Origin of the sequence: Embleya australiensis (assembly GCF_051903075.1) — a bacterium.
Taxonomy (GTDB): Bacteria; Actinomycetota; Actinomycetes; order Streptomycetales; family Streptomycetaceae; genus Embleya.
In genome coordinates this window covers 286,649-401,991 of sequence record NZ_CP182422.1, presented here as the reverse complement: position 1 = coordinate 401,991, position 115,343 = coordinate 286,649, and the positions used below count along the sequence as shown (strand labels likewise).

The 115,343-nt window shown below is 72.1% G+C and carries 73 protein-coding genes and 1 pseudogene (2 of these 74 running past the window's edge); 42 read left to right on the top strand and 32 right to left on the bottom strand.

All coding sequences use genetic code 11. The annotated features are described in order from the left end of the window. Positions 1–748 carry the final stretch of an MFS transporter gene (locus tag ACMXN5_RS01555; protein ID WP_439673635.1) on the top strand. It extends 869 nt beyond the left edge of the window, so 748 of the gene's 1,617 nt are visible here — the last part of the coding sequence; its start codon lies off the left edge, out of view; it ends in the stop codon at positions 746–748. A 57-nt stretch (positions 749–805) separates the two neighbouring features. Here the strand turns inward: ACMXN5_RS01555 and ACMXN5_RS01550 are convergent, their stop codons facing one another. The 12 genes from ACMXN5_RS01550 to ACMXN5_RS01495 form a co-directional block, all read right to left on the bottom strand. Then, positions 806–1,189, bottom strand: a complete 384-nt coding sequence (locus tag ACMXN5_RS01550) for an SHOCT domain-containing protein (protein ID WP_395796591.1) — start codon at positions 1,187–1,189, stop codon at positions 806–808. 412 nt (positions 1,190–1,601) lie between these two features. Next, the gene (locus ACMXN5_RS01545; RefSeq protein WP_439673634.1) at positions 1,602–2,846 is read right to left on the bottom strand and encodes a hypothetical protein; all 1,245 of its coding nucleotides are present in this window, start codon (positions 2,844–2,846) and stop codon (positions 1,602–1,604) included. 283 nt (positions 2,847–3,129) lie between these two features. Beyond that, a complete protein-coding gene (locus tag ACMXN5_RS01540) occupies positions 3,130–3,414 on the bottom strand; it encodes an SHOCT domain-containing protein (RefSeq protein WP_439673633.1) in 285 nt (94 codons plus the stop codon). A gap of 44 nt (positions 3,415–3,458) precedes the next feature. Next, positions 3,459–3,902 (bottom strand): DUF6325 family protein, encoded by a 444-nt coding sequence (locus ACMXN5_RS01535; RefSeq protein ID WP_439673632.1) that lies wholly within the window; start codon positions 3,900–3,902, stop codon positions 3,459–3,461. Positions 3,903–4,357: 455 nt separating this feature from the next. Then, on the bottom strand, positions 4,358–4,801 hold the full coding sequence (locus tag ACMXN5_RS01530; RefSeq protein WP_439673631.1) for a hypothetical protein: 444 nt from the start codon (positions 4,799–4,801) through the stop codon (positions 4,358–4,360). 270 nt (positions 4,802–5,071) lie between these two features. Next, a complete protein-coding gene (locus tag ACMXN5_RS01525; protein WP_439673630.1) occupies positions 5,072–6,472 on the bottom strand; it encodes an FAD-dependent oxidoreductase in 1,401 nt (466 codons plus the stop codon). A 24-nt stretch (positions 6,473–6,496) separates the two neighbouring features. Continuing rightward, positions 6,497–7,477 (bottom strand): spirocyclase AveC family protein, encoded by a 981-nt coding sequence (locus ACMXN5_RS01520; protein WP_439673629.1) that lies wholly within the window; start codon positions 7,475–7,477, stop codon positions 6,497–6,499. A 1-nt stretch (position 7,478) separates the two neighbouring features. Continuing rightward, a complete protein-coding gene (locus ACMXN5_RS01515) occupies positions 7,479–12,890 on the bottom strand; it encodes a type I polyketide synthase (RefSeq protein ID WP_439673628.1) in 5,412 nt (1,803 codons plus the stop codon). A 438-nt stretch (positions 12,891–13,328) separates the two neighbouring features. After that, on the bottom strand, positions 13,329–14,006 hold the full coding sequence (locus ACMXN5_RS01510; RefSeq protein WP_439673627.1) for a response regulator: 678 nt from the start codon (positions 14,004–14,006) through the stop codon (positions 13,329–13,331). Beyond that, on the bottom strand, positions 14,003–15,289 hold the full coding sequence (locus ACMXN5_RS01505; protein WP_439673626.1) for a sensor histidine kinase: 1,287 nt from the start codon (positions 15,287–15,289) through the stop codon (positions 14,003–14,005). The genes ACMXN5_RS01510 and ACMXN5_RS01505 overlap by 4 nt, the downstream gene beginning before the upstream one ends. A gap of 393 nt (positions 15,290–15,682) precedes the next feature. Further along, on the bottom strand, positions 15,683–16,219 hold the full coding sequence (locus ACMXN5_RS01500; protein WP_439673625.1) for a hypothetical protein: 537 nt from the start codon (positions 16,217–16,219) through the stop codon (positions 15,683–15,685). A gap of 121 nt (positions 16,220–16,340) precedes the next feature. Continuing rightward, positions 16,341–16,859 carry a hypothetical protein gene (locus tag ACMXN5_RS01495; RefSeq protein ID WP_439673624.1) on the bottom strand — a complete coding sequence of 173 codons (519 nt, stop codon included), beginning with the start codon at positions 16,857–16,859 and terminating at the stop codon, positions 16,341–16,343. Between the two features lie 960 nt (positions 16,860–17,819). Between ACMXN5_RS01495 and ACMXN5_RS01490 the strand changes: the two genes are divergently transcribed. The 3 genes from ACMXN5_RS01490 (at position 17,820) to ACMXN5_RS01480 (ending at position 20,484) form a co-directional block, all read left to right on the top strand. Next, positions 17,820–18,848 (top strand): helix-turn-helix domain-containing protein, encoded by a 1,029-nt coding sequence (locus ACMXN5_RS01490; protein WP_439673623.1) that lies wholly within the window; start codon positions 17,820–17,822, stop codon positions 18,846–18,848. Continuing rightward, positions 18,838–19,470 (top strand): hypothetical protein, encoded by a 633-nt coding sequence (locus ACMXN5_RS01485; protein ID WP_439673622.1) that lies wholly within the window; start codon positions 18,838–18,840, stop codon positions 19,468–19,470. The genes ACMXN5_RS01490 and ACMXN5_RS01485 overlap by 11 nt, the downstream gene beginning before the upstream one ends. 201 nt (positions 19,471–19,671) lie before the next feature. Further along, on the top strand, positions 19,672–20,484 hold the full coding sequence (locus tag ACMXN5_RS01480) for an SAM-dependent methyltransferase (protein ID WP_395796615.1): 813 nt from the start codon (positions 19,672–19,674) through the stop codon (positions 20,482–20,484). Positions 20,485–20,503: 19 nt separating this feature from the next. Here the strand turns inward: ACMXN5_RS01480 and ACMXN5_RS01475 are convergent, their stop codons facing one another. Next, positions 20,504–21,430: a helix-turn-helix domain-containing protein gene (locus tag ACMXN5_RS01475; protein WP_439673621.1), complete on the bottom strand. Its 927-nt coding sequence runs from the start codon at positions 21,428–21,430 to the stop codon at positions 20,504–20,506. 115 nt (positions 21,431–21,545) lie between these two features. Continuing rightward, complete coding sequence (locus tag ACMXN5_RS01470; RefSeq protein WP_439673620.1) at positions 21,546–21,779, bottom strand: DUF397 domain-containing protein; 234 nt, start codon at positions 21,777–21,779, stop codon at positions 21,546–21,548. Positions 21,780–22,305: 526 nt separating this feature from the next. Here ACMXN5_RS01470 and ACMXN5_RS01465 point away from each other — a divergent pair. After that, positions 22,306–25,224: a LuxR C-terminal-related transcriptional regulator gene (locus tag ACMXN5_RS01465; protein ID WP_439673619.1), complete on the top strand. Its 2,919-nt coding sequence runs from the start codon at positions 22,306–22,308 to the stop codon at positions 25,222–25,224. 43 nt (positions 25,225–25,267) lie between these two features. Here the strand turns inward: ACMXN5_RS01465 and ACMXN5_RS01460 are convergent, their stop codons facing one another. From ACMXN5_RS01460 to ACMXN5_RS01430, 7 genes are all read right to left on the bottom strand, one after another. Beyond that, the gene (locus ACMXN5_RS01460) at positions 25,268–26,104 is read right to left on the bottom strand and encodes a methyltransferase domain-containing protein (RefSeq protein WP_439673618.1); all 837 of its coding nucleotides are present in this window, start codon (positions 26,102–26,104) and stop codon (positions 25,268–25,270) included. Then, a complete protein-coding gene (locus tag ACMXN5_RS01455) occupies positions 26,101–27,513 on the bottom strand; it encodes a cytochrome P450 (RefSeq protein ID WP_439673617.1) in 1,413 nt (470 codons plus the stop codon). Before ACMXN5_RS01455 ends, ACMXN5_RS01460 begins: the two co-directional genes overlap by 4 nt. Positions 27,514–27,592: 79 nt before the next feature. Continuing rightward, the gene (locus tag ACMXN5_RS01450; RefSeq protein WP_439673616.1) at positions 27,593–30,580 is read right to left on the bottom strand and encodes an NHLP bacteriocin export ABC transporter permease/ATPase subunit; all 2,988 of its coding nucleotides are present in this window, start codon (positions 30,578–30,580) and stop codon (positions 27,593–27,595) included. A 147-nt stretch (positions 30,581–30,727) separates the two neighbouring features. Further along, positions 30,728–32,989 (bottom strand): NHLP family bacteriocin export ABC transporter peptidase/permease/ATPase subunit, encoded by a 2,262-nt coding sequence (locus tag ACMXN5_RS01445; protein ID WP_439673615.1) that lies wholly within the window; start codon positions 32,987–32,989, stop codon positions 30,728–30,730. Further along, positions 32,986–33,801 (bottom strand): HlyD family efflux transporter periplasmic adaptor subunit, encoded by an 816-nt coding sequence (locus ACMXN5_RS01440; protein ID WP_078978916.1) that lies wholly within the window; start codon positions 33,799–33,801, stop codon positions 32,986–32,988. The genes ACMXN5_RS01445 and ACMXN5_RS01440 overlap by 4 nt, the downstream gene beginning before the upstream one ends. Beyond that, a complete protein-coding gene (locus tag ACMXN5_RS01435; RefSeq protein WP_439673614.1) occupies positions 33,798–35,264 on the bottom strand; it encodes a SagB family peptide dehydrogenase in 1,467 nt (488 codons plus the stop codon). Before ACMXN5_RS01435 ends, ACMXN5_RS01440 begins: the two co-directional genes overlap by 4 nt. Positions 35,265–35,452: 188 nt before the next feature. Beyond that, positions 35,453–37,759, bottom strand: a complete 2,307-nt coding sequence (locus ACMXN5_RS01430; protein WP_439673613.1) for a TOMM precursor leader peptide-binding protein — start codon at positions 37,757–37,759, stop codon at positions 35,453–35,455. 468 nt (positions 37,760–38,227) lie between these two features. Between ACMXN5_RS01430 and ACMXN5_RS01425 the strand changes: the two genes are divergently transcribed. From ACMXN5_RS01425 to ACMXN5_RS01380, 10 genes are all read left to right on the top strand, one after another. Further along, a complete protein-coding gene (locus ACMXN5_RS01425; protein WP_439673612.1) occupies positions 38,228–38,608 on the top strand; it encodes a hypothetical protein in 381 nt (126 codons plus the stop codon). Positions 38,609–38,645: 37 nt separating this feature from the next. Continuing rightward, positions 38,646–39,005, top strand: a complete 360-nt coding sequence (locus ACMXN5_RS01420; protein ID WP_380000404.1) for a hypothetical protein — start codon at positions 38,646–38,648, stop codon at positions 39,003–39,005. Between the two features lie 143 nt (positions 39,006–39,148). Beyond that, positions 39,149–40,264, top strand: a complete 1,116-nt coding sequence (locus tag ACMXN5_RS01415; protein ID WP_439673611.1) for a hypothetical protein — start codon at positions 39,149–39,151, stop codon at positions 40,262–40,264. Positions 40,265–40,371: 107 nt separating this feature from the next. Then, positions 40,372–42,441, top strand: coding sequence for a radical SAM protein (locus ACMXN5_RS01410; RefSeq protein ID WP_439673610.1), 2,070 nt, complete (start codon positions 40,372–40,374; stop codon positions 42,439–42,441). A 9-nt stretch (positions 42,442–42,450) separates the two neighbouring features. Beyond that, positions 42,451–42,600, top strand: coding sequence for a hypothetical protein (locus ACMXN5_RS01405; protein ID WP_395796640.1), 150 nt, complete (start codon positions 42,451–42,453; stop codon positions 42,598–42,600). A gap of 99 nt (positions 42,601–42,699) precedes the next feature. Further along, a complete protein-coding gene (locus ACMXN5_RS01400) occupies positions 42,700–43,431 on the top strand; it encodes a response regulator transcription factor (RefSeq protein WP_439673609.1) in 732 nt (243 codons plus the stop codon). Next, a complete protein-coding gene (locus ACMXN5_RS01395; RefSeq protein WP_439673608.1) occupies positions 43,428–44,324 on the top strand; it encodes a sensor histidine kinase in 897 nt (298 codons plus the stop codon). The genes ACMXN5_RS01400 and ACMXN5_RS01395 overlap by 4 nt, the downstream gene beginning before the upstream one ends. A 141-nt stretch (positions 44,325–44,465) precedes the next feature. After that, a complete protein-coding gene (locus tag ACMXN5_RS01390) occupies positions 44,466–44,999 on the top strand; it encodes a DUF3060 domain-containing protein (RefSeq protein WP_439673607.1) in 534 nt (177 codons plus the stop codon). Between the two features lie 81 nt (positions 45,000–45,080). Beyond that, a complete protein-coding gene (locus ACMXN5_RS01385) occupies positions 45,081–45,590 on the top strand; it encodes a GNAT family N-acetyltransferase (RefSeq protein WP_439673606.1) in 510 nt (169 codons plus the stop codon). Between the two features lie 426 nt (positions 45,591–46,016). Next, positions 46,017–46,745, top strand: coding sequence for a polysaccharide deacetylase family protein (locus tag ACMXN5_RS01380; protein WP_439673605.1), 729 nt, complete (start codon positions 46,017–46,019; stop codon positions 46,743–46,745). Between the two features lie 87 nt (positions 46,746–46,832). Here ACMXN5_RS01380 and ACMXN5_RS01375 read toward each other — a convergent pair whose 3' ends face one another. Continuing rightward, positions 46,833–48,416 (bottom strand): MFS transporter, encoded by a 1,584-nt coding sequence (locus ACMXN5_RS01375; protein WP_439673604.1) that lies wholly within the window; start codon positions 48,414–48,416, stop codon positions 46,833–46,835. 53 nt (positions 48,417–48,469) lie between these two features. Between ACMXN5_RS01375 and ACMXN5_RS01370 the strand changes: the two genes are divergently transcribed. Continuing rightward, a complete protein-coding gene (locus ACMXN5_RS01370) occupies positions 48,470–49,111 on the top strand; it encodes a TetR/AcrR family transcriptional regulator (protein ID WP_439673603.1) in 642 nt (213 codons plus the stop codon). Positions 49,112–49,171: 60 nt separating this feature from the next. On the opposite strand, the gene clpX is transcribed toward ACMXN5_RS01370, so the two are convergent. Next, the gene (gene clpX / locus ACMXN5_RS01365) at positions 49,172–50,443 is read right to left on the bottom strand and encodes an ATP-dependent Clp protease ATP-binding subunit ClpX (protein WP_439673602.1); all 1,272 of its coding nucleotides are present in this window, start codon (positions 50,441–50,443) and stop codon (positions 49,172–49,174) included. Between the two features lie 176 nt (positions 50,444–50,619). Here clpX and ACMXN5_RS01360 point away from each other — a divergent pair, with 176 nt between their 5' ends. Next, complete coding sequence (locus ACMXN5_RS01360) at positions 50,620–51,717, top strand: TetR/AcrR family transcriptional regulator (protein WP_439673601.1); 1,098 nt, start codon at positions 50,620–50,622, stop codon at positions 51,715–51,717. A 35-nt stretch (positions 51,718–51,752) separates the two neighbouring features. On the opposite strand, the gene ACMXN5_RS01355 is transcribed toward ACMXN5_RS01360, so the two are convergent. After that, positions 51,753–52,772, bottom strand: coding sequence for a 1-aminocyclopropane-1-carboxylate deaminase/D-cysteine desulfhydrase (locus ACMXN5_RS01355; RefSeq protein ID WP_439673600.1), 1,020 nt, complete (start codon positions 52,770–52,772; stop codon positions 51,753–51,755). A 116-nt stretch (positions 52,773–52,888) separates the two neighbouring features. Here ACMXN5_RS01355 and ACMXN5_RS01350 point away from each other — a divergent pair, with 116 nt between their 5' ends. From ACMXN5_RS01350 to ACMXN5_RS01335, 4 genes are read left to right on the top strand one after another with little or no spacing between them, the layout of a single operon-like run. Then, positions 52,889–53,971 carry an iron-siderophore ABC transporter substrate-binding protein gene (locus tag ACMXN5_RS01350; RefSeq protein WP_439673599.1) on the top strand — a complete coding sequence of 361 codons (1,083 nt, stop codon included), beginning with the start codon at positions 52,889–52,891 and terminating at the stop codon, positions 53,969–53,971. A 20-nt stretch (positions 53,972–53,991) separates the two neighbouring features. Further along, positions 53,992–55,008 carry a FecCD family ABC transporter permease gene (locus ACMXN5_RS01345; protein ID WP_439673598.1) on the top strand — a complete coding sequence of 339 codons (1,017 nt, stop codon included), beginning with the start codon at positions 53,992–53,994 and terminating at the stop codon, positions 55,006–55,008. Continuing rightward, positions 55,005–56,093 carry a FecCD family ABC transporter permease gene (locus ACMXN5_RS01340; protein ID WP_439673597.1) on the top strand — a complete coding sequence of 363 codons (1,089 nt, stop codon included), beginning with the start codon at positions 55,005–55,007 and terminating at the stop codon, positions 56,091–56,093. Before ACMXN5_RS01345 ends, ACMXN5_RS01340 begins: the two co-directional genes overlap by 4 nt. After that, positions 56,090–56,944 (top strand): ABC transporter ATP-binding protein, encoded by an 855-nt coding sequence (locus ACMXN5_RS01335; protein WP_439673596.1) that lies wholly within the window; start codon positions 56,090–56,092, stop codon positions 56,942–56,944. Before ACMXN5_RS01340 ends, ACMXN5_RS01335 begins: the two co-directional genes overlap by 4 nt. On the opposite strand, the gene ACMXN5_RS01330 is transcribed toward ACMXN5_RS01335, so the two are convergent. Next, positions 56,910–57,446, bottom strand: a complete 537-nt coding sequence (locus tag ACMXN5_RS01330) for an anthrone oxygenase family protein (protein ID WP_439673595.1) — start codon at positions 57,444–57,446, stop codon at positions 56,910–56,912. The two genes, ACMXN5_RS01335 and ACMXN5_RS01330, sit on opposite strands and share 35 nt — an antisense overlap. A gap of 276 nt (positions 57,447–57,722) precedes the next feature. Next, entirely contained in the window at positions 57,723–58,910 is a 1,188-nt protein-coding gene (locus ACMXN5_RS01325) for an MFS transporter (protein WP_439673594.1), read from the bottom strand. Positions 58,911–59,123: 213 nt separating this feature from the next. On the opposite strand from ACMXN5_RS01325, the gene ACMXN5_RS01320 reads away from it, so the two are divergent. Further along, positions 59,124–59,552, top strand: coding sequence for a helix-turn-helix domain-containing protein (locus tag ACMXN5_RS01320; RefSeq protein WP_439673593.1), 429 nt, complete (start codon positions 59,124–59,126; stop codon positions 59,550–59,552). Between the two features lie 60 nt (positions 59,553–59,612). Here the strand turns inward: ACMXN5_RS01320 and ACMXN5_RS01315 are convergent, their stop codons facing one another. From ACMXN5_RS01315 to ACMXN5_RS01300, 4 genes are all read right to left on the bottom strand, one after another. After that, a complete protein-coding gene (locus ACMXN5_RS01315) occupies positions 59,613–60,200 on the bottom strand; it encodes a ClpP family protease (protein WP_380000358.1) in 588 nt (195 codons plus the stop codon). Then, positions 60,197–60,826: a ClpP family protease gene (locus ACMXN5_RS01310; protein ID WP_439673592.1), complete on the bottom strand. Its 630-nt coding sequence runs from the start codon at positions 60,824–60,826 to the stop codon at positions 60,197–60,199. The genes ACMXN5_RS01315 and ACMXN5_RS01310 overlap by 4 nt, the downstream gene beginning before the upstream one ends. 159 nt (positions 60,827–60,985) lie before the next feature. Further along, positions 60,986–62,866, bottom strand: a complete 1,881-nt coding sequence (locus ACMXN5_RS01305; protein WP_439673591.1) for an ATP-binding protein — start codon at positions 62,864–62,866, stop codon at positions 60,986–60,988. After that, positions 62,856–63,575, bottom strand: coding sequence for a response regulator transcription factor (locus ACMXN5_RS01300; protein ID WP_439673590.1), 720 nt, complete (start codon positions 63,573–63,575; stop codon positions 62,856–62,858). Before ACMXN5_RS01300 ends, ACMXN5_RS01305 begins: the two co-directional genes overlap by 11 nt. Before the next feature lie 121 nt (positions 63,576–63,696). On the opposite strand from ACMXN5_RS01300, the gene ACMXN5_RS01295 reads away from it, so the two are divergent. The 4 genes from ACMXN5_RS01295 to ACMXN5_RS01280 all read left to right on the top strand — a co-directional run bounded on the left by ACMXN5_RS01295 (position 63,697) and on the right by ACMXN5_RS01280 (position 67,670). Further along, positions 63,697–64,356: a hypothetical protein gene (locus ACMXN5_RS01295; protein WP_439673589.1), complete on the top strand. Its 660-nt coding sequence runs from the start codon at positions 63,697–63,699 to the stop codon at positions 64,354–64,356. Continuing rightward, entirely contained in the window at positions 64,343–65,638 is a 1,296-nt protein-coding gene (locus ACMXN5_RS01290; protein ID WP_439673588.1) for a hypothetical protein, read from the top strand. Before ACMXN5_RS01295 ends, ACMXN5_RS01290 begins: the two co-directional genes overlap by 14 nt. Further along, on the top strand, positions 65,635–66,390 hold the full coding sequence (locus ACMXN5_RS01285) for an ABC transporter ATP-binding protein (protein ID WP_439673587.1): 756 nt from the start codon (positions 65,635–65,637) through the stop codon (positions 66,388–66,390). Before ACMXN5_RS01290 ends, ACMXN5_RS01285 begins: the two co-directional genes overlap by 4 nt. A 95-nt stretch (positions 66,391–66,485) precedes the next feature. Beyond that, the gene (locus ACMXN5_RS01280) at positions 66,486–67,670 is read left to right on the top strand and encodes an ABC transporter permease (protein WP_439673586.1); all 1,185 of its coding nucleotides are present in this window, start codon (positions 66,486–66,488) and stop codon (positions 67,668–67,670) included. A 45-nt stretch (positions 67,671–67,715) separates the two neighbouring features. Here the strand turns inward: ACMXN5_RS01280 and ACMXN5_RS01275 are convergent, their stop codons facing one another. After that, a complete protein-coding gene (locus ACMXN5_RS01275) occupies positions 67,716–68,921 on the bottom strand; it encodes a trypsin-like serine peptidase (RefSeq protein WP_439673585.1) in 1,206 nt (401 codons plus the stop codon). Between the two features lie 141 nt (positions 68,922–69,062). Between ACMXN5_RS01275 and ACMXN5_RS01270 the strand changes: the two genes are divergently transcribed. The 16 genes and pseudogenes from ACMXN5_RS01270 to ACMXN5_RS01195 form a co-directional block, all read left to right on the top strand. Next, positions 69,063–69,599 carry a TetR/AcrR family transcriptional regulator gene (locus ACMXN5_RS01270; RefSeq protein WP_439673584.1) on the top strand — a complete coding sequence of 179 codons (537 nt, stop codon included), beginning with the start codon at positions 69,063–69,065 and terminating at the stop codon, positions 69,597–69,599. Between the two features lie 189 nt (positions 69,600–69,788). Further along, positions 69,789–70,361, top strand: coding sequence for a flavin reductase family protein (locus ACMXN5_RS01265; RefSeq protein ID WP_439673583.1), 573 nt, complete (start codon positions 69,789–69,791; stop codon positions 70,359–70,361). 15 nt (positions 70,362–70,376) lie between these two features. Beyond that, the gene (locus ACMXN5_RS01260; RefSeq protein ID WP_439673582.1) at positions 70,377–71,363 is read left to right on the top strand and encodes a LuxR C-terminal-related transcriptional regulator; all 987 of its coding nucleotides are present in this window, start codon (positions 70,377–70,379) and stop codon (positions 71,361–71,363) included. 547 nt (positions 71,364–71,910) lie between these two features. Then, on the top strand, positions 71,911–72,771 hold the full coding sequence (locus ACMXN5_RS01255) for a 3-hydroxyacyl-CoA dehydrogenase family protein (RefSeq protein ID WP_439673581.1): 861 nt from the start codon (positions 71,911–71,913) through the stop codon (positions 72,769–72,771). Further along, positions 72,771–73,442, top strand: a complete 672-nt coding sequence (locus tag ACMXN5_RS01250; RefSeq protein WP_439673580.1) for an O-methyltransferase — start codon at positions 72,771–72,773, stop codon at positions 73,440–73,442. Before ACMXN5_RS01255 ends, ACMXN5_RS01250 begins: the two co-directional genes overlap by 1 nt. 15 nt (positions 73,443–73,457) lie before the next feature. Further along, positions 73,458–73,757 carry an acyl carrier protein gene (locus ACMXN5_RS01245; RefSeq protein WP_439673579.1) on the top strand — a complete coding sequence of 100 codons (300 nt, stop codon included), beginning with the start codon at positions 73,458–73,460 and terminating at the stop codon, positions 73,755–73,757. Then, positions 73,750–74,850: an acyl-CoA dehydrogenase family protein gene (locus ACMXN5_RS01240; RefSeq protein ID WP_439673578.1), complete on the top strand. Its 1,101-nt coding sequence runs from the start codon at positions 73,750–73,752 to the stop codon at positions 74,848–74,850. Before ACMXN5_RS01245 ends, ACMXN5_RS01240 begins: the two co-directional genes overlap by 8 nt. Positions 74,851–74,875: 25 nt before the next feature. Next, on the top strand, positions 74,876–75,967 hold the full coding sequence (locus tag ACMXN5_RS01235) for an HAD-IIIC family phosphatase (RefSeq protein ID WP_439673577.1): 1,092 nt from the start codon (positions 74,876–74,878) through the stop codon (positions 75,965–75,967). A 125-nt stretch (positions 75,968–76,092) separates the two neighbouring features. Next, complete coding sequence (locus ACMXN5_RS01230; RefSeq protein ID WP_439673576.1) at positions 76,093–78,081, top strand: BTAD domain-containing putative transcriptional regulator; 1,989 nt, start codon at positions 76,093–76,095, stop codon at positions 78,079–78,081. A gap of 7 nt (positions 78,082–78,088) precedes the next feature. Then, a complete protein-coding gene (locus ACMXN5_RS01225; protein ID WP_439673575.1) occupies positions 78,089–84,445 on the top strand; it encodes an SDR family NAD(P)-dependent oxidoreductase in 6,357 nt (2,118 codons plus the stop codon). A 32-nt stretch (positions 84,446–84,477) separates the two neighbouring features. Beyond that, a complete protein-coding gene (locus tag ACMXN5_RS01220) occupies positions 84,478–93,960 on the top strand; it encodes an SDR family NAD(P)-dependent oxidoreductase (RefSeq protein ID WP_439673574.1) in 9,483 nt (3,160 codons plus the stop codon). Between the two features lie 15 nt (positions 93,961–93,975). After that, entirely contained in the window at positions 93,976–96,876 is a 2,901-nt protein-coding gene (locus ACMXN5_RS01215) for an aminotransferase class III-fold pyridoxal phosphate-dependent enzyme (RefSeq protein WP_439673573.1), read from the top strand. Positions 96,877–96,944: 68 nt separating this feature from the next. After that, on the top strand, positions 96,945–98,456 hold the full coding sequence (locus ACMXN5_RS01210) for a DHA2 family efflux MFS transporter permease subunit (protein WP_439673572.1): 1,512 nt from the start codon (positions 96,945–96,947) through the stop codon (positions 98,454–98,456). Positions 98,457–98,709: 253 nt separating this feature from the next. Further along, positions 98,710–99,912 carry an acyl-CoA dehydrogenase family protein gene (locus ACMXN5_RS01205; protein ID WP_439673571.1) on the top strand — a complete coding sequence of 401 codons (1,203 nt, stop codon included), beginning with the start codon at positions 98,710–98,712 and terminating at the stop codon, positions 99,910–99,912. 258 nt (positions 99,913–100,170) lie between these two features. Further along, complete coding sequence (locus ACMXN5_RS01200) at positions 100,171–108,528, top strand: type I polyketide synthase (protein ID WP_439673570.1); 8,358 nt, start codon at positions 100,171–100,173, stop codon at positions 108,526–108,528. 56 nt (positions 108,529–108,584) lie between these two features. Continuing rightward, positions 108,585–114,002, top strand: a pseudogene (locus ACMXN5_RS01195) (SDR family NAD(P)-dependent oxidoreductase); the annotation flags it as partial. A 112-nt stretch (positions 114,003–114,114) separates the two neighbouring features. Here the strand turns inward: ACMXN5_RS01195 and ACMXN5_RS01190 are convergent. Beyond that, positions 114,115–115,343, bottom strand: partial view of a type I polyketide synthase gene (locus ACMXN5_RS01190; protein WP_439673569.1) — the end only. The gene runs 5,218 nt beyond the window's last position; 1,229 of the gene's 6,447 nt are visible here — the last part of the coding sequence; its start codon lies beyond the right edge, outside the window — the gene reads right to left on this strand; its stop codon occupies positions 114,115–114,117.

Genomic DNA, 115,343 nt, shown 5'->3' with positions numbered 1-115,343 from the left:
GATGTTCTTCTTCCAGTACCTCGTGCAGATGGGCGTGTTCTTCATCGTTCCGCTCTACCTGTCGATCGCGTTGGGCCTGTCGGCGTTGGCGACCGGCGCCCGTATCCTGCCGCTCTCGCTCACGCTGCTGGCGGCCGCGATCCTGATCCCGCGGTTCCTTCCGGACGTCTCGCCGCGGCGCGTGGTGCGACTCGGCGTCCTCGCGCTGCTCGCGGGGGCGGTGGCCATGATGGCCGCGCTGGACGCGGACGCGGGCCCCGAGATCGTCACCGTGCCCCTGCTGTTGATCGGACTCGGTATGGGCGCGTTGGCGTCGCAGCTCGGTTCGGTCACGGTATCCGCGGTCCCCGACGAGCGGAGCGCGGAGGTCGGCGGCGTGCAGAACGCGGTCACCAACCTCGGTGCCTCGATCGGGACGGCGCTCGCGGGATCGCTCCTGATCGCCGCCATGACCTCGTCGTTCCTGAGCGCCATCGAGCATAATCCGGCTATTCCGGCATCCGTCGCGAGCCGCGCGACCGTGGAACTCGAAGGCGGAGTCCCCTTCCTGTCGGACGAGCAGCTCACCTCCGCCCTCGACAAAGCCGGCACGAGCACGGAGGTGAAACACGCGGCCATCGAGGCGAACGACGCGGCCAGACTCGACGGCCTGCGGGCCGCCCTCGCCGTCCTCGCCCTCGGCGCCCTCCTCGCCCTGTTCTTCACCGGACGCATCCCCACGACCCAACCCCGCTCGGCCCGGACGTAGCGACAGCGGACGAACGCACGGATGTGTTCATCCAGTGTCGGACGCCGGACCGCGATCTCAGGCCAGGATCTTGGCCTTGGCTCGTTCGTATTCATCGACGGTGATGTCACCGTCGTTCCTGAGCTGGGCGATGCGGGCCAGTTCGTCGGACGTGCCAGGCGTGGCGGCTGCGTCCCGCACGTAGGAGCGGAACTCCTCCTGCTGCTGTTCGACCCTGCGTCGGTCGCGTTCGCCCATGCCGCGCCCCCGCGCGATGAAGTACACGAAGACGCCGAGGTACGGCAGGACCACGCACAGAACCAGCCAGCCCGCCTTGCCCCATCCACTGAGGGAGTCATCGCGGATGATGTCCCGGAACACGTGGAAGAGGAGCATGATCCAGAGGATCCACAAGAAGAACCAGAGCATGGTCCAAAAGGCGTTGAGAAGTGGGTAGTCCATGATCGATCTCCTTCGATCAATCCCGACGGTATCCGCGGGGCCGTCCAGGAAGGCGGAGCCGCCGCCCACCCCGCCGTTGCGGGTGGGCCCGGAGCGCTGGGAGTGTGCTCTGCTCACACGGGGTGGGGCACGATGCCCTCGCGGGACGTGTACGCGTCGCGATCGGCGACCACCGCCCACCGGCACGGCGGCGGATATCCGTGGGACATGCCACCGGATGTCGCCTTGGAGCCGCGCCTTACTCGGCGTGTCGGCAACGGGCCGGCGGCGCTGTACCCGATGTCCGCACCGTCATGGTGGCCCGATCTCCAGTTTACGGCGGGACCTCACCCGATCGCCTCATGCGGCGCGCACCGACGAATTGCCCGACGGGCCGTCACACTCGTGACCGGACCGGCTCCGGGCGGGGGGATCACGGCACTCCGCCACCGACCGGGCCCGGCCGCCCGTTGTGGGCGGGAGTCCGCGAGAGCGTCGTTCGTCCCGTCGCGGCCAACAGCGCGATGATCGCGAGCAGGGCGAGAAGTACGGCCACGAGCAGCAGGATCGTCCACGCGGTCGGGCGATTCCACAGGGCGAACCACAGGGCGATGACGAGGAGCGCGCCGATGGCGAGCCACCGCCGGTGGGCGGCCACCCAGGTGCCGGTCTTTCCGGTGTGCAGCCCGTGCGTGTCGGCCCACCGCGCGACGGAGTCGGCCGCGCGCTCCATCGATCCGCGCAGGGCCCGCGGCAGTCGGCCCGTCCCGGACAGGTAGGCGCCGAGGGCGACGACCAGGCCCAGGACGATCCCGGTGCGGACGCTGTTCTTCAAAAAGCGCAGCAGCGTGTCGAAGATCGCCGAGGCGGCGGCGGGGGACTGTACCTGGGCGGGCAGGTGATCCAGATAGAAGCGCCGCGCGATCGCCAGGGCGATGGCCACGACCAGGCAGCCGAAGGCGACGCCCAGGGCGGTGGTGACCAGGGCCCGGCGGCGACGCCGCGCCAGGAATACCCCGATCGCGCCGAGCAGAACGGCGATGATGGGCAACCAGTTGCCGAGCACGTCGAGTGCGTGTGCCGCTTTCTTGAACTTCCGCAGTTTGTCGGACTGGATGAGCACCATCTGCTTGTCGACGTCGGGAATCTTGTCCGCGGGGCTGACCCCGGCGTTGACGAGATCTTGCTTGACCGCGTCCACCGCGGCGCCGACATCGAGGGTGACGGTACCTCCGTCGACCCCGACCGCGCCCCGGCCCTTGCCGGTGAGCGCGTGGTCGAGCGCCGAATGGGCGGTTCGGTTGGCGTTCTTCCAGACCGTCTCGAACCTGTCGCTTTGGGTGAAGCGGGTCGCCGCCTTGTGGGCGGCCTGGGTTGCGGCGTCGTCCAACTGCGGTGCCAGTGACTTCACGGCGTTGCCCACTCGAGGCGGCAACCCCTGGGACTCCAACCAGGCCGCGAGGTCCGCGGTGACCTCTTTGCCGTCGACCCGAACGTCGACCGCCTTGGTGATCCTTTCGGCCACGGCGGATTCGATCGCCGGGTTCGACGCGAGGGGGGCGATCGTCTCGACGTACCTGCCGGTGTCCAGCACGATGTCGTGCACCCACACTGTGATCAGGGAGAGTGGCACCAGGACGCAGGTGAGTGTGATCAACACGGTCGAAAGGATGCTCATCACGATTCGCCCCGCGCGCGAGCCCCGATGATGGACCGGCGTGCGGACGACCCGGGCAGACCCGGTGTTGGGCGGCTCCGACGGCGTGCTCATACCACTCTCCGGGCGACGGTGGAAGGATTGCCATACAAGTCGAATATGCGCGAGGCGTGTGGGATCGCGCACGTTGAGTTACGCCTACCGGGATGGTCGGAGGCCGAGCCTTCGGGCAGGGTTCGCCTGTTGAGGTGTCTTCCGCGCGGGACGGGGGATCGGGCGCGCGTGACGACTCGTGTCGAGCGAGTCAGGAGCCGAGGATCGCGGCCTTTTGGGTCTCGAACTCGCTTTCACTGAGCACGCCTTGTTGCTTCAGTTCACCCAACTCCTTGAGCTGGGCGAGCTTGCTGCTCATGTCGTCCGCCGGTGCGGATGGTGCGGGTTCGGCGGCGTAGGCGGGTCCGGTTGCCGGTTGCTGCGGTTCCTGTTGGGCCCAGCGGCCGGCCTGGCGCCGGGAGACTCGGTTGGAGACCGCGGTGGCGGTTCCGGCGACGACGGCGGTGCGGGCGATGCCGCGAAGAAGCCCTGGCATGATCTGTCTCCTCTGCTGGGGTGGGAACGGCCTTCGAAAGCGACTCAGGCCGTGCTCTCGGCGGCGTCGAGCGAGGCCAGGATTTCCTGGACCGGGATACGTCCATTGGCGACGAGCCGGGCTCCGCCACGTCGCAGGGCCGCTGCGAGCGGGCCCGCCCACACGTTCTCGTAGACGAGGACGGCCGCCGCGCTGCCGGGCTCCAGTACCTTGCTCGCGTCGTCGATCTCGTCCTGGCCGAGCAGTCCCGAGGAGGATCCCTCGAAGACGGCGAGGTCGAGGTTGTCGTCGCCGGTCAGGTCGGCGAGTTCGACTCCTCGGACCGATCCGTCCGCGTTCTTGCGGACGAAGAGCAGATCCAGCACCCGGATGATGCCACGGTCGACCAGATCGATCAGGAGGGGCAGTCCCTCGCCGGTCATCCGACTTCCGGGAAACTCGATCACCAGGTAGTCGATCGGGCCGGGCTCGTAGGGTTCGTTACTCATGTCGGCTCCTTGTCCGGTCGGGTCGTCGACGTGTGTCGGGTGGGGTCCACCCCCACACCCCCGCGCCTTCGCGGTGTGCGACGGCGCCGGTACCGACAGTGACCGTCGCCTTCGTCATTTCAGCAGCGGACGGCCGGCCACGCATCTCGGCTCACGTTCGACTCCCCCGGCCGGGACGATCCTCGCCGCGTCGGCGTCGAGGGAGGCGAACCCCAGGCAAGCCGATGTGCCCGGTGACAGGCTGCTCCGGAGCCGAACGAGGGAATCCGAAGGTCGGTGCGGCGTCGGTGCTCCATGCGAGGAAACCACCGCCTCGGTGCTCGAAGCGCCGATGGGGCAAGCCCGCCGGTTTCGCCGTTCCACGTCTTCGGGGCCGAACAGGCCCGGGGATGGCCGCCGTGGCCGCAAGCGCCGGGTCCTTGCCGGTTGGCGGGGCCTTCCTCGCGGGGGCGCGGTCAGTGGCCCAACGCCGCCTTCGCGGCAACGATGATCAGGCCGAGGAGGAGGTTCACGACCCCCTCGGCGACCACCTGCATACGGCGGGCGCCGGCGGCGACGGCGCCGAGGGAAGCCCAGACGACCTGCTGCGTCACGGCGATACCGAGGGCAAGCCACGCGGTGGCGCCGAGGCCGAGGCCGAGCAGGGGGCTCCCGGCCACAACCGCGGCGGGGATCACGGCTGCTTCGACGATGGACCGCTCGTGGCGTGCGACGCGGCGCACTTCGACCAAGTCGGGTCGTGGGCCGTGGAGTCGTTCGCCGGCCAGGCGCGCGTAGACGTGGGCGGCCCAGAAGACGAGACCGGTGATGATGAGCAGGAGGCTGAGTTGCAGTCGTGGATAGGGGCCCAGGGTCCCGGCGGTGGCCACCACGGAGGCCGCGAGCAGGGATCCGTACACGGCGCCGGCGTAGTCGGTCCGGGACGTGCGCGTCGCGCCTGAGCCTCGCGATCTCGCGGACGGTTCGTGGGGGCGGGCCATGACTTCACAGTAGAAGGCGGAAGCGAACGGCGCCTGTCACCGTCGCGGCCGAGCGGTGGTCCGAGTGGTGGGTTGATGCGTGATCATGTCGTGGAGACCGCGACCGGCGGAGGGTGATCCGCAGCTCGGCGAGCCGCGTGCTGCTCCCATCAAGAGACCTCGGCGAGAGCGGACCTCGACCGGGCCGATCTACCGTGACGGTTTCGTGTGGGACGAACGGCGTGACTGATGGAGTGCGTTGATCGCGATGTGGGTGACGTGCCGTGGATGAATGAGGAGCAAGGGATTGCCGGTCATGTTGGTGACGCGGGCAATGTCGTAGAACATGCGCGGATCCGTGGGGACGCGTTTATACCACTGCTCCAAGTACCACACGCCCAGGCGGACGAGCACGGGTGGCCGTTGGTCCTGCCAGGCACGGTCGGACAGGGTCGCAAGGGCCCAGGGCCGGCTGACCACACGGGCCGAACGCCGTTGGAACTCGGCGGCCATGCCGTCGAGTCGGCCTCCTCGTGTAGTGAGCATGTCGCGCAGGACGAGGGCTTCCAGGGCCGCGACCGTCATGCCCTGGGCATAGATGGGGTTGAACGCGCAGACGGCGTCGCCGAGCGCGATCAACCCGTCGGGCCAGGGTGCAAGGCGGTGGAGGTGGCGGCGCCGGTTGGCCGTGTGGGCGTATCGCACCACCGGGGTGACCGGCTCTGATCTCCGCATGGTCTCGTACAGGCCGCCGGCGAGGGATTTCGCGAATGCCTCGAACCCGCCTTCGTCGCCGGGCGGGTGGTCGCCTGCTGCGCCCTGCAGGCTCACCATGAGCCGGCCGCCCTCGGTTCTGAGGGCGAAGGCGCCACGAGAGAAGAGCGGGGCGTGCGGGAGTTCGAACAGGGCGAGCCAGTCGCCGCGGAGTGCCGGGGCCGCGCGGTAGGTGCGGGAGGCGTAGCCCACGCGGGCGTCGACGGTGCTCTCGCGAACCCGGGGAAGGCCGAGGTCGGTGAGCCAGCCGGGCAGGTGCGAGCCTCGGCCGGTGGCATCGGCGACCAGGTCGGCCCGAAGTGTCTCCGTGGCGGACGTGCGGCCTGCCGTGGACTGTCGCAGCCGCACTCCGGTGATGCGCCGGCGATCATCGCTCAGGGTCAGGCCGGTGGCGGTGCATCCGTCGCGGATGTGTACCCGGAGGACACTCAGGACCCGTGCGCGGATGAGCGTTTCCAGCAGCGGGCGGCTGACCATCCGGATGTGGATGTCGGAGCGTAGCGGTGGTGGCGAGCCGTAGGGGAAGTGCAGGCGTCCGTCCAGGCAGAAGTCCGCCGACGGCGCGCCGGTCGCGGCCAGTTCGTCCCCGATGCCGGGCAGCAACCGTTCCAGGGACTGGTGGCCGCGGGCCTGCAACGCGTGTGCGTGGCGTCCCTGCGGCACTCCCTTGCGCGGGCGGGGCTCGGGGGTGAGACGGTCGCGTTCGATGATCGTGACGTGGGTGAACGCGTCGCCGAGCACGTGTGCGCAGAGCAGCCCCGCGATGCCGGCGCCGATGACGACGGCGTGCTCTCGCCCCGGTGGATGGTCGAGATGGCGTCGGCTCACAGGTTTCATGTGCGCGGCTCCCGAGGGGGGAAGTCAGCCGGTGGGCCGGTCCCACCAACTCGGCAGGTCGATGGGGTGGCTGATCAGCGAGGCGAGGGCCATGGTGACCTGGAACCCCAGGGTGCAGACGTTCATGAATCCGATGCCGGCGAGCAGTCGGCTCCACGGACGGGTCCACCGGGGCAGTCGGTCGGTGCCGCGGAAGAGGTGGGCTTCACGGCCGGGTTCGGCGTGCACGGCCATGGCCAGGACCGGCACGATGAAGAAGCCGACCACGGCGAGCGTGGAGGTGATGGGTAGTTGGTACCACTGCCCCTCGAAGAAGGTGAGGTTGCCGGGCAGGGCACGCGGGTAGGCGAACCCGCCGAGCCGCTGGTAGGCGCCGGTCAGGAGGGGCTCGCACACCAACATGACGACGATCGTCAGCGCGAGCGTGCGACGTCGGCTCCAAAGCGGCCGTCGGGCGGCACACAGCCGAACGACGGTCAACGCGATGATGATCCACAGCAGCATCACCGGATAGGCGATCTCCATGAGGAAGGACTCGACGGCGGGGGTGTCTCCTCGCCATCCGGGCAGATACGGCCCCCAGGTGTCCACGTTGAGGTCGTAGCGGTTGTTTCCGGCCGCGTAGCGGAACTGGCTGACGTAGGGGTTGCTCCAGAAGGAGAAGCAGAATCCGATGAACACCGCGGTGTTCAGGGTGATGCGGCCTTGGGCACGGCACTCCCGCCGACACACCGCGGCCAGCACGAGGAAGAGCAGCCCGGCCCCGACCTGCCCGATGTGAGTGACGACCTTCATCGTGTGGGGGATGGTGTAGTCGCCCGAGGAGTGGGCGTGCGCGTCGCCACCGACGATCCAGCGGGTGAAGACCACGCCCTGCAGGATCAGACAGGCCAGGCCGAAGGCGCCCCAATACACCACCGGGCCGCGCCGGCGACCCGCGGCCGGGACCCGGCCGTTGCCCGGGGTCGCGGAGCCGGAGGCGGCCCGTGCCGACTGTTCCGTCATGTCAGTGATCCTGTTCGCCGATGTCGAGGCCCATGGCGTCGAGCAGTCGGTCGGCGAGGGTGGCGGGGGTGGGCTTGACCCAGATCACCCCGGGTTTCAGCTCCGTGCGCAAGGCGCGCTGGAGACGCTGCTGGAGTTGGACCGCGCCGAGGGAGTCGAGTCCGAGGATGACCATGCTGGTGTGCGGGCCGATATGGCGGGTGCTGCCACCGAGCAGGTCGCGCACGGTCTCGATGACGAACTCCTGGAGGATCGCCCGGCGTTGTGGCATCCCGTCGGCGGCCAGGAGTCGGTTGCGCACCGCGGTCTCCTCTTCCCCGGCCTCCCCGGCCCCCTCGGTTTCCTTGGCGGTGAGCAGCGGGGCGAGCAGGGTGGACGTACGCAGGCTCGGGTAGGGCGCGATCCACCGGGCGGTGTCCACGGGAGAGTAGGCCGGTTGCCGGTGACCGGCGGTCAGGATGCGCTCGAGCGCGTCGATGCCGTCGGCGGGGCTGATGGTGAGGAACCCCCGGTCGGCCAGGTGCCGTCCGCGGCCGACCTCGCTCCAGGCACCCCAGTGGATGCCGGTGGCGGGCAGCCCCCGGTCGAGGCGGTATGCCACCAGGCCGTCGAGGAAGCCGTTGGCGGCGGCGTAGGCGGCCTGTCCCGGGGAGCCGATGAGGGAGGCGATGGAGGAGTAGAGGACGAAGTGGTCGAGGTCGTTGTGGGCGGTGGCCTGGTGAAGGGCCCAGGCACCTGCGGCTTTTCCGCGCCAGACCCGTTCCAGGAGGGCGTCGTCGAGGTTGGCGACGGTGGCGTCCTCCACGACCCCGGCCGCGTGGAAGAGCCCGCGCAGCGTGTGGCCCTCCTTGCCGGTCGCCGCGACTGCCCGCGCCGCGACGGCCGGGTCGCCGATGTCGCCGCGCACGACTTCGATACCGGTACCCGCGTCGCGCAGGGCGCGCAGTCGAGCCTCGATTTGCGCGCTGGGCGCGGAGCGTGCGTTGACGACGATCCGGCCCGCGCCGCGCAGAGCGAGCCATTCGACGGTGAGCAGCCCCAGGCCACCGAGGCCGCCGGTGACGAGGTAGGCGGCGCCCGGCCGTACCGGCTCCGCGGGTTCCCGGGTCGGGTCGCCGGGGCCGGTGAGGATCCCGGCGACGTGACGCCCGTCCGGCAGCAGCGCGATCTCGGTGAGCGGTTGCCGGTCGTCCAGCAGTTCGCTCACGATGCCCGGGTACGGGTTGTCGTCGGGCGTGAACTCCAGGGTGGCGGCCCGGAGTTCCGGATGCTCGTACGCCACGGATCGCAGCAGTGCGCGGACGGCCGCAGCGGTCAACCGTGCCTGGTCCGAACGGTTCAGGACCCACAACCGGGGTGGCCGGTCCTGCTCGGCCAGGTGCCGCACGAGGGTGACGACCCGGTGGACGGCCCTGAGGGCGGACTCGCCGGGTGTCTCACCGGGGTGCGCGTCGCCGAGCGTGAGTACGACTCCCGTGCCGGGAGCCGGCGCGGACGCCGCGCCGAGGACGGAGTCCGGCGGCAGGATTCGGCAGCCGGCCGTTTGTCTCCCGAGTTCCCCGGCGAGGGCGCGGGCCCACGCGTCGTCGCCGGTGGTGAGGACGGTCCACCTGCCGTCCGAATTCCGAGGACGTGCTTCGGATACCGGGGCCGCGACCCACTCGTGGTGGCTCAGTCGGGCGGCGAACCGCTCGGTCGGCGGGGTGATGTTGGCGACGCGCAGTCCGCGGATCTCGGCAACGACGGTGCCGTCGGCGGTGGTCAGCCGGGCCGATGCCGTGCAGCCCAGATCGTCGGCCTCGTGGAGTTCGACCAGGGCCGCGCGGACATGGGCGGTAGGCGCGTGGACGCGCACCTCGTCGAATCCCGTGACGACCACCGGACCGGGAGTGAGGGTGTGGTGGGCGAGCCATACCGCCACCGCGGTTTGTACCACCTGGTCGGCGAGGGCGGGGTGCAGGGACATGGTCCAGGCGGAGACCCGGGCGGCGTCGTGAGTGTGCAGGATGCCCAGAGCGCGATCTTCGGTGGGATGGACCCGGATGCGGTCCAGGGCGGTGAAGGCGGGGCCGTGGAAGACGTCGTGCCGGTCGCGGAATGTGCGGTGCAGGGCCGCGATGTCGTGATCCCGCAGGCCCGCCGGGGCCAGGTCGGCGGGGGCGAGCGGTTCGGGACGATCGGGACCCAACGGTCGCACGGTGCCGTGGGCATGCACGGTGATGCCCGCAGCGCCGGCGGTCACGATCTCGATGTGGGCGATGTCGCCGTCGCGCACCAGTCGGGTGGTGACCCGCGGTTCGGGGTCGAGGACGAGGGGGTTGAGCACACTGATCTCCGAGGCGGCGACGCGCTCGACATCGAACACACGCGCGGCGGCGGCCAGCATCATCTCCACCACCGCGGTGCCGGGAAGCACCGGCACGCCGGCCACCGCGTGGTCGGCGAGCCAGGGCAACAGCCGCGGGCCGACGGGCGTTTGCCACAGGTGACGCCCCGGGCTGTCGGGATCGTGGACGTGGCCGCCGAGCAGCGGATGCTGAGTGGCGCCCGGCAGAGCGCGGGCGATCACGCGGTGGGTCGGTTCGCCGCCGCCGTGGCGGGAGCGGTGCCAGGCGGTGACCGGGACGTCGCACAGCTGCCCGTCGCCGTAGCGGGACGCGAAGTCGATGCCGTCGTATCCGGCCGCATGGAGCGTGCCGAGGTGGGTCAGGAACGCCTCGGAGTCGTCCGTGTCCTGCCGCAGACTGCCGACGGCTACGGTGTCGGGGACGGCGTCGTGCCGGGTGATATCCAGAATCGGGCGTACCGCCAGCGGGTGGGCGGTGCACTCGACGAACAGTCGGTGTCCTGCGGCGAGCATGGCGGAGATCGCCGTGTGGAACCGGACCGGGTCGCGTTGGTTGCGTACCCAGTACGCCCCGTCCAGCGGCCCCGGCCGCAGGGGGTCGGGCGAGACGGTGGAGTAGAACGGGATGCCGGGATGCGCCTCGGGCACATCGGCCAGGGCGGTGTGCAGCCGGGCGAGTATGGGGTCGACCTGCGGGGAGTGCGAGGCCACTTCGACGTCGATCGTCTTCGCCACCACCCCCTCCGCCGTCCACCGCCGGACCAGCGCGGCGATCTGTGTGGCGTCGCCCGACACGACGGTGATGCCGGGCGAGGTGAGGACGCCGAGGGTCACGCCGTCCGCTCCGGCGGCCTCGATGGTCGCCTGCACCCGGGCGGCGTCGAGCATCACCGAGGCCATCGCACCACCGGAGATCGTGGCGAGCAGCGCGGAGCGGCGGCAGATCACCTTCACTCCGTCCGCCAAGCCCAGACCACCCGCCACCACCACCGCGGCGACTTCACCCAGCGACTGCCCTACGACCGCGGCGGGCCGGACGCCCCACGAGCGCCAGACGGCGGCGAGCGCCACCTGGACACCGAATAAAGTGGGTTGAATACGGTCGAGCCCGACCATGTGACCGGGGTGTTCGATCATCTCCCGCAGAGAGAACCCGGCTTCGGTACGAATCAGCGGCTCCAACTCCTCGACGGCTGCGGCGAACACCGGCTCCTCCGCGAGCAGGCCCCGGCACATGCCGGGTCGCTGGGACCCCTGGCCGGTGAACACGAACACCGCGCCCGGGTGCTCGGGCGGCAGCAGCGGCGTGCCGGACACCACACCATCGGCCGACTCCTGTACCGCGAAAGCACGTGCCCGGCCGACGAGTTGGCGGCGATTCCGGGCGACGATGGCCAGTCGGTGGTCGGCGTGCGAGCGGCGCTGGGCCAGCGTGTGCGCCACGTCCGACAGCGCCACCGCCGAGCCCGGCCCCTCGGCCCAGTGCGCGAGGCGCGAGGCCGCCAGGGACAGGGATTCGGGGGAACTCGCCGACAGGGTGAACAGCCGAGCCCTGCCCCCGGGTTGCCGGGCCCGGCGGGGCCGGGCACGTGGCGTGGGGGCGGATTCCAGGACCACGTGGGCGTTGGTGCCGGTCACCCCGTAGGAGCAGACGGCCGCCAGTCGCGCCGCGCCGTCCACCGGCCACGTGGTGAGTTCCGTAGGAACGAAGAGCCGGGACGCCTCCGCGCGCGTGATGGCGGGGTTCCACACCGTGAAGCCGGCGTTGGGAGCGATGGAGCCGCGACGCAGGCACTCCACGGCTTTGATCATTCCGGCGATGCCGGACACCGGTTCCGAGTGCCCGATGTTCGTCTTGATCGACCCCAGGGCGCACCGGCCCCGGCCGCGTCCGTAGACCGCGTCGATGGAGGTGTATTCGATCGGGTCGCCCACCGCCGTGCCCGGGCCGTGCGCCTCCACGAGGCCCACCGCGCCCGGGTCGATCCCGGCCTTGGCGACCGCCTCGTGGAACAGCCGCTGTTGCATCCGTGTCGACGGCGCGGTCAGCCGCGACGCCTGGCCGTCGTTGTTCACCGCCGAACCGCGGATCACCGCCAGGACCCGGTCCCCGTCCCGCCGGGCATCGGCCAGCCGCTTCACGACGAGCACGCCCGCGCCCTCGCCCCGCACGTAACCGTCGGCACGCGAGTCGAAGGCATGGCACGCCCCGCTCTCCGACAGCAGCAGCGGAGCCTCGTAGTAGTGCGTCTCGGGTGACAGCATCAGGAGGACCGCCCCGGCCAGGGCCGTGTCGCACTCGCCCAGGGTGAGCGCCCCGCAAGCGGTGTCCAACGCGACCAACCCGGAGGAGCAATGAGTACTGACCACCATCACCGGACCGCGCAGGTCCATCGCGAACGCCACCCGACCGGCCGCGCTCGCCGTGAAGTTGCCGAATAAATAAGGGCTGTTGGGCGCGTCCTCGACCGGCTGGGCCTCCCGGAACAGGTTGTCCGGGGCATACGTACCCATGTAGACGCCGGTCCGCGAGCCGCGAAGTCGTCCCACGGGGATCCCGGCGTGCTCCACCGCCTCCCAGGCCACCTCCGTCAGCACCCGAAACTGCGGATCCACCCACGCCTGCTCCACCGGAGCCACCGACAGCGCCTGCGGATCCCAGGCCCACACATCGCCATCGAGGAAGCAGCCGTACCCGGCCCGCACCGCGAGCTCCGGGTCGTGCACCCCGGCCAGGCGGGCGGCATCCCACCGATCGGCCGGCACCGGGCCCACCGTCGAGCGTCCCTGGGCCGCCAACCGCCATAACCCGCCCGGACTTGTCACACCGCCGGGGAACCGGCAGCCGATCCCGACGATGGCGATGGACGTTTCGTTGCGGGCGGACACGGCAAGCCCCCTATTCGGCGCAGCGGCAGTCTTCGGGCCGTGGACGAATCGGTACCGCACCGGCCGTGGTCTCGACAGGGCGCGGTGTATCGATGGGCTCGAGACTCTGATGACGTCCGCGGTCGGCGGGCACGCCCATGGGGGCACTGGTGCGGTCGTGCGGCACGCGGTACACATGCCGACTCCGACGGGCCGCCGCGTGAGGCGACCAGCCGGAGCGGCCCCGTCGTTGCGGCTGCCACATTGACCACCTACCGGTACCAGGCGCGCATCCCCGCACAGCGGAGACGTGCATGGCCGAAATCTACTGCTTCTCGTCTTTCTTGGACATGGCCAGAGACAAGCCATTCGGAGTATTCGGGTGCAGTGCGCGGCCGACGACCCTGGGACGTGGCAAGGGTTGCAACTCCTTGAGAGCGAGTCCTCCGACGTGGTCCGGAACACCATGGACTTCGGCCGACCCAGGAGGTGTCCAGGGTGAGCCGTACGTGGCGATCCGGCGTGATCACCGCGCCGACATGACGATGTGTGAGCTTGAGCGCGAGTACAACGTGTCGTGGCGGACGGTGAGGAAGGTCGTGGACTCGGTCCGGTCGGAGCCTCGATGGCGTCGGCTCAGGCCGGTGGGGCCACCAGGCCCGCCTCGTAGGCGGCGATGACCAGTTGCACCCGGTCGCGGGCTCCCAGTTTGGTCAGCAAGCGGCCGACGTGGGTTTTGGCGGTGGCGGGGCCGATGTGCAGCTCGGCGGCGATCTCGGTGTTCGTCAGGCCGCGTCCGACCAGGGTGAGCACTTCGCGTTCGCGGGTGGTGATGCCGGACCGCGCCGGGCCCGGGCGGGCCGCCCGCCTCGGGGCGCCGGCGGGGTCGGGGCGGCCGGCGAATTCGGCGATCAGGCGGCGGGTGACGCTCGGTGCGATCAGGCCGTCGCCGTCGGCGACCACTCGGATGGCCGCGAGGATGTCCACCAGGGCCATGTCCTTGACCAGGAACCCGGCGGCGCCCGCGCGCAGCGCGCCGTACACGTTCTCGTCGTCGTCGAACGTGGTCAGCACCAGGACCCGGGTGGCCGGGCACTCGGCGGTGATGATCCGGGTGGCCTCGATGCCGTCCATGTCGGGCATCCGGATGTCCATCACCACCACGTCCGGGCGTAGTTCGGCGGCCAGTTCGACGGCGCGCGTGCCGGTGCCGGCCTCGCCGACCACCTCCAGGTCGGGCAGGCCGGCGATGACCATGCCCAGACCTGCGCGGATCAGTTCCTGGTCGTCGACCAGGACGACGCGGGTGCTCACGCGGGCAACCTCGCCTCGACCCGGAAGCCGCCCTCGGGCCGCGCCCCGGCGCCGAACCGCCCGCCGACCAGGGCCACCCGCTCGCGCATCCCGGCGATGCCGAGGCCGCCACCGCCGACCGAACCGTTGCCGGTCGAGCCGGTGCCTACCGAAGTGGTGCATGCCGAAGTGGTGCCTGTCGCAATGCCGTCGCCGTCGTCGACCACCTCGATCGCCAGTTCCTCGGCCAGGTACTCCACGGAGACCCGACACCGCCGAGTACCGGAGTGGCGCACCGTGTTGGTGACCGATTCCTGGATGATCCGGAACGCGGTCAGGTCGATCTCGGGTGGCAGCGGGCGCCGTTGGCCGTGCCAGGCCACGTCCACTCGTATGCCCGCCGCCGCCGCGGTCGCGACCAACCGCTCGACCCCTTCCAGGCCCACAGCCGGCGCGAGCCGGGCGCCGTCGGGCCGGCTGTCCCCGTCGACCCGGCGCAGCGAGACCAGCATCCGGCGCAGCTCGGCCAGGGTCTGCCGACTGGTGCCCTCGATCGCGTCGAGCGCGGTGCGCGCGCCGGCCGGCTGCGAATCCAGGACCAGGCTCGCCGCGCCCGCCTGGATCGCGATCACGCCGATGCTGTGCGCCACCATGTCGTGCAACTCCCTGGCGATCCGCAGTCGTTCGGCCAGCACGGCGCGGGCTGCCGCCTCGGTGTGCAGCGCCTGGAGGTGGTCGTGGCGTTGCCGGGCCGAGGTGCCCGTCATCCAGCCGATCATCAACACGACGAAACCGACCGCGAGTTGGGTGAGCACGTCGCCCGGGTTGTCGCTGCCGGTGTCGACCGCCCAGCGGCCGACGAACACGCCGCCCCAGGCGGCCGATACCAGCCCGGCCGCCACCGTGCCGTTACGGCGTGACGCATCGGCGGCGTACCGGCCGATCAGAATGGCAAGGGCCGGGATCAGCGGCCAGACCCGGTCGCGCAGGAGCATTACCGCGATCGCCTCGGCGGCCATGATCGCGAGCACCGGCAACGGCCGCTTCCGCAGCGGCCCCACCGGCAAGGCGAGCAGCACGGCCACGATCGACGCAGCCATCGTTGCCAACGGCGTGTAGCCCTGCTCCGCTCGATACAAGAACCCATGCAGCGCGAACCACAGGAAGGCCACGACCAGGCCGACCAGCGCGACGCGCACGGCATGGACAACGGCGGACAGGGTCGGACGGGGTGGACGAAGCGGCGAGCGCGGCGTCGTGGGCACCGGGGTCGAGATCGGCGGAGGCGAACTGTCGGCGGGCACGGGCCGATCGTAGCCGGCGCCCTCCCCACCGAGCGTCCACCGCCGGGCGTACACCCGAGCGACTACCCGGCCCGAACGGCTACCGCCGGGCGTACACCCGAGCGACTACCCGGCCCGAACGGCTACCGCGAGCTACCCGCGGCGCCGGACGCGCCTGAAGTGCCGAGCGCCTACGAGGTTGCCGAGGACGGATCAGGAAACCGCGTTCGGAGCCGGCCGCACTGCACGCGCATGATCCGAGCCGCCCATCGGTCGAGCGCCGTGAAGGGCTGTCCGGTGTCCGGCCCGGGCCCGGTACGGCGCCGCGCCGATCGCGATCGTGACGGTCCGGGCGGGATGTGCCGCGGCGGGGGCCGGCCTCGACGATCACCGGCATGGGCCCGTCGGGGTATGTCAGTCGCGGTCCGATGCGGACAGCGTGTCGGCGACCATGCGGGTGGCGAAGTCGGGATCGTCGGTGAGGTGATTGATGTGTGCCGCGAGCAGAAAGGCGGTTGCCTCCAAGGGAGTCATCTCGTCCTCGGTCCAGCTTCCGTACTGTGCGCGCCACAGACTTGGGCTCAGGCCCGTTCCCGCGGCGACGACCAGGCCGGCCATGGTGGGGATGGCTTCGGGACGGATGCTCATGGGCATCCTGCGCAGTGTGGCCACGAGGTTGGGCACCACACGTTCGATGGCGTCCATTCCGTGCTCTGCGTAGGCGACCCGTAACCACTCCATGAACAGGAGGATGAGGGTGCATGCGCCGTCCAACACGGCCGCCGCTCCCTCGGGGCCCACCGACGCGACGAACCGGTCCGTCAACTCCCGCTGTTCCGGGTCGGTGTCGATTCGGTCGACTTGGATGCTCTTGAGCCGAGAGTCCACCATCATGAGCGCCGCACCCACGTCGCCGATGGGGGCGTGCACAGGATCGCAGGGCGATGACACGGAACACCTCCTCGCACAGCCGCAGGGGTAGCGCGACATGTCCGCAGATCAGACCTCGGGTGCGGTTCGGATGTCGCGAATCTCGACATCGGCACCGTTGGGGAAGCGGATTTCCATGATGCTACGCAGGTTGTGTTCGGGTGGCGGTTCGCGAGTTCAGGTAGTCCAAGAACAGCGATTGCAGATCCGGGGTCAGAGCGATGACGTCCTCGCTCGTCGGGACCAACGTCAACCCGCCTCCCTTGGGGATGCCGCGGTGAAATGCGGCGTCGGTCCTGCGCGCTTCGAACAGACGCCCATCCGGAGACAGCACGAGGCTGTGTTCGCTGGAGCCGGTCTCCGGTGCGAACGTCGCCAGTTCCCAGCCCTTCCCGACCTCCTCGAAGACCCGCACCACGTGTGTCTTGCGGCCGAAGAGGCCGGCCTTCTCTTGGCGAGTGTCGACGTGCAGGAACAGTGGTACGAGCTTCCGTGTCGGCAGCCGCCCGGCTACGTCGGCCACGAAGGCGGCGAGCTCGGGAGTCATCCCAACGCCCCGGCGCGATTCGATGCCCGAGAGCCTGAGGCGCTCCCGCTCTTCCGCGAACTTGATCTGTTCGATCTCGTGCTCCCGGCTTCGAGCATCGTCGACCGGCCCCATCCGCTACCCCCCACGTCCCTGGTGTCCGGCACGTTAGTCCGCGATGAGCCGTCGTGACGCACGAATGGCCAAGAACCGCCGCGCGAAGGCGCGGAACGAGCCGGCTGGTCGGGCCTGGGGCGAGTGATTCGAATTGCTCCGCGGTCCGGCGCCTGCGCTTCCTCGCCGCCCAGGTCATCGCCTACGCCAACGACCTCCTGGGACGTACCAACAGGCAAGCCCGGTAAGGCGCGCCGACCCCGGCTCTCGCACTCGGGGCCGGCCTTGCGCTGAGCCGGGGGATCGACGATATCGGTGCACTCGCCGGACCGGTTGCCGGGGGAGGTTGGGAAGTCCGCATGTTGGGGTGGGTGTTCGTGTGTGGTGGGGGATGGTGTGGTGGCGGTGGGGCGGGTTGATTTGGGTGCGGGGATTTTTGGGTGGGGTGGTGGGTGATTTCTTTGCATATGCAATTGCATGGGTGTCACTCGCAGGGGTGGATTCGTGGTCCGGGTGGGCTTTGGGGCGATGGATCGGAGAAATCGGGATGTTTCTCCGTGGTGACGTCTTCCGATCGGGTTGCTCCGGGTCGTTGTCGGGTTGTGGTGCGTGACCTGCACTTCTTTGGGCGCTGTGGGATCGTTGTCGGCGGATTCGGCGGGGTTCGTGGGCGGCTTCGAGGCGTCGGAGGGTCGGCCGTGCATTTGCATTTCTTGGGTTTCCTTGGCGTTCGGGAAACTCTCGGGGTAGCTTCCGGAGCGTCGGACGATCCGGATCGGCGGTCGTCGCCCCGGGGTCGCGAGGGAACAACGATCAAGGAATCGACATGGTGGACGACTTATCCGCCGGAGGAGTTTCGGACGATCTCCGGCGATTCCCGAGAACGGCATTCCCCGCTTTCCGTTCGGGGAAAGCATTCGGCATGCGGCGGCGGCGGGCCGGCTCCGGGGCCACGCCCGGGACCGGAGGGAGAGACACGGGATGAACGCCCGCAGGGGCATCACCACGTGCGCCGCGTGCGGTCGACGCTTCGCGCGGCGCGACACGGGCGACCGCAAGCGGCGCTACTGCGCCCCCGGGTGCCGGCGGCGGGCGCGCACGGCGCGGGAGCGGCAGGCGCCGCCGGCCGCCGATCCTCGGGGGCTGGAGGCGGGCATCGTGGCGATTTTGCGTCGGGTGGCCTGCGCGCTGGAGGAGGCCGAACGTACGCGCGAGCCGTTGCGGGTCCGGCTGGCCTACGCGGACCGGCTGAGCGGGGAGACCCAGCGGTATCGCGCGGTGGTGGGGGAGGCCCGGCCCGGCATGGCGGTACGGCTGCGCCCGGAGTGGTCCGCGCAGTTGGCCGCGCGTCTGGGGGCCCGGTCGCATCCGGGCGACGACGCGCGCGGGGACGCGGACCTGTCGGCGTCCCAGCATGCCGGCGAGCGGCTGGCGGCGGCGTTGCGCGAACTGCACCGCACCTCCGGGGTCACCGTCGCGGACCTGGCCTGGCAGGCCGGGATCAGCGAGGAGTTCGTGGCCCGAATCCTGGCCGGCGAGGTGTTCGCGTCCTGGCCGGTGGTGGAGACGTTGGCCGGGAAGCTGGGCGGCGAGGCGGCGGAGCTGCGTGCCCTGTGGGAGTGCTCGCGCGGGGTCGACCACGGCATCCGGCGCGAACTGCCAAGCCTGGCGGCGTTGTTGACCGCCATGGTGCGCGGCCTGTGGTTGGCCGCCGGGCAGCCGGCGCCGGATCGTCTCGGCGGTGATCCGTTGCGCCCCGGTACGGTCGAGCGGGTCCTGGCCGGCGAGCTGATCCCGGACCGGGCCGTTGCCGAGCTGCTGGTGGAGCGACTGGGCGCGCACCCGGACGTGATCCGGCGGTTGTGGACGCAGGTGCACTACGGCGTGCTGATCCGCCTCGGCGACGCCGGATTCCCGGCCGGGGGACTGCCGTTCGCCGCCCTGCCGGGGCCCGAGTCGCGGCCGGACCCGGTGACCGGTACGCACACCGGCGACGGCGATGTCGGCTGACCGGGGTGCGGCGGCGCGCACCGCCGTCCGGACGCGCGCCGAGGCGCTGATATCCGCCGCGCGGCGCCCGCCGGCGGGCGCCGCGCCGGAGTCGGATCGCACCGATGGCGAGCCGGCCGGGTCCGGTGGATCGGCCGGGGCACCGATCGACTTCGCCGCGTTCTGTCTGCTGCATCGGGCGCGGTGGGCGCAGTACGCCCGGCACCGGGTGGGCGATCCCGTCCGGGGCGAGCGGGCCGTGCAGTCGGCCGTGGCCGAACTCGCGGGCACCTGGGCCGACATGTTGCGCGGGCCCAATCCGACCGCCGGGGCCTGGCGCATCCTGGGCCGGGCCGTCACCGCCTCGCACGCCCCCGCCCGGGGCACCCTGTACGACGCCCTGCCGTGGCCGCAGGCGGACGCGGTGGTGCTGCACTACCGGCTCGGCATGACCCTGACCGCCGCGGCCGACCTGATGGGCACCGATCCGCCCGAGGTGGCCGCCCAACTGGTCCTGGCCGAGCGCAGCCTGCCCACCGCCGTGGTCAGGACCCTCGAACGCCGTCCCGACGCCGCGCCGCGTCCGGACGGCCGCGACGCCCCGATCCACCCCCGCGGCCCCGACGGCCCGGGCGGCGGATGAGGGCGTGCGGGTCGTGCGCAACCCGTGCCGCGCGACCCGCTTTTCCCCCCACCGTGCCGTTTCGCGCCGCGTGCGGACTCCCGACTTCCCGGCCCGAGTGCCTGCCCCGGCGCACGTCACGCATCTAGCATGGTGCGCGCACGGGCGGCGACCGGAAGACCGCGGTGGATTCCGGCGAGCGCGGACGCACGAGGGGGCGCGATGGGGAACGCGGACGGACCGATGCCCGAGATCGACGTGGACACACCGAGTGCCGCACGGATGTACGACTGGTATCTCGGCGGCACCGACAACTACCCGGCCGATCGCGCGGCTTGCGAGGAACTGCTCAAGATCGTCCCCAGCACGCGCGAACTGGCGCTGAACAACCGGGCGTTCCTGCGCCGGGTGGTCCGGGTGCTGGCCGCCGAGTACGGCGTACGGCAGTTCCTGGACCACGGATCCGGGCTGCCCACCCGGGACAACGTGCATCAGGTGGCGCAGCGCGTGGACCCCGCGTCCCGGGTGGTCTACGTCGACAACGACCCCATCGTGCTGGCGCACGGGCGGATGTTGCTGGAGGAGAACGCGAACACCGCCGTCGTCCAGGCCGACATGACCGATACCGACGGCATCTTCGGGCGTCCCGAGGTCGAGCGGCTGATCCGGCTCGACGAACCGGTCGCGGCGCTGTTCGTCTCGGTCCTGCACTGCCTGCCCGAGTCCGCCGAGCCAGGGGCGATGATTCGCCGGGTCGCCGACCGGCTGCCCCCGGGCAGCTTCATGGTGATCTGCCAACTGGTCAGCGAGGACCCGGCGATCCGGGACGGCGTGAGCGACTTCATGGCCCAGGCCACCGGGGGCAATTGGGGTCGGGTGCGTGATCGTGCCCAGGTGGACGACTACTTCACCGGGCTGACCGTGCTCGATCCCGGGCTGGTGGAGGTGTCCACCTGGCGCCCCGACTCGCAGGTCGCCGCGCGCCAACAGACCGACGAGTGGATCGAGTACGGCGGCCTGGCCCGGGTGCCCTGAAACGGATGCCCCAGAGGCGTCAGCCTTCGGCGGCCGCGGTGAAGTGGCGTTCGGCGTCGCGCAACATACGTTCGCTGGAGTCCCGATTCTCGGCCGCCGCCCACAGGCGGAGCAGGATCTCCCGATAGGCGTCGATGTCCGCGCGCCTGCTCAGGTACGTCGCGCTGTTGGCCTGCTCCAGGTAGATCATCTCGCTCGGCCCGCCCGAGGCGAAGCGGAGATAGGTCATCGGCGACGGCGGGGCGACCCCGGCGGCCCGATCGAAGCGCACCACGCGGATGTTGATCCGCTCCCGCGCCGACTCGGCCAACAGGTGTCGCATCTGCGCGGCCATCACCGCCGGACCCCCGACGGGTCGGTGCAGGATGCCCTCGTCCAACAGTGCGGTCAGATCCGGGCGATGCTCGTCCGCGAGCAACGCCTGGCGCTGGAGCCGCAGTTCGATGCGACGCTCGACCTCCTCGGGCGCGGCGCGGGGCAGGCCCGAGCGCACCACGGCGCGGATGTACTCGGGCACCTGGAGCAGGCCCGGCACCACGTGCACCTCGTAGGTGTCGATCTTGGTCGCCGAGTCCTCCATCCCGATCAACCGGGCCAGCCAGCCCGGCATCACGTCGCTGTAGTGGCTCCACCAGGCCCGCTCCAGCGCCTTCTTCAGCAACTCCTCTATCTCGGACAGGGATTCCTCGTCCCGGACCCCGTAGTAGCGGACCAGGTCGAAGACGTCCCGGGGGCGCGGCGGGCTCTCGCCGCGCTCCAGTCGGCTGATCTTGGACATCGACGCCCGGATCGCCTCGGCCGCGTCCTTCAGCCCCCGGCCGTTGTCCAGCCGCAACTTGCGCAGCGTGGCGCCGAGCACCTTGACGGCCGCGGCCGGACTGGTCTGCTGGGTGAGGGACACCACGGGTGCGATCGACGGTGCGCGGGCCGGGTGTTCGGCGGACATGGGCACTCCAAGGGGCAGACGGACGTCCGCCATTATCCCGAGACGGGATCCCGCGTGTCCGTCGATTGGACGACCGCGCCGCGCTCCGGGTCGGCGGACCGCGCCGCGCTCCGGGTCAGCCGATCGGCCCGGCGCACCCCCGGAGCCCGGGGTTCCCGACGAAGCCGGCGAGGCTCGCCCGGGAGTAGACCAGGGCCGGACCCCGTGCCCGCCGCGAGTCCCGGACCGCGATCGCGCCGCCGGGCAGCAGCGCCACCTCCACACAGTTGCCCTCGGCCGTGCTCGCACTGCTCTTCACCCAGGTCACCGACCCGAACGAGTCCGCCGCATCCCCGTTGCCGGCACGCATCGTCATCACCTTCCCGCTTCCGTCCGATCACTGCCCCGGATGGCGCGACCACGGACGGTTCCGCCGTTCGTGCAAAACCAGGTGCATTCGCATCATGGAACCGATGGCGGGCCGCAGTCACGGGAATGGCCGAACCAAGTGGGCCCAATTCCCCGCGTCAAGGGGTGATTTCGGCCCGGATCGGCGGGTTTTACGCCGTGTCGGATGGTGTTGAAATGCGTTCGACGGACGGTCACAAGATCCTTGCGTAGAGTTGGAGATCGGGTCTTGTGGCACGCCACCGCAATGGCGTAACAAGGAACCCGCTGCTGGAGACACAGTTGATCGGCGTGCCCCACATCCCGATTTCGGGCCGCCGTGCACCGCGTCGGACCGGGGGGCCCGCGCGGCAGGAACGGAACCGCAAGCGCACGGCCGGCCCCGGGGGGACGGTGGTCGAGAACGTACGTGTCCCACCGCTGCGGCCCCGCGGGGAGCCGTCGGCGGCGTTCCCGACGACAATCGGGCTGCCCGGTCTCCCCGCAGGGTGTCGCGGTGCGGGCCGCGCTGGGGGGAAGGGGTCGCTTCAGTGGAACCGGAGCGGGTATCCGAACTTTCCGATCTGCTGGCGCACGCACGCGCCTCGCGGACCGGAGCCGGCGGACGCGCCGTGATCATCCGTACCGCGTCGGGCATGTGGTGCCGCGAACTGCTCGTCGAGTTCACAGAGCGCCAACGCCGCGCGGGCGCCGCTCCCGTGCTGGTCTCGTGCCAGCACCGCGACGCCCGCGAACCCTTCGCCGCGCTGCGCCAGTTGCTGGCCGGACTCGGCGACGCGGCGCAACCGGCCGGGGAGGACCGGTTCGACGAACTGCGCCGCGCGCTCCCGCACACCGTGCCCGAGGACCACGGGCGGCCGCTGTTCGACGAGTTGTACGAGGTGCTGCTGCCGGCCGTCCGGCGCTGCCCCCGGGTGATCGTCGTCGACCACGCGCAGTGGATGGACGATGCCTCGCTGCGGTGGTTCGCGCACCTGGTGCGCCGGTTGACCCGACTGCCGCTGCTCGTGGTGCTCGGGGTGCGCGTGGACGACGATCTGCCCGCGCGCGACGCGCTCGACGACATCGGCGCGCAGGCCGCCTGCCACGAGAGCACGCTGCGCCCGCTGTCCGTGCACAGCGCACGGGAGTTGGTGCAACGCGCCTACGCCGGCCGGGTCCCCGACGACCCGTTCGTGCGGCTGTGCCACCACGTCACCGGCGGGGTGCCGGCGTATCTGGTCCGGTTGATCGACACCCAGCTCCAGGCCGGACTGCCGCCGGAGCTGGGCCCGATCCGCTCCGGCGTACACCTCGACGGACGGCCCCGGCAGACCCGGGCCGACCACATCCGCCGGATCGCCGCCCGCATCGAGGCGACCGCGGTGACCACCCGACTGGCCCGACAACCCGAGCGGGTCCGGGCGTTGGCCCAGACGGCCGCGCTGTTCGGCGACGGCGCCGAACTGGACATCGTGGCCGACCTGCTTGGCACCGGGCCGGACCGGCTGGACGGACCTCTGGCCGAACTCGTCCGGGTCGGCGTGCTGCGCGGCACACCCCCGGGCGGCCGGTTGTCGTTCCGCACCCCCGAACTGCGCGACGCCGTGCACGACACCATCCCCGAGACGCTGCTGCGCGATCGGCATGTGCGGGCCGCCCGCCGGCTCGGCGACTACGGCGCGCCGCCGACGCGCGTCGCCGAACACCTGCTGCGGATCGACACGTTGCACGTGGACGAGCACGCGTGGGCGGGAGCGGTCCTCTACGAGGCGGGCCGGGCCGCCCTGGCGGCGGGCGCGACGTTGCGCTGCGCCGAATACGCCCGGCGCGCGCTGCGCGACGACCCGGCCGCCGAACACCGGGCGCGCCTGCTCGTGCTGCTGGGCCGGGCCGAGGTGCCCACCGCGCCCGAGGCGGCCGCGCGGCACCTGGAGGAGGCGCTGCGGCTGCTCACCGATCCTGGTGAACGGGCCGAGGCGGTCCTGGAGTTGTGCCACGCGCACGTGCTGCGCCAGGGGGACAGCGTGGAGGCGGTGATGCGGCCCGCCCGGGACGCGGCGGCGCGGCTCGGCGAACTGGCCGAGCGGGACTGCCCCGACCCGGACGTGCGGCTGCGGCTTCGGGCGATCGCGCACCTGGGCGAACCGGCCGCCGAGGCCCGATCCGACCGGCAGGCCCGATCCGGCCTCGACCGCGCCGCCGCCGGGGTCACCGGGGTCACCGCGGGCGAGCGCGAACTGCTTGCCGCGTTCGCGTCGGACAGCGCGTGCCGGGCCGAGCCCAGCGGCATCGCGCTGGACCTGATCGAACGCGCGCTGGCGGGCGAACCGCCCCGGGGCAGCGCGTCGGCGCTGCTTCTGCTGCGCAGCGTGGTGGTGCTCGCCTGGGCCGGCCGGCTGGACGAGGCCCGGGCGTGGGCGGGCAGCCTGACCGCGGCGATCCCGATCGGCCCGGCCCACTCGCGGATCGGCCTGCCCGCCGTGGTCGCGCACTGCCTGTGCGCGGACATCGCGCTGCGCGCCGGGAACCTGGCCGAGGCGCTGGCCGAGGCACGCACCGCCGGCCGGCTCGCGCGCGGCCCCGAACTGTCCGCGCTCACCCAGCTGACCAGGGTGCAACTGGCGCGCATTCGAGTGGTGTTGGGCCAGTACGACGCGGCGACCACGATGTTGCGCGGGGCCCTGGGCGTGCCGCGCGCACGGGCCACCGCGCTGGGTGTGCGGGCCCGATGTAGGTACGCGGCCGGGGACCCGCGCGGGGCCCTGGCCGACCACCTCGAATGCGGCCGACGGCTGACCGAGCTGGGCATCGTCAACCCGGCGCTGAGCGACTGGCGCGGCGGCGCCGGGCTGGCCCTGGTGGACCTGGACCGGCGGGCCGAGGCGGCGCCGCTGTTCGAGGAGGGCCTGGAGATCGCCCGCCGCTGGGGTGCGCCCGCCCCGATCGGCGAGGCGCTGCGCAACCGGGCGCGGATCGAGGGTCCGCGCGGCGCTATCCGGCTCCTGGAGGAGTCGGTGGCGATCCTGGAGCCCTCCGGCGCGCGGCTGCAACTGGCCGAGTCCCTGGTCGAGTCGGGCCGGGTATACGCGCTGGCCGGCCAACCGGCGGCGGCCCGCCAGGCGTTGCGGCGCGGCATGGGGCTGGCCCAGGAGTGCGGCTGGGACCTGCTGGTCGAGCGGGCGCACAAGGACCTGCTCGCCTGCGGCGGCCGGTTGCGCCGGACCAGCCTGTCCGGCCCCGGCTCGCTGACCCCCTCGGAGCGGCAGATCGCGGAACTGGCCGCGGCCGGGCACACCAACCGGGCGATCGCCGAGTCGTTGTGCGTCACGCGTGGCACGGTGGAGGTGCATCTGACGCACGTCTACCGGAAGTTGGGCATCTCGGGCCGTACCGCGCTGTCCACGAGACTGGCCTCGACGCAGTGACGGTGACGCGCGTCACCCGACGCCTTCGCGGAGCGAACCTCCCTTACGACGTGGGTACTCGGCCGACCACCGCGAAGCCGAGGAGCAGGGTGAAGCCGTCGGCGGCGACGAAACGCTCCCACGCCGCCATCGCCCGGGCGTAGGTCCCCAGGCCCAGCGCGCCGCGCTCGACCAGCGGGAGCAGACGCTCGGGGGACAACTGCGGGGCGAGCGCGGCCGCGCCGCCGACCTCGTCGCTGGTGTACGCGAACGGGCGCACGGTGATCCCGGTCAGGCCCGCGCGGCGCAGGATCCGGGGCAGCCGGCGGGCCACCAGGCGATCCCCGCCGTCGGCAGCCTGGGCCGTGCCGAGGGCGCGGTAGGCGTCGGCGGACAGGGCCGACAGGTCCGGGTCCGCGCAGCCCCACAGCCCGGCGTCCACGTCGATCACGGCCAGCACGCCGCCGGGCCGCAGCAGCGCGGCCAGCGCCCGGGCGGCGCCCACCGGGTCGGCCAGGTGCTGGAACACATAGCGGGCCAGCACCAGGTCGAACGAGCCCGCCGGCAGCGGCGGTTCGGCCAGATCGCCCGCCACGTAGTCGATCCCCGCCGCGGGCGCCTCGGCTCGCGCCACCGCCAGCAGTCGCTCGTCCGCGTCCAGACCCACCAACCGGGTGTGTGGATCGGCCAGTTCGGCGCGCAGTCGGCGGGTGACCGCCCCGGTTCCGCAACCGGCGTCCAGCACCGCGCCGGCGACCGTGGGGGCCGTGTCCCGCAACACCCGCCACTCGTGTGCCCAGCTCAACTCGGCCTGGATCTCCAACCGGCGCACCTCGGCCGGCACCCCGCCGAGTTCGGCCTGCGGCCGATAGCTGCCTCCGGGGCGGGCCGGGCCGATCACGACCGACCGCCGGCGGCGAGCGGGTGTGCGGTCATCAGCAGGCCGTCCCTGGGCCGCAGGGTCACCAGCGCCTCGGGCACCACCGGATGCCCGGCCACACCGCGCAACTCCAGCCGCTGCACCACCGTGGCCAGCACCAGGACCGCCTCGGTCAGGGCGAACGACTGGCCGATGCACACCCGGGGCCCGCCGCCGAACGGCACGTAGGCGTGCGCGGGCCGGGCCGCCCGGGCGGTCGCGGTGAAGCGTTCCGGGCGGAAGAGTTCGGGCTCCTCCCACACCGCCGGGTGCCGGTGCAGGGTCCACGGGCTGATGCACACGAGGGTGCCCTCGGGTACGTGGCGGCCGTCGAGCACGTCGTCCGCCGCGGCCCGCCGGGAGATCAGCCACACCGGCGGATACAGCCGGATCGCCTCCTCCAGGCAGCGCCGCGTCAGCTCCAGGCGGGGCAGGTCCGCGGCCCGGGGCAGCCGGCCGGCCAGTACCTCGGCCAACTCGGCCCGGACCGCCGCCGCGGCCTCGGGATGGCGGTCGAGCAGGTGCACGGTCCAACTCAGCGCCTTGGCCGTGGTCTCGTGCCCGGCCATCACCATGGTCAGCACCTGGTCGTGCAGTTCGCGGTCGCTCAGCGCGTCCCCGTGCGCGTCCCGGGCGCCGAGCATCGCGTCCAGCAGGTCGGCGGGCCGATCCGTCGGCGGCCCGGTGTAGCGCCGGGCGGCGACGAGCATGCCGACGACGCGGGCCAGGAAGGTCTGCGCGGCGGTGTACCGCCGGCGGAGCAGCGCCAAGTCCGCGTCCGCGACGGTCGGCGTGCCCGGTTCGCCGTCGAAGTGGCCGATGAAGCGGTTGATGTCGTCCACCGCGCGGCCGAACCCCCGTCCCGCCGCGGCCAGATCGGCGCCGAGCAGCGCGTCCGCGACGATGCGCAGGGTGAGCGCGGTGAAGTCGTGGTCGACGCGGATGGTCCGCCCCTCCTCGGCGGCCCGCTCCCACGCGTCGGCCAGGTCCACGGCCGCGTCGGTCATCAGCGTGTCGAACTCCTCCACCCGGCGCGGCCGGAACGCCGGTGCGCACAACCGGCGTTGCCGCTCCCAGGCGGGGCCGTCGCTGGTCAACAGGCCCTTGCCGAGCAGCGGGGTGAGCATGAAGTCGTCCGGGGTGCCGGCCTTCGTCCACGCGGTGTAGTTGTCCTTGAGGATGTGCCGGACCAGGTCGGGACGATTGACGAACCACACCACCTCGCCGCGCGTGCGATGGCTGCACAGGTCGCCGAACTCGGCGGCGAGCCTGGTGAGGAAGGCGAGCGGGTCGACCCGGATGTCGGCCAGGTCGAGGTCGTCGGCGGGGCCGGGCGGACGGGCGTGGACGGGTGATCCGGGGGGACCGGAGTGGACGGGCGATCCGGGCACGGGGGCCTCCTGGGTGTGGTAGCGGCCGAACTCGCGGGCGGGTCGGTGCCATGGGCGGCGGACGCCACTGCCCACGGCCTCAGGTCATCTGACGCTGGACCAGCTGGTGGAACAGGCCGTCCTCGTCGGCCAGCAACTGGTCCGGCGGCCCGGACTGGACCACCCGTCCGGCGTCGAGCACCACGATGCGATCGGCCTGCATCACCGTGGACAACCGGTGCGCGATGATGATCCGGGTGGCGTTCAGCCGTCGGGTGCTCTGGGTGACCACCTCCTGGGTGCGGTTGTCCAGCGCACTGGTCGCCTCGTCGAAGAACAGGATGCGCGGCCGGCCGATCAGCGCCCGCGCGATCATCAGCCGTTGCCGCTGGCCGGCCGACAGGGTCACCGCGCCGTCGGAGAGCACGGTGTGCATGCCCATCGGCATCCGACCCAGGTCCTGGTCCAGACCGGCCATCTCGGCCGCCTCCCAGGCCTCGTCCAGGGTGTAGTTGCGCAGTCCGCAGATGTTGTGCAGCACGCTGCCGGCGAACAGTTGCCCGTTCTGCAACACCACGCCGAACTGCCGGCGCACCGCCGCCACGTCCAGCGACGCGAGGTCCTGGCCGTCGTAGAGCACCGAGCCGGTGGTCGGCTGCTCGAAGCCGATCAGCAGCCGCAGCAGGGTGGACTTGCCGCAGCCGGTGGGCCCGACGATGGCGACGAACTCCCCGGGCCGGGCCCGCAGGTTCACGTCGTCCAGCACCGGCGGGGCGTCCGGCGCGTAGCGGAAGGAAAGCCGGCTGACCTCGATGCCGCCGTACAGATCGCCCGGCGGCTGCTTGAACTCCAGCACCTCGGGCAACTCGGCGAGCACCGGCTGCACCCCCTCGAACAGCGGGACCGCCGCCGCCATCATGGTGATGCTCGCGGTCATCTGCAGCATCGAGCCGAGCATCAGGGCGTAGGCCACGCTGAACGACAGGAACCCGCCGACGTCCAACTCCCCGTCGGCGGGGCCGGAGACCATCGCGAACAGGAGCAGTGTGCACAGCAGCAGATAGCCCGAGTTGAACACCGTGACCGTGTTCTGGAGCCGACGGGTGCGCACCGACAACACCCGGCTGCGGGCGAAGCCCATCGCCCAGAACGCGAAGGCCCGGTCCTCGGCCGCCGCGACCCGCAACTTGGGCAGGCCGGTGAGCAGTTGGAACATGCGGCCGGACAGCTCGTGTTCCTCGGCCATCAGTTCGCGCTGGCGGCGCATCTGGCGCAGCCCGGCGACCGCGCACACCGCGCCGCCCACGGCGGCGAGCAGCAGGGCGAGCAGCGCCAGCGGCACGCTGTAGAAGAACAGCAGGCCCAGGTTGACCAGGAAGATCAGACACGCGGGCACGAACAGCGCGGTGACCCCGCTGAGGATCTCGCGCAGCGCACTGATGCCCAGCGCGGCGCTGCTCAATGACCCGGACGAGACGGACGCGAAGAACCCGGTGGGCAGGCGCAACAGCCGATCCCACACGGCGGCCTGGGCGATCGCCTCGAACCGCCCCTCGACCCGCAGCAGCGAGAGGTTCTGCACCGCGGACAACACCGCCGCCAAGAGCGCGGAGGCGAGCAGCACCACGCACATCTGGGTGACCAGGACCCGGTCGCCCTGCGGGACGAACACGCCGAGCACCTTCCCGGTCAACACCGGTACCGCCAGCCCGAGCAGCGCGGCGCCCAGCCCGCAGGCGAAGAGCACGAGTATGTCGACCGTGCTGCCGCGCAGGCCGAAGCGCAGCAGGGTGCGGGCGCCGCCGGGGCGTTCGGGCAGGGCCGGATAGAACATGGTCGCCCGGTGCTCCAGGCGGGCCGCCCGGGCGCGGTCCACGGGCGTCCAGTCGGTGCCGGTGGGGTCGAGCACGTGGTAGCGCCGACGCCGCCACATCAGGGCCACCGGGCGGCGGGTATCGGGGGCCCCGTCCGCCGGGCGGGTGTGCCCGACCAGCGGGCCGGAGTCGGTACGCCACCAGCGACCCGTGAGCGCCACATCGCGCACCCGGAAGCCGGACGAGACGGCGATCCGCTCCAGCGGGTCCAGCCGGGCGTCGGCGGCCTCCGAGGTGCCGCCCCGGGTGATCGTCACCCCGCTCGCCTGCCCGACCACCCGGGCCACCGCGAGGTAGTCGTCCTGGTCGGCCGCGTCCAGGCCGACCCGGTGCACCGGCCGGTAGGGGTCCAGGACCGCGCCGAGGGCGCGCGAGGAGCGGCGCAGCGCGTCGGCGTCGACCTCGCGGCGCGCGTCCAGTTCCCGGCACGCGTTGCCGCGCCGGCCGCGCAGACGTTCGTCCACGCGCTGCATCAGGGTGTGCTGGTGGTGGGCGAGGTCGTGGGCGAACGGGGCCTCGGTGAGCACGTCCAGGGTGCGGACGACGTGCACGAGCGCGCCGCCGACCGAGTACAGCCAGTCGGCCGCGCCGATCGCCAGCCGGCCGCCGAAGCCGACCGTGGCGCCCGCGTCGGGGACGTCGTCGGCCGGGGCGTCCGCGTCGGCCTCGTCCGGCCCGCCGATGGCCACCGACCCGGACAACACGCGCACCCACAGCGTGCCGGCGACCGAGCGGGCCGAGCCGCCGGCCGGCAACTCGGCGCCCTCGCCCGCCTCCAGGGCGGTGAAGGTACGCGGCGGCAGGCCCATCCGCACCGCGTCGGCCAGTGCGCCCAGGCCCCGGTCCAGGCCCGCCGCGAAGCAGCCCGCGAACGCGGCGTCGGCCGCGGCGGCGGCCAGTACGTCGGCCAGTGGCGCGGCCCGCACCGTCCCGCCTGGCAACGGTTTGCCCAACATCGCGGTACCGCCGGCCGGCGCCCCGCACAGCACCGTCCCGGCCCCCACCCGGCACAGGAACTGCCAACGCCCGCCCTCCTCCCGGGTGGTGGCGAACACGTCCACCATGCCGGCGGTGACGAACCAGACCTGGAGGGCGCCGTCGAGCGCGCAGGCCCCGGCGAGTTCGGGGCCGAGCGCGGCACCGAGCGCGTGCAGGTCCGGCGGCGCGTCGTCGGGCGGCTCGGCGGGCTCGAAGCCCTGCGTGGGCTCGGTCATCCTTCCTCCTCTTTTCCGTGGTGGGACCGCTCCGTGGGGAACGGCGGACGGGGCACGAACGGCGGGGCACCGGGTTCGCGGAGAGCGTGGGGAGCGCGGCCGGCGTCGGGGGTGCTCGGGCGGTCGGTGGGTGTGCGGCGCGCCGGGCTACAGGTCGCGGATCAGTTCGGCGTACGGACCGGCGATGCCCGCCAGGGTGTGGTGGTCGCCGCGCTGCGCGACCCGGCCCTGTTCGAGCACCACGATCTCGTCGCTGTCGCGCACCGTGGACAGCCGGTGCGCGATGATCACGCACGCGCAGCCGCGGCGACGCAGGTTGTCGTCGATGGTCGCCTCGGTCTGCGCGTCGAGTGCGCTGGTGGCCTCGTCCAGGACCAGCACGCTGGGGTTGCGGACCAGGGCGCGGGCGATCTCCAGGCGCTGGCGCTGGCCGCCGGAGAAGTTCTTGCCGCTTTCCGCGACCGCGCTGTGGATGGTGCCGGGCCGGGCCGCGACCACGTCGTACACGGCCGCGTCGCGCAGCGCCGCGACCACCGTCTCGTCCGGGATCGAGTCGTCCCACAGTGTGACGTTGTCCCGCACGGTGCCCTCGAACAGGAAGATGTCCTGGTCCACGAACGCCACCGCGGTGCCCATCACATCACGCGGATAGTCCCGGCGCGGCCGGCCGTCGAACAACAGCTCGCCGCTCCACGGTTCGTACAGCCCGGCGATCAACCGGCTCACCGTCGACTTGCCGCTGCCCGAGCCGCCGACCAGGGCGACCCGCCGCCCGGGGCCCACCCGCAGCGAGAAGTCGTCGAGGAGCGGTTTGCCCAACGGGCTGTAGCCGAAGGTGACATGGGACAACTCGACCCGGCCGGCGAGCACCGTGGCCGGCTCCTCGGCGCCGGATCGGGCCCGGCGGTCCCGCTCGTCGTCGAGGAACTCGGGCGCGGGCGGGAACTTCTCGATGTCCCTGAGCCGGCCCAGGTCGGCGGTCACGTCCTGCAACCTCGGCCCCAGGTTGGTCAGTTGGGCCACGGGCCGGCTGAACGAGTTGACCAGGGTCTGGAAGGCGACCAGCAGGCCGATCGACATGTGCCCGTCGATCGCCCGCAGGCCCCCGATCCACAACAGCAGACCGCTGTCCACGGCGGCGAGCAGCGGCGGTACCACCGCCAGGATCGAGGTGGGCGCGCCCAGTGCCTGTTGTCCGGAGACCACCCGGGCCTGGAATCCGGCCCAGCGCTTGAAGTAGTCGCCCTCGGCGCCGGAGGCCTTCAGCGTTTCGATCAACTGGAGGCCGTTGAACGACGCCGACACCAGGCCCGAGCGGTCCGCGCGCAGCCGGGCCACGGTGTCGGTGCGCATCCGCGAGACCAGTTTGAGCACCACGATATTGAGCATCGCCACGCCGACCCCGACCAGGGTCAACTGCGCGTCGTACGTCCACAGCAGGCCCGCGTAGACCACCACCAGCAGCATGCTGACCACCGTGGTGGCCACGTCGCGGGACAGGATCTGCGCGATGGTGTTGTTGGCGGAGACCCGCTTGCTGATCTCGGCCGGGTTGCGCTGGGTGAAGAACACCACGGGCAGCCGCAGCAGATGGCGCACCACGCGGACCGAACTGCGGATCGAGGACGCGGACTCGACCCGCAGGAGATGGGTCTGTTGCAGCATGGTCAGCGCGATGGTGACCGCCGCCGCCAACCCCATGGAGGCGAGCAGCGCGGGCAGGAACGAGTGGTCGCCGCCGGTGAGCACCCGGTCGATGAACACCCGGGTGAACGCGGGCGCGGCCAGACCGGGCAGGATCAGCAGCAGGCTGGCCAGGAGCGCGAGCAGCAGCGCGCCGCCGCTGCTGCGATAGCGTGCACGCAGATCGGCGAGCAGCCGGGGCGGATGCCCGCCGCGGCGAAACTTCGGGCCCGGCTCGAAGGTGAGCACGATGCCGGTGAACGCGACGTCGAACTCCTCGGTGGTGACCGAACGGCGGCCCTGCGCGGGGTCGTTGAGCCGCACCATCGGCCGCCCGAGTCGGCGCGTCATGCCCTCGTAGACGACGAAGTGGTTGAACTTCCAGAACAGGATGGCCGGCGGCCGGTTCCTGGCCAGTGCCGCGGTCTCCATCTGCATGCCGCGCGCGATCAGTCCGTACGAGCGCGCGGCGCGCAGCAGGTTCGCCGCCTTGGCACCGTCGCGGGAGACCCCGCACGCGTGTCGCAACTCCTCCAGCGGGACGAAGCGGCCGTGGTGGGCGAGCACCATGGCCAGCGCGGCGGCGCCGCACTCGACCCCCTCCAACTGGATGACCGTGGGCGTGCGTACCGACATCCGGCGCTCGGCGGACTCGCGGCGGCGGCGACCGCGCTCGCGCGGGGCGGGCGGCGCCCCGGCGGGCGGTGGCGAACTGGTGGTGGTCATCCAGGAAGCAGCCAATCGAGCGGGCGCTCGCCGGGCAGGCGGGCGAAGCCGGTGATGGGGGTCTGCGAGTCGATCCGGAACGGCGGTCCCGACTTGTTGGTCCAGCGGTAGCCGCTGAGCGTGCGCGGGTCGGTCTCCAGGTCGACGGTGACCCGGACCGCGCCGCCGGCGGACAGCAGCCGGCCCGCGGCCTGTTGGTCGCCGCCGAGGAAGTCGGCCACCTGCTGGGCGGTGTACGGGAACTGGTCGATCGCGGTGATCCGGCCGCGCAGCAGCCCGAACGCCTGGGAGGGCGCGGACTGTACGGACACGTCCACCTGGGTGCCCGGGCGCAACATGCCCGCGCTGCGCGGGGATACGAACAGCGTGGCCAGGAGCCGGTCGTCGTTGGCGTCGGTGCGCTCGACGGTCATGAACGTGGTGCCGACGGAGATGTATTGGCCGCTGGAGACGAGCAGGCCGATCACCCGGCCGGCGAACGGCGCCCGGACGATCTGGGTGGCGCCCTGCGCGTCGACCACGGACAGCACCGGGGTGCCCTTGGGCACGAGCGTGGCCGAGTCGACGAACAGGTTGGACACCAGGCCGGTTTGCGGGCTTTGCACGCGCGAGACGCCGAGCGGGTGGGTGAGGATGCCGGGCACCTCGACCTTGCGCGGCAGGGTGCCGCCCGCCGACCAGGCGGCGGTGGCGCCGAGGAGCAGGGCCAGGGCGAGCAGCAGCGCCCAGGCGCGGGTGCGGACCAGGCGGATGGGCGCGTCGAGTTCCTCGGGAGCCTTCAGTCCCTCCAGGGCCTCGCGACGGAAGTTCATGGCCGTCCCCCTCCGGGCCCGCCCGGCACGGCGGTGTTCGGCTCCGGGCCGATCGTGCCGAGCAGGAACTCGCCGACGGTGCCCTCGCGTTCCCATCGGTTGCCGGTGGCGAGGGCGAACAGGTCGGAGTCGCCGCCGCCGAGCCCGCACCCGCCCAGACCCATCGCGGTCGCGACCAGGTACATCGTCTGGTAGAGCACCCCGACGTGTTTGAGGACGAGCGCGTAGCCCATCGTCTGGTACTTCCACATCACCCGCCCGAACCGCGCGCTCACCAGCAGCACGACCTGCGGCGGCGTGCTCATCAGCGCGGTGGCGCGGGCGATCTCGGACAACCGGCCGACCGCCGGACCGGGGTCGGCGACGTGTTCGAGGCGATGATCGCGAGGATCGTAGTGGTACAGGCCCGGGGGCACCCCGACCACGTTGTTCACCAGCGGGTACAGCTCCAGTTCGTGGCAGCGCCCGCCCGACGGGTAGGGCCGGTCGCCGACCTCTTGGCGGTCCTCGTGCAGGACGGCGCGGTTGCGTGCCGTGCGGTACAGGAACTCGCCCAGCTGGGCGAGGGTCAGCGGCTTCGTGTCGTCGTGCGCGCGCACCGAACGTCGACCCTCCAACACCTCGGTCAGCGGCGGGTCGGTGCGGCGTACGGCGTCCAGGTCGGGGCGGGGCAGGTCGACGGTCGGTCCGTCGAACGCCGGGCGGACCACCGGCAGGGGCGGCTCGGCGGCGGCCCGCCAGTAGGTGCCGCCGTAGGGCAGGTCGTGCCGGCCGGCCCGGGTGCGCCCGTGGAACCACAACTCGTGCGGCGACCACCGGGCCCGGTCCGGATCGGCGTCCTCCTGCTCCGGATCGACCAACAGGCCGTGCCGGGCCAGCAGTTCGAGGGCGCGCGCACCGCCGGGTGGCAGCGCCCCGGCATCGTGGTGCGGCAGCGCGGCCACCAGTCCGGCCAGCGCCGGGTCGAGCAGGTCGGCGGCGACCGGGGCCAACGGCGACTCCAGGACGGTGTGTTCGCCCTCGCGGCGGAGCACCGCGAAGCGGGACAACCGCCGGGTCGCCGGATCGGGGGTGCTCGCGCCGCGGGCGAGCGGGGCCGGTGGGGCGAGCGGACGCAGCGTGAGGACGGGTCGGCCGGCCACCTCCAGGGTGGTGCCCAGCCATCCGCCGGCGCGCAACCGCTGGAGCAGCGCGGGCAGTTTCAGCAGGGCGCCCTCGCCGTCGCGGTCGAGTACGGCCCGATGCAGGTCGTCCTCGCTGCTCGGGCGCTCGGCGAGCAGCGCGACGGCGGCCGCGACGCCCGGGGTCAACACGCCCAGGGACAGACCGCGCGGCCCGAGGAAGAGCAGGGTGGCGCCGGCGTCGTTGGTGTTCGCCCGCGCGTTCGGATGCAGGGCGATGCGTTCCACCGGCACCGTCGTCGCGGCGCCGGCCGCGGTCGGCGGGATACCGAGGCTGGTCATGGAACCTCCGGGGCAGGTCGGGCCGGGCCGGATCGGTTACGCGGCGGGAGCGGCCCGGGCGGAGCGGGCGGAGCAGGCGGTGCGGGCTTGAACGGGCCGAGCGGTGCGGGGCCGGCCCGGCCGAGCCGACCGGGCTCTTCGCGCACGCCGACGGTCGGCCCGGACCCGGGCCGGGGCACGGGACGTGCTCAGAAGAAGACGCTGTACGGGTTGAGGTCGGCCTCGGGCACCGGCTCGGCCAGCCAGCCCAGCCGCACCGGCGTGTCGTACATCCGCCCCGGACCCAACCGGCGCCAGAAGTGCCGCAGCCCGGGGACCATCACCTTGGCCACGTTCAACTCCAGGTCGGGCAGGGTCTGATCGAGCACGATCACCTCGAGGCCGACCGCGCGCAACCGCTCCACCGTGCCGCGGATGTCGCGCGCGATGTCGCCGCTGTGCAGGATGCCGTAGCCCTCCAGCGTGGTCTGCGGCAGATGCCGCGCGGGCAGCGCCCACGGTTCCGCCTCGGCGGTGGCGGTGTGCAGCCAGGCCAGGGTGTGCGGGTCGTCCTCCCAGTAGGCGGTGCTGCCGTCCGGGTTGCGGTTGATCACCGCGGGCAGGAACTGGTTCACCTCGGTGAGCGCGCGCAACACCGCGATCCGCACGTCCAGGTGGGCGCCGAAACCGAGGAGGATGTCCTCCACCGGGTGGTCGGTGCGCCGGGAGACCGCGGCGAACGTGGGCACGCCCAGGTCGGTGGTGATGTCGACGACCTCCAGGGTGCGCCGCATCCCGGCGTAGAAGTCGCGCAGGCTGTCCACGTACGGCTCGTGCAGCGAGTCCAGGTCGAAGCCCGGGCGCAGCGCCCGGTTGTACCACCACAGGCCGACCGCGTCCCGCTCGCAACTCTCGAACAGGCCCTGCATGATCGCCTCTTCGAGGGTGTTCCCGGAGGCGTTGCCGTTGCCGTCGCTGAAGCAGTAGAAGTGCTCGTTCAGGTCGGGGTGGCCGAACCAGGAGTAGCCGGCCGGCACCAGGCGGGGTCGGTCCTCGGTCAGCGACCAGGCCCGGGTCCAGTTCAACCGGCGCTTCTCGTCGAATCGTTCCGGCACGATGTGCAGGCGCCCGGCCGACTCGCGGTTCCACTCCTCGCGCGTCTCGTACTGGGTGTCGGAGTAGAGCAGCAGGTCGTACGGGTGTACGGCCAGGTCGGCGCCCAACTCCTCGAACGAGCCCGGCTCGGTCCGGCGGTCGCCGCGCCATACCCCCGAGTAACGCTCGATCGCCTCACACACCCCGCTGACCCGGGCCTGGACGTCGCTGCGGCCCTTGCCGCCGCTCTGGCCGCGCAGGTTGCGGCGCAACATGCCGATGTTGGGTCCGGGTACGGCGAAGTTGTGGCTGGCCGAGTAGCTGAAGGTGACGCCGTTGTCCACGTCGTTGAGCAGGCGCAGCGCGCTGACCGCGCCGAGCAGTCGGCTGATGTGCTTCTCCAGCCGCTTGAACGTGTCGTCGGGGCGCATCGTACGGTGCCCGCCCTCGTCGTCGAACCGCACCGCCTGGTCCACGAGTTCGACCCGGGGGTCGCGGTCCAGGAGCAGCGCGGGATCGCCGCAGGCGGGGCACTGCGGCTGCCGGATCAACCGGTGTTGCTCCAGCCGCCGGCTGGGCACGTGCAGCGACACCAGGACACCCTCGTAGCCGGAACGCCCGTCCGCCGCCAGGAGTTCGGCCGCGGCGGCGGCGACCAGGTGCGCGGACAGGCCCACCGACCAGGCGGTGGCGGCCAGGGAGGTGCGGATCGGCTCCTCGTCGACGGTGCCGTCGGGGCGCCGCCGCAGGAAAGTCTCCACCTGCTGGTTGCCGGCCAGGCGGTGGGCCAGACAGTGCCAACAACCGGTGCGCCCGGGGACCAGGTAGGGGCCGGTCCACACATCCGCCCCGGTCGGCTTGGCGAGCAGCCAGGGCAGCCCGGCGGCCCGCAACCGGGCGTCCATCGCCGCCAGTCGCGGGTCGAGATAGTCGTCGGTGAGCACCACCGTCAGGTCCGGCCGGTGTCCGCCCTCGGCGGTTGCCGCGCCGGTCTCGGACGAGGTCACCGGGGTCACCGCCGCGCCGATCTCGCGCAGCGCCGCCACCACGGCGGCGGCGTCCACGGTGCCGAGCGCGGCCACCTCGATTCGCGCCCCGCGCAGCCGATGGGTCGCCTCGACCGCGTCCAGGCCCAGGCTCTCCCAGGCCGCGGCCCCGGCCCGGTCGTCGCTCGCCGCGCCGTCCACGAGGTGGCCGAAGCGCTGGAACTTCGAGATCGCGAACACCACTTCGCCCATCGTGAAGCGTTCGGCGAGCTTCTCGGTGACCTCGGCGATGGTGTGCGTGCCGTCGAGATACGGCAACACGGCCGCGACCGCCTTGCCCTGGACGAGGTAGTGGCCCTCCTCGCACAGGAGGAAGACCCGATCCGTACCGAAGGGGCGAGGGACGAGATGTGCCTTGAGTCGAGGCAGGTCCACGAATTCTCTCCCGGCGTAGTCGAATTTCCGGCAGCTTTTCCGGCAGCGGTGTCCTGCGGCCGTCGCCCGGTAATTGTTAGCGGCGTCCCCGGCGTCGGGACAAGGTCGTTCCGGCGAAATTCCGCTGTTTCTCCGGTGCGTTCGCATTGGGGCAGGGGGGTGTCCGGGCGAGTTCTATCGGAGGTGCCCGCCTAACGTTGGGGGGTCCCCCGTTTGTCCTGCCGGCAGGCGGCGTTGGCGTACGGGAGACGGGGCGCAGGACTTGGGGGAGGGGTGCCGAAATCCTGGGACCCGGCAATTAGGAGTTCGGGCATTGACGGTTCCTCGGCGTGCTCCGCATGCTTCCGGTATTGCAGCCGAACCGATCCGGACCCGATCCGAACGTGCCTCGAATCCGATGTGAATCCGAAGCCGAGCGGGCGGAATTCGCTGCAGATCCCGAAGTCGGACCCAACGAGGGAGACTCAGATGGACCCCAGGGACAGGGCCGCGTTCGTCAGGTCCTACACGAAGGTGCTCACCGCCGCGTGGTCGGACGACGAGTACGCGAGCCGGCTGGAGACCGACCCGCGCGCCGCCCTCGCCGAACACGGCCTCGAACTGCCCGCCGGCGCCTCGGTGCGCATCATCCGCAACGTCGAGGGCGAGCCCGACCTCGACGGCCAGGTCACCCTGTGGGAGGCCGGCACCGTCTCCGGCACGTACGAGCTGCGCGTGCCCAACTCGCCGCAGATCGAACTGCGCGAACTGTCCGAGGCCGACCTCGAATCGGTCGCCGGCGGCACCATCGAAACGCGCGACGACACCACGTACTGCTGCTGCTGTTCCCCGTGCTGCTGCTGCACCTGACGGCGCGCCGCGGCACGGCGTAGCGAGAGGACGGCTCATGGAGCCCAGGGAAAGGGCCGCGTTCGTCAGTTTCTACGCCAAGGTGTTGACCGCGGCGTGGTCGGACGACGAGTACGCGGCCCGGTTGGAATCGGACCCGCGAGCCGCCCTCGCGGAGATGGGCTTCGAACTGCCCGCAGGTGCCACGGTGCGCATCACGCGTGAGGCCGGAGGGGAACCCGACCTCGAGGCGCAGGTGCACGCGTGGGCCGAGGGCACGAAGACCGGTCGGTACGAACTGTGGGTCCTGGACTCGCCGTTGCTGGAGACGCGCGAGCTGTCCGAAGCCGATCTCGACTCGGTGGCGGGCGGCGACGCGTACAGCTGCTCCTGCTCACCGTGCTGCACCAGCACCTGATCGGCCCGGCCCGGCGGCTCCGGTGCGCGGGAGACCCCGTCCTCCCGCGACACCGGAGCCGCCCCACGGGCCGGCCCGGGGCGCCCCGCCGCCCCGGAACTCGCCCCGGAATTCGACCGGCCACTGACCCGAGGTGGAGACCCATGCCCGGACCGACCGCGCCGGCCGCGCGCACACCGCACCCCTTCGGGGCACGCGTGACCCACCCGCCCGTCGGCCCCCGCCGCCGGGCGACTTCGGCCGTTCGCCGCCGGGCGGCCACGCTCGCCTGCGCCCTGCTCGTGGCCGGCGCCGCACTGGCCGGATGCGGGGAGGGCACCGCCGACCCCAAGCCCGCCGCGCCCCAGGCCGCCGCGCCCCCGGTGGGCGTGGAACAGGCCACTCGCCTGCTCCAGGAGTACTCCGCGGCCAACACGCGGATCAACACCGCCCTGGACCCGGCCGGGGTCGACGCGATCGAGATGCCCCCCGCCTCCACCGGCAGCAAGGCGGGTCTGCAGGTGGCCAAGACCCAGGCGGTCGCGGTGCCGACGACGGGATACGTGCATCCGCGCTTCGTCTTCCCGCGCCAGAGCGGATACCCCAAGTTCTTCGTGGCGATCACCCAACTGCTGCAATCCGACACGGTCTCCCCGTCGCCCAAATACCTGCTGTTCGTCCAGGAGCGCGACGGCGCGCCGTGGAAGGTCGCCTACTACCCGTTCGTCACCGACCGTTCGGAGATCCCGGACCTGGACCAGGACGCCGCCGGCGGCGCCCCCGCCGTCACCGACGGCGCCGGACTGCTCGCCGACCCCGCCGCCCTCGGCCGCGCCTACCAGGACTACGCCCAGGGCAAACGCGACCCCAAGGTGCCGCTGTCGCCGACCAAGACGCTCACCGGGCAGCTCACCGGCGGATGGACCGCCGGCGTCCAGGCGCTGCGCGCCAAGGGCGGCATCCTGGAGCGCGCCATCGCGCCCGACGCACCGCAATACCCGACGTATCTGCTGCGCACCCGCGACGGTGGCGTGCTGGCCTTCACCGCCGTCCAGGTCCGGGACACGATGACCTCCTCGGGCGGCAAGGACGGTGTGCCGCTGGACGCGGGCAGCCGGGAGGCGGCGCTGGCCGGCAGCCCCGAAGGGGCCCGAGCGGCGCAGTACGTGATCACCCGCCTGATCGTCTCGCTCAGCCACATCCCACCCGCCTCGGCGCCGGGCACCGGCGTGCAGCTGATCGCCTACGGCGACTACGCCCTGTCGGTCACGGCCGGCTGAGCCCCGGCCCGGCCCGGAGACTCCGATCCCCCGTCCCGCACGCCGACGGGCACCCTCGTCCACCACCGCAGAGCACCCCGTCCACGATGCCGCAGAGAGGACCCCGGATGTCGTCGCCCGTCGCACCGGCCCGCCGCCGTGAGGTCCACCTGGTCGAACTGACCGTGATGCCCGGCGTGCGCTACAGCGCCGTGCTCGGCCAACTGCACGCGGCGGCCCGCGCCGACCCGGAACTGGCCGCCGCGGTGACCTTCCACAAGCACGTACACCTCCAGCGCGGCGCCGGCGATCGGGACCGCGTCGCGCACGCGGTCCTGGACCGGCTCGACGACCCGCTCGTGATCGCCTTCACCGTCTACTTCTGGAACCGGGCCCGCACCCTGGAACTGGCCCACCGGGTCAAGCAACGCTGGCCGCGCTGCCGGGTCGTGGTCGGCGGCAACGACGTCACCCACCAGCAGTGCGCGCTGTTCGCCGAGGCGCCGTGGGTGGACGTACTGGTTCACGGCGAGGGCGAGTTGCGCTTCCGGGACCTGCTGCGGCACTTCGTCGCACACCCCGACGCCCCGCTCACCGACCCCGTCCTGCGGGCCGCGCTGGCCCAGGTGCCCGGGATCAGCCTGCGCGGCCCCGACGGCACGCCGATCGACACCGCCGACGCGCCGCGCGTGAGCGACCTGGACGCGCTTCCGTCGCCGCTGCTCGACCCCGAGGTGTGGTCGGACCAGGACCTGGCCGCCTCGCGGATGATCGTCTACGAGACCAACCGCGGCTGCCCGTACTCCTGCGCGTTCTGCTACTGGGGCGGCGCCACCAACTCCAAGGTGCGCCAATACTCCCTGGACCGCATCCGGGCCGAACTGGAACGGATCGTCACCCACGCCGGCAACGGCACCCAGCTGTTCATCGCCGACGCCAACTTCGGCATCCTGCCGCGCGACACCGAAATCGCCCGGCTCCTGGTCGAGTTGTGCGCGAGCCGGCGCAAACGCCTGCTCGTGATGACCAACTGGGCCAAGAACACCAACGGCCGCGTGGTCGAGATCGCCACGATCCTGCACCGCGCCGGCCTGACCGGCGCGATCACGCTGTCGGCCCAGTCCTTCGACGCCGAGGTGCTGCAACTCGCCAACCGGACCAACATCCGGGTGGACAACTACCGGCGCATGCAACGGCAGTTCCGCGATCGCGGGATCCCCACCTACACCGATCTGATCTGGGGCATGCCCGGCGAATCGTTGGCCACTCACCTGGACGGCGTCGAGGAGGCGGTCGCCTCCGGCGGGTCACCCGTGGTGTATCCCCTGCTGCTGCTGAACAACACCGACTACACCCACGCCCGCTTCCGCGACGAGCACGCGCTGACCACCCGCCGCATGCCGTGCGATCCCGGCAATACCGACCTGATCGCCGACGTGGTCACCGGCCACTCCCGGATGGACTTCGCCGACTGGCTGCGCGGCATGGAACTGCGCATCCCACTCACGCTGTTCCACAAGTGCCTGCTCCGCTGCACGCTTCGGGTGCTGGCCCGGGCCGCCGGCGCCCGCACCGTCGACCTGGTCGCCATGCTCGACGAACACCTGCGCGCCGGCGGCCCGGACCCGATCGCCGCCTTCTGGTACGCCGACTACACCCGCTCGTGGCGCGAACCGGACCGTTTCCCGCGCGAGGCGCTGTACGCCGAACTGGGCACCGAGCCGATCCACGAGGAGGTGCACTACCAGGTGATCCTGCACCGGATGGTGCGCACCCCCGAGCGCGCCCGCCGACACGCACACGCCGCCGTCGACGTGCTGTACGAACACCTGGCCGCCGCCGCGCTGCCCGACCGGGCCGACCTGGACGCCGTGATCGACCTCGACCTCGCCGCCGCCTCGGTCTTCCGGGCCGGCATCCACCAGGTGGCCGAGACCCACGAGTTCGCGGTGCCCGCCGCGCTGTGGGCGATCCTGCGCGAGTACGGCGACGTGCCCGAGGCGGCCGGCGAGGAGAGCGCCGGCGACCTCGGCGCGGCCGTGGTCCGCGGCACCGTCACCGTCCCGGAATTTCGCACCCACTACCCGTTCAGCCCCTACGCCCTGTCGGTCTGGCACGGCAGCGGACGCCCGATCCACGACTGCACGACCACCGCCGTCGCCACCCCCGCCGAGGCCGTCGAGCCCGCGCGCCACTGAGGGATCACCATGACCCGCAACGTCCGTGCCGCCGTCCCGATGATCTACGCCGTCGCCATCGTGGTCGGCTTCCTGATCGACACCCGCGTCGGGATCGCCGTCTGCATCGTCGGCGGCATGCTCGTCGGCCTCGCCTTCACCATGCTGCGCCGCTCCTGAGCCTCGGCGGCCGTCGACCCGGAGCATGTGGCACGCCGGAATGCCGTCGGCCGCACCGCCGCGTCGCCTATTCTCGTCCCGGATACGGGGGTGGGCGCGGTGACAGTGGACGAGACGAAGCGGCCCGCGGTGCTGCTGGCCGACGACGATGTCGCCATCACCGCACAATTGGGGCCGCTGTTGGAACGCTCCGGATTCGACGTCCGGATCGTGCACGACGGCGCGGCGGCGCTCACTGCCGCCGGCAGCGCACCGGCCCCGGATCTGATCGTCCTGGACGTGCTGATGCCGCTCCTGGACGGGCGCGAGGTGCTGCGCCGCATCCGGCGCTCCGGCGCGTGGATCCCGGTCATCCTGCTGACCCGGGTCGGCGAGTCCACCGAGCGTGCCATGGCCCTGGAGGAAGGGGCCGACGACTACCTCAACAAACCGTTCGACCCGTACGAACTGGTGGCCCGCATACGGGCGTTGTTGCGCCGCTCCGGTCGCGGACTGCCACCCCTCGCCGGCGCGCGCACACTCCGGGCCGGCGCGTTGCGGGTGGACCGGACCGCGCGCCGGGCCTGGCTGGGCGAGCGGGAGCTGACGCTCACCCCCAAGGCCGGCGCGCTGCTGGACTACCTGGTCACCCACCCCGACGAACTGCTCTCCCGCGAACGGCTGATGGAGGTGCTGTGGGGCTGGGAATCGGCCAGCACGACGCGGGCGGTGGACAACCGGGTGGCGGAACTGCGGCGGGTGCTCGGCGACGACACCGCGGCGCCGCGCTGGATCGAGACGGTCACCGGCGAGGGATACCGCTTCGTCGCGCGCGTCGAGGCGGCCGAGTGAACCGCCGCCCACGCATCGTCCTGCTCGGCGCGGCGGCGGTTGCCTACCTGGCCGCCGTGACGGCCGCCGCCGTCTTCGCCGGCGACCTGCGCGTCTACGTACGCTTCGCCCCCGTCCTGGGCGTGGTCGTGCTCGGTCTGCTCGCCGCCGGCGCCGCCGTGCTGGTGATCGGGGCCCGCCGGCGGGTCGCCGAGGCCGCGGAGAGTGCCCGCGCCGCCGCAGCGGCCGAACACCACCGCTTCCTGCGCCGGTTGGACCACGAGCTGAAGAATCCGCTCACCGCGATGCGTCTGGGCCTGGCGAATCTCGCCGCCGACAAGGACACCGGCCCCGACGGTCCGCTCGCCGGCGTGGGGGAGCAGGTCGCCCGGCTCGCCCGGATCACCGGCGACCTGCGCAAGCTCGCCGACATCGAATCCCGCCCCCTGGAGCGGGTGGCGGTGGACGTGGCCGTACTCCTCGACGCCGCCGGCGAGACCGGACGCGGCCTGCCCGGCGGCGCCGATCGGCGGATCACCGTCTCGGTACCGCGTGTGCCGTGGCCGCTGCCCACCCTGGCCGGCGACCCCGACCTGCTCGAACTGGCGTTGGAGAACCTGGTCGGCAACGCGGTCAAGTACAGCGACCCGGGCTGCGCGATCGAACTGCGCGCGTTCGAGGAGGACGGCTACGTGGTGGTCGAGGTCGCGGACACCGGACGCGGCATCCGCGCCGACGAACTCCCGAGCGTATGGGAGGAGTTGGTCCGAGGCAGCGACGCGCGCGGCACCCCGGGCAGTGGCCTGGGGCTGGCCCTGGTGCAGGCCGTCGTGCTGCGCCACGGTGGTCGTACCGAACTGCGCAGCCTGCCCGAGTCGGGCACCGTGGTGCGCCTTCGGCTGCCCACGTCGTGAGGGTGTATCGGAACCGGGTACCCGTGTCGCAGATCCGGTAGACGGCTGCCACACCGTTGCGACGGACGTTCCCTAACGTAGTGAGCACAGGCCGAACCGGCCCTTCGGAACCGGCCTTTCCACATGGGGGAGAGAACCGAGATGCGTATTCGTACCGTGCTGCCCGCGATCGTGCTGACCGCCGCCGTCGTCGTCGGCGCCACCGCCTGCGAGGCGGGTGTGGAGAAGAAGGACAAGGCAGCGCCGGCCACCACCGCGCAGGGCACCGGGTCGCCGGCGCCGACCTCGGCGAGCGAGCGGCCGAGCTCCTCGACCACGTCGACCACGCCGGTGGCGCCGAACACCGGCAAGCCCGACTCCTCGACGCCGGCCGCGCCGGTCACGCCGAAGGGGAACGACACGATCGTGTTCACCGGCAGCGGCGAGAAGCCGACCACCGATTGCACGGGTCGTGACGTGCGGATCGAGGGCTCCACGATCGCGCTCACGCTCACCGGCTTCTGCAAGAGCCTGACGGTGACGGGCGGCGACGGTGACAGCATCGAGGTGGCCTGGTTCGACAAGATCACCGTCTCCGGCACGAACCACCTGGTGATGTACGGCACGAAGCCGGACGGCAGCGTGCCGCAGATCAACGACAACGGACTGAGCAACCGGATCACCAGCAGGGGCTGAGACGACGGGCGGCCGCGACGGTGGGGGACGGCCGCCCGTCCCGAAGGTGTTCGGCTCGGCGCGTGTGATTCGCTGTTCGTCATGAGCATCACCTGGATCACGCGCGTCGAGACCGACGCCGACATCGATGCCGTCCGCGCCGTCGTGCGGGCCGCGTTCGGGTCACCCGCCGAAGCCGATCTCGTCGACGCGCTGCGGAGCGACCCGGCCTGGATCCCGGGCCTGTCCGTGGTCGCCGTCGACGGCGACGACCGGCCGGTGGCGCATGCGCTGCTCACCCGCTGCCACATCGACGACCGGCCGGCGCTGTGCCTGGCCCCGGTGGCCGTGTCGCCCGAGTACCAGAAAACAGGTGCCGGCTCGGCGGTCGTGCGCGCGGCGCTCGCGGCGGCGAAGGAGCTGGGCGAGCGGCACGTGGTCGTGCTGGGGCACCCGGAGTACTACCCGAGGTTCGGCTTCACCCGGGCGTCGGCGCACGGCATCGGCCTGACCATCGAGGTCCCGGACGATGCCCTGATGGCGCTGACGTTGGACGCCGACGATCCGCTACGCGGCGGGACCGTCCGCTACGCCGGACCGTTCGGTAACTGATCGGTCTTCACGGTATTCGGCGCCCTCTCTTCGGAGGGGGCGCCGTTTCGTCTTTTCGGGGGTATTTCGCTTTTTGATTTCCTGGAGAAATGATGAGGAAACGTTTCTCTTGGTGATCAGTATAGTCTGCCGATGTTCGATCGTGCACGATTATGAGCGATGCGTGACTGCTCGGTCAAGTCTGTGAGCAGGTGGAATACCACACAGTCAGAGATTGAACACATACAGCTACGCTGGATTCAGGCCGCCGCTGTCGGAACCGAAAGGCTCCGCCCTGTGTGTGTTTCGGATGGATTCCGTTCACGGACGGTTCATTCCGTCGATTCCGCTCCCGTGCGGTTCTGCTATTCGGCCGCGGCGATATCCCGGCCGGAAGAAACGTCACCGCACGACGATCCACGCTCCACCGAAAGGAACGACCCCGCGATGCGTAGCCTTCACACCGGTCACCTCCGAGTACGCCGTCGCCGCCTGGCGACCCTCACCGCGTTACTCGTGTGCGTGGCCACTGCCTGGATCGGCACCCCGGCCGCCACGGCGGCCCCCGCCACCGGGCCGGTGAGCCCGGCCCTGGTCACCACGACCGCCCACCCCGGCAACCAGGTGGCGCTCACCTTCGACGACGGGCCCAGCCCGCAGTACACCCCGCAACTGCTCCAGGTGTTGCGGAAGCACCAGGTCAAGGCGGTGTTCTGCCTGGTCGGCGAGCAGGTCGAGTGGCAGCAGGCGCAGGTGCGCGCGATCGTCGCCGACGGCCACACCCTGTGCAACCACACCTACCGCCACCGCGACCTCACCTCGGTCTCCCCGGCCGAGATCGAGGCGGACATCAAGCAGACCGACGCGCAGATCCGCGCCGCCGTGCCCGGTGTGGAGATCCCCTACTTCCGAGCGCCGTACGGCAATTGGGGCCAGTCGCCGGCCGTCGCCGCGAACCTCGGCCTGCGTCCGCTGAGTTGGACGCTGATGCCCGGCGACTGGGAACTGCCCGGCACCGACGTGCTCCTCCAGCGACTGCGGGACGGCATCACCCCGACCGGGGTGGTCACCCTCCACGACGCGGGCGGCGACCGGCAGCAGACGGTCGACGCGGTGGACCGGCTGATTCCCGAATTCAAGGCCAAGGGCTGGAACTTCGACCTGCCGGCGCGCTGACCGCCACCCCTTCCAGGGCCCGGTTCGGCGCCGAGCGTGAGCGGGCACGCTCGGCGCCGGACCGCCGCCCCTCCGCGATCCGGACGCTCAACGCGCCGCGCGGTCCGCCGTCGTCCGGATCCGCAGCGCCGTCGGGACGGCGAGCAGCGCGAGCAGGGCGGTGAGGCCGAACGTGACCCCGAGGGCGGTACCCAGGCCCGCGCCGTGCGCGTGGGCGAGGGCGACCGCGCCGCCGCCGAGGCCGCTGAGCACGGCAACGGCGAACGTCTGGGACAACTGCAACGCCGCGCCGGTGCGGCCCTGTTGGTCCGCCGGGGTCTGGGCGAGCACGGCGGCGGACGACGCGTTGTACGCCACGCCCATGCCGAACCCGCCGATCGCCCAGCCCAGTACGGCCACCAAGGGCGGGATCGTCTCCACCAGAACGGCGCATGCCAACAGCACGATGCCGGCGCACAACACGATGCTGCCCAACACGGCGTGGGTCGGGCGCAGTCGGGCACCGTGCCGGTCGTCCCAGCGGGCCTGGAGGGTCGATCCGGCGACCCAGGTCAGCGCGCCCGCCGACAGTCCCAGGCCCGCCTCGATGGTGCCAAGGCCGCGCAACTCGGTCAGCCCGAGCGGCAGGAAGGTGTCGGCGCCGAAGTAGGCCCCCGCCAGCAACCAGCGCATGGCGACGCCCGCCGGCAGCCCGCGCCCGGCACGAGTGGTCCCCGGCGGGGTGAGGGCGCGATAGGCGAGTACGGCGACGACGGCGCCCAGTACCGCGAGCACGATCACCGGGACCAGCGCCGCGAACTCGAACGCCGCGATCATCACCCCGGTCCCGGCCGCGAGCACCAGGCTCAGGGCGAGATCGGGCAGCCGCCGCAATCCGCGCCCCCGCGCCGCGTCGCCGGCCGTACCCGCCGGTTCGTCCTCGGATCCGCCGCCCAACCCGTGCAGCGCCGGCAGGGTGAGCAGCGCCGCGAGTACGACGGGAATCGGCAGCAGCAGGAACAACGCCCGCCACGAGAGCCGATCGGTCAGCGCGCCGGCCACGACCGGGCCGACCAGCGCGGGCAGCGTCCAGGCGGAGGAGATCAGCGCCACCATGCGGGCCTGCAGGTGGTCCCCGTAGGCCAGACCGATCACCAGGTACGCCAGACCCATCACGGAGCCGACGCCCAGGCCCTGGACGAATCGACCGGCGACGAAGACCCACCAGGTGGGCGCGGCCCCGGCCAGTACGCAGCCGGCAGCGAGGAGCGTGAGGGCCACCGCGAGGGGGCGCCGGGGGCCTAGCCGGTCGCCCGCCCCGCCCGCGACGACCGCGCCGAGCACGCCCGCCAGCATCAATGCGGACAGGCCCCAGCCGTACGACTCCAAACCGTCGAGGCCGCGGGCGATGCGGGGCATGATCGCGACGACGCCCATCGCCTCGAAGGCGACCAGGCCCACCGAGATCAACAGGCCCAGGGACAAAGCGCGATGGTCGCGGTCCCAGACCCCGGCGCGGCCCGGGGGCTTCGGGGGCGGGGCGGCCTCCTCCGGGGGCTCGGGTGTGCGCTCCGCGCCGAGGTTCGCCGGGTGCGGGTGCGGGTGCGGGTGCGGGTGCGGGTCCGGGTGGGGGTGTGGTTCGAGTTCGCGTTGCCGTTCGGCTGCCAAGGTCGGCTCCCGGGTCGATTCCATTTACGTTCCGTTCCGGAACAGAACGATATTAGACCCGATCTATACTCGTGACCATGGCCACCTCCGATGTCCGACCGATCACGACCGGTCGCGGTCGCCCCCGCGACCACCGCATCGACGAGGCGGTCCTCGCGGCCACCATGCGATTGCTCGAAGAGGGCGGCTACGCCGACTTCACCCTCGAAGGCGTCGCCGTGCGGGCCGGCACCACCAAACCGGCGATCCGCCGCCGCTGGCCGTCCCGCCGGCACCTGGTGATCGACGCCCTGGTGACCGCGATGGGCGAGGCCCCCACGCCCGACACGGGATGTACGCACTGCGATCTGATCGTCGGGATCGCCACCCTCACCACGGCCTTCGCCGGACCGGGTACTCGGCGGGTGTGGCCGGCCCTCGTCGCGGACCTGGCCGCCGATCCGGCGCTGGCCCAGACGTTCTTCGCCCGACTGTTCGATCCGCGTCGCGCCGCCACGGCTGCGGCGCTGCGGCGGGGGATCACGCGCGGCGACATCCGGCCGGACACGGACCTGGACCTGCTCCTGGACCTGCTGGCCTCCACCACCTACTACCGGGCGCTGTTCGGCCACCTGCCGATCACCGACACGCTGGCCGAGGACATCGTGATGATCGTGATGTCCGGCGTGGCCACGGACACCTGGCGGGCGGAACACGAGCGTCCGCACACGCACGGCTGAACAGCCGGGCACGGCGGGCGGCGCGGGTACCGGGTTTTCGTGGTGGGCGACGAACCGCCGCTACGCGGACTTCTCGTGCGGGGGTCGCCGCAGGACCACGATCGGCTCGACGCCGTCGGTCACCGTGCGCTCGTTGATCACGACCTTGGCCACGTCCGTGCGGCCGGGGATGTCGTACATGATCGGACGCAGGACGAGTTCCATGATCGCCCGCAGTCCCCGGGCGCCGGTGCCGCGCAGGAGGGTCCGGTCCACGATGGCCTCCAACGCCGAGCGGCTGAACTCCAGTTCGACGTCGTCCATCAGGAACAACTTCCGATACTGCTTCACCAGCGCGTTGCTCGGCTCGGTGAGTGTGCGCAACAACGCGGTCCGGTCCAGGCCGGTCACCCGCGCGACGATCGGCAGTCGGCCGACGAACTCGGGGATGAGGCCGAACGTGATCAGGTCGGCCGGCATGACGCCGGCGAACACGTCGCCCTCCGGGACGGCGGACCGGGTGGGTCCGGCGGGCGGCTCGGCGGTGAAGCCCATGCCGCGTTTGCCGACCCGTTCGTCGATGATGCGCTCCAGTCCGGCGAACGCGCCCGCCACGACGAACAGCACGTTCGTCGTGTCGATGTGGATGAACTCCTGGTTGGGGTGCTTGCGTCCGCCCTGGGGCGGCACCGCGGCGACGGTGCCCTCCAGGATCTTCAGCAGCGCCTGCTGGACACCCTCGCCGGAGACGTCACGGGTGATCGAGGCGTTCTCGCCCTTGCGGGCGATCTTGTCGATCTCGTCGATGTAGACGATGCCGGTCTCGGCGCGCGGGACGTCGTAGTCGGCCGCGCGCAGCAGTTTGAGCAGGATGTTCTCGACATCCTCGCCGACGTAGCCGGCCTCGGTGAGGGTGGTCGCGTCGGCGATGGCGAACGGCACGTCCAGTAACTTCGCCAGGGTCTGCGCGAGGTAGGTCTTGCCGCAACCGGTGGGCCCGAGCAGGAGGACGTTGGACTTGGCCACCTCGACCGCGCCCGCCCGGTGGTCGCCGGCCCGGACCCGTTTGTAGTGGTTGTAGACGGCGACCGCCAAGGTGCGCTTGGCGGCATCCTGTCCGATCACGTAGCGGCCGAGGAAGTGGTGGATCTCGGCCGGGACCGGCAGGTCGCCGCTCCGGGGCGCGTCGTGGTCCGGGATCGGCTCCTCGTCGATCAACTCGTTGCACAGGCCCACACATTCGTCGCAGATGTACAGGCCGGCGGGTCCGGCGACGAGTTTTCGCACCTGCTTTCGGGTCTTCGCGCAGAAAGAGCACTTCATCAAGAATTCACCGTCGCCGATGCGTGCCATGACCTCGGACCCGTCCCCTCCGGCGCGCGGCCGAATGTGCGCCGTGCCGGCGTTCGGAACCGGCCGGCGAACGTCAAGTGGTCGCAACAGATGGTCTCACCATCCGGATAGTACGGTACTTTGACCGTCGGGGAACGGCGGTGCGCTTGGGCGGGGGCGTCCGGACAGGGAGAGCGATGGCCCGGCTGAGCAGAGCGGAGACGCAACAGCGCACGCGGGGCCGGGTATTGGCCGCCGCTCGCGCCGAATTCGCCGAATTCGGCTTCCGCGCCGCCCGGATCGACGCCATCGCCGAACGCGCCGCACTCACCCGAGGCGCCGTCTACTCCAACTTCCCCGGCAAACGTGCGCTCTACCTGGCGGTCCTGGCCGAACTCGCGGAACGCCCAGGCGAGTTCGTGTCGGTACCGCCGGGCACGACCATGCGCGAGGCGTTGGGCGCGCTGGCCCGCGCCTGGGTGGCGCGGCTGCCGCACGCCGACACCGATCCGCACGACCTCGCCCGGCTCGGCTCGGATCTGATCCCCGAGGTGCTGGCCGACGAGCGTATGCGCCTGCCGTATCACCAACTGATGAGCCTGGACGCGCTGTTGGTGGCGCTCGCGCTGGAGCGCCTGGATCCGCCCGAGACGGTGCCCGGGGTGCCGCCGGCCCGGCGGGTGCGATTGGCGGAGACGGTGCTCACCGCGCTGCATGGGGCGAGCCAAATGGCCGCCGTGGCACCGGGGTTCGTGGAGCCGTTCGACATCGTCACGGCCTGCGAGCGGTTGGCCGGCCTGCGGCTCGGCGACTGGTGGTCGCCGCCGGTCGTGGTCGCGCCCGCGCATCGGGTGGACGAACGGTGGGCGCCCCCGCCGGCGTTCGACCTGGTTCGGGCCGAGGCCGCCGATCTGCTCGACGACGGTCTGGTGGCGGTCCTGGGCCTGCATCGACTCGCCGCGGCCGAGCAGGCGGTACGCTCCACGCCGCCCGGCGCGGCGGTGACCGTCGTCATGGTCACCGGGGATCCGCGGGAGTTGACCCCGCTGGCCCGGTTGATCCTCGCCGAGTTGTGCGACTGCCTGCGGCGGGCGTTCCCGCGCGCGGCCTGGCCGCGACTGCGGGTGGTGTGCGACGAATCGGGCGCGGTCGCGGCGGCGGCCGGAGTGTCCGCGGTCAGCGACGCGACCGAGACGGCGATCCGCGTCGATGCCGGCCGGATCCTCACCCGAGCCGAGGGGGCCGGCGCCTGCCATGCGGCGGCATCGACTGCGCCCACACCGACACCGTCCTAGCACCGGTCCGGCCGCCACTCGGCGCCGCCGGAGGGTCAGCGCGGCCCGTACGTGTGCAGGTACAGCACCGTCCCGTCGCCGAGTCCGCCGCGTGCGTTCAGGTCGCGCAGGGCCGCCAACGCCTTCGCTGTGTAGACCGGTTCGAGTTCCGGGCCGCCGATCCTCCGGCTGTCGCGGATGATTCGCTCGCCCTCCGGTGTCGGATGCCCGTAGCCGGCGCCCAACCATTCGCGGGTCATCGTCACGTCCTCGGGACGCAGGCCCTCGACCCTGAAGTCGCCGGTCCGTCTGCGCAGCAGTCGAGCGGTCTTGTTCGCCATCTTGGTGATCTGCTCGGCATCCAAGGGCAGTTGGTCGTTCACCACGACCCCCGTCACGCGGGTGCGCAGGCCAGCCAGGCGCAGTCCGAGGGCGAGGCCCGCGGCCGTACCTCCGCTGCCGACCGGGAGCACGACGTGCGACGGTTCGGGGAGTTCGCCCGCGTCGACCTGTGCGCCGATCTCCAGGCCGCACTCGACGTACCCGAGCATCCCGATCGGTGACGAGCCGCCGGTCGGCAGGACGTACGCGGGCCTGAACCGGCGGCCGACGAACCGTCCGTGACGCAGGATCAGCCACGGCGCGAGCAGCCTGGTGCGGCGCTTGGTGCGGGTGTGGTGGATCGTCGCTCCGGAGGCTTCGAGCCGCTCCGTCTGTAGGCGCACGTGCTCGTCGAGCGGCTGGTCCACCAGGGCGAGCGCGACGTCGAGCCCATGTGCGCGGGCGAACCGCGCCGTCGCCAACCCGTGGTTGGTGCCGAGCGCCCCGAAGGTGAGGATGGTCGGCGACCGCCGCCCCAGCGCCGCGGCGATCACCCACTCCAGCTTGCGGACCTTGTTGCCGCCCCAAAGATCGCCGAACCCGCTCTCGTCCTTGATCCAAACCTCGGCAGTGCCGTCCGCGAGCCCGGGGAGCCGACCGACCGGGGTCGGGCGCTCGCCGAGCGGGAGGTAATGGAAGAACGGCGCATCGGGCTGATGCGTGGGAAAACGCTCGTGCAGCAGCGGAGTCTTCACGGCGCCCAGCCTACGGATCATCGGTGCCGGGGTGCATGGAGGACGGCCGAGAGGTTAGCTTAGGCTGTCCTAACAAGCCGCGACATTTTCGGGCTGTACGCAGAAAGAGGTTATCGATGTCTCTCCGGTTCGAGGGCAGGGTTCGCCGCCGATTCGTGGCGCCCGTCGCGGCGGTTGTCATGGCGCTCGTGCTGGGTGGCTGTGGATCGAAGGATGACAAGGACGACAAATCCGCCGGGACCGACCGTCCCGCCGGGTCCGCGGGTGCGTCCGCCGCCGACGTTCCCGGTGCCTTCCCGGTCAGCATCAAAAGTGCCCTGGGCACCGCCACGATCACCAAGAAGCCCGAGCGGGTCGTGACGTTGGGGCAGGGCTCGGCGGAGACCTCGATCGCGCTGGGGCGGGTCCCCGTCGGCATCGAGAGCTACGCGTGGGGCAGCGACGGGTCCGGCTACCTGCCGTGGATCCACGAGGCGGTCACCAAGTCCGGCGGCAAGCTGCCGAAGCAGTTCAAGGGCGGCGAGGAACTCGACATCGAGGCCGTCGCCGCGCTCGACCCGGACGTCATCCTCGCGCCCTGGTCCGGCATCACGCAGAAGCAGTACGACCTGCTGAAGGACATCGCGCCCACGGTCGCCTACCCGGACAAGGCATGGAGCACCGACTGGGACCAGCAGATCGACATCGTCGGCAAGGCGCTCGGACAGCCGGACAGGGCCAAGGAGTTGACCGCCGGGATCAAGCAGCAGTTGGCGGACGCGTCGGCGAGCCGGCCGAACTACAAGAACGTCACCTTCTCCTACATCTACACGACCGGCCCCGGCACGCTCGGTGTCTTCAAGCCCGAGGAGCAGCGGGTCTCCGTGGTCTCCTCGCTCGGCCTCAAGGTCGACCCGGTCGTGAACACCTTCCCGGAGACCGACGGCACCGACTCGGCGGTCATCGGACTGGAGAACGCCGACAAACTCGCGGCCAGCGACGTCGTCTTCACCTTTTACACCGACGACAAGACGCGCCGTGAGATCGAGGCCCAGCCGCTCTACGCGTCGATACCGGCGGTCAAGCGCGGCGCCGTCGTGGCGAGCAACGACAACCCGTTCGTCACCGCGTCGTCGATGATCAACCCGCTGACCGTGCCGTGGAGCATCCAGCGCTACCTCCCGCAGATCGACGCGGCGGTCGCCAAGGCCGGCAAGTAGACCCCACCGAACCGACGCGCATGAAAGCCGATAACCAAGTCGCCGACGGCGGGATGTTGCGGACCACCGCCCTCCTGGTCGGGTGCCTCGTCCTGCTGCTCGTCGCGCTCTTCGCGAGCGTGATGTTCGGCAGCAGGACGACGTCCTTCGGGGACGTGGTCGACGTGCTCACCGGCAACGGCGACCCGTACCTGACCACCGTCGTCGAGAGCCGCTACCCCCGGACCGCGCTCGGCGTACTCGCCGGCGCGAGTCTGGCCGTCGCCGGCACCCTGATGCAGGGCGTCACCCGAAATCCCCTCGCCGACCCGGGGCTTCTGGGCATCAACGCGGGTGCCGCGGCCGGCATCGTGACCGGCACCGCCTTCGCCGGCGCCGCCGGCGGCTGGGCGGCGCTGTGGTGGGCACTGCCCGGCGCTCTGCTCGCCGGCGGGTTCGTACACATCCTGGGCGGGGGTGGTGCGGGCGGCGGCACCGTGCGCCTCGTGCTGGCCGGTGCCGTGTTGTCGGCGGTGCTCGGCGCGTACATCCAGGCGGTCGCGCTCAGCAAGCCCAAGGTCTTCGACAGCTACCGCTACTGGGTCGTGGGCGCGCTGGGCGGGCGTGGGTGGGACGTGTTCTGGTCGGTGCTGCCGCTCGCCGGGCTCGGGCTGGTCGCCGCGCTGCTGCTCGGCCCCGGGCTGAACGCCCTTGCCCTGGGCGACGAATCGGCCACCGCGCTCGGCACCAACCCGGCCGTACTGCGTGCGGCCGGCCTGGCCGCGGCCACCGTCGCGAGCGCCGCGGCGACCGCCGCCGTGGGCCCGATCGCCTTCGTCGGCCTGGGGGTTCCGCACATCGTGCGGGCCATGGTGGGCACCGACTTCCGGCGCCAGATCGCCTTTGCGGCCCTGCTCGGACCGGCCCTGCTGCTCCTCGCCGACGTGCTGGGCCGGGTTCTGCTCCGCCCCCAGGAGTTGATGGTCGGCGTGGTCACGGCCTTCGTGGGCGCGCCGGCGCTCCTGGTCGCGGTACGACGCATGCGGCCGGCGACATGAGCACGGTCGAGGCCGAACCCGAAGGCGGTGCGGGTGTGTCGGTCGAGGTGCGTCGGCCGCGCGGCCGGCTGCGGATCGGGAACCTGGTCGTGCTGCCCGTGCGCGGGGTCACCGTGTTCGCGGCGATCGTCGTACTCGTGCTCACCGTCGCGGCGGCCGTCGCCACGTTGACCCTGGGGCGGCTCGGGATCGCGCCCGGCGACCTGCTGCCGGCGATCTTCGGCGGCGCGGAGGGCAAGGAGAAGTTCGTCCTGAACCGGCTGCGCGGGCCGCGGCTCGTGGTGTGCCTGGGTGCGGGAGCGGCGTTCGGGTTGTCGGGCGCGCTGTTTCAGACGGCCACCCGCAATCCGCTGGCCAGTCCGGATGTGATCGGGCTCGCGAGCGGCGCGGGCGCGGGTGCGGCGATCTTCGCGCTCGCCATGCCCGGCGGCGCGCCCGTATGGCTCGGCGCGCTGCTCGGGGCGATCGGCGCGATGGGCATCGTGCACCTGGCCACCGGCACCGGCTTCCGCGATCCGGGGCGGCTGGTCGTCGCCGGGATCGGAGTGGCCGCGATCGGAACGGCGATCACCCAGTACGTGGTCTACGTCGTCGAGCGGGACAAGGCGAGCGCGCTGAGCGCGTACGTCAACGGCAGCGTCGCGGCCCGCTCCTGGGACGATGCCACGACCATCGGCCTGGTCCTGCTCGTGGCGGCCGTCCCGGCCGTGGTCCTGTCCCGGCACCTGGATCTCGGCGAGATGGGCGACGAGGTGGCCCGCGCGCTCGGCGGCAACCCCGGCCGGGCCCGAACCTGCGCGGTGGTCCTGGCCATCGTGCTGTCCGCGGGCGCCGTCACCGTGGCCGGCCCGGTCGCGTTCATCGCGCTCACCGCGCCGCAGATCGCCCGCCGGCTGACCCGTGGATCCGGTCCGCACCTGGTGCTCTCCACCCTGGTCGGGATGTTGCTGCTGACCGTCGCCGACCTGGCCGCCCAGCAACTGCCGTACGTCGAACCGCTTCCCGTCGGCATCTACACCCTCGCCTTCGGCGGGGCCTACCTCGGATTCCTGCTGACCCGCGAGTGGAGGAGTGGTCGACTGTGACCGCCGAACCGGCCCCGACGTTCGTCGGGCTGAGCGCCCGCGACGTGACCCTGTCGTACGGTCGCACCCCCGTCGTCGAGGGCGTCGACCTCGACCTTCCCGACGGCGGCCTCACCGTGATCGTGGGCCCCAACGGCTGCGGGAAGTCCACGCTGCTCAAGTCGTTCGCCCGGGTGCTGCGCCCCGTCGGCGGCATGATCACCCTCGCCGGTCGGGACGTACACGCGTACCGGGGAAGGGAGTTCGCCCGCAAGGTGGCGCTGCTGCCGCAGAGCCCGATCGCCCCCGAGGGCATCACGGTGCGCGGCCTGGTCCGCCGAGGCCGGCACCCGCACCACACGCTGCTGCGCCAGTGGTCCCCGGACGACGATCGCGCGATCGCCTTCGCCCTCGACCGCACCGGCCTTGCCGACCTGGCGGACACCCCGGTGGGCGACCTGTCCGGCGGGCAGCGGCAACGGGCGTGGATCGCGATGGTGCTCGCCCAGCAGACCCCGGTGATCCTGCTCGACGAGCCGACCACCTTCCTGGACATCGCGCATCAGTACGAACTCCTGGAGCTGTGCGCGGAGTTGAACCGCGAGGGCCGTACGATCGCGGCCGTCCTGCACGATCTCGACCAGGCCGCCCGCTTCGCCTCGAACCTGATCGTGATGAAGTCCGGCCGCATCGTCGCCGAGGGCCCACCCGATGCGGTCCTGACCGCCGAACGTGTCCACGACGTCTTCGCCCTCCCCTGCGACATCGCCCGGGACCCGATCACCGGAACCCCCAAGGTCATTCCCCATACCCGCGCCCCACGGAGCGGTTCGGGCGTCATGCCGAGCGGCGGAACAGCCGCACGGCCTTGACCATGGCGACGGCGGCGGCCGTGGACAGCACGGCGCGGATGCCGTTCCAGATGTTCCAGGTGGTCTCGAAGTCGGCGCGGGACTTGCCCGGGTCGACGCTGCCGGCGTGGGCGAGTGCCTGGTTGAGGGGGACGTTGATGCCGGAGGTGGTCAGGACGGTGGTGGTGTAGAGGGCGAGGGCGGCGAGGGCCCACTTCATGGCGGTGCCGCCGCCGAGCCTGCGGAGTTTCCAGGCGGCGATGGCGGGGGCGGCCATGGCGGCGGTGAAGACCGCGAAGAACAGCGGGTTCTCGATGCCGGTGTTGATGTCCTGCATGGTGCTCACGAAGTCGGCGTCGCCCTTGGTGCCGAGCCAGGGCATCACGGCGGCGGAGAACGCGACGTAGGTGCCGGCCATCAGGGTGTTGGTGACGGCGCCGGCGGTGAGCCAGCGGCCGACGGTCTTGTGGGTGCGGGCCGTGGCGGTCGAGGCGGCGGCGAGGGTGTGGTCGATGGCGGCCATGATGAACTCCCTTGTGATGGTGGGGTGTTGAGTGTCGGGGCGGTGGCTTTCCCTGGTGGTCCGCCGTGCCGTTCTTTCCGACACCTCAAGATTCGCGGGTGCGCCGGCTTCGAACAACGGCGGATCGCGCAACCGGCATTAACCCTCGTGTTATCCATCCGACCGCCGCCTGCGCGAGGCGTGAGAACGCCGTGTGGCCCGCCGAGGATTTCGGCGGGCCACACGGCGTTTCGGTGCGTGGGCGGGAGGTTGGAGCACAACCGCCCTTCCGGGCGTTCAGCTGCGCCTCGTGCGCCACATGGCCAGGGAGGTCAGCGCGGTCAGGACGGCGCCGGAGAGCAGGATGCCGGTGGGGGAGATGGCGTCGACCACGATGCCGCCGAGCAGTGCGCCGAGAGCGATGGCCAGGTTGAACATCGAGGTGTTGAGGGCGGTCGCGGCCTCGGTGTCCTCGGTGGCCGAGGAGCGCAGGATCCAGGTCTGCACGCTCACCGGCACGCCGCCGAAGGCCAGGCCCCACAGCAGGAGCATCACCGCGCCGCTGACCCGGGTGGTGCCCAGGAGCGGGAACAGGGCCAGGACACCGGCCAGTACCGCGCTGATCGCCACGATCGTGCCGCGCAGGTTGCGGGCCGCGGCGGTGCCGGCGAGGAAGTTGCCCGCGATGCCGGCGATGCCGAAGCCGAGCAGCAGGGGGCCGACCATGCCCTTGTCCAGACCGGAGACGTCCTCCAGGACCGGACCGACGAAGGTGAAGGCGGCGAAGTGGCCGCTGACCAGGAGGAAGGTGGCCAGCACGCCGGTACGCACGGCCGGGTTGCGGAACTGGGCGGGCAGGGCGCGCAGTCGCACCGGTTCGCCGGCCGGGATCGGCGGGACCAGGAAGACCAGCGCGGTGATCACGAGCAGGCCGAGCGCGGCGACGGACAGGAAGGCCACGCGCCACGTGGCGAGGTTGCCGATCAGGGTTCCGGCGGGCACGCCGAGGACGTTGGCGGCGGTGGCGCCGCCGAAGGTGATCGCGACGGCGCGGGGGATGTGTGCCTCGGGCACGAGGCGGACGGCGAGGCCGGCCGCGAGGGCCCAGAACCCGCCGATGCCGATGCCGATCAGGAACCGGGTGACCAGCAGGACGGCGAAGTTCGGGGCGAACGCCGAGCCGAGGGTGGCCACGACCATCAGGGTGATCAGCGCGAGGAGGACCAACCGGCGGTCGAGTCTGCCGATCAGGACGGGAAGTATCGGCGCGGTCGCGGCGGCGACCAGGCCCGGGATGGTGACCATGAGGCCGGCCAGGCCCTCGGACACCCCGAGCGATCCGCCGACGGAGGTCAGCAGGCCGACCGGGAGTTGTTCGACGGTCACCACGGAGAACGTGCCGACCGCGAGGGCGATCACGGCGAGCCAGCGCTTGAGCGAAACCGTCGGGGTGGTGGTGGTCGGGTCGGATTGGGCGGTGGTCATGACGGGCTCCCTCTGAGCGCCTGGTGTGTCTTAGCGCTAAGAGAAAACCATGAAACTCAGTGAACGTCAACTTAATGAACGTTGAGATAAATCGGGCCCGCGCCCCGTGAGCGGCCCACCGGGGATCAACCGGCGGACACCCCGCGCGGCTCGCCGATTTCGCCCGCGGCGGACAACGCGGAAACGGCGCGGGGTCGCGGCCTACGATGAACCATGGCCGAGACCGCTACACCGCTTTCGCCCCGCACCGACGACAAGGCGCGCCTCGCGCCGGCGCCCGCGCACGTCGCGCCGGTGCCCGCCGCGCCCGCACCGACGGCCGCGCCTCGCCGCCCGGCCCCCGTTCCGGACCGCGAGCCGCTGTGGCGACACGTGCTCGGCGAACACCTGCGATCGTTGCGCCACGAACGCGGCGAAACCCTCGCCGAGACGGCCGGCCGGGCCGGTCTGTCGCCGCAATACCTCTCCGAGGTGGAGCGTGGCATCAAGGAACCGTCGAGCGAGATGATCGCCGCCCTCGGCGGCGCGCTCGACGTGACCCTCGGCGACCTGACCATCGCCGTCGCCGACATCCTGACGAGCGCCCGCCCGACGGGCCGTTCCGCCCCGGTGTGCCGCGCCGCGTTCGGCCTGGCGGCCTGACCGCACGCCATTACGGAGCGAGCGGGGGCGCGCCGGGCCGGCCACGTCGGTGTCAGCGCGTCACCGCTCCTCCAGCACCATGTCGATCAGTCCGTACTCCTTCGCGCCCTCCGCGGTGAAGACCCGATCGTGGTCGGTGTCCGCGCGCAGGGTGGCCGTGCTGTTGCCGGTGTGCCGGGACAGGATCTGCTCGATGTCCGCCCGCACCCGCACCACTTCGTCGGCCTGCAGGATCAGATCCGGGATGGTGCCGCGACCCTGCGCGGCGGGCTGGTGCAGCACCACCCGCGCGTGCGGCAGCGCGGCGCGCTTGCCCGGCGCGCCGGCCGCGAGCAACACCGCGCCGACCGCGACCGCCTGGCCGACACACGTGGTGGCGATCTCGGACCGCACGTACCGCATCGTGTCGTAGATCGCCAGCATCGCGCTGGGGTCGCCGCCCTCGCAATTGATGTAGAACTGGATCTCGCGGTCCTGGTTGTCCGCCTCCAGGAACAACAGCTGCGCCACGAGCGCGTTGGCCACGCCCGCGTCGATCGCGGTGCCGAGGTAGACGACGCGCTCCGCGAGCAGATGCGAATACACGTCCATGATGCGTTCGCCGCGCGAGTCGCGGGTGATCACGTTCGGAATGGCGTAGGTGCTCATGACAGGGTCCCCTGGAAGCCGGCGTTGGTGGTGAGGCGGCGCGGGCCGCGCGGCGCGATCTCGGCGAAGTCCGCCACGATCGTGTCGATGAAGCCGTAGTCGAGCGCTTCGCGCGCGGTGTACCAGCGGTCGTGGAGCGAGTCCTCGAAGACGCGCTCGACCGGCTGCCCGGTGTCCTCCGCGATCAGGCCGAGCACCGTGTCGCGCGTGTGCCGAAGGTCGTTGGCCTGCAACTCGATGTCGACGGCCGTGCCGCCGATGCCCGCGGAGCCCTGGTGCATCAGCACCCGGGAGTGCGGGAGCGCCCGGCGTTTGCCGTGCGTGCCCGCCGAGAGCAGGAACTGGCCCGCGCTGTACGCGATTCCGAGCACCAGCGTGGACACGTCGCACGGGATCACCCGCATGACGTCGCGGATCGCGAGCATCGCCGGCACCGAGCCGCCGGGCGAATGGATCCACAGCGCGATGTCGGCCTTCGGGTCCTCGGCCGCCAGGGTCAGCAACTGCGTGGTGAGCAGCGTGCCGTTGTCGTCGTCCAACGGTCCGTCGAGCAGCAGCACGCGCTGCGTATACAGGTCGCGTCGGGTGTGTTCGAGGAGGATGGGGCTCTTCGGGTCATCGCTCATGTCTCCACCCTGAGCCCTCGGGCCGGCCCACGACGACCGGATCTGCCGTGAGCGGATCTGCTCACAGCAGATGCCCGAGGCTCGCCCGCGCCCGACCCGAGCACGGCCCGAGCACGACCCGAACACGCTTACCGCGTCCGCCGATTCGGCCGCGCCGCGCTATCGCGGCAGTCGGATGGTGAACGTCGAGCCCTCGCCGAGGGTGCTGCGGGCGGTGACCTCGCCGTCGTGCGCCCGGGCGAGGCGCCGGCCGATCGCCAGGCCCAGGCCGGTGCCGCCGGTGCGCCGGTTGCGGGACTTGTCCGCGCGCCAGAACCGGTCGAACACGTGCGGCAGGTCGTCTTGGGCGATGCCCGTCCCGGTGTCCGTCACCTCGAACACGACCGCCGATCCGTCCTCGCGGACGTGCACCGTCACCCGTCCGCCCGCAGGCGTGTGGCGTACCGCGTTGGACACCAGGTTGCCCACCATCTGCCGCAGCCGCACCGGGTCGGCCCGCAGTACCGCCCCCGGCTCGCCCCGCACCACCAACTCGACGCCGGCCGCCGTGGCCCGGGCCAGATGCGCCGCGACCACCTGCTCCGCCACGTCGTACGGCGACACCGATTCCAGCCGCAACCCGAGCCGGCCCGCGTCGGCCTCGGCGAGGTTCTGGAGGTCGTCGATCACATGCTGGAGCAACAGCGCCTCCTCCAGCAGCGACGCCGTCCACGCGCGGTCCGGCACCGCGACACCGTCCTCGACCGCCTCCAGCCAGCCGCGGATGTTGCTCAGCGGCGTGCGCAACTCGTGCGCCACGTCGCCGACCATCTCCTTGCGCTGCTCCTCCAGGCGGCTCCGGTGCTCGGCCATGTCGTTGAACGCCTGCGCGAGGCGGCCGATCTCGTGATCGGCGGTGAGGTCCACCCGGGTCGCGTCGTCGCCGTCGCGCATCCGGCCGGCCGCGTCGGTGAGCGCGCGCAGCGGTCGGATCAGCCGGGCCGCGACCAGGCCGGTGACGGCGGCGGTGAGCAGCAGAATCAGCGCGGCGACGGCGGCGATGCGTACCGTGTCGGCGCGGTTCAGGTCGAACACGGGAGCGGTGGAGCCGTCGTGGTCGCCGACGAACAGCAGCGTCGCGGGCACCACGTACGGGGCCAGCTGCTCGCGCCGCGCGGTGTCGACGCACGCGGCGACGTCCCGGGCGCCGTCCGGCGCGGCGTCGTGGTCCCAGGTCAGGTCGGGGCCGAGGGTGAGCGGCGGGAGGCGCCTGCGGTCCAGGCAGGCCGCGAGCAGGCCGTTGAGTTCGGCCAGGGCCCGCTGCTCGGTCGCGGTCGGTGTGTTCAGCCGGCCGAGGCCGCACCGTTCGCCGGCCGCCGCGTCGTCGGCTCCCGGACGCACGCCACGCGCGTCGGTCACCACTCTCGGACCGGGCCGCGAGGCCGAGGCGGGCGCGGGTGCGGGCTCGGTCACCAAGGCTGGGGGCGGTGTGCCGCCGCCCGTGAGGGTGACCGTCGAGCGCCCGTTCGGCCGCTGCCCGACCTCCCCGGTCCGACCCGCCGCGACCAGGCACCGCACGGCCAGGTCGGCGTCCGTGCGCGACCGCGCGCGTTCGGCGTCGGTGAGCCGGAACGGCCCCACCGCCTCGGGGTCGATCCGGTCCGATCCGGTGGTCGGCACCAAGGCCGCGTCGACCGCGAGCGGATCGACCACCGCCGACGGCCGGGCGAACGGCGGCGGTGAGGCCGGCCCCGCGTCCGAGTCGGCGATCGGCGCACCCTCGCGCGTGCTCAGCGCGATCCGGCGACCGGTGTCCCGGGACAACGCGCGCAACACCGGCTCGACCCCGGTCCACTGCGCGTGGGTCGCCGCATACGTGGACAGCGTGCGGTAGATCCGGGTGTCGTCGGCCAGCACCCGGCTCTGCCCGTCGCGGATCGCCCCCTCGGTGGTCTGCGCCGCCAGCCATGCGGTCGCCGCCACCGCGCAGGCCGCGACCAGGATCGAGGAGGCGAGCAACCGGACGAGCAGACTGCGGTGCAGCGGGACCCTACGCGCCACCGGGGAGTTCCCCACGCGGGTTCGCGGCGGGCTCGGCCAGCTTGTAGCCGACGCCGAACACCGTCACCAGATACGTCGGGCGCCGCGGGTCGGCCTCGACCTTGCGCCGCAGGTTCATGATGTGCACGTCGACCGTACGGACGGTTACATATCGGTCGAATCCGTGCGCCCGGTCGAGCAACTGTTGTCGGGTGTACACCCGACCCGGCTCGGTGATCAGCGCCTCCAGGATCCGGAACTCGCCGGGTGTACAGTCCACCCGCCGACCGTCGGCGGCCACCTCGTGGCGTACCGGGTCCACCGACAACCCGCCGACCCGCAACACCGGATCCGGCGGCGCCGGGCGCGCGCCGCGACGCAGCAGGGTGCGTACCCGCGCCATCAGCTCGCGCGGGCTGTACGGCTTGGTCAGGTAGTCGTCCGCGCCCAGATCCAGGCCGAGCAGCAGATCGTCCTCGGTCGAGCGGGCGGTGAGCATCAGGATCGGCAGTTCGCTCTCGCGGCGCAGTACGCGGGTGACGTCCAGGCCGTCGACGCGCGGCATCATCACGTCCAGGACGAGGATGTCCGGTTGCCCGGTACGGGCCGCGTCGATCGCGTCCCGACCGTCGTGGACGACGGTGACCACGTGTCCCTCTCGCTCCAGGTACAGGCGGACCAGTTCGGCCTGCTTCTCGTCGTCCTCGGCCACCAAAACGTGCGCGCACATGCGCCGATGGTAGGTGTCGTGATCGCCTGTGATCGCCGTCGGGACCGGGTCGTCCCGATTCGGATCGCATCCTGACCACGACCTGACAGGTTCCTGACATCCGGTCGGCAGCATCACCGCCATGCCTCGATCCATCCTTCGACACACGTCGCGTTTCGACGTGTGTTCCACACCCGCCCGCCGCCGCTCGTGCTCGATCGGCCTGCCCACGATCGGCCTGGCGGCGCTGCTCGTGCTGACCGGGTGCGGTGGCGATTCCGACGAATCCACCACGCAGGTCGCCTCGCTGCCCACGACCGCCGCCTCGGCCCCGGCCGCGGGGCCGGGGGCCGCCCCGGGTGGTGCCGCGCCCGCGACGAGTGCGGCGGGTACGTCGTCCGACGCGCCCGCCGGCACCCGTCCGCAGCGCCGCCTCGACACCTCGGAAGAGGAGGAGAAGCGCATGTGGGCCGCATACGAGGCGTGCCTGACGAGCAAGGGCGTGGACACCCGGCAGACCGGATCCGTCGAGGGCGAGATCGCCCGTACCAAGCGGTATGCCCGGGAGTTCAAGGAGTGCGAGGTCAAGCTGCCGCTGATGCCGCCGGAGATGGACCCGAAGCAGAACCCCAAGTACAACGACGGCATGCGCGCCTGGGTCAAGTGCATGAACGACAAGGGCATGAAGGTCAAGCTCGTTTCCGATGGCTGGACCTTCACGGGCGAGTCGAGCCTGAGCAACGAGCAGCAGCGCAGGGTGGAACAGGAATGCAAGATGGAGGCGTTCGGTGGCAAGCGCTGACGACACCGTCGCCACAGCCGGGATGCGCGAGCCGGGGCGCGGCCGGGTCGGGCACCGGGTCGCGCTGATCGTCGTCGTGGTGCTGGTCCTGGGCGCGGTGGGCGTGTTCGCCGTCACCGGTCGGGGCGGCGGGTCGGGCGGTTCGGCGAAGAAGTCGGCGGGCGTGCGGATGGCCACCGTGGCCCGGACCGACCTGTCCGACGCCCGCGACCTCCCGGGCACGCTCGGCTTCGGGGCGGAAGCGCCGATCAAGGCGGGCCGCAAGGGCATCGTGACGTGGCTGCCCAAGAGCGGCGACACGATCACGCGCGGCAAACCGCTGTACCGGCTCGACGATCGGCCGGTCTCGCTGTTCTACGGGACGACGCCGATGTTCCGGCCGCTGGGGCGGGCAGAGGGTACGGACACCAACGGGACCGAGGGGAAGACGGACCCGAAGCAGGACACGGGCGGAAGGGACGCGGCCGGCGGCAGGGAGGCCAACAAGCCCGACGCGCCCAAGCAGGACGCGCCCAAACAGGACGCCAAGCGGGACCCCGCCAAGCCCGTGCAGGGCCGCGACGTGCGGATGGTCGCGGACAACCTCAAGGCCCTCGGCCACGACATCGGCACCCAGCCCGCCGGAACCCCGCAGGGTGAGGCCACCTGGACCCCGGCCCTGTCCGCCGCGGTGAAGAGGTGGCAGAAGGCGATCGGCGTGCCGCAGACCGGGGGCCTGGAGGTCGGCGACGTCACCGTGCTCTCCGGCGAGATTCGGGTGGGCGCCCTGACCGCCGCGCTCGGAGACGATGCGTCCACGACGCCGGTGCTGACCGCCACGCCGACCGCGAAGGCGGTGAGTGTGTCCGTGGCCGCGACCGACATCGGCACGATCGTGGCGGACACCCCGGTGACGGTGATCCTCCCGGACGGCACCGAGGCCAGGGGTACGGTGTCCACGATCGGGCGCGGCGTCGAGCGCAAGGACGCGGGCCTGGGCGGCGGCTCCGGCACCGACGCGCCCGGCGGGGCGAAGATGACCGTGATGGTGACCCTCGACGACTCCGGCGCGGTGAAGAACCTGGACGCGGCCGGCGTGCAGGTCCGCTTCGTCACCGAGACGCGCAAGGGTGTGCTGACCGTGCCGATCGGCGCCCTGGTCGCGCTGCGCGAGGGTGGCTACGCCGTGCAACTCGGCGACGGCCAGCTGATCGCGGTCAAGACCGGGTTGTTCGTCAAGGGCATCGTCGAGGTCGAGGGCGGCGGCCTGGAACCGGGCCTGCGGGTGGTGACCACGCCGTGACACCGGTCCTTGAGGTGGTACACGCGAGCAAGGCGTATCCCGGCGGCGTGACGGCGCTGGACGACGTGTCGCTCACCATCGAGGCCGGCGAACTCGTCGGCATCGTCGGCCCGTCCGGGTCGGGCAAGTCGACTCTGCTCAACCTGATGGGCACCCTCGACACGGCGACCGAGGGCACGGTGTCGATCCTGGGCCACGACGTCGGCGCGCTGTCCGACCGTCGGCTGTCCGCGCTGCGCGGCCGCCTGCTCGGCTTCGTTTTCCAACGGTTCCACCTCACCGACGGGCTCACCGCGGCGGAGAACGTCGCGACCGGCCTGCTGTACGCGGGTGTGCCGCGCCGTCGTCGGCACCCCATGGCGGTGGAGGCGCTGGGCCGGGTCGGTCTGGCTCGCCGCGCCGGTCACCGCCCGCACGAACTCTCCGGCGGCGAACGCCAACGCGTCGCGATCGCTCGGGCGTTGGTCAACACCCCGGCGCTGGTATTGGCGGACGAACCCACCGGCGCACTGGATACGACGAACGGCCGCGCGGTGTTGGAACTGCTGACCCACCTGAACGCCGAGGGCGCTACGATCGCGATCATCACCCACGACCGCGACATCGCGGCGGGACTGCCGCGCCGGGTGGAGATCCGGGACGGCCGGCTGATCACCGACACCGGGCATCCGTCGAGCGAACAGAGGAATTCCACAAGGGAGTTCGAGCCGGTTGCGGAATCGTCTGCCGCCACCGTCGGAGGCCGCCCGTGAGCCGCCGCCGTGTCGACCCGACGCGAGCGGCGCGGGCCGCCGGGCGCAGGTCCCGATCCGAACGCTCGACGCCCCCGGGCGACCGGACCCGCCCCGTGCGACTGGCTCCGGCCGACATCCTGCGGCTGGGCCTGCTCGGCATCCGGACTCGGCGGATGCGCGCCGCGCTGTCCGCCCTCGGTATCTCGATCGGCATCGCCACGATGATCATCGTCATCGGGATTCCGGCGTCGAGCCAGAAGGCGCTGATGAACGAACTCGCCGCACTGGGTACGGACACCCTGCGCGCCGAACCGCAGCCGGACCAGCGGCCGCCGGTGCGACTGCCCGAGGGCGCCGATGCGATGGCCGCCCGGATCGGCCCGGTCACACTCACCAGCGCGGTGGCCAACACCCATGCGGTGGTGCGCCGTTCGGACCGCATCGACCCGAACGACGACTCGGGCCTGGCGGTGTTGGCGAGCCGGTCCAACCTCCTGGAGGCGATCCACGGCAAGGTGCGTTCGGGTCGTTTCCTGGACGCGGTCACCGAGCGGTTCCCCACCGTCGTGCTCGGCCACGAGGCGGGAATCCGGCTCGGATTCGACACGTTGGCGCCGGGTCGTACGCCGCCCCAGGTGCTGATCGGCAACCGCTGGTTCACCGTTGTCGGTGTCCTCGAACCGGCCCCGCTGGCCCCCGACATCGACCGCGCGGTGTTGGTCGGCTGGGAGAGTGCCCGGACCGACCTGGGCTTCGACGGGCACCCCACCGTCGTCTACGTCCGCACCGCCGAATCGGCGATCGAGTCGGTGCGCGACGTGCTGGCCCGGACGGTTCATCCGGCCACGCCCGGCCTGGTCCGGGTAAGTCGGCCCTCCGACGCCCTGGCCGCGAAGCGGGCGACGGAGGACACCTTCTCCGCGCTGTTCCTGGGCCTGGCCGGAGTGGCCCTACTGGTCGGCGGCATCGGGGTGGCCAACACGATGTTCATCTCGGTCCTGGAACGCCGCAAGGAGATCGGCCTGCGTCGTGCCCTGGGCGCCAACCGGGGCCAGATCCGCGGCCAGTTCCTCACCGAATCGGTGGCCCTGTCCACCCTCGGCGGCCTTGCCGGCACCGCCCTCGGGGTGGCCACGACCTTCGGCTACGCCTGGTCGCAGCACTGGCCCGCGCTCGTCTCGCCCGGCTCGGTCGGGGCCGGTTTCGGCGGCGCGATCGTGGTCGGCATGGCCGCCGGTGTGTACCCGTCGATCCGGGCCAGTCGGCTGACCCCGACGGAAGCCCTGTCCGGCACCTGAACCCGACCGACGTGCCCCCGGCCCCGGGGGCACGTCGGTGGCGGGTCAGACGGTCGCGTTCCGTGCGACGTCGTACATCGCCCGGGTCAGGTCGCCGAAGCCGTTGGACATCAGGTACGGGCCGTAGGCCCAGTTCGGGGTGCCGCCGTGCACGATCGCCCAGGCCGCGTCCCACCAGGGGGACGTGCCGGTGGAGTCGGTGAACCGCGAGGTGACCGCGATCTGGGTGCCGGTACCGGTGGCCGGGTCGAAGTTCATCAGCCACGGGCCGCCGCTGGAGCCGGGTGACATCGCCGAGGCCATGTCGTGGGCGAGGCCGACGGTCGAGTCGGCGATGGTGTCGCCGCGTGCGTACATCAGGGTCCGGCCGTCGAATCCGCGTCGCAGTGAGGGGGCGACGCCGAAGTCGGCGGCGGTGCTGCCGTCGCTGTTCTTCGACCAGTACCAGTTGCGGTTGTTGTCGGTCGGGTAGCCGAACTGATGCAGCGTCAGCGGGTTGGCGGCCACGCCGAACGCGATGTTCTGGCCGCCGGTGATCTGCTGGATCGGGGTGGGGTCGCCGGGGCGTTCGACGGTGGCCATGGCCACGTCGCCGCCGGACCGGAAGGTGCTGTCACCGTCCCAGGTGGGGGTGATCCAGGCGCGCGTGACACCCCAGACACCGTACGGGGCGACATCCGTGCCGGGCGGGGGCGCGGTGGAGTCGTCGGTGCCGGTGAAGCGGGGCACGTTCGCGCCGTTGAAGCCGGGGATGAACACCGCGTTGACCACGACGTCGTCGCCGAGCGCGCCGCGCAGATTGGCCGTCACCTTGAAGCAGTGGCCCGCGGTGACGATGGTGCTCCGGTTGGCGGCGGTGATCACGTTCGCCGAGCACGCGGAGGGCACGTACTGGCTCGGGTCGAAGGAATTGCGGTACACCATAAGCAACTTGCCGGTGGTCCGCGACACCGTGCCCTGCCCGGCCCACGGCCGGCTGAGGTCGTCCCAGCCGCCCGGCGGCGGGAACGCGTCGGCGCCGTCGGCATTGAGGCCGTACTCGGCGATCCGCGCGAGGTTCCACCAGTTCACCTCGGTCTGCAACATCCCCGCATGATTGGCCGGGTCGCCGGTGACCAGGCGCGGCAGTTCGACCGGCGCGGTGTCGTCGGCGCGGGCCGTTGCCGGGGCCGCGAACAACGCGGCGGCGGTGAGCCCGAGTACGCCCACCAAAGTGGTGAACCTGTGGCGTAACGTGCGTCGTAGATACATGAAGTGCTCCACGTCCTTTCGAACAGGTGCGAAAACAAAGCGGTTGCCTTCATGACCGGTCGGTCGGTCATAAGGTGGGTGCGACGGGTCCAACTGTCAAGACGACCAGCCGGTTCGGCCGTCGGGAAGTCGAGGTGGGCGATGGCGCGGCCGGCCGGACCGGGACGCGAGGCGCTGTTGCGCGCGGGACTGGAAGTCGCCGACACATGCGGGCTGTCCAGGATGTCGGTGAACGCCGTGGTGGCCGCGGCGGGCATGGCCAAGGGCAGCTTCTACCAGCACTTCGCGGACCGTCGCGGCTATCTCGTTGCGCTGCACCGCAGATACCACGGCGAGATGGAGAAGCGGGTGCTCGCCGCCGTGGCCGGACTCGCGCCGGGACCCGAACGGGTGGTCGCCGGCGTGCACGGCTACCTGGACGCCGGGTTGGCCACGACCGGCACCCGCGCACTGCTGGTCCAGGCCCGCACCGACCCCGACCTGTTCGAGGAGACGCGGGCTCGCAACGCCCGCACCCGCGAGCTGCTGCGGCCCGAACTCGCCGCGCTGGGCTGGGATCCGCCGGACGCGATGGCCCACCTGCTCGTCGCGATGGTCTTCGACATCAGCCTCGAGGAATTGTTCGCCGGTCGCCGCGACGACCTGCGCGAAGCATTGTTGGCACTGGTCGTGCGCTGATTTCGGCCGCGCCGATCGGCCGCGGGCGCATCACGATTCGGCGTTTGCCGCGAGGCGAAAAACCTTCGGGGGCCGGCAGGCAACTGCGCCCGGGGCCAAAGCCGGCCGGAGGTCTTGGTGGTTCGTGCCAACGCCGCTTTCGGGCCGCTGATTATGCTTTCGAGGTGTGGCCAATCGAGGAGTTCGGTGATGGTTGTCCCGTTCGACATGACGGAATTCCGACGCACACTCGGACAACTGCCGACCGGTGTCACGGTGATCACCACCACCGGGCCGTTCGGTGGTCCCGTCGGCATGGCGTGCAATTCCTTCGTTTCGGTGTCGTTGACGCCCCCGCTGGTGATGTTCTGCGTGGGCAACGAGTCGTCGACACTGATCGACCTTCGACGCAGCGGCACGTTCTGCGTCAACGTCCTCGGCAGCGAGCAGGGACGGTTGTGCCGGCAGTTCTCGGTCAAGGACATCGATCGGTTCGCCGATGTGCGCTGGACCCAGGCTGCGGCCGGACCGGAACTGTCGGACGCGCTCGCCTGGTTGGCGTGCACGATCGACGTCGAGCATGCCGCCGGTGATCACGTGATCATCGTCGGCAGGGTGAACGCACTACGGGCGAACCGCGACGAGCCCGCGCCGTTGGTGTTCCACCGGGGCAGGTTCGGGTCGTTCCATGAGACGGTGGAACCGCTTGCGGCAACCGGGGTCCCGCCCCGGTCGGGGGCCGGTACCAACGGTCGGACCCCGTCGTCCGTACGGAATACATAGTTCACAGGAGTGCCCTTGTTTCCCGAACCGGATGCCGGATTGTTCGAAGTCTACGAATGGAGCCTGAGCCGGGAGGGATTCGCGGTCGACGACGTCGCCCACGCATTCGGCCTCACGGACCCCGACGCGAGCGAGGCGATCGTCGCCACGCTCCTGGGGCTCCAGCTCATTCGACCGTCCCACGACCGGGACGCCTGGTTCGTTCCCGCGGATCCGAGCATCGCATCGGCGAACCTCCTGACCAGGAGCGAACTGGAACTGCTGGAGAGGAAACAGGCGACGGGGCAGTTGCGCAACGACCTGGCGCGACTCTCGTTGTTGTTCCGGTCGAGCAAGTTCGGCAGCCAGTACACGAATTCGTTCGACATCGTACAAGTACCCGAGACGATCGGGCTGTTGTTGTCCGAGTCGGCGGCGAACAGTTCCGACGAAATCGTCTGCATGCAACCCCGGAGCGAGTGGCCGGCCGAGAACCTGGTCGAGGCCCGGGCCCGGGACTTCCACCGACCCGACTCGGGCGTGCCCATGCGCGTCCTGTACCAGCACGCCGCCCGATTCGACACACCGACCCGCGAACACGCGGGAAGGCTGGTCGAGTCCGGCGTGGAGGTACGCACGGCCGGGGCGCTGTTCGGCACGATGTTCATCTTCGACCGCACCGCCGCGTACATCCTGGCCAACGGCGAGGACGGCGGTGCCCTGGTGGTGCAGGAACGTTCGCTGATCGACTTCCTGTACTCGTGTTTCGAGCATGTCTGGGCGACGGCCAAGGAATTCGACACCGGGCGTGCGGAAACCGATCTGATCAGCAACGACATGAAGAAGGAGATCGTCAGGATGTTGATCTCCGGTGCCAAGGACGAGGCCATCGCCCGACGCCTCGGTGTGTCGGTGCGCACGTGTCGCAAACACATCGGTCAGGTCATGCAGATGTTCGGTGCGACGAGCCGCTTCCAGTTCGGCTACCTGGTGAAGGAGGCCAACCTCGCGGAGGACGTATAGCCCCCGACCTGCGTGTTCGCACCACAAGTGGGCTTCGTCGAGTGGCGGCGGGAGAGCTTCATCAAGTGGAAGTGCAGCTTGATGAGCGGGTCGCGGGCTGGAGTCCGCCGGCCGTCCGGCACAGACTTGTAAGCCGTGAGAACAATGCGATCGCGGAGATTCTCGTGGAACCACCAGGGGGCGATATTCCGAGCTCCGGTGGCGCGGTGAGCCGCGCCTGACCGGATGTGCACGCACCGGGTCCGGGCGATCGTTCCGGAAACGGTTTTCGTAACAGTCATCGCAGAGAACGGCCTTGCAGTCGGCGTCGCGACGATGCGACTCGGTCGACCTGACGATCCATGCCCGTATTCGGCGTGCGCTTTCGCGCGCGCTCCCTCCTTCCCTTTTTCCTTGCTTCTCGACTCCGGAGAACCTTCCTCCGGAAATGCTTCCGCACGCACAACGCACAAGCTGGGGTGATGATGAGCGGGTCTGTCGTTCGTGACATCGGCCGGGGATCGCCCGGGTCTCGCGCCGTCGCGGCACGGTCGGAAGTGGTCGGCCGATGACCGGGAACGGGCGCGCGCCGCAGCTCGCGGTGTTCGGCGCCGGCGTGATGGGCATCGGCATCGCCACCCTCGCCGTCGCGCGGGGAGTGGCGGTCACGCTCGTGGACGTGGACCGGGCGCGACTGGACACGGCACGCACGCGGTTACGCCACGAACTCCGGCTCGCCCGCATGATGGGAGCGCTCTCCCCGGGTGCGGCGATCGGCGACCTGCACCTCGCCGACACGGCGGCGGCGGTCGCGGACGCGACCTGGGTGATCGAGGCGATCACCGAACTCGCCGGGCTCAAGGCCGACGTGCACAAGGAGATCGCCGCCGTGGTCGCGCCCGGCACCCTCCGCGTCACCAATACTTCGTCGATCCCGGTCGACGAACTCGCCGGCCAGGTCCCGTCCCCCGAGGACCTGGTCGGCATCCACTTCATGAATCCGCCGTACCTGATCGGCACGTTGGAGATCGTGCGCGGACCGCGCACCGGCGAGCGGGCGATGTCGGCCGTACGGGACCTGCTGTCCACCCTGGACCGCAAGGGCATCGTGGTCGGCGACGGCCCGGGCTTCGTCACCAGTCGGCTGCTGCACCGCATGATCAACGACGCGGCGAACCTCGTCGAGGAGGGCCGGGCGAGCGTCGAGGACGTCGACGCGCTGATGGAGGGCTGCCTCGGACATCCGACCGGACCGCTGCGCACGGCCGACCTGATCGGCATCGACAACCTCGTCGACTCGTTGTGGGTGCTGCACGAGCGCACCGGCGACGAGGGATGCCGCCCCAGCGAACTGCTGCTGCGCAAGGTCGCCGAGGGCGAGCACGGCCGCAAGACCGGGCGTGGTTTCTACCAGTACGGAGCGTCGTGATGGCCGGCCAGGTGGAGTTGGACGAGCGCCTGCTCGCGTACGTGCGCTCGGTGTCGCTGCGTGACGACGACATCCTGCGCGACCTGGTCGCCGAGACCGCGTCCATGCCCATGCTCGACGCCATGGTCACCATGCCCGAGGAGGGCCAACTCCTGGCCCTGCTCGTCGGGTTGACCGGCGCCCACCGGGTGTTGGAGATCGGCACGTTCACCGGCTACGGCACGCTGTGCATGGCCCGGGCGCTGCCGCCCGACGGACGCATCGTCACCTGCGACATCAACGAGCGCTGGACCCGGATCGCTCGGCGCTACTGGGACCGCGCCGGCGTCTCGGACCGGATCGAACTGCGGCTCGGCGACGGCACGCAGACCATGGCGGCCCTGCTCGCCGAGCACGGCCCCGAAACCTACGACCTGGTGTTCGTCGACGCCGACAAGACCGGCTACGCGCGCTACTACGAGGACGCGCTGACCCACCTGCGGCCCGGCGGCCTGATCGTGCTCGACAACACGCTCTACTTCGGCCGGGTCGCCGACCCGGAGGCGGACGACCCGGACACCAGGGCCATCCGCGAACTCAACGCGGCGCTGTACGCCGACGCCCGGGTGGAGCTGTCGATGCTCGTCATGGCGGACGGGATCACGCTCGCCCGCAAGAACAAGGTGCGATGAGAAAGGGACTCTCCCATGACGGACTCGACAACACGCTCGACGGTGGACTCGACCACGGATCTGCCGGTCGCCGCCATCGAGGAGCGCATCGGCGCGTTCCTGACGGCCAAGACCAAGACGACCTGGGAGCGGGAGGTGGACCTGTTCGCCTCGGGCGCGGTGTCCTCGCTCTTCGCGATGGAACTGGTGGTGTTCGTGGAGAGCACCTTCGACATCGAGGTGGAGGGCCCCGACCTCGCCCTGGACAACTTCCGCACCCTGCGCTCGATGAGCGCGCTGGTGATCCGACTGCGCGGCGGGGGCGACGGTGCCTGACCACCTGAACGCGCTGGTGACCGAGACGGTCGCCGATGCCGCGAGCGGGTGGGACGTGGCGGGCGAGATCCCGATCGCCGTCCTGCGCGCACTCGGCGCCAAGGGCGTGTTGTGCGCCGAGACCGAGCAGCGGTTCGGCGGCCTCGGCCTGTCCTGTACCGACAACGGCGAACTCACCGCGCACACCGGTGCGTTGTGCAGCTCGCTGCGCAGCGTGATGACCTCCCAGGGCATGGCCGCGTGGACGATTCGGCGCTTCGGGGACCGGGCACAGCGCGAGGAATACCTGGCCCGACTCACCGGCGGCGAACTGGCCGCGGTCGCGTTCAGCGAACCGGCCGCCGGCAGCGACCTGGCCGCGATGAGCACCGGGATCCGGCGCGAGGGTGCCGACATCGTCGTGCACGGCACCAAGACGTGGATCACGGCCGCCGACTACGCCGACTGGATCGTGGTCTTCGGCCGGTACGAGGGCGGCGGCGCGGTCGCCGTGGTGCCGGCGACGGCGCCCGGGGTGCGGGTGACCCGGGTGGCTCACCCGATGGGCTGCCGCGCGGCCGGACACGCCACGGTGGAACTCGACCACGTACGGCTGCCCGCGGAGCACCTGCTCGCCGTGGCCGGTCAGCCGATCGTCATGCTCACCACCATCGCGCTGACCTACGGGCGCCTGTCGGTGGCCTGGGGCTGTGTCGGCATTCTGCGCGCGTGCCTGACGGCGGTCGCCCGACACGCCTCGACCCGCGAGCAGTTCGGCAAACCTCTCCTCCAACACCAACTCGTCGCCCGGCACCTGGCCGAGCTGTACGCCGCGGAACGCACCGCGACGTTCGCCTGCGAGCGGGCGAGCGGCAGCCGCGACGAGGGATCGCCCGAACAGGTGCCCGCGTCGGTCCTGGCCAAGCACGTCGCGGCCGGCCATGCCGCACGCGGCGCGGCCTCCGCGCTCCAAGTGCTCGCCTCCGCGGGGGCGGCGAGCGGACACGTGGTCGAACGTGCCTACCGGGACGCGAAGTTGATGGAAGTCATCGAAGGCAGCAACGAGATCTGCCAGCTGATCCTCGCCGAGCACGCGGCGTCGTCGGCGGGCTGAACCGTCGTACGAAACGGGAGCGGACATGTCCGAAGCACAACCGGTCGTGAAGTGCCTGATCTGGGACCTCGACAACACGCTGTGGCGCGGCACGCTGATCGAGGACGGCCACGTCGAGGTGGACGAGGCCGTCCGCAAGGTCGTGGTGGAACTCGACGCGCGTGGAGTATTGCAGGCCGTCTCCAGCCGCAACGACCACGACGAGGCATGGGCGCGGCTCGAGGAACTGGGCCTGGCCGAATACTTCGTCCTGCCCCAGATCGGCTGGGGCCCGAAGTCGGAGTCGGTGCGCCGGATCGCCGAGCGGCTGAACTTCGCGACCAAGACGATCGCGTTCATCGACGACCTGCCGACCGAGCGCGCCGAGGTCGCCTACCACCTTCCCGACGTGCGGTGCTACCCGGCCGAGCAGGCCGAGACGCTGCTCGACCTGCCCGAGTTCAGCCCGCCGGTGGTCACCGTCGACGCGCGTCGCCGCCGGATGATGTACCGGGCCGGGTTCGAGCGCGACCGGGAACGGGAGCAATACCGCGGCGCCGACGAGGAGTTCCTGCGCTCGCTCGACCTGGAGATGCGGATCGGCAAGGCCCGGGACGAGGAGATCACCCGGGTCGAGGAACTGACCCTGCGCACCAGCCAGATGAACGCCACCGGCGTGCACTACTCGGATGCGGCGCTGCGCGCGCTGGCCCGTGACGAGGACCACGACGTGCTGGTGGTCTCGATGAGCGACCGCTTCGGACCGCACGGGGCGGTCGGGGTGATGCTGATCGAGAAGACCCCGCAGACCTGGCACATCAAACTGCTGGCGACCTCCTGCCGAGTGGTCTCCTTCGGCGCGGGCGCGGTACTGCTGCGCTGGCTCACCGACGCCGCCGCCCGGGCCCGGGTGCACCTGGCCGCCGACTTCCGCCGCACCGAGCGCAACCGAATGATGGAAGTCGCCTACCGGTTCGCGGGATTCGCCGACGCGGACTGCACCTGCCTCGCCTCCTTCCCGCCCACCGAGGGCACCGAGGTCCTGCATCTGGAACCGGTCCGCCAGGAGCCGCCGACGACCATGCGGGTCACCGCCCCTGACCCGCAGGCCGGCGGCCGGGAAGCGGAATGGGCGTAGGGCGTTGCCTCAAGCCCTGACCGCGTATCGATCCGAAGGCGCGTATCGATCCGACGGATGACGCAAAGCACGAACGATCTACGGGGGATCTCTTGCAGTTCATGGTGCTGGGTCCGTTAAAACTGATGGACGACGAGAAACCGATCGCGCTCGGCGGCGACCGACGGCGGGCGACACTCGGCCTGCTGCTGCTCAACGCCAACCGCGAGGTGGCGACCAGCAAACTCCTCGAGGGCCTGTGGGACACCGAGGAGACGCCGCCGACCGCACGCAAAATCCTGCAGAACGCGGTGCGCGGCCTGCGGGTGATGTTCGCCGAGCACACGCGCGGCGACACCCGTCCGCCCGCGCTGCTGACCTGTTCGCACGGATACCAGTTGCAGGTCGATCCCGAGCGGGTCGACATGTTCCGATTCCACCGCCTCGCCCAGGCCGGTCGCGCGGAACTGGCGGTCGGCCGCCCCGACGCCGCCGCGGACACCCTGCGCGAGGTGCTGGAGCTGTGGCGCGGACCGGCCCTGGCCGACCTGGTCGAGGCCGGACACTCCTGGACGGAGCTGACCGCACTGCAAAACGCCCGCCTCGACGTGATGGAGGACTACTACGAGGCCGAGTTGGCCAACGGGCACCACCAGGGCGTGCTCGGCGCGTTGGAGACCATGGTCGAGGCCGAGCCGCTGCGCGAGCGGGCGTGTCACCAGCTGATGCTCGCGCTGTACCGCAGCGGCCGTCAGGCCGACGCGCTCGCGGTCTACCGCCGGGCCCGCCTTCGCCTCGCCGAGCAGTTCGGCCTCGAACCCGGCCGGGAACTGCGGATGTTGCAACACGCGATCCTCGTGCACGACCCGTCCCTGGCCGCGCCCGCCGGTCCGGCCCGACCCGTGGTGCTCGCCGCGCCCACGTCGGAGCCGGAGCAGCCCGAATACCCGCTCGCCCGCACCGCCTCGGCCGCCGCGCCGCCCGCCGCCGGAGTGCGGAGCCGGGTCAGCGCCGTACTGATCCGCGCCGACTTCGGCGCCGGCTCCCGGGTCGCCGACGTCGGCGAGGCACTGGAACGCACCGCGACGACCGTACGCGAGGAGGTCGAACGTTTCGGCGGCGTCGTCGCCGGCTCGACCGGCTCGGTCACCCTGGCCGTGTTCCGCCCCGACACCCGGGACGACGGAGACGATCGGGTCGCCGAACGGGCCGTGCACGCCGCCATCTCCCTGCGCCGGCGCATCTGCTTCGACGTCCCCGACGGCGAACGACCCGCCCTGCGGGTGGCCGTGTCGACGGGTGAGATCCCGGTGCGGCCCGCCGAACGATTCCTGGATCCGCTGCCGGTCAACGGTGCGTTGCTCGTCGACTGTGAGTCCCTGCTTCAGTTCGCCGAGGACACCGAGATCGTGGTGTGCGACCACACCAGCCGCCTGACCGGCGCGGCGATCCGCTACGGCCGCGAGGGCGGACCGCGCCCACGATGGACCGTCCGGGGATCCTGTCCGGACTCACCGCTCACGCCCGAAGCAGTCGATCGTGAACCCGAGTTGGATGTACTGAGCAGCCTGCTCGAACGGGTCCGCCGGCGGGCCCGGCCACACCTGGTGCTGGTCCTCGGCGGGCCCGGGATCGGCAAGTCGCGGTTGCTCGCGGCGTTCGAGAGACGGGTGCGGAACGCCGCGACGATCCGGCTCGACCCGCACGGCCCGGGGACCACCCCCAATGTGGCCGAACTCGCCGAGTATCGCCCGCTCGTGGTGTTCGCCGACGACCTGCACCTGGCCGACAGCACGGTCCTGAGCGTCGTCGAGGACCTGCTCGACCAGCCGGAGCCGACCCCGCTCCTGGTGGTCGCCGCCGCCCGCCCGGAACTGTTCCGCCGCCGCCCGGGATGGGGCGACGGTCGCCGGCACGCGAGCCGGATGACCCTGGAGCCGGTCGCGCCCGAGGCACCCGCCCGGGTGCCGGAGGAGCGCGACGTGCCCAGGCTCTGCCACGTCCCCGGGCGGGTTCGCCCCCGCTCTTTGGTCCGGGGAGCCAGATTCGCCGCCCGGTCCGGGCTTTTGGAACCGGGTTGCCCGCCGCTCTCGCAGGGTTCACTGGCCCCGTTGAGTACTCGGCCGGAGGAGTGACGAGACCATGGAGAACGAGGGCAGGCTACGGAACTACCTCAAGCAGGCCGTCGGCGAACTCCAGGACACCCGCGAACGGTTGCGGGAACTGGAGCAGGCCGCCGCCGAGCCGATCGCCATCGTCGGCATGGCCTGCCGCTTCCCCGGCGGGGTCGAATCGCCCGACGGACTCTGGGAGTTGGTGGCCGAGGGGCGGGACGCGATCGACGCGTTCCCGACCGACCGAGGCTGGGATGTCGACGGCCGCTACGACCCCAACCCCGGTGTGCCGGGCAGCTACTACGCGCGCGGTGGGGGATTCCTGTACGACGCCGCCGAGTTCGATGCCGACTTCTTCGGGATCTCGCCGCGCGAGGCGTTGGCGATGGACCCGCAGCAGCGGCTGCTCCTGGAGACCGCGTGGGAGGCACTGGAGCGCACCGGGACGGACCCGCAGGCGTTGCGGGGCAGCGACACCGGGGTGTTCGTCGGACTGATGGGCCACGGCGGACAGCGGTACGGGCTCGGCGCGGAGGAGGCCGGTCAGGGCGGCGACGGGTTCGGCGGGACGGGCAGCGCGGCCAGCGTCGCGTCCGGGCGGATCGCGTACCTGCTCGGCCTGGAGGGTCCGGCCCTGACCGTCGACACGGCGTGCTCGTCCTCGCTGGTGTCGATGCATCTGGCGAGCCGGGCGCTGCGCAAGGGCGAGTGCTCGCTGGCACTGGTCGGCGGCGCCTCGGTGATGGCGACGCTGGACACCTTCGTCGACTTCTCCCGGCAGCGCGGGTTGGCGGAGGACGGCCGCTGCAAGGCGTTCGCGGCCACGGCGGACGGTACCGGGTGGTCCGAGGGCGTGGGCATGGTGGTCCTGGCCCGGTTGTCCGACGCCCGGCGGCTGGGATACCCCGTGCACGCGGTGCTCCGGGGGAGCGCGGTCAATTCCGACGGCGCCTCCAACGGCCTGACCGCGCCGAACGGCCCGTCCCAGCAGCGGGTCATCCGCCAGGCTCTGGCCGACGCGGGCCTGAGCGCCGCCGACGTCGACGCGGTGGACGCGCACGGCACCGGCACCCGACTGGGCGACCCGATCGAGGCACAGGCCCTGCTGGCGACCTACGGCCGGGAACGTCCCGACGACCGGCCGCTGTGGCTGGGCTCGCTGAAATCCAACATCGGCCACACCCAGGCCGCGGCCGGCGTCGGCGGCGTGATCAAGATGGTGCAGGCGCTGCGACACGGCCTGCTGCCCAGGACGCTGCACGTGGACGAGCCGACCCCCGCCGTGGACTGGGCGTCGGGCGCGGTCGAACTGCTGACCGAGGCCCGCGCCTGGCCCGAGACGGGCCGGGCCCGTCGGGCGGCGGTGTCCGCCTTCGGGATCAGCGGAACCAATGCGCACGTGATCATCGAGGAGGCCCCGGCGGAGGCGGAGCCGGAACCGGAGTCGGGGTTGGAATCGGTACCGGAACCGGGTCTGGAACGAAGCTTGGAGCCGGGCCCGGAGCCGGAGTCCGAGCACCCCGTGGTGCCGCTGCTGCTGTCCGCCGCCTCGGCCCCGGCGCTCGCCGCTCGGGCACGCCAACTGCACGAGTTCACGGCAGCCGACCCGGCCGCCCCCGTGGCCGCCGCCCTGGCCACCCGGGCCCCACGACTGTCGCACCGCGCGGCCGTGCTCGGCACCGACCCGGCGGCGGGACTGCGCGCCCTCGCCGAGGGCCGGCCGTCTGCGGACGTCCTCCTCGGCACCGCCCGCCCGCGTGGGAAGACCGTGTTCGTCTTCCCCGGCCAGGGCTCGCAATGGTCCGGCATGGGCCTCGACCTGTACCGCGAATCCCCGGTGTTCCGCGCCCAATTGCACCGCTGCGCCGACGCCCTCGAACCGCACGTCGACTGGCACCTCCTCGACGCGCTCGCCGGACCCCTCGACCGCGTCGACGTGGTGCAACCGGCGCTGTGGGCGGTGATGATCTCGATCGCCGCGCTGTGGGAAAGCCACGGCCTGGCTCCCGACGCGGTACTGGGCCACTCCCAGGGCGAGATCGCCGCCGCGTACGTCGCCGGCGCCCTCTCCCTTGCCGACTCGGCCACCGTCGTCGCCGCCCGCAGCAAGGCCATCGTGCGCCTGGCCGGCACCGGCGGCATGGCCTCCGTGCAACTCCCCACGGCCGACACCGCGCACCGGATCGAGCGCTACGCCGGCGCGGTGGAGATCGCCGCGGTCAACGGCCCCGGCAGCACGGTCGTCTCGGGCACCCCCGCCGCCCTGACCGACCTCGTCGAGTCCTGCGAGGCCGACGGGGTCCGGGCGCGGCTCATCCCGGTGGACTACGCCTCCCACTCGGCGCACGTCGAGGCCCTGCGGGACGACATCCTCGGCACGCTAGCCGGCATCCGACCCCGCCCGACCCGAGTCCCGTTCCACTCCACGGTCACCAACGAGATCCTGGCCGGCCCGGAACTGGACGCCGAATACTGGTTCCGCAACCTGCGCCACACCGTCGGCTTCGCCGCCGGCACCCGGGCGCTGCTCGACCGGGGGCACCGGGTGTTCGTCGAGGTCAGCGCACACCCGGTGCTGACCACCGCGATCGGCGAGACGATCGAGGAGGCCGAAACACCCGACACGGTCGTCCTGGAATCACTGCGCCGGGACGAGGGCGGTTCCACGCGCTTCGCCGCCGGACTGGCCAGGGCCTATGTCCACGGCATCGAGGTCGACTGGCAACTGCCGCAGGTCTCCCTGGAGTTGCCGACCTACCCGTTCCAACGCCGGCGCCACTGGCTCGAAGAGCCCGCCGCGATCGGCGACATCACCGCCCTCGGCCTGCACCGCGCCGACCACCCGATGCTGGGCGCCGCGCTGCGCACCGCCGACGCGGAGACGCTGGTCCTCACCGGCCGGTTGTCCCGTACCGCGCAACCGTGGCTGGCCGACCACGGGATCGGCGAATCGGTGCTGCTGCCCGGCGCGGCGATGGTCGAACTCGCCCTCCAGGCCGGCGACCGGGTCGGCCGCGCGCATCTGGCCGAACTGACCATGCAGGCGCCGGTGGTCGTCGACGCCGACCTCGACCTCCAGGTGCTGATCGGCCCGGAGATCGACGCCGGTCGGCCGGTGGCGGTGTACACCAGCCCGAGCGGGCGGGACGAGTGGACCCGGCACGCACAGGGCGTGCTGACCGCCGAGGAACCGCCGACACCGGGCGCGTCGACCGCCTGGCCGCCGCCGGGCGCGGTGGCCGTGCCGGTGGACGGGCTGTACGAGGACCTGGCCGAGCGCGGCTACGCCTACGGCCCGGCCTTTCGCGGCGTGCGGGCGGCGTGGCGCGACGGCGAGGTGATCCACGCCTCGGTCGCGCTGCCGGACGAGCTGGACGTCTCCGGTTTCGGGCTGCACCCCGCCCTGTTGGACGCGTCGCTGCACGCGGCCGGCCTGGCCGAGACCGACGACCTGCGCCTGCCGTTCGGCTGGACCGACGTACACGTGTACGCCACCGGCGCCCGGACCGTCCGGGTACGCCTGTCCCCGGCCGGGCCGGACGCGATCTCCGTACTCGTCACCGACGAGGCGGGGCAACCGGTCGCATCGGTGGGCAAGTTGTCCCTGCGCGCCGTGGACGCGGGCACGTTCGGTCGGGCCCGGGTGGACACCTCGGCGCTGTTCGGCGTCGACCTCGTCCCGATCGACCTCCCCGAACCGCCCACCGAACACTCGTGGTTCACCCTCTCGACAGCCGGCCACGACCGTCCGACCCCGCCGTCCTCCGCACCGGCCGCGCTGTGGACCTGTCCGACCGGCGAGCCGGAAGACGTCGTCGCCCGGACGTTGGAGGTGGTCCGGGACTGGCTCGCCGACGCGGACCTCGCCGATATCCCGCTCGTCGTGCTCACCCGGGCGGACGAGCCCGCACACCGCGCGGTGGCCGGCCTGCTGCGCACCGCGCGTAGTGAACACCCGGGCCGACTCCGGCACATCGACGTCGACGACCACCCGCACACCCGGCACGTACTGCCCGCCGCGATGGCCGTCGACCACCCCGAACTGGTGGTCCGCGCCGGGATCGGCGCGGTGCCGCGCCTGGTCCGCGCATCCGCGTCGCCCGCCCTTCCCGAACCGAACGATCGGCCGTGGCGACTGGCCCTGACCTATCGCGGCGACCTCGACGGGCTGTCGCTCGCCGCGTGTCCCGAGGTGCTGCGCCCGTTGGCGGCCGGCGAGGTGCGGGTCGCGCTGCGGGCGGGCGGGCTGAACTTCAAGGCCGTGCTCCTCGAACTGGGCATGGTGGCGCGGGACGAGTGGTCCTCGCTGGGCGAAGGCGCGGGAGTCGTCCTGGAGGTCGGTGCGGACGTCACCGGACTGGCCCCGGGGGACAGGGTGATGGGCCTGTTCACCGGCGGTCTGGGTACGGTCAGCATCTCGGATCACCGGCTGGTCGTGCCGATGCCGAAAAACCTGTCGTTCGCGCAGGCCGCCGGGGTCCCGGTGGTGTATCTGACCGCCTACTACGGCCTCGCGGACCTGGCCGGGCTGCGATCCGGCGAATCGCTGCTGCTGCACGCCGCGACCGGCGGGGTGGGCTTCGCGGCCCTGCAACTGGCCCGGCACTGGGGCGCCGAGGTGTTCGGCACCGCGAGCGCCGGCAAACGCGACGTGCTGCACGCGTGGGGCTTCGACGACGACCACCTCGCCGACTCGCGCAGCCTCGGCTACGCCGAGCGGTTCGGCCGGACCACCGGTGGTCGCGGCGTGGATGTCGTGCTCAACGCGTTGGCCCACGAGCACGTCGAGGAGTCGCTGACCCTGCTGTCGAGTGGCGGACGCTTCGTGGAGATGGGCAAGACCGACATCCGCGACCCCGAGGAGATCGCGAAGACGCATCCCGGGGTGCGCTACCGGGCGTTCGACGTGATGGAGGCCGGCTTCGACCGCCTCGGCGAGATGCTGGAGGCGATCCGCGTCCTGTTCGACGAGGGCGCGCTGCGACCGATGCCGCTGACCACGTTCGAGGTACAGCGCGCCCCGGAGGCGTTCCGGTACCTCCGCCAGGCCCGACACGTGGGCAAGATCGTACTGACCGTACCCGCACCGCTCGACCCCCAAGGCACGGTGCTGATCACCGGCGGGACGGGTGTGCTCGGCGGGGTGATCGCCCGCCACCTGGTCGCCGAACACGGGGCGCGGCGACTGCTGTTGACGAGCCGCCGCGGCCCGGCCGCGCAGGGCGCGGGTGCGTTGGTCGAGGACCTGCGCGCGGCGGGCGCCGACGTGGACGTGGTGGCGTGCGACGTCACCGACCGCAAGTCCCTTGCCGAGTTGATCGGTTCGACGTATCGACTGACCGGGGTGGTACATGCCGCCGGGGTGCTCTCCGACGGCGTCCTGGAGGCGCTGACCCGCGACGACCTCGACGCCGTACTGCGGGCCAAGGCCCGCTCGGCATGGGACCTGCACGAGCTGACCCGGGATCACGACCTGTCCCTGTTCGTGCTGTTCTCCTCGGCCGCCGGTGTGCTGGGCAACGCGGGCCAGGGCGGATACGCCGCGGCCAACGCCTTCCTCGACGGCCTCGCGGAACATCGGCGCGGGCTCGGGCTGCCGGGGTTGTCGATCGCGTGGGGCCTGTGGGCCCGGGAAAGCGCGATGACGGGCCACATGAGCGACACCGACCGGGACCGCCTGTCCCGGATGGGTCTGGGCGCGATCACCGACGAGCAGGGCGCGGCCCTGTTCGACGCCGCCCTCGCCCTGCGCCGCCCGGTCGCGGTGGCGGTGCCGATCGACGTGGCCGGCCTGCGCAAGAGCGGCCGACCGTGGCCCGACGTGTTGTCGGCCCTGGACCCGAGCGGCCCGACCCGGCGCCGCGTGGCCGCCCGGGCGACCGACACCTCGCGTGCGGACCGGCTCCTCGAACTGCCCGAACGCCAACGCCGACGGAAACTGCTCGAACTGGTCCGGGAGTCCGCGGCCCTCGTGCTCGGGCACGACACGGCCGCCGCGGTCGACGCGGACAGCGCGTTCAAGGAACTCGGGTTCGACTCGCTGACGGCGGTGGAACTGCGCAACCGGCTGGGCAACGGCACGGGCCTGCGCCTGCCCCCGACGGTCGTCTTCGACCACCCGACGCCGGTCGAACTGGCCGGCTTCCTGGACGAACTGCTCGTGCCCGCCGAGGAGACCGGCGTGCGGTCCGTCGTCACGGAACTCGATCGACTCGCCGTGGCGGATCTCGACGACGAGGAACGCGACCTGCTGGCCAAGGGACTCCAGGAGGTGCTGCGCCGACTCGCCGCACCGACCGACGGGGGCGGCGAGGAAAGGGACTTCACCGCCGCCTCCGACGACGAACTCTTCGACTTCATCGACGGCGAACTCGACATCGCATGAATTCGCGTCCGTACGGAAGGGGGCTGCCCGGGATGTCCAACGAGCAGAAGCTGCGCGAGTATCTGAGGCGCGTCACGACGGACCTCCAGCGCGCCCAGCGCGAGCTGCGCGACGCCGAGGCCGCCGCCCGGGAGCCGATCGCGATCGTCGGCATGGCGGCCCGGTTCCCCGGTGCCGCCAACGCCCCCGAGGAGCTGTGGGAACTGATCCGTGGCAGTGGGGAAGCCCTCACGGATTTCCCGAGCGATCGAGGATGGGATCTCGACCGGCTGTCGGACCCCGACCCCGACACACCCGGAACCACCTACCTCACCCGGGGCGGCTTCCTGGCCGGCGCGGGGCGGTTCGATGCCGAGTTCTTCGGGATCTCACCGCGCGAGGCGGCGGCGATGGACCCGCAGCAGCGGGTGTTGTTGGAAACCTCGTGGGAGGCGTTGGAGAGCGCCCGCATCGACCCGACGTCGATGCGGGGCAGCTCCACCGGCGTCTTCGTCGGGGTGATCCCGCAGGAGTACATGCCGCGCGCGGGGGAGACGCCCGAGGAGTTGGAGGGCTTCGTCCTCACCGGCGGCACCACCAGCGTCGCGTCGGGCCGGATCGCCTATGTGCTCGGCCTGTTGGGACCGGCGGTGACGCTGGACACGGCGTGCTCGTCGTCGCTGGTGTCGATGCACCTGGCGGAGCAGTCGCTGCGCAGCGGGGAGTGCGACCTCGCGCTGGCGGGCGGCGCCACCGTGATGTCCGGGCCGAGCGTGTTCGTGGAGTTCTCCCGACAGCGCGGGTTGGCGCGGGACGGCCGCTGCAAGGCGTTCGCCGCGGCGGCGGACGGCACCGGATTCTCCGAGGGTGTCGGGGTATTGGTCCTGGCCCGATTGTCCGAGGCGCGGCGGCGCGGGTTGCCGGTATTGGCGCTGGTGCGGGGCAGTGCGGTGAACTCCGACGGCGCGTCCAACGGCCTGACCGCGCCGAACGGGCCGTCCCAGCAGCGGGTGATCCGGCAGGCACTGGCCAACGCCGGTCTGTCCCCCGCCGAAGTGGATGTGGTGGAGGGGCATGGCACGGGAACACGGCTGGGAGACCCGATCGAGGCGGACGCGCTGCTGGCCACGTACGGACGGGCACGTACGCCGGGGTCCGACGAACAGGCGTTGCTGCTGGGCTCGGTGAAGTCGAACATCGGCCACACCCAGGCCGCGGCGGGCGTGGCCGGGGTGATCAAGATGGTCATGGCCATGCGGGACGGGGTGGTGCCCAAGACGCTGCACGTGGACGAGCCGACACCCGCGGTCGACTGGTCCGCCGGGACGGTCGAGGTGGTGACCGAGTCCCGTCCGTGGCCGACGACGGGTCGGCCGAGGCGGTCGGCGGTGTCGTCGTTCGGGATCAGCGGGACCAACGCGCACGTGATTCTCGAACAGGCCCCCGTGGACGAGCCGGTGGCGGCGACCGAGCCGGCCGAGGCGCCGGGGACGGCGTTGCCGGTGGTTCCGGTGGTGGTGTCGGCGCGCTCGGCCGAGGCGTTGCGGGCGCAGGCGGAGCGGCTGATGCCCGTGGTCGCGGGTGGCGCGTCGCCGGCGGATGTGGGGTTGTCGGCGGCGGTGTCGCGATCGACGTTCGAGCACCGCAGTGTGGTGCTGGCGGGCGACGCGGATGAACTTACGGCCGGTTTGCGGGCGTTGGCTGCGGGCGAGTCGGCGGCCGGCTTGGTGTCCGGGGTCGCCGGCGAGGGACTCACGGCGTTCCTGTTCACCGGTCAGGGCGCGCAGCGCGTGGGCATGGGCCGGGAGTTGTACGAGACGTTCCCGGTGTTCGCGGCGGCGTTCGACGAGGTTTGTGGTCACTTCGACACGCTGCTGTCCGGGTCGTTGCGAGATGTCGTGTTCGGGCACGGCGAGGGGCTGGACCGGACCGGGTGGACGCAGCCGGCGTTGTTCGCGGTCGAGGTCGCGATGTTCCGGCTGCTGGAATCGTGGGGCGTACGGCCCGACTTCGTGACCGGGCATTCGATCGGCGAATTGGCCGCCGCGCATGTTGCCGGGGTGCTCGATATGGCCGACGCCTGTGCGGTCGTGGCGGCGCGGGGCCGGTTGATGCAGGCGTTGCCGGCCGGCGGGGCGATGGTCGCGGTGCGGGCCGCCGAGGCCGAGGTACGCGAACTGCTGCGCGGGCATGAGGACCGGGCCGGGGTCGCGGCGGTCAACGGGCCGACGTCGGTGGTGATCTCCGGCGCCGAGGACGTGGTCCTCGCGGTCGCGGACGCCCTGCGCGAGCGCGGCCACAAGACGAACCGGCTCACCGTCAGCCACGCCTTCCACTCGCCCCTGATGGACCCCGTACTCGACGCGTTCGCCACGGTCCTGGACGGTGTGGTGTTGGCCGAACCGTTGATTCCGATGGCCGCCGACACCGCCGAGGTGCGCTCGGCGCGGTACTGGGTCGACCACGTCCGCGAGCCGGTGCGCTTCGCGGAGCACATCGCCCGCCTGCGGGAGCAGGGCGTCACGCGGTTCCTGGAGATCGGCCCCGACGGTGTACTGACCGCATTGGGCCCGGAGACCGCACCCGACGCGAGATTCGTCGCCTTCCAACACCGCGACCGCCCCCAGAGCCGTACCGCGCTCACCGCACTCGCACACCTGCACACCCACGGCCTCACCGTCGACTGGCAACATTTGTTCGCCGACACCGATGCCACCCTCGTCGACCTCCCCACCTACCCCTTCCAACAGCGCCACTACTGGCTGCCGGACTCGTCCTCGGGCGATGTCGTCTCGGCCGGGCAGGTGGCGGCCGGCCATGCGATGTTGGAAGCCGTGGTGCGCGTCGCCGGTGCCGACGAGGTGGTGTTCACCGGGCGGTTGTCCGTGCGGACGCACCCCTGGGTCGCCGAACACGAATTGGGCGGACGGGCGTTGGTGCCCGGCACCGCGTTGCTCGACATGGCGATCCGGGCCGGGGACGAGGTCGGCTGCGCCGGTGTGGCCGAGATGGTGGTCACCGCGCCGCTGACCCTCCCCGAGTCGGGTGGGGTGCGGGTGCAACTCGTGGTCAACGAGGCGCAGGACGGCGGGGAGCGGCCGTTCGCGATCCACTCCTGCCCGGAGGACACGTCCGGCGAGGAATGGACCTGCCATGCCACCGGCCTGCTGGCCGGCACGGCCCCCGAGCCGGACTTCGAGCTGAGCGAATGGCCGCCGGCCGGGGCTCGACCCGTGCCGGTGGACGGGTTCTACGACCGGCTCGCGGAGCACGGCTACGTCTACGGCCCGCTGTTCCGGGGGCTGCACACGCTGTGGCGCCGCGACGGCAATGCAGGGGCCGAGTTCTTCGCCGAGGTCGCGCTGCCGGAACACGCCGAAACGGCCCGGTTCGGGATCCATCCCGCCCTGTTCGACGCGGCGATCCACCCCCGGGTGGTGGCCGCGATCGCCGACGCGGGTGAGGACTTCACGCTGCTGCTGCCGTTCGTGTGGAACGGGATCAGCCTCTACGCCACGGGCGCGACCGCACTGCGGGTACGAGTCCTGATCGACGACCCGACCGACGGGACGTCCTGCCGGGTGCAACTCGCCGACCGGGCCGGACAACCGGTCGCCGAGGTGCGCTCGGTCGAGGCCCGTCCGGTGTCGACCGACCGGTCGGCCGCACGGGACGAGACCGCCGGCTCCCTCTTCGAGGTGGAATGGGTTTCCGTCGAGCCGACCCCGACGGAGCCGACCGGGCGCTGGGTTCTGCTCGGTGCGGCCGACGGCGCCATCGAGGACGCACTGCTCGTCGAGCACCACGAGACGTTGCGGGAGGCGGCCGGGGCCGACGTGGTGGTCGCCGCATACACCGCGCCCTCGGGCGACGGCGACGTTGTCGCGTCGGTGCACGACACGACGGTCCGGGTCTTGGATCTCCTCCGGGAATGGTCGGCCGACGACGGGTTCCTGTCGAGCCGCCTGGTCGTGGTCACCCGTGGTGCGGTGGCGACCGATGCCGCGCCGGACCTGGTGGGCGCCGCCCTGTGGGGCCTGTTGCGGTCCGCGCGGGTGGAACACCCCGACCGGATCGTGCTGGTGGACGTCGACGACGACCCGGCCTCGCTCGCGGTCCTGCCCGCCGTCCTGGCGTCCGGCCACGACGAGGTCGCGGTGCGCGCCGGTGCGGTGACGGTACCCCGTCTGGTGCCACAGCCCGTGCCGGCGGACGCCGCCCGGCCGGTGCCCGCGCCCGACGGCACGGTCCTGGTGACCGGTGGGACCGGTGCGCTGGGCGCGTTGTTCGCCCGACACCTGGTCACCGAGTACGGGGTCCGGCACCTGGTCCTCACCAGCCGCCGGGGGCAAGCCGCACCGGGCGCGGGCGAGTTGGTCGAGGCGCTCAACGAACTCGGGGCCACCGTACGGATCGCCGCATGTGACGTGGCCGACCGGGCCGCACTCGCGGCGATCCTCGACACGATCCCCGCCGAACACCCGCTCACCGGCGTCGTGCACACCGCCGGCGTGATCGACGACGGCATCCTCACCGCCCTCACCCCCGAGCGCGTCGATACGGTGCTGCGGCCCAAGGTCGACGCCGCGTGGCACCTGCACGAGCTGACCCGCGAGCACCCTCTGACGATGTTCGTGGTGTTCTCCTCGCTGGCCGGCACGCTGGGCAACGCGGGACAGGCCAACTACTCGGCGGCCAACCACTTTCTCGACGCGCTCGCGTACCACCGCCGGGCCCACGACCTGCCCGCGGTCTCGCTGGGCTGGGGGTTGTGGGCCACCGAGGGCGGCATGCAGGCCGGCGGCGCCGACCAGGTGCGGCGGAGCGGCCTGCGGGCGATCACGCCGGAGGCCGGGCGGGCGCTGTTCGACCGGGCCCTGGCGGCGAACCATCCGGTGACCCTGCCCGCCCGATTCGACCTGCGCACGTTGCGGGCCGGGTCGGCGCCGATCGTGTCGATGTTGCGGAGCCTGGTCGGGCGTCCGGCACGCCGCGTGGTGCGGCCGGGCGCGGCCGATCAGCGGGCCCTGGCCGAGCGGCTGGTCGCGTTGCCGCTGCGGGAGCGGCAGGAGCAGGTCGTCGACCTGGTCCGGGCCGAGGTGGCCGCGGTGCTCGGGTTCGGCGCGGGCGAACGGATCGGCGAGAGTGTGCCGTTCCGCGATCTCGGCTTCGACTCGCTGACCGCCGTCGAGTTGCGGAACCGGCTGTCCGCGACCACGGGACTGCGACTGTCGCCCGGGGTGGTGTTCGACTATCCGACGGTCGCGACGCTCGCGGAACACGTGGTGTCCGAGTTGAGCGGCGATGTGCCCGCCTCGGCCACGGCCGTCGCCGCGTCGGTTCCCGGGCCCGGCGGCGCGAACGAACCGATCGCGATCGTCGGCATGGCGTGCCGTTTCCCCGGCGGGGCCGGGACGCCCGAGGAGTTGTGGCGGCTGGTCGTGGACGGCGTGGACGCGATGTCGGACATACCGGATGACCGGGGTTGGGACATCGCTCGGTTGTGGGATCCGGATCCGGACAAGCCCGGCACGTTCTATCCGCGCGCCGGCGGATTCATCGACGAACCCGCCGGGTTCGACGCCGGCTTCTTCGGCATCTCGCCGCGCGAGGCGCTGGCGATGGACCCGCAGCAGCGGTTGTTGCTGGAGACCTCCTGGGAGGCCCTGGAGAGCGGCGGCATCGACCCGCAGTCGTTGCGCGGCAGCGATACCGGCGTCTACACCGGCCTGACCGCACAGCAGTACGAGGCGGGCGCCGGGACGGTCGAGGAGGGCGTCGAAGGGTATCGGCTGACCGGCTCGACCACGTCCTTCGGATCCGGCCGGATCTCCTACGTCCTGGGCCTCGAGGGCCCGACGATGTCGATCGACACGGCGTGCTCGTCGGTGTTGGTTTCCGTGCACCTCGCCGCCAACGCCGTGCGCAGCGGCGAGTGTGCGCTGGCCCTGGCGGGCGGTGCGACGGTGATGGCGCAGCCCATCGGCTTCATCGAGTTCTCCCGGCAGCGCACGTTGTCCCCCGACGGCCGGGCCAAGGCGTTCGCCGAGTCCGCCGACGGGACCGGATGGTCCGAGGGCGTGGGCATGTTCGTTCTGGAACGCCTGTCCGACGCTCGACGCAACGGGCACCCGGTGCTCGCGCTGATCCGGGGCAGCGCGGTGAACTCCGACGGTGCGTCCAACGGCCTGACCGCGCCCAACGGGCCGTCGCAACAGCGGGTGATTCGGCAGGCGTTGGCGAACGCCGGTCTCGCCGGGTCCGACGTGGACCTGTTGGAAGCCCACGGGACGGGTACCAGGCTCGGCGACCCGATCGAGGCCCAGGCCCTGTTGGCCACCTACGGCCGGGACCGGCCGGCGGATCGGCCCCTGTGGCTGGGTTCGGTCAAATCGAACATCGGGCACACCCAACACGCCGCCGGAGCCGGTGGGTTGATCAAGGCGGTCCTGGCCATGCGGGACGGTCTGATGCCGAAGACGCTGCACGTGGACGAGCCGACGTCGGCGGTGGACTGGTCGTCCGGGGCGATGCGGTTGTTGACCGAGGCGCGCCCGTGGCCGGACGTGGACGGGCCGCGTCGGGCCGCGGTGTCGGCGTTCGGGATGAGCGGTACGAACGCGCATGTCGTGCTGGAGCAGGCTCCCGAGGAGCCGGTCCCGGCGGAGGCCGAGGTGTCCCTGCCGGCGGTGCCGTGGGTGTTGTCGGCCAGGTCGCCGCAGGCGCTGCGGGCGCTGGCCGATCGGCTGTCGTCGCTGTTGCACGCCACGGATGACGCGGACGCCGCCGCGCCGAGTCCGCTCGACGTCGGGTTCTCGCTCACGGCCCGGACCGGGTTCGAGTACCGCGCGGTGCTCGTGGTCGGGGAGGTCGCGGAGGCACGGGCCGGGCTGCGGGCGATCGCCGAACCCGAGCACGAGGCCGCGCCCGGACGGGACGTGCCCGCCGCCGCGGACGGGCGCACCGCATACCTCTTCACCGACCGCCCCGCGTCCGGCCCGGATCGGGACCTGTACGAGACGTGGCCGGTGTACGCCCGGGCGTTCGACGCCGCGCTCGCCGAGGTCGACGGGGAGGACCGGTTCGCCGCCGAGGTGGCGCTGTTCCGTCTGGTCGAGTCCTGGGGCATGAGCTTCGGCTGCGTCGCCGGGACCGGCGTCGGTGAGCTTGCCGCGGCGTACGTCGCCGGGGCGCTCTCGACGCCCGACGTGCGTCGGTTGCTGGTCGATGGGCGACGGGCCGGTGGGCAACGGGTCGAGGTGACCTTCGGGGAGCCGCGCATTCCGGTGGTGGCGTTGCGCACCGGCAAGCCGCCGACCGCCGCCGACGCGCCGGGCTCGCCCGGAACCGAGGGCGCCGCCGCTGCCGAGCGGTGGATGGCCGAGCAGCGGGTGACCCGCATCGTCGAATCGGGCGGTCCCGGACGGGTGTTCCGGCGCTCGGTGGCGCTGCTCCCGGACGGCCGGTCGCAGGTGCGCGCCGTGCTCGACGGGATCGGCGAACTGTTCGTGGCCGGCGCGCCCGTCGACTGGTCGGCCGTGTTCGCCGGCACCGGCGCGCGCCGCATCGCCCTGCCCACCTACCCGTTCCGGCACGAGCGGTACTGGCCGGCCGCGCCCGAACCCGCCGAGGGCACCGACGCCGGCACCGCATCGCTGTTCGAGCTGCGCTGGACCCCGGTCGCCGCGCCGGCGGACGACGAGCCGGAGAGCCTGCTCGCCCTGCTCGGCGACGATCCCGCCGGCCTGGCCGCGGTGGCGCCGTTGCGATTCGGCGACGTCGAGGAGGCCGCGACGGCCTTCACCCCGTGGGACGTACTGCTGGTGCAGCCGTCGACCCCGGAGGATCCCGCCGCCGACGGCCCGGCCGAGGTACATCGTGCGGTGGCCCGGGCACTCGACGTGGCGCAGTCGTGGCTGGCCCGGGAGAACCTGCCGGACAACCGCCTGATCGTGGTGACCCGGGGTGCGATGGCCGTCGAGGCCGGGGAGGACGTCCCCGACCCGGCCGGCGCCGCCGTGTGGGGCCTGCTGCGCTCGGCCCAGGCGGAGCACCCGGATCGGATCGTGCTGGTCGACCTGGACGACGACCCGGCCTCGGCCGACGTGCTGTTCATGGCGGCCCAGACGGCAGAGCCCCAACTCGCGGTGCGCGGCGGGCTGTTGCTCGCGCCGCGGCTGATGCCGTCGACGTCCGTGCCGGATGTGGTCCCGCCGACCCCGGTGGCGGGCGGCACCGTGCTGGTCACCGGCGCCGGCGGGCCGCCGGCCGCGCTGTTCGCCCGACACCTGGTCACCGCGTACGGGGTGGAACACCTGGTGCTCGCCGACCCGAACGGGCCCGACTCGCCAGCCACCCGACTGCGGGACGAACTGGCCACGCTCGGCGCCTCGGCCACCGTGGTCGCCTGCGACCCGGCCGACCGCGAGGCGGTACGTGCGATGCTCGCGGACATCCCGGCCGAGCACCCGCTGACCGGGATCGTGCACACCGAAAACGTGCTGGACGACGGCGTGTTCACCGCTCTGACCCCGGCGCGCGTGGCGGCCGTGTCGCGGCCCAAGGTGGACGGCGCCCGGAACCTGCACGAGCTGACCGTCGACGCCCCGCCCGCGCTGTTCGTGCTGTGCTCCTCCGTGGTCGGCATGCTCGGCAGCCCCGGCCAGGCCAACTTCGCCTCGGCGAACGCCTACCTGGACGCGCTGGCGACCCGACGCCGGGCCGCCGGACTGCCCGCCGTGTCGCTCGCGTGGGGCCGGATGGTGGCGAGCGCGCAATCCGGCCTGCGGGTGATCGCCGAGGACGAGGCGTGCGCGCTGTTCGACGCCGCGCTCGCCGACGGGCACACCGTGCTCGCGCCCGCCCCGCTCGACCTTCCCGCGCTGCGCCGCGACGGTGCGCAGGTCCCGGCGGTGTTGCGGTACCTGGTGCCGCGCGACGAGCGCCGGACGGCGAACACCGAGCCGCCGGCCGACCGGTTCGCCGCGATGAGCCGCGCCGAGGCCGAGGCGTTCCTGCGAGACCTGGTGCGCACCGAGGCCGCGGGCGTGCTCGGTCACGCGGCGCCGGACCGGTTGCAGTGGGAGGTGTCCTTCCGGGACTCCGGCTTCGACTCGTTGTCCGCCGTGCAGTTCCGCAACCGGCTGGGGGAGCGGACCGGTCTGTCGCTGCCGACCACGCTGGTCTTCGACTACGCCTCACCGGGCGTACTCGTGGACCACCTCCTCGAACGGCTCGCCGTCACCGATGGAGTGGACCGGCGCGTGGCACTGGCCGAACTGGACCGCCTGGAGGCGGTGCTGATGGCCGTGCCGATCGAGCCGACGGACGACGAGGACACCGGGCACACCGAGATCGCCGCCCGCCTGAACACCATCCTCGCCCGCTGGAACAGGGCCCGGACCGACGCCCGTTCACTCGCCCCCGGCGCCGGCGCGATCGACCCGGCCACCGCGATCGAGACCGCGACCGAGAACGAGATCTTCGACTTCATCGACCGGGAACTGGGCCGCTCCGCCGCCAACCCGCAACGCTGACCACAAGGAGACACGGTGAACGCACCCACCCGCTACGCCGAGGCCCTGCTGACCGGAATGCTCGGCACCTTCGGTCTGGACGTCCAGTACGTCCGGGCCGAGCGCAACTCGCTGTACTACCTGGACGACACCGGCACCGAGGTGCCCGTGCTCGACCTGATCGGGGGTTGGGGCTCGCTGATGCTCGGGCACAACCATCCGGAGATCGTGGCGTACGCGAAGGAACTCCTCGACACCGGTTGGCCGGTGCACTCCCAGCACTCCGCGCACCCGGTCGCCGACCAGGTCGGCGCGGTGCTCAACGGCATCCTGGGCCGCGAATTCCCCGGCGCCGAGCCGTATTCGATCGGCTTCGCGAACAGCGGTGCGGAAGCGGTCGAAGCGGCCGTCAAACACTGCGAGTTCGACCGCGTGTTGCGGATGCAGAGCCTGGTCCAGGAGATCGAGTGGCACGCCGACGTCGCGCTTCGCGCGGTGAGCGACGGAAGCGCGGCGCTACCCGACGACACGTCGCTGCTGCCCGGCGACGTGCCGGTGCCCACCACCGTCGAGGAGTTCGCCGGAGTGCTCGGCGCGATGGCCGCGCACAACCTCTCCCGCGCGGGCACCGGCCCCGTGTTCTTCGCCCTGGAGCGGGCCTTCCACGGAAAGCTGATGGGCAGCACCCAGTTCACCTACAACCCGCTGTTCCGGGCGGCGTTCGCGGCACTCGGCTCGACGGTGACCTTCGTGCCGCCCAACGACGCGGCGGCGTTCGACAAGGCCGTCGCCGAACACCGGGTCACCGTGCTCGACGTGGAGGTGGTGCACGGCCGGGCCACCCTCGTCGAGCGGGCCTTCCCGGTGATCGCCGGCCTGATCGTCGAGCCGATCCAGGGCGAGGGCGGAATCCATGAGCTGACCGAGGAGTTCGTCGCCCGCGTGCGCCGGATCTGCGACGAGGTCGAGTGCCCGATCGTGGTCGACGAGATCCAGACCGGGATGGGGCGCACCGGCCGGTTCTTCGCGAGCAGCCACATCGGACTGCTGGGCGACTACTACGTGTTGGGCAAGTCGCTCGGCGGCGGCATCGCCAAGTCCTCCGCGTTCCTCGTGCGACAGTCGCGCTACCGGCCCGAGTTCGAGCTGGTGCACAGCTCCACGTTCGCCAAGGACGGCTTCTCCACGGCGCTCGCGCTGCGCACCCTCGACCTCCTGGAGGCCGACGGCGGGGCCGCGTACGAACGGGCCGCCGAGCGCGGCGAGCGCATCCTGAACATGCTGCGCGAACTGGCCGCCGAATTCCCCGACGTGGTGGCCGACGTGCGCGGACGCGGGCTGCTGATCGGGCTGGAGTTCGCCGACCAGAGCAACGCGTCGTCCCCGATCATCCGGGGCAAGGCACAGGCCGGGCTGCTCGTCTTCCAGCTGGGCAGCTACCTCCAGGCGGTGCACCGCATCCGCACCGGCCCCACGGCCAGCGTGCCGACCATGTTGCGGATCGAGCCCTCGATCTACATCAGCGACGAGGAGATCGATCGGCTGCGGACCGGCCTCACCCAGGTCTGCCTGATCCTGCGCAACCAGGACGCACTGCCGCTGGTACACCCGCTCACCGGCGCCGGCGGCCGGCCGCCGCGCGTGGAGAGCGCGGACTTCCGGCCGCGGCGAGGCGATTCGGCCGTGCAGGCCGAGTCGGACGGACAGGCCACGCCGCCCGAGCCGGCCGACCGCCGCGTCGCGCTGATCGGCTACCCGCTGACCCCGGACCTGCTGCGGGAGGCCGACCCCTCCCTCGCCGACCTGGACGACGAACACCTGCTCGGCTACCACCGACGGTCCGAACTGCTCAAGGACCTCCCGGCGTTCGCGCCGATCCGGTTCGACTCGCCGCAGGGCACGTCGGTGGACCTCATCGTCCACCCGCTGCTGGTGTCCTCGCAGCAGTTGCGGGAGTACCAGGTCTCCGGGCAGACCTTCCTGATCGGCCTGGACCTCGACCGCCGGGTGCGCGCGGCGAAGGTGGACGGCTGCGACACCGTCGGCCTCGGATTCGGCCTCGGCGCGGTCGCCGGCCACGGTCGCGCGCTGCGCGTTCCCGGGATCACGGTGACCGCCGGCAGCGCGCTGGTGGTCGGCTCGGCGCTGGCCGCCGTCCGGCACGCCGCGACGGAGCGCCTGGGCGGGTTCGCCGGATCGACGGTGGCGGTCGTCGGCGCCGGCGGCCGGATCGGCTCGGCGCTCGCCGTATCGAGCGCACGCGAGGCCGCCGTGATCGTGCTCGTGGGCAGCGGCCGGTCCGGCTCGGCCGATCGACTGCGCGCCACGGAGCAGTGGATCTACCAGGAGGCGTGGGCGCGGATCGCCGCCGGCGACGCGGCGACGGGCCTGGCGGCGGCGCTGGCCGCGGAGCCGCTGATCACCGGCTGGCTGGCCGACGGGCGCGCCGCCGACGAGCCGAGCGGAGCCGCGATCGCCGCCCACCTCGCCGAGGCGCACGACGTGAACCCGTACGTCGTGGTCACCGACGACCTGCTCTCGGTGCGCCGGGCCCAGGTGGTCTTCGCGGCGCATTCGAGCCCGGTCCCCGTGCTCGACGGGACACACCTCGCGGACGGCGCCGTGCTCGGCGACGTGTCCTTCTTCGGCACCGGCGCCGAATGCGCCGCGACGGTCGGCCGCGACGACCTGCGATACGTACGCGCCGGCGTGCTCTTCGTATCCGACGGGGCCGAAGTGCCGCGTGCCCTGGGCATCTCGCCGAACCCCGGTGAGCTGCTCGCGGGTGTGGCCGAGGCCGTCACGCTCGCGTTGTCCGGCGACGGCGGACCCGCGGGCGACGGCGGACGCAGCGGCGCCGGCGCCCTCACCGGTGAGCGGGTGCAGGCGATGGTCGACCTCGCGCGGCGACACGGCTTCGAGACCGTCACCCCCTGAGAACCGCCGGATACGGCTCGCCGGACCATCGGCCGATGGTCCGGCCCGATCAACAGAAGGTACGCGGAATGTCAGAGTCAGCAGATTCCGAGTCGAAAGTGGCGGCGGAGGGCACGCCGGATCTCCACTACACCAACCGCTGGTTGATCCTGGCGGTGATCGGTCTCGCCCAGATGACGATCTTCCTGGACACGACGGTCGTCAACATCGCGCTGCCGTCGGCGCAGGCGGATCTGGGCTTCGCCGACGGGGACCGCCAGTGGGTCGTCACGGCCTACGCGCTCGCCTTCGGCAGCCTGCTCCTGCTCGGCGGCCGACTGGTCGACCTCGTGGGGGCCAAACGCTCGCTGATGATCTCGATCGTCGGCTTCGGCGTGATGTCGGTCCTGGGCGGCGCGGCCAACGGCTTCGCGATGCTGGTGACCGCACGCGCGTTGCAGGGGGCGTTCGCCGCGCTCGTGGCGCCGGCGGCACTGTCCTTTCTGCTGACCGTGTTCAAGGATCCGAAGGAACGGGTCACCGCGTTCGGGGTCTACGGCGCACTGGGCAGTGGCGGGCTCGCGCTCGGCCTTATCCTGGGCGGCGCGTTGACCGACTGGCTGGACTGGCGCTGGTGCCTGTACGTCAACGTGATCCTGACCGCGGTCGTCTTCGTCGGCGCGCTGCTGACGATGCAGAACCGGCAGGCCGCGCAGCGCCCGGAACGGCTCGACCTGCCCGGCACGGTGACCGCCTCGGTCGGCCTGTTCTGCCTCGCCTACGGTCTGTCCAACGCCGCCGACGGCGAATGGGGCGGCGCCGACGTGTGGGGCTACCTGGTCGGGAGCGGGTTCCTGCTCGTCGCGTTCGTCGTGTTCGAACTGCGGTCGCGCACACCGCTGTTGCCGATCCGGATCGTGCTGCATCGCAACCGGGGCAGCGCCTACCTGGCGATGTTCCTGCTCGGCGTCGGGTTGTTCGTGCAGTTCCTGTTCCTGACCTACTACCTGCAACTGATCCTGAAGTTCACCGCGATCGAGAGCGGCCTTGCGTTCCTGCCGATGATCTTCGGCATCGCGATCGGCGCGACTACAGTCCCGCCGGTGCTCGAACCCAAGCTCGGCGCGCGCATCCTGATCCCGGCGGGCCTGCTCCTGGCCGCCGTCGGGTCGTTCTGGCTCAGCCGGCTGAGCACGGACAGCTCGTACGCCGCCGGCGTACTCGCCCCGTCCTTCATCGCCGGCATCGGCTTTGGCCTGGTGGTCTCGCTCGGCGCGGCGGTGGCCACGGTCGGGGTCGAACCGCAGGACGCCGGCGCCGCGTCGGCACTGGTGAACACCGTGCAGCAGGTGGGCGGTTCGATCGGTACCGCGCTGCTGAGCACGCTGGCGATCACCGCGGCGGACTCGTTCGTCGAGGGCAAGGAGAAGACGGCGAAACTGGCCGCGGAGGCGTCCGTGGAGAGTTATACGACCGCCTTCTTCTGGGGCGCGATGGTCTTCCTCGGCGGGGCGATCGTCTGCGGCCTGCTGTTCGACCGCTTCGTGACGGCGCAGACCGACCCGGAGATCGAGGAGCCGGCCACGCCGGTCGGCGCCTGATCGGTTTCGCCGCACTGTTCGGGCCGCACTGATTCGCTGTTCGATTCGCCGCGCTGATCGAGTTTCTCGCGCGACCGTCTACCGGTCGTCCTGCGGTACTGGTTCCCAGTACCAGGGGGGCGACCGGTTTTTGGTTTCGAGGCGCTGGGATCGGCCGGCCGCAGGGGATTGACTCGACCGTGAGACGCGGTGCGTGAGCCCGCCCCGATCGGGGCCCGGGCCCGCCGGCGACCCCCGATCGCAGGAGGATTTCGTGACAACTGTGACCAGTGAGCGGGCGGAGGAGACGGCCGCGCCCTCGGTCGACCCGGCCGAACTCGTGACCCGTGCCCGCGAACTCGCCCCGCTGATCCGCGAGCACGCGGCGAAGACCGAGGAGGACCGGCGGCTCGCCGAGGAGGTCGTCGTCGCGCTGCGCGACGCCGGGCTGTTCCGGCTCACCACGCCGACCCGGTTCGGCGGCTACGACCTGCGCATGCCGGAGCTGCTGACGATCGTCGCCGAGGTCGGCCGGGCGTGCGGCTCGGCCGCCTGGAACCTGTCCATCGACACCGCCTCCACCCGGTTCGCGCTGAACGGGATGCCGGAGACCGCGCTGTCCGACATGTTCGAGGGCAACCCCGACGCGTACGTGATCTCCACGGCCCACCTGAGCACCACCAAGGCGTGGAAGACCGACGGCGGGTGGCGGATCACCGGCACCTTCCCGTGGAGCTCGGGCTGTGAGATCGCCGACTGGGCCTACATCCCGGTCGTGCACGTGTACGACGGCGACGAGCAGACCGCGGAACTGGTCGGCGGCGTCGTGCCGATGAGCGACCTGAGGATCGAGCGCACCTGGCACTCGGCCGGCCTGGGCGGCTCCGGCACGCATACGGTCGTCGCCGAGGACGTGTTCCTCCCGGAGCGGCACGCCGCCGCGTTCAGCCTCACCGACCTCGTCGGCGAGGACGAGCGGGACAGCATGCTCGTCCAAGGCAGCGCGCAGTCGCTCGCCGCGATCGTCGGCGCGGCACGGGGCGCGCTCGAGGTCACCCGGGGCGCGCTGGACAAGAAGCGGCCGATCACCTACGTGAACTACGAGGCGGCCGTGGACGCGCCGTCGGTGCAGATGTGGTTCGGCGAGGCCACCCACCTGGTGGAGACCGCCGAGTTGCACCTGCGCGAGATCGGCCGCTCGCTCGACGGGATCCCGGAGACCGCGCCGATGCCGTGGGCCGAGCGGGCCCGGCTGCGCATGCACCAGCGCTCCGCCCAGGAGAAGTCGCGCGCGGCCGTGGAGCGCATGCTCGACGTGGTCGGCGGCAGCTCGTTCGCCCTGTCGAACCCGCTCCAGCGGCTGTGGCGGGACATCTCGGTGATGAGCCGGCACACCGCGCTCAACGCGCCGATCATCCTGGAGGACTACAGCCGCGCGGCGCTGGACATCCACCCGGCGGTCACCCTCCTCTACTGAGGGATTCGTCGAGGCAATCGCCGGGGGATTCGCCGAGGGATTCGGCGACGGATTCGGATTCCATCGAAGTAGATATCGAATGCGTCGGTATTGCTCGGCGACCGGGAGGGTCCGGTGGCCGTCGGGCAATACCGACGTTGTCTTTGGGAATGTGGTCCGCCCGGAATTCCCCTGTTGGTTTCGCTCACCAGATTCGCCGGCGCACTTTGGGCCGGAGGAACAAGCCGTTCCGCGGGTACACGGCGTTGACTGGGGAATATGAGACGGATCGCCGTGGTCGGGTTGGCTTGTCGGTTGCCTGGGGCCGGCGACGGCCGCGCTTTCTGGCGGTTGTTGCGGGACGGGACGGACGCGATAGGGGAGGCTCCCGAGGACCGCCTGCGCGGCGCGGAACCTCCGCACCGCGTCGGCGGGTTCGTGGCCGACATCGACCGGTTCGACGCCGCCTTCTTCGGGATCTCGCCGCGCGAGGCGGCGGCGATGGACCCGCAGCAGCGGCTGATGCTGGAACTGGCCTGGGAGGCCCTGGAGGACGCGCGGATCGTGCCCGCCCGCCTGGCCGGCGGCGACACCGGGGTGTTCGTCGGCGTCATGTGGGACGACTACGCGGCGCTGCAGGACCGGCTCGGCGCGGCCGGGATCGACCGGCACACGATGACCGGCACCCGCCGCTCCATCATCGCCAACCGCGTCTCCCACCACCTGGGCCTGCGCGGCCCGAGCCTGGCCGTGGACACCGCGCAGTCCTCCTCGCTGGTGGCGGTACACCTGGCCTGCGAGAGCCTGCGGCGCGGCGAGTGCACGACGGCCGTCGCCGGCGGGGTGAACCTGAACATCCTGGCCGAGACCACACTCGGCGCGGCACGGTTCGGCGGCCTGTCCCCCGACGGTCGGTGTCACACCTTCGACGCCCGCGCCAACGGCTTCGTCCGCGGCGAGGGCGGCGGCGCGGTGGTGCTCAAGCCGTTGGACGCCGCGCTCGCCGACGGTGACGACATCTACTGCGTCGTCTCCGGCGGCGCGATGAACAACGACGGCGCGGGCGAGGGCGAACACACCGGCCTCACCGTGCCGAGCCGGTCCGCCCAGGAGGAGGTCGTGCGCCAGGCGTACCGGCGGGCCGGCATCACCCGGCGCGCCGTGCAATACGTGGAACTGCACGGCAGTGGTACGAAGGTGGGCGACCCGATCGAGGCCGCCGCGCTCGGCGCCGCGCTGGGCGGCCGGGTCCGCCGGCCCGGCGCGCCGCTGCGGGTGGGTTCGGTCAAGACCAACATCGGCCACCTGGAGGGCGCGGGCGGGATCGCCGGGCTGCTCAAGGTGGCATTGAGCATCCGCCACCGGATGTTGCCGCCGAGCCTGCACTTCGTCGCGCCGCCCCCGGAGATCCCCCTCGACGAGCTCGGCCTGCGGGTGCAGACCGCGCCGACGCCGTGGCCGCAGCCGGACCGGCCGCTGGTGGCGGGGGTCAGCTCGTTCGGGATGGGTGGCACCAACTGCCATCTGGTGTTGACGGAAGCACCGCTCCCGGTCTCGAAGATCGGTTTCTCGATCGGTCGGCCGCCGGCGGGGGGCGCGGTGGCGTGGCCGATCGCGGGCCGTACCGCCGCGGCGCTTCGGGGTCAGGCCGACCGGCTGTCCACGTTCCTCGCCGAGGAGGTGTCGTCGGCCGCCGACATCGGCCGCTCGCTGGCCACCACCCGGACCGCCTTCCGGCACCGCGCGGTCGTGGTCGGCGCCGACCCGGCGGAACTACGGCGGCGCCTGGCCGAGTTCGCCGCCGGCGCGGCCGTCGCGGGGGTGGTCGAGGGGCAGGCCGCGGCGACCGGAAAGGTCGTGTTCGTCTTCCCCGGTCAGGGCGCGCAATGGGCCGGGATGGCGCTCGAACTCATCGAATCGGTCCCGGAGTTCGCTGCCTCGATCGGGGACTGCGAGCAGGCCTTCGCACCGCATGTCGACTGGTCGCTGCGCGAGGTGTTGGGCGATCCGACCGCGCTGGAACGGGTGGACGTGGTCCAGCCCGCGTTGTTCGCGGTGATGGTGTCGCTGGCCCGGTTGTGGCGCTCGTGCGGGGTCGAGCCGGCCGCCGTGGTCGGACACAGCCAGGGCGAGATCGCCGCCGCGTGTGTGGCGGGGGCGCTCTCGCTCGACGACGCCGCGCGGGTGGTGACGTTGCGCAGCCGGGCCCTGTGCGGGCTCTCCGGCGGCGGTGCGATGGTGTCGGTGCTGCGGTCGGCCGACGCGGTGCGCGAGCGGATCACCGAGTACGGCGGCGCGGTGTCGATCGCGGCGGCGAACGGCCCGTCGTCGGTGGTGCTTTCCGGCGATCCCGACGCGCTGGACGCGCTGATCGCGCGGTGGACCGAGGAGGGCGTGGAGACCCGACGGATCGCGGTCGACTACGCGTCCCATTCGGCGCAGGTGGAGCAGATCCGCGAGCGGCTGCACACCGTCCTCGACGGGATCCGGCCGATGCCCTCGTCCGTGCCGTTCTACTCGACGGTGACCGGCGACCTGCTCGACACCACCGAACTGGACGCCGCGTACTGGTACCGCAACCTGCGGCGGACCGTGGAACTGGAGCGGGCGACCCGGGCGCTGATCCGGGACGGACACGGCGTGTTCGTCGAATGCAGCCCGCACCCCGTGCTGCTGCCCGCGCTGCGGGACACGATGGAGCAGGGCGGGACCGGCTCCGGGGCGGTCGCCGGCTCGCTGCGCCGGGGCGAGGGCGGGCCGGCGCGATTCCTCACCTCGCTCGCCGAGGTGCACGTGCGCGGGGTCGAGGTGGACTGGCCCCGCGTGTTCGCGCTGCGCGAGGCGCGTACGGTGGCCCTGCCCACCTATGCCTTCCAGCGCGAGCGCCACTGGCTCACCGAGTCCGCGGTTCGGGCCGTCGCACCCGACGCGGAGCCTGCGGTGACCGGTCCGGCCGGGGTCACGGCCGTGATCCCGGCCGGACCGGAAATGCTCGGCCTGGTGCGGTCGATCGTCGCGGTCGTGCTCGGCTACTCGGGCGGCGACGCGGTGGATCCGGACAGTACGTTCAAGGACCTCGGGGTCGACTCGTTGTCGTCCGTGGAACTGCGGGACCGGTTGGGCGCGGCGACGGGGCTCGTGCTGCCGGCGGGGTTGTTGTTCGGGTATCCGACGGTGTCGGAACTCGCTGCGCACCTGCGGGCGTTGGTCTCCGGCGACGAGCGGTCGAGCGATGCCGGTGAAACCGTGTCCGACGGCGACGAGCCGATCGCCATCGTCGGGATGGCGTGCCGGCTGCCCGGCGGAGTCGCGTCGCCGGAGGACCTGTGGCGGCTCGTGACGGAAGGGACCGACGCCGTCACGGAGTTCCCCGACAACCGGGGCTGGGACCTCGACCGGCTCCACGCCACCGACCCGGACCGGGCGGGCACGTCCTACACCCGGCACGGCGGATTCCTGCACGACGCGGACCTGTTCGACCCGGAGTTCTTCGGCATCTCGCCGAGGGAGGCGCTGGCGATGGATCCGCAGCAGCGTCTGCTCCTGGAGACGTCCTGGGAGGCGCTGGAGCGGGCCGGCATCGATCCCGTCGGCCGGCGCGGCACATCCGTGGGGGTCTTCGTCGGGGCGATGGCGCAGCACTACGGCCCGCCGCTGCACGCCGCGCACGCCGAGTCGGACGGGTATCGGCTCACCGGCAGCACGATCAGCGTCGCGTCCGGTCGGATCGCCTACACGCTGGGCCTCCAGGGGCCCGCGGTCACCGTGGACACCGCGTGCTCCTCGTCGTTGGTGGCGCTGCACCTGGCGGCGCAGGCGTTGCGGGCGGGGGAGTGCTCGTTGGCGCTGGCCGGCGGGGTCGCGGTGATGTCCGGTCCCGGCATGTTCGTGGAGTTCAGCCGGCAGCGCGGGTTGGCCGAGGACGGCCGATGCAAGGCGTTCTCGGCGGGCGCGGACGGTACCGGATGGGCCGAGGGTGCCGGGATCGTGGTGCTGCAACGATTGTCGGACGCGCGGCGCGACGGGCACCGGGTGTTGGCCGTGGTCCGGGGCAGCGCGATCAATCAGGACGGTGCGTCGAATGGGCTGACCGCGCCGAACGGGCGCGCCCAGGAGCGGGTGATCCGCCGGGCGCTGGCCGGTGCCGGGATGGCCGCGACGGACGTCGACGTGGTCGAGGCACACGGGACCGGGACGACCCTCGGCGACCCGATCGAGGCCGAGGCCCTGGCGGCCACATACGGGCGCGGCCGGGCCGCGGACCGCCCGCTGCTCCTGGGCTCGCTGAAGTCCAACATCGGCCACGCCCAGGCCGCCGCCGGGGTGGCGGGCGTGATCAAGACGGTGCAGGCGCTGCGGCACGGCGTGGTGCCGAGGACGCTGCACGCCGACGAGCCGAGTTCGCATGTGGACTGGGCCGGCGGGGGACTGGAGTTGGCGACCGAGACGCGCGAGTGGCCGTCGACCGAACGGCCGCGCCGAGCCGCGGTGTCGTCGTTCGGGATCAGCGGGACCAATGCCCACGTGATCCTCGAACAGGGCGAGCCGCAGGCGGGCTCGGGGCCGGTGGGCGAGTCGGCACGCGCATCGGAGGGTGCGCAGGCCGCGAGGAGCGGGCGGGCACCGGAGCCCGGGTGCGATGCGGCGGAACCTGTGTGCGATGTGACGGACTCCGTGTGCGCTGCGCCGGGGGGCTCCCGTGCGCGCGTGCTCCCGTGGGTGCTCTCCGCGAGCAGCGAGGACGCGCTGGCGGCGCAGGCCGACGCGCTGCTGTCCTTCCTGGACGCCGATCCCGACGCGGACCCGGCGGATGCCGGCTTCTCCCTGGCCACCGCCCGCTCCGGCCTGCCGCACCGCGCCGCCGTGATCACAGCCGACCCGGCCGCGCGCCGTCTGGGCCTGAGCGCACTCGCCACCGGCGCGGACACCCCAACCCTCGTGCGCGGCAGCGCGCGGGCGTCGGGCGGCGTGGTCTTCGTCTTCCCCGGCCAAGGCTCCCAATGGGTCGGCATGGCCACCGAACTTCACGACGACGCACCCGTGTTCGCCCGTTCGATGCGGGCCTGCTCGGAGGCGCTCGCGCCCCATGTGGACTGGAACCTGTTCGACGTGTTGCGCGACCCCGCCGCGCTGGAGCGGGTGGACGTGGTCCAGCCCGTTTTGTTCGCGGTGATGGTGTCGCTGGCCGCGCTCTGGCGTTCCTACGGGATCGAACCGGCCGCCGTGGTGGGCCATTCGCAGGGCGAGATCGCCGCCGCATGCGTTGCCGGTGCGCTGGACTTGGCGGACGCGGCCAGGGTCGTCGCGCTGCGCAGCAGGGCCATCCTGGCGCTGTCCGGCGCGGGCGGCATGGTCTCGGTCGCGCTGTCCGAGGACGAGGTGGCCGTACGTCTGCGCCGCCACGCCGGTCGGCTCTCGACGGCGGTGGTCAACGGCCCGGGGGCGGTCGTGGTCTCCGGCGACGTGGACGTGCTGGAGCAGCTGATCGCCGAGTGCGAGGCCGCCGAGGTGCGGGTCAAACGACTTCCGGTGGACTACGCGTCCCATTCGGCGCAAGTAGCCGCAATAGCTGATGAACTGGCCAAGGTGCTGGCGGATACCGCTCCGCACCCGTCCGTGATCCCCTTCTACTCGACGGTGACCGCCGGCCCGCTGGACACCACCGCCCTCGACGCCGGCTACTGGTACCGCAACCTCCGCGAACAGGTCCGCTTCGCCGAGACCGTCGACGTGCTGGCCGAACGCGGGCACTCGTTGTTCGTCGAGGTCAGCCCGCACCCGGTACTCACGTCGGCGATCGGGGACGTGGCGGAACACGCGGTGGCCGTAGGCTCGTTGCGCCGCGACGAGGGCGGCATCGCGCGTTTCCTGTCCTCGCTGGCCGAGGCGTACGTACGCGGAGCGGCCCCCGACTGGCGGGCCGTCTTCCCCGACGCGCGGCGGATCGACGTGCCCACCACGGTGTTCCGCCGGCGCCGCTTCTGGCTCGAACCGACGCCCGAGGGCGGCGCGGCGGACGTCGCGGCGGCCGGACTGGTCTCCGCAGGGCACCCGTTCCTTGGCGCCGTGATCGAACTGCCGGACTCCGGAGGTGTCCTGCTCACGGGCCGGCTCTCCCGCCGGACCCACCCCTGGCTGGCCGACCACGGTCTCGGCGACACGGCCCTGCTGCCCGGCACCGCGTTCGTCGAACTGGCGATCCGCGCCGGCGACGAGGTCGGGTGCGACCGCTTGGCCGAACTCACCTGCGAGGTCCCGCTGGTGCTGCCGGCGCACGGCGGGGTGGACCTCCGGGTCACGGTGTCCGAGCCGGACGGGTCCGGACGCCGACCGTTGGCCGTCCACGCGCGCCCGGGCGACGGTTCCGGCGACTGGACCCGGCACGCGAGCGGGCTGCTCGACCACGGCCCGGCCGAGGAGTTCGACCTCACCGCCTGGCCGCCGCCCGGCGCGGTCGCGGTCGACTGGGACGGCGACTACGCGCGTTGGACGGAGCTGGGCTACCACTACGGCCCGGCGTTTCAGGGCCTGCGCGCCTGGTGGCGACGCGGCACGGAGATCTTCGCCGAGGTCGCGCTGCCGCCGGGAATCGAGGCGGACGCGGGCCGGTTCGGGCTGCACCCGGCCCTGCTGGACGCCGCGCTGCACGCCGTGGTCGGCGACGCCCCCGACACCCGCCTGCCGTTCTCCTGGCAGGGCTTGTCGCTGCGGGCCGGCGGCGCGACCGGCCTGCGGGTGTGGATCACACCCGACGGCGAGGACACGGTCACACTGCGGCTCGCCGACGGCACCGGAGCGCCGGTGGCGTCGGTGGAATCGCTGGCCCTGCGGCCGATCCCGGCCGGCACGCCGATCACCGGGCCGGCCGACGCGCTGTTCCGCGTGGACTGGATCGAGGCCCGCCTGCCGGAGGCCGCCCCCGAGAGCGGCCCGTGGGCGCTGATCGGCGCAGACGACCTCGGGCTCGGCGGGCCCACCCACCCCGACCTCGACACGCTCGCCGCCGCCGGGCCCATCCCGGACCTGGTGCTCGCCCCGCTGACCGGCGAGCCCACCGCCGCCGGCGCGCATGCCGTGGCCGGCCGCGCGCTGCGCCTGATCCAGGACTGGCTCGCCGACGAACGTTGTGCCGCGTCGAGGCTGGTCCTGCTCACCCGCGACGCGATGGTCGTGGAGTCCGCCGAGGCGGCCGCAGCGGGGATGGCGGGCGCCGGCGTGTGGGGCCTGGTGCGCTCGGCCCAACGCGAACACCCGGACCGCTTCGTCGTCGTCGACCTGGACGGCCACGAAGCCTCGACCACCGCGCTGCCCCTGGCCCTGGCCGGCGCGGAGCCGCAACTGGCCCTGCGCAAGGGGCGTTCGTTGATCCCCCGGCTGGCCCGGGTCACCGGGACATCCGCGCCGCGCCCCGACCTCGCGGCGGGCACCGTACTGATCACCGGCGGCACCGGCACGCTCGGCGCCCTGTTCGCCCGCCACCTGGTCGCCCACTACGGCGTGACCCGCCTCCTGCTGGCGGGCCGACGCGGGCCGAACACCCCCGGCACCGCCGAACTCGTCGCCGAACTGGCCGAGTCGGGCGCCACCGCGACCGCGGTCGGCTGCGACGTCGCCGACCGGGACGCGCTGGCCGCGCTGCTGGCGTCGATCCCCGCCGAACACCCGCTGACCGGCGTCGTGCACGCCGCCGGCCTGCTCGACGACAGCGTGATCGAGGCCATGCGCCCCGAGCAACTGGCCCGCGTACTGCGACCGAAGGTCGATGCGGCGCTGAACCTGCACGAACTGACCCGTGAACTCGACCTGTCCATGTTCGTGCTGTTCTCTTCGGTCGCCGGCACCCTCGGACTGCCCGGACAGGCCAACTACGCCGCCGCCAACACCTTCCTGGACACCCTCGCCCAACACCGCGCCGCCCACGGCGTGCCCGCCCTCTCGCTCGCCTGGGGACTGTGGGCGCAACCCGGCGGGATGACCGGCCGCCTCGCCGACACCGACCTGAGCCGGCTGCGCCGCGCCGGCGTGGCCCCGCTGACCTCGGCCGACGGCCTGGCCCTGTTCGACGCCGCGATCTCCTCCGGCGCCGCCCTGCTCGTCCCGGCCCGGATCGACCAGGCCGCGATCCACGCACAGGGCCCGGTACCGGCGCTGCTGCGCGGCGTGATCCGCGAACGGGTCCGGCGCGCGGAGGCGGCCGTCGGCACGACCGCCGACGTCGCCTCCCTGGCCGACCGCCTGGCGGGAATGCCCGACGCGGACCGCGCCGAGGCGCTGCTCGACCTGGTCCGCGAACACACCGCCACCGTGCTGGCCCACGGCACCCCGGGCACGATCGCCCCCGGTCGCACCTTCAAGGAACTCGGATTCGACTCGCTGACGGCGGTGGACCTGCGCAACCGACTCGGCGCGGTCACCGGACTGCGTCTGCGCGCCACGCTGGTCTTCGACTACCCGACCCCGTCGGCCCTCGCCGGCCACCTCGGCACGGCACTCGCCCCGGCGAAGCCGGCCGCGCGACCCGGGCGACCCGGGCGACCCGGGCAACCCGAGCAACCCACCCTGCCCGTGCCCGAGTTGAGCGGGTTGGAGCTCGACGAACTGTTCGACCTCATCGACGGCGAACTCGGCCTGTCCTGAGAACTCGGCCCGCCCCGAACGGAGCGCTTGTGAGCAACGAAGAGAAATTGGTGGAATACCTCAAGCGGGTCACGGCCGAGTTGCAGCAGACCAAACAGCGGCTGCGCGACGCCGAACAGGCGACCCGCGAACCGATCGCCGTGGTCGGCATGGCCTGCCGATTCCCCGGCGACATCGGCTCCCCCGAGGACCTGTGGCGACTGCTCGACGCCGGCGGCGACGCGATCGGCGAATTTCCCGCCGACCGGGGCTGGGACCTCGACACGCTCTACGACCCGAACCCCGACACCCCCGGCCGCACCTACACGCGCCGCGGCGGATTCCTGCGCGGCGCCACCGAGTTCGACCCCGAGTTCTTCGGCATCTCGCCCCGCGAGGCGACGGCCATGGACCCACAGCAGCGCCTGCTCCTGGAAACCTCCTGGGAGGCGCTGGAGCGCGCCGGGATCCGCCCCGCCTCACTGCGCGGCGCCGGAGTGGGGGTGTTCGCCGGGGCGATGGCCCCGGACTACGGCCCCCGGCTGCACCAAGCGGTCGGCGGCGCGGAGGCACACCTGCTCACCGGCACCGCCAACAGCGCCGCGTCCGGCCGGATCTCCTACACCCTCGGATTCGAGGGCCCCGCCGTCACCGTCGACACCGCGTGCTCGTCGTCACTGGTCGCCCTGCACCTGGCGATGCGCTCCCTGCGCCGGGGCGAGTGCACCATGGCCCTGGCCGGCGGCGCCACCGTGATGTCCACGCCGGGCATGCTCGTCGCGTTCAGCCGACACCGCGGACTGGCCGCCGACGGGCGCTGCAAGTCCTTCGCCGACTCGGCCGACGGCACGGGCTGGGCCGAGGGCGTCGGGATGCTCCTGGTGGAACGCCTCTCCGACGCCCGGCGGCTCGGGCACCCGGTGTTGGCCGTGCTCCGCGGCAGCGCGGTCAACCAGGACGGCGCCTCCAACGGACTGACCGCCCCGAACGGCCCGGCCCAGCAGCGGGTGATCCGCCAGGCGCTCGACGACGCCGACCTGTCGCCGTCCGACGTGGACGCGGTCGAGGCACACGGCACCGGTACCGGCCTCGGCGACCCGATCGAGGCCCAGGCCGTCCTGGACACCTACGGCCTCGACCGCGACCGTCCGCTGTGGCTGGGCTCGTTGAAGTCCAACATCGGCCACACCCAGGCCGCCGCCGGGATCGGCGGCGTGATCAAGATGGTGCTCGCGCTGCGCCACGGCGTGCTCCCGAGGACGCTGCACGTGGACACCCCGTCCTCGCATGTGGACTGGTCGACGGGCACGGTACGGCTGCTGACGGAGCGTCGGGAATGGCCGGTGACGGGCACGCCGAGACGGGCCGCGGTGTCCTCGTTCGGGATCAGCGGCACCAACGCACACCTGATCCTGGAGCAGGCCCCGGAGCCCGAACCGGCCGCGCCGCCGACCCGCACCGAGTTGCCGCTCGTCCCGCTGATCCTCTCCGGCCCCACCCCCGACGCGCCCGCCCGCCAGGCCGCGCGACTGCTGTCCACGGCCGACGACATCGACCCGCTCGACGCCGGTTTCTCGCTGGCCACCACCCGGACGGCGTTCGAGTATCGGGCCGCGTTCGTGGCCGGGGATCGCGACGAAATGCGCTCCGGTCTGCGGGAGATCGCCGCCGGCGGATCCGGTCCCGGCGTCCTGCGCGGCGTCGCCCACCCCGGCCGCACCGCGTTCGTCTTCGCCGGCCAGGGCACCCAACGCCTCGGCATGGGCCGCGAGTTGTACGCCGCCTTCCCGGCCTTCGCGACGGCCCTGGACGAGGTGTGTACCGGCTTCGACGGCCTGCTCGACCGCCCGCTGCGCGACCTCCTCCTCGAACAACCGCAGAACGCGGCGGAGTTGCTGGACCGCACCGGCTGGGCGCAACCCGCGCTGTTCGCGATCGAGGTCGCGCTGACCCGGCTGCTCGGCTCGTGGGGCGTGCGTCCGGAGGTCCTGGCCGGACACTCCATCGGCGAACTGTCCGCGGCCTTCGTCGCGGGCCTGTGGACGCTGGAGGACGCCTGCCGCGTCGTGGCGGCTCGCGGACTGCTGATGGAACGGCTGCCCGAGGGCGGCGCGATGGTGTCCATCCAGGCCACAGAGGACGAGGTCGCGGCGGCCTCGGCGGACGGCCCGGCCGGCATCGCCGCCGTGAACGGACCCGAGTCGGTGGTCGTCTCCGGCGAGTGGGACGCCGTACTGCGCCTCGCCGAACACTTCGCCTCCCTGGGCCGCCGCACCAGGCGCCTGCGGGTCAGCCACGCCTTCCACTCGCCCCTGATGGACCCGATGTTGGCGTCCTACCGGAAGGTTCTCACCGAAGTCGGCTACCACGAACCCGTGTTGCCGATCGTGTCGACCGTCACCGGCGACCCGTTGACGGCGGAGACGGTCTGCGCGCCCGAGTACTGGGTGCGCCAGGTCCGCGAGCCGGTGCGATTCGCCGCAGCGATCCGCCGGTTGCAGCACGACGGCGTCACCCGTTTCGTCGGCATCGGCCCGGACGCCGCGGTGAGCACGATGGCCGAGGGCTGCCTCACCACGTCCCCCGAACGGGACGCGGCTGCCTTCGCGGTGCCGGTGCTGCGCGCCGACCGTCCGGAACCGCACACCGTGCTGACCGCGCTGGCCACGGCACACGTGCACGGCGTGGAGGTGGACTGGCACCGGGTGTTCGCCGGCACCGGCGCGACCACCGTGGCCCTGCCGACCTACGCCTTCCGGCACGACCGCTACTGGATGGACGCCCCCGCGTCGCCGGGCGACCTGCGGGCGGTCGGCCTGGCCGCCGGCGAACACCCGTTGCTAGGCGCGGTATTGGCCCGTCCCGAGGCCGGCGGTGCGGTGTTGACCGGCTGGCTGTCCCTGGCAACCCACCCCTGGCTGGCCGACCACGCGGTCCTCGGCCGGGTGATCGTACCCGGTGCGGCGTTCGTGGAGATGGCGCTGCGCGCCGCCCGCGAGGTGGACTGCGACCTGCTCGACGAACTGACCCTGCACACCCCGCTGGTCCTGGGTGAGCGGGGCGGGGCCCGGGTCCAGGTCGTGGTCGAGGACGCCGACGAGTCGGGCCGGCGTGCGGTGTCGGTGTACGCCCGGCACGAGGACGACGGCGAGTGGGTCCGGCACGCCGCCGGTTCGCTGGTCGAGCGGGCCGAACCGGCGGTGTTCGAGGCCGCCGAGTGGCCGCCGGAGGGGGCGGAGGAGGTCGCGATCGGCGACGTGTACGCGGACCTCGCCGCACGCGGCTACGACTACGGCCCGGCATTCCGGGGGCTCGCGGCGGTGTGGCGGCGCGAGGACGAGGTGTTCGCCGAGATCGCCCCGCCGCCGGAGTCGATGGTGGACGCGGAGCGATTCGGCCTGCATCCGGCGCTGCTCGACGCGGCGCTGCACGCGGTCTGGTACGGATCGTTCCTGGCCGGCATGGACGGCGCCGTGCTCCCGTTCGCCTGGTCCGGCGTGTCCCTGTCGGCGGTCGGCGCGTCCGCGCTGCGGCTGCGGATGTCGCCGGCCGGCCCGGATACGGTCTCGATCGTGCTCGCCGACCCGACCGGCGCGCCGGTGGCGTCGGTCGAGGGCCTGCGCTTTCGGCGGATGCCGGCCGGCGGCCGGGGCACGCCCGCGGAGTCGATGTTCCGGGTGGACTGGTCGCCGACGCAGCCGATGCCGTCGACGCTGCCCGCCGCCCGGTGGACGCTCGTCTCCGCCCTTGCGGAGGTGCCCGCCGACCCGGGCGTGGTGTTCCTGCGCTGTCCGGTCGGATCGGACGCCCGGGAGGTCACCGGCGCGGTGCTCGCGGTCATGCAGGAGTGGCTGGCCGACGAACGGTACGCCTCCGGGACGCTCGTCCCGGTGACCCGGGCAGCGGTGGGCACCGACGCGAAGGATCCGGTCGACGGGCTCGCCCAGGCGGGCGTATGGGGTCTCGTAAGGTCCGCGCAGACCGAGAACCCGGGCCGATTCGGCCTGGTCGACGTCGACACCGACGCGGACACGGACACGGACTCCGAGTCGCCGCCGTGGCACACCCTCGCCGCGCTGATCCCGCAGGAGCCACAACTGGCCGTGCGGTCCGGCCGGGTACTGGTACCCAGGCTCGTCCGCGCGGAGGTCGGCTCCGGCACCGCGCCCGCAACGGCGTTCGGGTCCGGGACGGTGCTCGTCACCGGCGGGACCGGCACGCTCGGCGTGGTCGTCGCCCGCCACCTGGTCGCCACGCACGGGGTGCGGCGGTTGGTGCTGGTCAGCCGTGCCAGCGCGGACTCCCCGAGGGGCGCGGAACTCGCGGCCGAACTGACCGCGGCGGGCGCCGAGGTCGTGTTGGCCGCCTGCGACACGACCGACCGTGCCGCGCTGTCCCGGGTCCTGGCCGACATCCCGGCCGAGGCCCCGCTGACCGCGGTCGTGCACGCGGCCGGCGTCCTGGACGACGGGGTCCTCACCGAACTGACCCCGCAGCGGCTCGACGCGGCACTGAACCCCAAGATCGTCGCCGCCCGGAACCTGCACGAGGCGACCCGCGACCTCGACCTGTCCGCGTTCGTGCTGTTCTCCTCGATGTCCGGCCTGATCGGCCCGGCCGGCCAGGCGAACTACGCGGCGGGCAACACCTACCTGGACGCCCTCGCGCACCACCGGCGGGCCCGAGGGCTGCCCGCTGTGTCCCTGGCCTGGGGCATGTGGGCCGAGCGCAGCACGATGACCGAGCGGCTGACCGACGTCGACCTGGCCCGGTTGGCCCGGCTCGGGGTGACCCTGTCCTCCTCGGCGGAGGGCGTCGCGCTGCTGGACGCCGCGCTGGGGATGGACGAGCCGACGCTGGTCCCGGTCGCCCTCGACCTGGCCCAGGTACGCGCCCAGGCTGACGTACCGCCGCTGCTGCGCCGCCTGGCCGGACGCGAGGTCGCGGCCCGAACGCCGCGACGGGCACCGGCCGGCTCGGGCCCCGTTCCGGTGTCGGACCGCCTGGCCGGCCTGCCGGAGGACGGCCGCTACGAGGTACTGCTCGACCTGGTGTGCACCCGGATGGCCGAGGTGTTGCAGTACCCGGCGGGCCGCGTGGTCGACCCCGACCGGGCCTTCTCCGACCTCGGCGTCGACTCGGTGTCCGCCGTCGAGTTCCGCAACCGGCTCGGCGCCGAGACGGGCCTGCGGCTGGCCCAGACGCTGGTGTTCGACCACCCCACGGCCGCCGCGGTGGCCCGTGAACTGGTCCGTACGCTCGCGGTTCGCGGCCAGGCGCCGGCGGGGTCGGTACTGGTCGAGCTGGACCGGGTCGAATCGGCGCTCACCATGGACTCGGCGACCGGTCCGGACGGCGACGAGATCGCCGATCGTATCGAGGGCCTGCTGCTGAAGCTGCGCACGTTCCGCGACTCGGTCGACCGCCCCGACGCCAAGCTGGACGTCACCGCCGCGACGGACGAGGAACTCTTCCAGTTCCTCGACGGCCGGTAGCACCGAACGACCAAGGGTCCGCCGGGGCTTCGATGCCCCGGCGGACCCTTTGCCGTGTGCCGTGTGCCGTGTGCCGTGTTCCGTGTTCCGTGTGCCAGCGGCCCGACCCGCCCTACCCGACCCGCGCGGGCGTCGGGAAGTACCCGACCCGGGCGAAGAACTCCGCGTATCTGCCGAACAGTTCCGCGTCGATCTCCGGGCAGGAGATGCCGGTACCGGCCAACGCGGCCTCCGTCGCGTGCACATCCATCCGCATGTACAGCGCCTCGCCCGCCGTCATGTAGCTCCGGAAGATGTCGATCGTCGGGAACAGCGCGTTGTCCCGATCGGCACGCACACCGGCGACGAAATCGTCCCAGGACACCTCGTCCAGGACATGGCCGGAAGCCCGCAACTGCACCACCATGTCGGCGAATCCGATCGCCACGGGATTGAACAGGTGGAACGTGCGCCCGGTCGTCGTGCGGGACAGTGCCAGCACGGCCGCGGCGACGTAGTCCACCGGCACCATCGGGAACAGTGCGTTCGCCCCCACCGGCACCGCCCGGGCCTGGAGGCTTCCCTTCAGGCTCAGCCAGACGAAGTCGCGGGTCTGGCAGGCGCCGTTGGTCTGCGCACCCGAGACGACGTCGGCGCGGTAGATCGACACGGGCAGGCCGCGTTCCCGGGCCAGTGCGATCACCTTCTCGGCGACGTACTTGCTCTGCCGGTACCCGTTGGTCAACTCCTCCGGCGGCCCGGTGGGATCCTGCGGGGTCAGCCCGGCGCCGCCGGGTGCCGGGCGGGCGAAGACGCCCGTGCTGGACACGTAGTGCAGCGGAACCGTGCGGTACAGCGCGGCGAGCCGCAGTGCCTCCTCCGTACCGGTCACGTTGGCCGCCTTCAACGACGTGTACGGGTGCAGCCAGTTCACCGTCGCGCCCGCGTGGTACACCACGTCGACCTCACGGGCCAGGTGCTCGTACCGCTCGGCAGCCAGCCCGAAGCGCGGCTCGGCGAGGTCGCCGGTGACCACCGACAGCCGGCCCCGATCGATGTCGTCCCAGATGCCGTACCAGCTCAGATTCGCCCGCAGCCGCTCCAGCGCGGTCGCCTCGTCGGCACCCCGGACCAGGCAGTGCACGACGGCCCGGGTCTCGCGCATCAGGTCCCGGAGCAGGAAGGCGCCGACGAATCCGGTCGCTCCGGTGAGGAACACCCGCCCCGGATCGGCGACCACGTCGACGACCTCGGCGGCCGGGACCACATCCTCGGCCAGCCGCACCTCGGCCGCGAAGTCCACGGTGGAGCGCGCCGGAGAGTCGGCTCGACTGGAGAGTTCGGCGAGAAGGCAATCGATCA

Excerpts from the sequence above, each read along its gene's own strand:
- ACMXN5_RS01550 (WP_395796591.1), bottom strand. The coding sequence starts at position 1,189 with ATGGACTACCCACTTCTCAACGCCTTTTGGACCATGCTCTGGTTCTTC.
- ACMXN5_RS01545 (WP_439673634.1), bottom strand. The coding sequence starts at position 2,846 with ATGAGCATCCTTTCGACCGTGTTGATCACACTCACCTGCGTCCTGGTG.
- ACMXN5_RS01540 (WP_439673633.1), bottom strand. The coding sequence starts at position 3,414 with ATGCCAGGGCTTCTTCGCGGCATCGCCCGCACCGCCGTCGTCGCCGGA.
- ACMXN5_RS01535 (WP_439673632.1), bottom strand. The coding sequence starts at position 3,902 with ATGAGTAACGAACCCTACGAGCCCGGCCCGATCGACTACCTGGTGATC.
- ACMXN5_RS01525 (WP_439673630.1), bottom strand. The coding sequence starts at position 6,472 with ATGAAACCTGTGAGCCGACGCCATCTCGACCATCCACCGGGGCGAGAG.
- ACMXN5_RS01520 (WP_439673629.1), bottom strand. The coding sequence starts at position 7,477 with ATGACGGAACAGTCGGCACGGGCCGCCTCCGGCTCCGCGACCCCGGGC.
- ACMXN5_RS01515 (WP_439673628.1), bottom strand. The coding sequence starts at position 12,890 with ATGTGTACCGCGTGCCGCACGACCGCACCAGTGCCCCCATGGGCGTGC.
- ACMXN5_RS01495 (WP_439673624.1), bottom strand. The coding sequence starts at position 16,859 with ATGGGGCCGGTCGACGATGCTCGAAGCCGGGAGCACGAGATCGAACAG.
- ACMXN5_RS01490 (WP_439673623.1), top strand. The coding sequence starts at position 17,820 with ATGAACGCCCGCAGGGGCATCACCACGTGCGCCGCGTGCGGTCGACGC.
- ACMXN5_RS01485 (WP_439673622.1), top strand. The coding sequence starts at position 18,838 with ATGTCGGCTGACCGGGGTGCGGCGGCGCGCACCGCCGTCCGGACGCGC.
- ACMXN5_RS01480 (WP_395796615.1), top strand. The coding sequence starts at position 19,672 with ATGGGGAACGCGGACGGACCGATGCCCGAGATCGACGTGGACACACCG.
- ACMXN5_RS01475 (WP_439673621.1), bottom strand. The coding sequence starts at position 21,430 with ATGTCCGCCGAACACCCGGCCCGCGCACCGTCGATCGCACCCGTGGTG.
- ACMXN5_RS01470 (WP_439673620.1), bottom strand. The coding sequence starts at position 21,779 with ATGCGTGCCGGCAACGGGGATGCGGCGGACTCGTTCGGGTCGGTGACC.
- ACMXN5_RS01450 (WP_439673616.1), bottom strand. The coding sequence starts at position 30,580 with ATGACCGAGCCCACGCAGGGCTTCGAGCCCGCCGAGCCGCCCGACGAC.
- ACMXN5_RS01445 (WP_439673615.1), bottom strand. The coding sequence starts at position 32,989 with ATGACCACCACCAGTTCGCCACCGCCCGCCGGGGCGCCGCCCGCCCCG.
- ACMXN5_RS01440 (WP_078978916.1), bottom strand. The coding sequence starts at position 33,801 with ATGAACTTCCGTCGCGAGGCCCTGGAGGGACTGAAGGCTCCCGAGGAA.
- ACMXN5_RS01435 (WP_439673614.1), bottom strand. The coding sequence starts at position 35,264 with ATGACCAGCCTCGGTATCCCGCCGACCGCGGCCGGCGCCGCGACGACG.
- ACMXN5_RS01425 (WP_439673612.1), top strand. The coding sequence starts at position 38,228 with ATGGACCCCAGGGACAGGGCCGCGTTCGTCAGGTCCTACACGAAGGTG.
- ACMXN5_RS01420 (WP_380000404.1), top strand. The coding sequence starts at position 38,646 with ATGGAGCCCAGGGAAAGGGCCGCGTTCGTCAGTTTCTACGCCAAGGTG.
- ACMXN5_RS01415 (WP_439673611.1), top strand. The coding sequence starts at position 39,149 with ATGCCCGGACCGACCGCGCCGGCCGCGCGCACACCGCACCCCTTCGGG.
- ACMXN5_RS01410 (WP_439673610.1), top strand. The coding sequence starts at position 40,372 with ATGTCGTCGCCCGTCGCACCGGCCCGCCGCCGTGAGGTCCACCTGGTC.
- ACMXN5_RS01405 (WP_395796640.1), top strand. The coding sequence starts at position 42,451 with ATGACCCGCAACGTCCGTGCCGCCGTCCCGATGATCTACGCCGTCGCC.
- ACMXN5_RS01390 (WP_439673607.1), top strand. The coding sequence starts at position 44,466 with ATGCGTATTCGTACCGTGCTGCCCGCGATCGTGCTGACCGCCGCCGTC.
- ACMXN5_RS01385 (WP_439673606.1), top strand. The coding sequence starts at position 45,081 with ATGAGCATCACCTGGATCACGCGCGTCGAGACCGACGCCGACATCGAT.
- ACMXN5_RS01380 (WP_439673605.1), top strand. The coding sequence starts at position 46,017 with ATGCGTAGCCTTCACACCGGTCACCTCCGAGTACGCCGTCGCCGCCTG.
- ACMXN5_RS01375 (WP_439673604.1), bottom strand. The coding sequence starts at position 48,416 with ATGGAATCGACCCGGGAGCCGACCTTGGCAGCCGAACGGCAACGCGAA.
- ACMXN5_RS01370 (WP_439673603.1), top strand. The coding sequence starts at position 48,470 with ATGGCCACCTCCGATGTCCGACCGATCACGACCGGTCGCGGTCGCCCC.
- clpX (WP_439673602.1), bottom strand. The coding sequence starts at position 50,443 with ATGGCACGCATCGGCGACGGTGAATTCTTGATGAAGTGCTCTTTCTGC.
- ACMXN5_RS01360 (WP_439673601.1), top strand. The coding sequence starts at position 50,620 with ATGGCCCGGCTGAGCAGAGCGGAGACGCAACAGCGCACGCGGGGCCGG.
- ACMXN5_RS01350 (WP_439673599.1), top strand. The coding sequence starts at position 52,889 with ATGTCTCTCCGGTTCGAGGGCAGGGTTCGCCGCCGATTCGTGGCGCCC.
- ACMXN5_RS01345 (WP_439673598.1), top strand. The coding sequence starts at position 53,992 with ATGAAAGCCGATAACCAAGTCGCCGACGGCGGGATGTTGCGGACCACC.
- ACMXN5_RS01340 (WP_439673597.1), top strand. The coding sequence starts at position 55,005 with ATGAGCACGGTCGAGGCCGAACCCGAAGGCGGTGCGGGTGTGTCGGTC.
- ACMXN5_RS01330 (WP_439673595.1), bottom strand. The coding sequence starts at position 57,446 with ATGGCCGCCATCGACCACACCCTCGCCGCCGCCTCGACCGCCACGGCC.
- ACMXN5_RS01325 (WP_439673594.1), bottom strand. The coding sequence starts at position 58,910 with ATGACCACCGCCCAATCCGACCCGACCACCACCACCCCGACGGTTTCG.
- ACMXN5_RS01320 (WP_439673593.1), top strand. The coding sequence starts at position 59,124 with ATGGCCGAGACCGCTACACCGCTTTCGCCCCGCACCGACGACAAGGCG.
- ACMXN5_RS01315 (WP_380000358.1), bottom strand. The coding sequence starts at position 60,200 with ATGAGCACCTACGCCATTCCGAACGTGATCACCCGCGACTCGCGCGGC.
- ACMXN5_RS01310 (WP_439673592.1), bottom strand. The coding sequence starts at position 60,826 with ATGAGCGATGACCCGAAGAGCCCCATCCTCCTCGAACACACCCGACGC.
- ACMXN5_RS01300 (WP_439673590.1), bottom strand. The coding sequence starts at position 63,575 with ATGTGCGCGCACGTTTTGGTGGCCGAGGACGACGAGAAGCAGGCCGAA.
- ACMXN5_RS01295 (WP_439673589.1), top strand. The coding sequence starts at position 63,697 with ATGCCTCGATCCATCCTTCGACACACGTCGCGTTTCGACGTGTGTTCC.
- ACMXN5_RS01275 (WP_439673585.1), bottom strand. The coding sequence starts at position 68,921 with ATGTATCTACGACGCACGTTACGCCACAGGTTCACCACTTTGGTGGGC.
- ACMXN5_RS01270 (WP_439673584.1), top strand. The coding sequence starts at position 69,063 with ATGGCGCGGCCGGCCGGACCGGGACGCGAGGCGCTGTTGCGCGCGGGA.
- ACMXN5_RS01265 (WP_439673583.1), top strand. The coding sequence starts at position 69,789 with ATGGTTGTCCCGTTCGACATGACGGAATTCCGACGCACACTCGGACAA.
- ACMXN5_RS01255 (WP_439673581.1), top strand. The coding sequence starts at position 71,911 with ATGACCGGGAACGGGCGCGCGCCGCAGCTCGCGGTGTTCGGCGCCGGC.
- ACMXN5_RS01250 (WP_439673580.1), top strand. The coding sequence starts at position 72,771 with ATGGCCGGCCAGGTGGAGTTGGACGAGCGCCTGCTCGCGTACGTGCGC.
- ACMXN5_RS01245 (WP_439673579.1), top strand. The coding sequence starts at position 73,458 with ATGACGGACTCGACAACACGCTCGACGGTGGACTCGACCACGGATCTG.
- ACMXN5_RS01235 (WP_439673577.1), top strand. The coding sequence starts at position 74,876 with ATGTCCGAAGCACAACCGGTCGTGAAGTGCCTGATCTGGGACCTCGAC.
- ACMXN5_RS01230 (WP_439673576.1), top strand. The coding sequence starts at position 76,093 with ATGGACGACGAGAAACCGATCGCGCTCGGCGGCGACCGACGGCGGGCG.
- ACMXN5_RS01225 (WP_439673575.1), top strand. The coding sequence starts at position 78,089 with ATGGAGAACGAGGGCAGGCTACGGAACTACCTCAAGCAGGCCGTCGGC.
- ACMXN5_RS01220 (WP_439673574.1), top strand. The coding sequence starts at position 84,478 with ATGTCCAACGAGCAGAAGCTGCGCGAGTATCTGAGGCGCGTCACGACG.
- ACMXN5_RS01210 (WP_439673572.1), top strand. The coding sequence starts at position 96,945 with ATGTCAGAGTCAGCAGATTCCGAGTCGAAAGTGGCGGCGGAGGGCACG.
- ACMXN5_RS01200 (WP_439673570.1), top strand. The coding sequence starts at position 100,171 with ATGAGACGGATCGCCGTGGTCGGGTTGGCTTGTCGGTTGCCTGGGGCC.